Source organism: Kitasatospora sp. NPDC059827, from assembly GCF_042731675.1.
In the GTDB taxonomy this organism is placed as follows: Bacteria; Actinomycetota; Actinomycetes; order Streptomycetales; family Streptomycetaceae; genus Kitasatospora.
Genome location: NZ_JBHWIV010000008.1, coordinates 55,927 through 167,261, shown reverse-complemented (window position 1 = coordinate 167,261; position 111,335 = coordinate 55,927). Strand labels below are relative to the sequence as shown.

Below are 111,335 nucleotides of genomic sequence, written 5' to 3'. Positions count from 1 at the left end.
GGTGTAGACGTCGAAGTAGCAGTACCGGTCGACGGCGCCGCCCGCCGAGGAGAGGAACTTGGTGAGGTAGAAGCCGGCGACCGCCACGAAGGTGAGGACGGTCGCGCCGATCAGCATCAGGGCCGTGACGAAGGCGCCGGTGCCGTGGGTGCGCCACTGGCGGACGAGCAGGACGACGCCCATCAGCATCAGACCGGCCGCCGACCAGACGAACCAGCCCGAGTACAGCAGGAACAGCAGGCCGAGCACGGCCCCGACGACGGCCCCCAGGCCCACGGCCCGGCCGCGGCTGAGCAGTTGGGAGCGCTGGATCAGCTGGAGCAGCTTCGCCAGCACCGGCAGCAGCCCGACCAGGACGATCGTGGTGTAGGGCTTGTACGGGTCGGCCAGCGGCAGCGAGGCGGTGACCCCGATGCCCAGGGCCCACAGCGGGGGAAGGATCAGCCGCCAGGCGACGTAGGCCGTCGGCCCCAGCAGCGCGATGAACACCAGGCTGACCATCTTCAGCGCGTGGCCCGGGTCGCCGTCCGTGAAGTGCTCGGTGTACCAGCCGAGCAGGTGCGGGAAGAGCGGCGGGTAGGTGTCGTCGATCGGCTGGCCGTGGATCAGGTTGAAGGCCCAGCCCTGGAGGACGCCGGCGTCACCGCCCTGGCCGCCGAGCGGCCACGGGGTGCCGCGCAGCGCGAGCGCGACGGCGCCGGCCAGCACACCGCTGGAGAGGCCGGCGAATATCGCGGCACCGAATTGCACCGGAAGTATCGACCAGCGGCGCATGATGACCATCAGTGCCCCGACGGTGACTCCCATCGAGATCAGCAGAATGAGCTGGAGCGCGGCCAGACCGCTGACCTGACCGACACGAACCATCGGATCGATGTGGATGAATCGGGTCGCCCAGGTCATGAACATGGCGGCTGTGATCCCGATGACACCCTCGACCGCCACCCACCACGCTGAACTCTCGCGCCGGTACATCCGTCGAGGCAGAGGGGGGATCAATGGCTGTTCGGGCGACCGCTGAGGCCTGTCGGCACGGTGCGGAACGCTGATGGTCATCCTGGGAGGCCCTTCAGAACCCGGCTGTACGGGAGTTGGCATGTCGCACCGAAGATATCCTAGGGATCCTCGCCCGGCCCGCTCCGGTAGACAGGATTTAAATCGGCGAAAATCCGGACATTGCCAACTCCAATTCATTGCGGGGCCGTTCGGCGGATGTAATTCCGTTGCCCGGGCTTTCCGATCGGTGACGTACGCGAACCCCGCGGACGGTTCGGCGAGTTGGTTTCCCGCCCGGACCGGCCGACGCACCGGGGCGGCGGAACTGGTTGACTTGGCCCGTCCGGCGGCCGCGGCCGGGGCACCGAAGCATGATCCAGGACCAGGAGGTGCGGCGCCGTCATGAGCGTCGATTTCGTCATCCCGTACTACGGCGACCCGGAGTACCTGTTCGCCACCATCGACAGCATCCGGGCGCAGCACCAGCAGGACTGGCGGCTGACCGTGGTGGACGACCAGTACCCGGGCAACCGGGCGCTGGAGTACATCGAGGGCCTGGAGGACGAGCGGATCCGCTACGTCCGCAACGAGGAGCGGCTGGGCCCCAACGGCAACACCTACAAGGCGTCGACCCTGGCCGAGCGCGAGTTCGTCTCGATGATGGGCGCCGACGACCTGCTGGAGCCGAACTACCTGGACGTCGTCCTGGAGCGGATGAAGGCCGACCCGAAGGCGATCGCGGTCCAGCCGGGCGTCAAGGTGATGGACAGCGACGGGAACCTGGTGCCGTCGCTCGGCATCGGTGACAAGGTCAAGCGCCGGATCGCCGCCCCGGCCCGCAAGGCCGGTCTGATCAGCGGCGAGGACGCGGTGAAGAGCCTGCTGTCCGGGAACTGGCTGTACACCCCGTCGCTGCTGTACCGGCAGTCCGCGCTGTCGAAGATCCCGTACCGCCCGGACATCGACGCCGTGCACGACCTGGCGTTCATGGTCGACATGCTGATGGAGGGCGGCAACCTGCTGGTCGACGAGCGCGAGGTGTTCCGCTACCGCCGCCACCAGGCCAGCGACTCCTCGAACCGGGTCAAGGACGGCAAGCGCTTCGACGAGGAGCTCCAGTACTACACCCTGATCGCCAAGGAGCTGCGGGCCAAGGGCTGGAACGCCGCGGCCCGCTCGGCCGACCTCCACCTCTCCTCCCGGCTGCACGCCCTGATGGTCGCCGCCGGGCGCCTCGGCGCGGGTGACTTCGCCCACGCCGGCGCCATGGTCGGCCGCGCCGTCCGCAGCAGCTGACCAGGCCCGGAGCCGGTCGTCGAGGGCCCGGGCCCGGAGCCCCGGCTCCGGGACGGGCGCTTATCATGTCGGCGACCCCGACCGCCGACCCACCACGCCACTCCATGCCGCACACCGGACGTGGCCACGTACGGAAGTGACTGACATGACTGATCTGGCCACCAGCCCGGTCGGCGACTCCGAAGCGGAGCCGCAACGGCCCGAGCGAGCGGCCGAGCCCCTCCTCGGGCGGATGGACGGCCTGCTGGCGCGGCCCTGGGCGGTCCGCTCGGCCGAGGCCCTGGTCTCGATCGTGGCGGCGTTCGCCTTCGCGCTGCTCTGCACCCGCATCAACGTCAACCCGCTCAACCGGGTCGGCCAGGTCAGCGGTCTGGCGATGCTGCAGAAGTACGCCGCGATCGTCGGCCTGCCGATCCTGGCGGTGCTGCTCTACACCGCGTACCGGGGCAGCCTGGCCCGCTACCAGCTGGTGCAGCGGCTGGTCTGCGCGGCCGTGGCCGGCCTGGCCACCGGCGCGGTCGCCGGCGGCATCGTGGTGGCGCTGAACGGCACCCAGTGGGGCCTCGGCGGCCAGGAGGGCGACCCGGGCAACCTGATCGGCATGGCCAACGGCATGCTGACCGGCCACGGCCTGCCCGGCGTCTACCCGCCCGGGTTCCCGGCGGTGCTGGCGCTCTGGTCGAAGCTGTTCTACGGCGGCGTCGGTGGCGGCGGCTACGCGCTGAAGGACGTCCAGCTGATCTGCACCGCGCTGGTCGGCCCGATGGCGTACCTGTCCTGGCGGCTGCTGTTGCGCCCGTTCTGGGCGCTGCTGATCGCCGTCCCGTCCGCGATCCTGTTCCTGGACCCGATCCGGCCGTACAGCCACGTCACCATGCTGGTGATGGTCCCGATGCTGGCCGCGGCCCTGCGCGAGCTGCGCCGGGCGCACCGGCTGAGCACCCGCTCCACGGTGCTGCGCGGGGTCGGGTTCGGCGTCTCGTTCGGCCTGATGTTCCTCTGGTACTCGGGCTGGTTCGTCTGGGCCGCGCCGGGCGTGTTCGTGCTCGCGCTGTTCCTCGTGCCGTGGCGCAAGGGCGCCGCCCGGATCAAGCCGGTGCTGCTGTTCCTGGCCGCGACCCTGATCAGCGCCGGCGTGGTCGGCGCTCCGCTGCTGTACCAGCTGGTGCGGCTGGGCGCCGAGGCCAAGGACCGGTACGCGTACCTCTCGGTCTACCTCGACCCGGCGTACGTCATGGGCTGGGCCTCGGACCGCGCGGGCGACCTGAACTACCACGACTTCCCCTGGCGCGGTGAGCTCGCCGGGCAGAGCGCCTACACCCTGATGCTGCTGGCCGGCGTCGCGCTGGCGCTCGGCCTCGGGCTGCGCAGCATCGTGGTGCGCACCACGGCGGCGACCCTGGTCAGCGCCTGGCTGCTGCGCTTCTACTTCGCCTCGCAGCTGGCCCACGCCAAGGCCGTCCAGCTGTTCCCGCGCACCACCTGGATCATCCTGTACGCGCTGATGATCCTGGCCGTGCTCGGCCTGATGTTCGCCGTCCAGCGCGGTACGGGCTGGCTGCGGACGGTGCAGCGGGTCGGCGTCGACGGCGGGCCCGCGCCGCTGACCCTGCGCCCGGCGGTCACCGGTCGGCTGGTCGCGGGCGCGGTCTGCGCGGTGGCGCTGTTCGGCACCATGGCGGCCTCCTGGTCGGTGGACCGCTACATGCCGACCACCGACTCGCGGTACCTCCCGAGCACCGGGTCGCAGCAGGTCGACATGGGCATCGACGCCTGGCGCGCGCACATCCTGGTCAACCGCAACGGCAAGTGCCCCAAGTTCGACCCGGCCGGGCAGAACGACTGCGCCAAGGTCAACATGAACCTCAGGGAGTACAACAACGAGCCCGACAAGGGCCGGCTGTGGTGCGCCAACGTGAGCGGCGAGGACTGGGCGACGGTCTGCGGCACCAAGCGTCCGTGGTGACGCGACCCGGCGGCGTCCGCCGCCGGGAATGACGGTCACCTGATCGGGGCCGGTGAGGTACGCCTCACCGGCCCCGATTGGCATCCGGGCTGCTCCATGTGGCAGTATGTCCAAGTTGCTCGGTTGAGTGCCGATGCTGCGCGCCTCCCGCCGGGAGGACTGGAAGCGAGTCCCATGTACTCGTCGTTCCCGTGATGGCCGTCAAGCGTGAGTTCTACGCCACGGCAGCTGCGGGGCGAAAGTACGGGAATCTTCCGGGAAGCGTGTGCGGGGCCTCGACCCGGCCGCCCCCACCCCGAAAGTTTGAAACCGACGAAGTACTTCGCCGGTTTTTTGCAAGCGCGAGTGCGACACGCCCGAGCGCGGGGGTCGGAGGAGGGTCGTGCAGTGACTAAGGACAAAGGACTACTGAGTAGCCATGGCGGGACAGAAGATCCGCATCCGGCTCAAGGCCTACGACCACGAGGTCATCGATTCCTCGGCGAAGAAGATCGTCGAGACGGTGATCCGTACTGGTGCGCAGGTCGCAGGCCCGGTGCCGCTGCCCACTGAGAAGAACGTGTACTGCGTCATCCGCTCGCCGCACAAGTACAAGGACTCGCGCGAGCACTTCGAGATGCGCACTCACAAGCGTCTGATCGACATCCTCGACCCCACGCCGAAGACGGTTGACTCGCTCATGCGTCTCGACCTGCCGGCTGGCGTCGACATCGAGATCAAGCTCTGAGAGGCGCACCGAAGATGGCTAAGCAGATTAAGGGCATCCTGGGCGAGAAGCTCGGCATGACCCAGGTCTGGGACGAGAACAACCGGGTCGTTCCGGTGACCGTCGTCAAGGCTGGGCCCAATGTCGTGACCCAGGTCCACACCGCCGACAGCCCGGCCGGCTACGACGCCGTCCAGATCGGCTTCGGCGAGATCGACCCCCGCAAGGTGAACAAGCCCCTCGCGGGCCACTTCGCCAAGGCCGGTGTCACCCCCCGTCGCCACCTGGTCGAGCTCCGTACCTCGGACGCGTCCGAGTACACCCTGGGCCAGGAGATCACCGCCGAGCTGTTCGAGGCGGGTGTCAAGGTCGACGTGACCGGCACCTCCAAGGGCAAGGGCTTCGCCGGTGTCATGAAGCGCCACAACTTCCGGGGCCTCGGCGCCGGTCACGGTGTGCAGCGCAAGCACCGCTCGCCCGGCTCGATCGGTGGCTGCGCCACCCCGGGTCGCGTGTTCAAGGGCGTGAGGATGGCCGGCCGGATGGGCCACGAGCGTGTGACCACCCAGAACCTGACCATCCATGCCGTTGACGCGGAGAAGGGGCTGCTCCTGATCAAGGGCGCAATCCCGGGCCCGAACGGCGGCCTCATCCTCGTCCGCACCGCGGCGAAGGGGCTGTGAGGATATGAGCACCATTGACATCCTGTCGCCCTCGGGTGACAAGACCGGCAGCCTCGAGCTGCCGGCCGAGATCTTCGACGCGAAGGTCAGCGTTCCGCTGATGCACCAGGTCGTCGTGGCGCAGCTCGCTGCGGCCCGTCAGGGCACCCACAAGACCAAGACTCGCGCCGAGGTCCGCGGTGGCGGCAAGAAGCCGTACCGCCAGAAGGGCACCGGCCGCGCCCGTCAGGGCTCGACCCGTGCGCCGCAGTTCGCCGGCGGTGGCGTCGTGCACGGTCCCGTGCCGCGTGACTACTCGCAGCGGACCCCGAAGAAGATGATCGCCGCCGCCCTCCGCGGTGCGCTCACCGACCGGGCCCGCCACAGCCGCATTCACGTCATCACCGACGTGACCGCGACCGAGGCGCCGTCGACCAAGGCCGCCAAGGGCCTGTTCGGCAAGATCACCGAGCGCAAGAACGTCCTCCTGGTCGTCGAGCGTTCGGACGAGCTGGGCCTCAAGTCCGCTCGCAACCTGCCGAACGTCCACATCCTGGACGCCGGTCAGCTGAACACCTACGACGTGCTCGTCTCCGACGATGTGGTCTTCACCCAGGCCGCCTTCGAGCGTTTCGTGGCCGGTCCGGCCGCGTCCGCCAAGGCCGTGGCTGCTGAGGGCGAGCTCGAAGGGAGCGCCGCCTGATGGCTGCAGAGATCACGAGCAAGACGTTCACGGACCCCCGTGACGTCCTGGTGAAGCCGGTCATCTCGGAGAAGAGCTACTCGCTCCTCGACGAGAACAAGTACACGTTCGTCGTGTCGCCCGGTGCCAACAAGACCCAGATCAAGCAGGCCGTCGAGGCGGTCTTCTCGGTCAAGGTCGAGTCCGTCAACACGCTCAACCGTCAGGGCAAGCGCAAGCGCTCCAAGACGGGCTTTGGCAAGCGCAAGGACACCAAGCGCGCCATCGTGACGCTGGCTGAGGGCAACCGCATCGACATCTTCGGTGGTCCGGTCTCCTAACGGGGATCGTGATCGTCGATAAGGACGAGGACGAGAGAGCCAAATGGGCATCCGCAAGTACAAGCCGACTACGCCGGGCCGTCGTGGCTCCAGCGTGGCCGACTTCGTAGAGATCACGCGGTCCACCCCGGAGAAGTCGCTGGTTCGCCCCCTGCACAGCAAGGGCGGCCGTAACAACGCCGGTCGGATCACCGTTCGCCACCAGGGTGGCGGCCACAAGCGCGCCTACCGCGTGATCGACTTCCGTCGTCACGACAAGGACGGCGTGCCGGCGAAGGTCGCGCACATCGAGTACGACCCGAACCGCACCGCGCGCATCGCGCTCCTGCACTACCTGGACGGCGAGAAGCGCTACATCATCGCGCCGCGTGGCATCGCGCAGGGTGACCGGATTGAGAACGGCCCTGGCGCCGACATCAAGCCGGGCAACAACCTGCCGCTGCGCAACATCCCGGTCGGTACCACCATCCACGCGGTGGAGCTGCGTCCCGGCGGCGGTGCCAAGCTGGCCCGCTCCGCGGGCTCCGGCATCCAGCTGCTGGCGCGTGAGGGCAAGATGGCGCACCTGCGCATGCCCTCCGGTGAGATCCGCCTGGTCGACGCGCGCTGCCGCGCCACCGTCGGCGAGGTCGGCAACGCCGAGCAGTCGAACATCAACTGGGGCAAGGCCGGCCGTATGCGCTGGAAGGGCGTCCGCCCGACCGTGCGTGGTGTCGCCATGAACCCGATCGACCACCCGCACGGTGGTGGTGAGGGTAAGACCTCTGGTGGCCGCCACCCGGTCTCGCCGTGGGGCCAGAAGGAGGGTCGCACCCGTCGCCCGAAGAAGGCGTCGGACGCTCTCATCGTGCGCCGCCGCAAGACCAACAAGAAGCGCTAGGAGCAGGTCAGATGCCGCGCAGTCTCAAGAAGGGCCCCTTCATCGACGGCCACCTTCTCAAGAAGGTGGACGCGCAGAACGAGGCGGGTACCCAGAACGTCATCAAGACCTGGTCCCGTCGCTCCGTGATCTTCCCGGCCATGCTCGGCCACACGATCGCGGTGCACGATGGCCGTAAGCACGTCCCGGTGTTCGTCACCGAGTCGATGGTCGGCCACAAGCTCGGCGAGTTCGCGCCGACGCGTACCTTCCGCGGTCACGTCAAGGACGACCGCAAGTCGAAGCGTCGCTAGTCGCCAGCGAGATTACCGACTCAATGACTTACACCAGCAAGGGGACAACCATGGAAGCCAGGGCCCAGGCGCGGTACATCCGCGTCACGCCCATGAAGGCCCGCCGCGTGGTGGACCTCATCCGTGGCCTGCCGGCCACGGAGGCCCAGGCCGTCCTGCGTTTCGCTCCGCAGGCCGCCACCGTGCCGGTCGGCAAGGTGCTCGACAGCGCCATCGCCAACGCCGCGCACAACTACAACCACTCCAACGTGGACGACCTCGTCATCAGCGAGGCGTACGTTGACGAGGGTCCGACCCTGAAGCGGTTCCGTCCGCGTGCGCAGGGTCGTGCCTACCGGATCCGCAAGCGGACCAGCCACATCACCGTGGTCGTCAGCAGCAAGGAAGGGACCCGGTAATGGGCCAGAAGGTTAACCCGCACGGGTTCCGCCTCGGCATCAGCACGGACTTCAAGTCCCGCTGGTACGCCGACAAGCTGTACAAGGACTACGTCAAGGAAGACGTTGCCATTCGTCGCATGATGACGAAGGGCATGGAGCGCGCCGGCATCTCCAAGGTCGAGATCGAGCGCACCCGCGACCGCGTCCGCGTCGACATCCACACCGCCCGTCCCGGCATCGTCATCGGGCGTCGTGGCACCGAGGCCGACCGCATCCGCGGCGACCTCGAGAAGCTGACCGGCAAGCAGGTCCAGCTGAACATCCTCGAGGTCAAGAACCCCGAGCTGGACGCCCAGCTCGTGGCTCAGGGCGTCGCGGAGCAGCTGTCCTCCCGCGTCTCCTTCCGTCGTGCCATGCGCAAGTCGATGCAGGGCACCATGAAGTCCGGCGCCAAGGGCATCAAGGTCCAGTGCTCCGGTCGTCTCGGCGGCGCCGAGATGAGCCGTTCGGAGTTCTACCGCGAGGGCCGTGTGCCGCTGCACACCCTGCGCGCGAACGTCGACTACGGCTTCTTCGAGGCCAAGACGACCTTCGGCCGCATCGGTGTGAAGGTCTGGATCTACAAGGGCGACGTCAAGAACATCGCCGAGGTCCGCGCTGAGAACGCCGCTGCCCGCTCGGGCAACCGCCCGGCCCGTCCCGAGGGTGGTCGTCCCGCCCGCGGTGGCGAGCGCCGTGGTGGCGAGCGCGGTGGCCGTGGCCGTCGCCCCGCCGCTGCCGAGGCCCCCGCGGCCGCGGCGGCCGAGGCTCCGGCTGCCGAGAACACCGGAACGGAGGCCTGACCCCAATGCTGATCCCCCGTAGGGTCAAGCACCGCAAGCAGCACCACCCGAAGCGCCGCGGCGCTGCCAAGGGTGGCACCGAGCTCGCGTTCGGCGAGTACGGCATCCAGGCCGTCACCCCGGCCTACGTGACGAACCGGCAGATCGAGTCCGCTCGTATCGCCGTCACCCGTCACATCAAGCGTGGCGGCAAGGTCTGGATCAACATCTACCCGGACCGCCCGCTCACCAAGAAGCCGGCCGAGACCCGCATGGGTTCCGGTAAGGGTTCGCCCGAGTGGTGGATCGCGAACGTGCACCCGGGTCGGGTCATGTTCGAGCTGTCGTACCCCAACGAGAAGGTGGCTCGTGAGGCGCTGACCCGCGCAGCTCACAAGCTCCCGATGAAGTGCCGGATCATCCGGCGCGAGGCAGGTGAGAGCTGATGTCGGCCGGCACCAAGGCTGCTGACCTCCGCGAGCTGGACAACGAGGGTCTCGTTGCCAAGCTCCGTGAGGCCAAGGAGGAGCTGTTCAACCTCCGCTTCCAGGCGGCGACCGGGCAGCTCGACAACCACGGACGGCTCAAGCTCGTCCGTAAGGACATCGCGCGGATCTACACCCTGATGCGCGAGCGCGAGCTGGGCATCGAGACGGTGGAGAGCGCCTGATGACTGAGAACACCAACGAGACGCGCGGTTTCCGCAAGACCCGTGAGGGTCTCGTCGTCAGCGACAAGATGGACAAGACCGTCGTCGTCGCCGTCGAGGACCGCGTCAAGCACGCTCTGTACGGCAAGGTCATCCGCCGTACGAACAAGCTGAAGGCGCACGACGAGGCGAACGCCTGCGGCATCGGCGACCGGGTGCTCCTCGCGGAGACCCGCCCGCTGTCCGCGACGAAGCGCTGGCGCGTCGTCGAGATCCTCGAGAAGGCCAAGTAACGAAGTTGATGCGGTACGGCCGTATGTGCACCAGGTCCCTCGCGGGCGCTGGTGTGAGCAGCGGCCGGCCCGTCAGCTCTCGTTGACGATCAGGAGAAAGCTGTGATCCAGCAGGAGTCGCGACTGCGTGTCGCCGACAACACGGGCGCGAAGGAAATCCTTTGCATCCGCGTTCTCGGTGGTTCCGGTCGCCGCTACGCCGGTATCGGGGACGTCATCGTCGCGACCGTCAAGGACGCGATCCCCGGCGGTTCGGTCAAGAAGGGTGACGTCGTCAAGTGCGTCGTCGTCCGTACCGTGAAGTCGCGTCGTCGTCCGGATGGCTCGTACATCCGCTTCGACGAGAACGCCGCGGTCGTTCTGAAGAACACCGATGGTGACCCCCGTGGCACCCGCATCTTCGGCCCGGTGGGCCGCGAGCTGCGTGACAAGAAGTTCATGAAGATCATCTCGCTTGCGCCGGAGGTGCTCTAACTCATGGCGAACAGCATGAAGATCAAGAAGGGTGACCTGGTCCAGGTCATCACCGGCAAGGACAAGGGCAAGCAGGGCAAGGTCATCCAGGCCATGCCGGCTGAGAACAAGGTCCTGGTCGAGGGTGTCAACCGGGTCAAGAAGCACACCAAGCCGGGTCCGGGCACTCAGGGTGGCATCGTCACCGTCGAGGCCCCGGTGCACGTCTCCAACGTCCAGCTGGTCGTGGAGAAGGACGGCAAGAAGGTCGTCACCCGCGTTGGCTACCGCTTCGACGACGAGGGCAACAAGATCCGCGTTGCCAAGCGAACCGGTGAGGACATCTGATGTCTGAGACGTCTGTTGAGAAGGTGACCCCCCGCCTCAAGGAGCGTTACAACTCCGAGATCAAGGGTCAGCTGCAGGAGCAGTTCTCGTACGAGAACGTCATGCTGACGCCCGGCCTGGTCAAGGTCGTCGTCAACATGGGTGTCGGCGAGGCCGCCCGTGACAGCAAGCTGATCGAGGGCGCGATCCGCGACCTGACCGCGATCACCGGTCAGAAGCCGGCCGTGACCAAGGCTCGCAAGTCCATCGCGCAGTTCAAGCTGCGCGAGGGCCAGCCGATCGGCACCCACGTCACCCTCCGTGGTGACCGCATGTGGGAGTTCCTGGACCGTCTGGTTTCGCTGGCCCTGCCGCGAATCCGTGACTTCCGTGGCCTCTCCCCGAAGCAGTTCGACGGCCGTGGCAACTACACCTTCGGTCTGACCGAGCAGGTCATGTTCCACGAGATCGACCAGGACAAGGTCGACCGTCAGCGCGGTATGGACATCACCGTCGTGACCACCGCCCAGACCGACGACGAGGGCCGGGCGCTCCTGCGCGCTCTGGGCTTCCCGTTCAAGGAGGCGTAACACATGGCGAAGAAGTCCCTCATCGCGAAGGCCGAGCGGAAGCCGAAGTTCGGCGTCCGGGCCTACACCCGGTGCCAGCGCTGCGGCCGTCCGCACTCGGTGTACCGCAAGTTCGGCCTGTGCCGTGTCTGCCTTCGTGAGATGGCGCACCGCGGCGAGCTGCCGGGCGTGACCAAGAGCTCCTGGTAACCAGGACCTCGCGGTAACGCCATAGCGAAGCAGGTGTGCCCGACCCCACAGAGCCCCTTTTTGGGGCTGCGTACGGAATCCCGTAGGGTAGTGAGGTCGGGCCCCCTGTCGCGGTAGCTCCATAGCTGCCGTCGACCCTCTTCGGAGGGCTCGCACCCAGTCTTACGACGCCGCAGGTCCCCTGCGTCTGTGCCCCTGCCGCACTCCTCGGAGTGCGGCAGGGGGACCTGGCGCGGAGAAACCACGGCGAGAGAGGCCTGAGGCCATCATGACCATGACCGACCCCATCGCAGACATGCTCACGCGTCTGCGTAACGCTAACTCGGCGTACCACGACTCTGTGGCGATGCCGGCCAGCAAGATCAAGGCGCACGTCGCCCAGATCCTGCAGCAGGAGGGGTACATCTCCTCCTACAAGGTTGAGGAGCCCGCTGAGGGCGAGGTCGGCAAGAAGCTGACCATCGAGCTCAAGTTCGGCCCCAACCGTGAGCGCTCGATCGCTGGCATCAAGCGGATCAGCAAGCCGGGCCTGCGGGTCTACGCAAAGTCCACCAACCTGCCGAAGGTGCTCGGCGGCCTGGGCGTGGCGATCATCTCCACGTCCTCGGGTCTCCTCACCGACAAGCAGGCTGCCAAGAAGGGCGTAGGCGGAGAAGTTCTCGCCTACGTCTGGTAATTCGGGAAACGGAGGTACAGCAATGTCGCGCATTGGACGGCTGCCCATCCCGGTTCCCGCCGGCGTGGACGTCACCATCGATGGCCAGGCGGTCTCGGTGAAGGGCCCCAAGGGCTCCCTCACCCACGTTGTCGCCGCGCCGATCGAGATCGGTAAGGGCGAGGACGGCAACCTGGTCGTCACCCGCCCCAACGACGAGCGTCAGTCGAAGGCCCTGCACGGCCTTTCCCGCACGCTGGTGGCGAACATGATCACCGGCGTGACCGCGGGCTACCGCAAGTCGCTGGAGATCAGCGGTGTCGGCTACCGAGTTCTGGCGAAGGGCTCCGACATGGAGTTCCAGCTGGGCTACAGCCACCCGATTTTGGTCGAGGCCCCCGAGGGCATTTCCTTCGTCGTCGAGTCGGCCACCAAGTTCCACGTGGACGGCATCGACAAGCAGAAGGTCGGCGAGGTCGCCGCGAAGATCCGCAAGCTGCGCAAGCCCGACCCGTACAAGGCCAAGGGCGTCAAGTACGCGGGCGAGGTCATCCGCCGCAAGGTCGGAAAGAGTGGTAAGTAAGCGATGAGCGTCTCTGTCAAGATCGGCAAGGGCAACGCCTACAAGAGCGCCGCTCGCAAGCGCCGCGCGATCCGCGTTCGCAAGCGCGTCGTCGGCACCGAGGTGCGTCCGCGCCTCGTCGTGACGCGCTCGAACCGTCACATGGTCGCCCAGGTCATCGACGACGCCAAGGGTCACACCCTGGCGTCGGCGTCCACCCTCGACGTGTCCATCAAGGGCGCCGAGGGCGACAAGACCGAGCTGGCCAAGAAGGTCGGGAGCCTGGTCGCCGAGCGCGCCAAGGCCGCCGGCATCGAGGCGGTCGTCTTCGACCGCGCGGGCAACCGGTACGCCGGCCGCATCGCCGCCCTGGCGGACGCGGCTCGCGAGGCCGGGCTCGACTTCTAAGCCGCTCGTCGACTCAGTCGACGGACGTAATCGAGAGAGGTAATTCCAATGGCTGGACCCCAGCGCCGCGGTAGCGGCGCCGGCGGTGGCACCGGCGGTGGCGAGCGGCGCGACCGTAAGCGTGACGACCGGGGCAACGCCCCCGCCGTCGAGAAGACCGCTTACGTCGAGCGCGTTGTCGCGATCAACCGTGTCGCCAAGGTTGTCAAGGGTGGTCGTCGTTTCAGCTTCACCGCGCTGGTCGTGGTGGGCGACGGTGACGGCACCGTGGGTGTCGGTTACGGGAAGGCGAAGGAGGTTCCGGCCGCCATCGCCAAGGGTGTTGAGGAGGCCAAGAAGAACTTCTTCAAGGTCCCCCGTATCCAGGGCACCATCCCGCACCCGATCCAGGGTGAGAAGGCCGCCGGCGTCGTGCTGCTGAAGCCCGCCGCCCCCGGTACCGGTGTTATCGCCGGTGGTCCGGTGCGCGCCGTCCTGGAGTGCGCCGGCATTCACGACATCCTGTCGAAGTCGCTCGGCTCGGACAACGCGATCAACATCGTGCACGCCACCGTGGCTGCTCTGAAGGGCCTCGTGCGCCCCGAGGAGATCGCCGCCCGTCGTGGCCTGCCGCTGGAGGACGTGGCCCCCGCCGCTCTGCTGCGGGCGCGTGCTGCAGGGGTGAGCGCCTGATGGCTCGCCTCAAGATCACGCAGACCAAGTCGTACATCGGCAGCAAGCAGAATCACCGTGACACCCTGCGTTCGCTTGGTCTCAAGCGCATGCACGACGTCGTGGTGAAGGAGGACCGTCCCGAGATCCGCGGGATGGCCCACACGGTCCGTCACCTGGTGACGGTTGAGGAGGTGGACTGATCATGGGCGACAACCCGATCAAGATCCACAACCTGCGTCCCGCCCCGGGTGCCAAGACCGACAAGATCCGCGTGGGTCGTGGTGAGGGCTCCAAGGGTAAGACCGCCGGTCGTGGTACCAAGGGCACCAAGGCCCGCTACCAGGTTCCGCAGCGCTTCGAGGGTGGCCAGATGCCGCTCCACATGCGCCTGCCGAAGCTGAAGGGCTTCAAGAACCCGTTCAAGATCACGTTCCAGGTCGTCAACCTCGACAAGCTGGCCGAGCTCTACCCGCAGGGTGGCGCCGTCACGGTCGAGGACCTGGTCGCCAAGGGCGCGGTTCGCAAGAACTCCCTCGTCAAGGTGCTCGGCACCGGCGAGGTCTCGGTTGCGCTGCAGGTGACGGTCGACGCCGTCTCCGGCTCGGCCGCCGAGAAGATCAAGGCCGCCGGCGGTACGGTCACCGAGCTCGTCTGAGCCCGCTGAACCCGCCGACAACCGGCTTCGAGCCCCGCACCTCCTTCGGGAGGTGCGGGGCTCGTGCTTTTACCCCGGCTTTCACTCCGGGGCCGAAATCAGCCGGTACCGGGCCTCGTTCTTTTGTGTGGCAAAACCGGGCATCCCGTACCCCCGTGAGTGGGGGAGGGACGGTACGCGCTTCTTTCGAGTGGCCGCGCACTGTTAGAGTCCGTGGAGTTCCCTTGTAGGCTGCGCGTAGGCTCGCCTGTGCCGTCTGTACGGGGGCCCGTACCGCAAACTCCCCATTCAGGACCGACCCTCCCGCCGACGACGTGCGGGAGGCGCAGGAGGCACCGTGCTCAGTGCGTTCGCGCGGGCGTTCCAGACGCCCGACCTGCGCAAGAAGCTGCTGTTCACGCTGGGCATCATGGTGCTGTTCCGGCTGGGCTCGCACATTCCGATTCCGGGCGTGAGCTTCACGGCCGTGAACGAGTGCATCAAGGACACCAAGAACAACGGCCTCTTCGGACTCGTCAACCTGTTCAGCGGCGGCGCGCTCCTCCAGCTGACGATCTTCGCGCTCGGCATCATGCCGTACATCACCGCGAGCATCATCCTCCAGCTCCTCACCGTCGTGATCCCGCGACTCGAGGCGTTGAAGAAGGAGGGCCAGGCCGGCACCGCGAAGATCACCCAGTACACCCGCTACCTGACCATCGCGCTCGCCGTGCTCCAGGGCACCGGCATCGTGGCGACGGCCTCCAGCGGTGCGCTGTTCTCCGGCTGCCCGGTGGGCAACCAGATCGTGCCGGACACCTCGGTGTTCCGGATCGCCGTCATGGTGCTCACGATGACGGCCGGCACCACGGTCATCATGTGGCTGGGCGAGCTGATCACCGACCGCGGCATCGGCAACGGCATGTCGCTGCTGATCTTCACCTCGATCGCCGCGCAGTTCCCGACCTCGATGTGGGCCATCAAGCAGTCCGGCACCATCGGCGGCGGCTGGGTCGAGTTCTTCTCCGTGGTCGCGGTCGGCGTCATCGTTGTGATGCTGGTCATCTTCGTCGAGCAGGCGCAGCGCCGGATCCCGGTCCAGTACGCGAAGCGGATGATCGGCCGCCGGGCCTTCGGCGGCACCTCGACCTACATCCCGCTCAAGGTGAACCAGGCCGGTGTCATCCCGGTCATCTTCGCCTCGTCGCTGCTGTACATCCCGGCGCTGGTGGTCCAGCTGACCAACAGCCAGTCGGGCTGGGCGGTGTGGGTCAAGCAGAACTTCGTCAAGGGTGACCACCCGATCTACATGGCCACCTACTTCCTGCTGATCGTCTTCTTCGCCTTCTTCTACGTCGCCATCTCCTTCAACCCCGAAGAAGTTGCCGACAATATGAAGAAGTATGGTGGCTTCATCCCGGGCATCCGGGCCGGCCGTCCGACGGCCGAGTACCTGAACTACGTGCTGACCCGAATCACGTGGCCGGGTTCGCTCTACCTGGGCCTGATCGCGTTGATCCCGATGATCGCCCTGGTCGCCTTCGGACAGCAGACCAACTTCCCGTTCGGCGGCACCAGCGTGCTCATCGTCGTCGGCGTCGGACTCGAAACTGTGAAGCAGATCGAGAGCCAGCTCCAGCAGCGCAATTACGAAGGGTTCCTCCGCTGATGCGTATCGTCCTCGTTGGTCCTCCCGGGGCCGGGAAGGGTACTCAGGCGCACCTGCTCGCCAAGACCCTGTCCATCCCCCACATCTCCACCGGCGACCTGTTCCGCGCCAACATCGGTCAGGGCACCCCGCTGGGGCTCGAGGCCAAGGGCTACATGGACGCGGGTCGCCTGGTACCGGATGAGGTCACCATCGGGATGGCCAAGGACCGCATGCTGCAGGCCGACGCGGCCAACGGCTTCCTGCTCGACGGCTTCCCCCGCAACCTGGGCCAGGCCAAGGCGCTCGACGAGTTCCTCGCCGAGCAGGGCATCGTGCTGGACGGCGTGCTGGACCTGGAGGTCCCCGAGGACGAGGTGGTGCGCCGGATCGCCGGCCGCCGCCTGTGCCGCAAGAACGGCAGCCACGTGTTCCACGTCGCGTACAACCCGCCGAAGGAGGAGGGTGTCTGCGACGAGTGCGGTGGCGAGCTGTACCAGCGCTCGGACGACACCGAGGAAGCGGTGCGCACGCGCCTGGAGGTCTACCACACGGAGACCGAGCCGATCATCGACTACTACGTCCAGCAGGGCCTGGTGGCGACGATCTCGGCCCTCGGCAAGGTGGACGAGGTCACCCAGCGCGCGATCGAGGCGCTGAAGAAGAACGGCTGAGTTCGCTCGGCGAGGTACGCGTGACGGCCGGGTCGCCCGTGGAGCGGGCGGCCCGGCCGTTTTCGACGTCGTACGGTGGTAGGCAGTGGTAATCCGGACTTGGAAGGCGTGACCTGATGGTGGAGATCAAGACCCCCGAGCAGATCGCGAAGATGCGGGCGGCCGGGCTGGTCGTCGCCGAGGCGCTCAAGGCCTGTCGCGAGGCGGTCGCTCCCGGGGTGACCACCCAGGAGCTCAACGACATCGCCGACAAGGTCATCACCGACCACGGTGCCACCTCGAACTTCCGCGCCCACCACGGCGGCCTGTGGTTCCCGGGCGTGATCTGCGCCTCGGTGAACAACGAGGTCGTGCACGGCATCCCGGGCGAGCGGGTGCTGCAGGAGGGCGACATCATCTCGATCGACTGCGGCGCCATCCTGGACGGCTGGCACGGCGACTCGGCGATCACCGTCGCGGTCGGCGAGGTCCGCCCCGAGGTCGAGATGCTCAGCCGGGTGACCGAGGGCTCGATGTGGGCCGGCATCGCCCAGATGAAGAAGAACAACCGCCTGGTGGACGTCTCCAAGGCGATCGAGGGCTTCATCCGGCGCCAGCCGCTGCCGCCCAAGGGCAAGTGGGGCATCACCGAGGGCTACGGCGGCCACGGCATCGGCACCGCGATGCACATGGAGCCGCACGTGCTGAACTACGTCGAGCGCGGCCGCGGCAAGGGCCCGAAGCTGGTCCCGGGCACCGTGCTGGCGATCGAGCCGATGGTCTCGCTCGGCACCCCGCACACCGCGGTGCTGGAGGACGACTGGACGGTCGTCACCAACGACGGCACCTGGGCCTCGCACTGGGAGCACTCGGTGGCCGTCACCGAGGAGGGCCCGCTGGTGCTGACCGCCTTCGACGGCGGCAGGGCCGAGCTCGCCAAGCTGGGCATCACCGCAGCTCCGGACCCGCTGGCGTAGTCGCCCGGGCGGTCAACTGCCGCTGCTGACAAGGGATCAGAGCCCTGGAGGTTTGGACCTCCAGGGCTTTTGTCCTATTTTTAACGGCTGGCAGTGGCAGTTACTGGCCCAGTGGCTTACGAGCGAGCAGGAGAGCGCAGTGCTCAAGGGATTCCGCGACTTCATGATGCGCGGCAACGTCATCGACATGGCCGTCGGTGTGGTCATCGGTGCCGCGTTCACCGCGGTGGTGACCGGCTTCGTGTCCGCCTTCCTCACCCCGCTGGTCGGCGTGGTGGTCGGCGCGGCCGGCGACTTCAGCTCGTACACGGCGGAGATCGGCGGGGTGAAGTTCCCGTACGGCCAGTTCCTGAACGTGCTGATCGCCTTCTTCATGACCGCCGCGGTGCTGTACTTCTGCGTGGTGCTGCCGATCACCAAGGCCACCGCGCGCTACCTGCCGAAGAAGCCGAAGGTCGCGAAGCGCCCGTGCCCCGAGTGCCTGACCGAGATCCCCGAGGCCGCCCGCCGCTGCTCGGCCTGCACCGCCCACGTCGACCCGCTGGCCGTCCCGACCGGGGTCTGACGGGGCCGGTGTGACGGCGGACTCCTTCCGGTACCCCCGTTTTGGACCCCGGGACGCGCTGGCGTAGGATGGACCGTCGGCTCACTCGTAGCGTGCTTCAGCGCGCCCTCTTCCCCTCGGGGACGGGGTGAACCCAGGTTCGCACGAGCGTTCCGCATACGGTAGCCGGTCCCGGAAGGTGGATCTCGCAGTTCATGGCTAAGAAGCAAGGCGCCATTGAGATCGAGGGCACCGTGATCGAGTCTCTTCCGAACGCGATGTTCAAGGTCGAGCTGCAGAACGGTCACAAGGTCCTCGCGCACATCAGTGGCAAGATGCGCATGCACTACATCCGCATCCTGCCGGACGACCGGGTCGTCGTGGAGCTCAGCCCCTACGACCTCACGCGCGGCCGGATCGTCTACCGCTACAAGTAAGAACGTCAGATCTAGACCCGGAGAACCTGAACATGAAGGTCAAGCCGAGCGTCAAGAAGATCTGCGACAAGTGCAAGGTGATCCGCCGTCACGGCCGGGTCATGGTGATCTGCGACAACCTGCGCCACAAGCAGCGCCAGGGCTGATCTCCCTCCCGCATTTCTCGTAGTACTTCGCGCGACGCGAAAACGTCATACGCGGGTCACCCGATCCGTCCCGGAAGGGACGGACTGCCGCCCCCGGTCAGAGGCCGGGGCTCCCTCACCGTGAGGTGTCGGAGTAGGTGCCCGTCAGACCTCTGAAGAACCACAGGAGCCTTGAATGGCACGCCTCGCCGGCGTTGATCTCCCCCGTGAGAAGCGGATCGAGATCGCCCTTACGTACGTGTACGGCATCGGCCGTACCCGCGCCCAGCAGACCCTCGCCGAGACCGGCGTCAACCCGGATGTCCGCGTTCGCGACATCACCGAGGACGACCTGGTCAAGCTGAGCCAGTACATCGACGCCAACTACACGGTCGAGGGTGACCTCCGCCGTGAGGTGGCCGCCGACATCCGCCGCAAGGTCGAGATCGGCTGCTACGAGGGTCTGCGTCACCGCCGTGGCCTGCCGGTCCGCGGCCAGCGCACCCACACCAACGCGCGTACCCGCAAGGGCCCGCGTCGCGCGATCGCCGGTAAGAAGAAGCCGGGCAAGAAGTAGTCCGTCCCGTCACCGGACATCCCTCCGGCCCGCGGGTCAGCGGACCGACCACCTCAGTAGGAGAACAGACTTATGCCCCCCAAGGGTCGTCAGGCTGCCGGCGCGAAGAAGATCCGCCGCAAGGAAAAGAAGAACGTCGCTCACGGCCACGCGCACATCAAGAGCACGTTCAACAACACCATCGTTTCGATCACCGACCCCGCGGGCAACGTGATCTCCTGGGCCTCCGCCGGCCACGTCGGCTTCAAGGGCTCGCGCAAGTCCACCCCGTTCGCCGCGCAGATGGCCGCCGAGGCCGCTGCCCGTCGCGCGCAGGAGCACGGCATGCGCAAGGTCGACGTCTTCGTGAAGGGTCCGGGCTCCGGCCGCGAGACCGCGATCCGTTCGCTCCAGGCCACCGGCCTGGAGGTCGGCTCGATCCAGGACGTCACCCCCACCCCGCACAACGGCTGCCGTCCGCCGAAGCGCCGCCGCGTCTGACGCAGCGCCTTCGGGCACGCGGGTAACGCTTTAAACCACGTACGGGGTCCTGTTTTCTGCGGGACCCCGTACGCTTGGTCCTGTCGGCATCAAATAGTGGGTGCCGAAGACAACTGGAGGAACACCCCCCATGCTTATCGCTCAGCGCCCCTCGCTGACCGAAGAGGTCGTCGACGAGTTCCGCTCGCGGTTCGTGATCGAGCCGCTCGAGCCGGGCTTCGGCTACACCCTCGGCAACTCCCTGCGCCGCACGCTCCTGTCGTCGATCCCGGGTGCCGCTGTCACCAGCATCCGCGTCGACGGCGTCCTGCACGAGTTCACCACCGTGCCGGGCGTCAAGGAGGACGTGACCGACCTCATCCTCAACATCAAGCAGCTGGTCGTCTCCTCGGAGCACGACGAGCCGGTCGTGATGTACCTGCGCAAGCAGGGCCCGGGCATCGTGACCGCCGCCGACATCGCCCCGCCGGCGGGTGTCGAGGTGCACAACCCCGAGCTGGTCCTCGCCACGCTGAACGGCAAGGGCAAGCTGGAGATGGAGCTGACCGTCGAGCGCGGTCGCGGCTACGTCTCCGCCGTCCAGAACAAGGCCTCCGGCCAGGAGATCGGCCGCATCCCGGTCGACTCGATCTACAGCCCCGTGCTGAAGGTCACCTACAAGGTCGAGGCCACCCGTGTCGAGCAGCGGACCGACTTCGACAAGCTGATCGTCGACGTCGAGACCAAGCCCGCCATGCGTCCGCGCGACGCCATGGCCTCGGCCGGCAAGACCCTGGTGGAGCTGTTCGGCCTCGCCCGCGAGCTGAACATCGACGCCGAGGGCATCGACATGGGCCCGTCCCCGACGGACGCCGCCCTGGCCGCCGACCTGGCGCTGCCGATCGAGGAGCTGGAGCTCACCGTTCGGTCGTACAACTGCCTCAAGCGCGAGGGCATCCACACCGTGGGTGAGCTCGTCGCCCGCTCCGAGGCCGACCTGCTCGACATCCGCAACTTCGGTGCGAAGTCGATCGACGAGGTCAAGGCGAAGCTGGCCGGCATGGGCCTGGCCCTCAAGGACAGCCCGCCCGGGTTCGACCCGACCGCCGCCGCCGACGCCTTCGGCGCCGACGACCTGGACGACGCGGGTTACGCGGAGACCGAGCAGTACTAAGAGATTTGGCCGCGGGGGCGGTTCCACGGAGCCGCCCCCGTCGTCATGGCAAGTCGTACCGGCAACAGTGCCGGTACGCCCGCTGCGGTACCTGGTACGGCCGTAGTCGGAGATCCAAGGAGTCACCATGCCGCGTCCCACCAAGGGTGCCCGCCTCGGCGGCGGCCCGCACCACGAGCCGCTGCTGCTCGCCGGTCTGTGCCGGGAGCTGTTCCAGTACGGCCGCATCACCACGACCGAGGCCAAGGCCCGTCGGATGCGCCCGCTGGCGGAGAAGCTGATCACCAAGGCGAAGAAGGGCGACATCCACAACCGTCGCCTGGTGCGCAAGACCATCACCGACATCTCGGTGCTGCACACCCTCTTCACCGAGATCGCGCCGCGCTACGAGAACCGCCCGGGTGGTTACACCCGTATCACCAAGATCGGTCCCCGTCGTGGCGACAACGCCCCGATGGCCGTGATCGAGCTGGTCGAGGCGCTGACCGTCGCGCAGACCGCCGTCGGCGAGGCCGAGGGCGCCACCAAGCGTGCCGTCAAGGAGGCCGACCAGGCCGCCGCCGTCGAGACCAAGGCCGACGAGGCCGAGGCCGCCGAGCAGGCCTGACACCTCCAGGTGTGATGCGGGCCCGCTCTCCCAGCGATGGGGGAGCGGGCCCGTTCCTTATTCGTAGGAGCAGGAGCAAGTGGTCAACGATTGCGCCGAGCAGCCACCGGTGAAGGACGGCCCGGCCGAGGGCCGCGTCCGGGTCCGGCTCGACCTCGCCTACCAGGGCGCCGAGTTCTCCGGCTGGGCCCGCCAGAAGGGCGGCCGCCGGACGGTCCAGGAGGAGATCGAGACCGCGCTGCAGATCGTCACCCGCAGCCCGGAGCTGTTCCCGCTGACCGTGGCCGGCCGCACCGACGCCGGCGTCCACGCCCGCGGCCAGGTCGCCCACGTCGACCTGCCGGCCGAGCTGTGGGAGGCGCACCGGGAGAAGCTGCTGCGCCGGCTGGCCGGCCGGCTGCCCGGGGACGTCCGGATCTACCGGGTCGGCGAGGCGCCGGCCGGCTTCGACGCCCGCTTCTCGGCGATCTGGCGCCGCTACGCCTACCGGGTCGCCGACCACCCCGGCGGGGTCGACCCGCTGCTGCGCGGGCACGTGCTGTGGCACGACCGGCCGCTGGACGTGGACCGGATGAACGAGGCCGCGAAGCTGCTGCTCGGCGAGCACGACTTCGCCGCGTACTGCAAGAAGCGCGAGGGCGCCACCACCATCCGGACCCTGCTGGAGCTGCACTGGGACCGCGTCCCGGTGGACAGCTACGCCAGCCAGGAGGGCAGCCTCGCGGTCGCCACCGTGCGGGCCGACGCCTTCTGCCACAACATGGTCCGGGCGCTGGTCGGCGCGATGCTGCTGGTCGGTGACGGGCACCGGCCGGTGGAGTTCCCCGGCGAGGTGCTGGCCGGCGGGGTGCGCAACTCGGCCGTCAACGTGATCCGGCCGTACGGGCTCACGCTGGAGGAGGTCGGCTACCCGCCGGACGACCAGCTCGCCGAGCGGAACCGGCAGGCGCGGCGGATGCGTACGCTGCCCGGGCAGCCGGCCGTCGCGTAATCCGTTTTGGCCCGGGGCGTCCGCTTGGGACAATCGCTCCCATGGGACACGTCGAGATTTCGCACCTGGAGTACTACCTGCCGGACGGGCGGGTGCTGTTCGACGACGCGTCCTTCCGGGTCGGCGAGGGCGCCGCGGTCGCGTTGGTCGGCGCCAACGGCGCCGGCAAGACCACCCTGCTGCGCATGATCGCGGGGGACATCCAGCCGCATGGCGGCACGGTGACGATCAGCGGCGGGCTCGGCGTGATGCGCCAGTTCGTCGGCACCACCGGCCGCGAGGACCAGAGCGCCACCCCGGGGGCCCTGCCCGCCGACGCCTCGGTGCGCGACCTGCTGGTCTCGGTCGCCCCCGAGCGGATCGCCGTGGCCGCCCGCGCGGTGGACGCCGCCGAGCTGGCGATGATCGCCCAGGACGACGAGAAGACGCAGATGGCCTACGCCCAGGCGCTCTCCGACTGGGCGGACGTCGGCGGCTACGACTACGAGACCGACTGGGACGTCTGCACCATGGCGGCCCTCGGGATGCCCTTCGACAAGGCCCAGTGGCGCGGCCTGAACACCCTCTCCGGCGGCGAGCAGAAGCGGCTGGTGCTGGAGGCGCTGCTGCGCGGCCCCGAAGAGGTGCTGCTGCTCGACGAGCCGGACAACTACCTGGACGTACCGGCCAAGCGCTGGCTGGAGGAGGCCCTCAAGGCCACCTCGAAGACCGTCCTGTTCATCTCGCACGACCGTGAGCTGCTCTCCAAGTCTGCGGACAAGATCATCAGCGTCGAGTCCGGCGCCGCCGGCAGCAGCGTCTGGGTGCACGGCGGCGGCTTCGACAGCTTCCACGAGGCCCGCAAGGACCGCTTCGCGCGGTTCGAGGAACTGGGCCGCCGGTGGGACGAGGAGCACGCCAAGCTCAAGAAGCTGGTCGTCACGCTGCGCCAGGCGGCCTCCGTCAGCCACGCCCTCGCCACCCGCTACGCCGCCGCCCAGACCCGGCTGAAGAAGTTCGAGGAGGCCGGCCGCCCGGAGGAGCCCCCGCGCGAGCAGAGCATCACCATGCGGCTCAAGGGCGGGCGCACCGGCATGCGCTCCTTCACCCTGGAGCGGCTGGAGCTCACCGGCCTGATGCAGCCCTTCGACCTGGAGGTCTTCTACGGCGAGCGGATCGGGGTGCTCGGCGCCAACGGCGCCGGCAAGTCGCACCTCCTGCGGCTGCTCGCGGGCGACACCACGGTCGAGCACACCGGGGCCTGGAAGCTCGGCGCCCGGGTCGTCCCCGGCCACTTCCGGCAGACCCACGCCCACCCGGAGCTGTTCGGCCGCACCGTCCGCTCGATCATCGAGGAGGAGCACGCGCTCAGCCGCGGCGCCGCGATGGGCGCGCTGCGCCGGTACGAGCTGGACCGCCAGGAGGAGCAGAAGTTCGAGTCGCTGTCCGGCGGACAGCAGGCCCGGCTGATGATCCTCAAGCTCGAACTCTCCGGCGTGACGGCCCTGTTGCTCGACGAGCCGACCGACAACCTGGACCTGGAGAGCGCCGAGGCGCTGCAGACCGGTCTGGAGGCCTTCGAGGGCACGGTGCTGTGCGTCACCCACGACCGCTGGTTCGCCAAGACCTTCGACCGCTTCCTGGTCTTCGGCGCGGACGGGAAGGTCTTCGAGTCGTCCGAACCGGTCTGGGACGTCACCCGGGTGGAGCGCGAACGCTGAGTGACGACGGGGTGGGCGGCCGGCGATTTTTGACCGCTCCCCGCCCGCCCGGTAACCTGGACGCTTGATGTGCGTATTGGCTCGCTCTATCTCACGTGAGAGGTCGGTACGCCGGAGACATCAGGTCGACGACCAGCGGTCACCCTTGAATTGCGTCCAAGGCTGATCAGGCTGCTCTTCCGTCCGGGTGCTCCTGTCAGGACTCACTCACTGAAAAGCGAAGGCTACGACCGTGCGTACGTACAGCCCCAAGCCCGGCGACGTCCAGCGTCAGTGGCACGTCATCGACGCGACCGACGTCGTGCTGGGCCGCCTGGCCTCCCAGGCCGCCAACCTCCTCCGGGGCAAGCACAAGGCGATCTACGCGCCGCACGTTGACACTGGTGACTTCGTCATCATCATCAACGCCGACAAGGTGCACCTGTCCGGTAACAAGAAGACCCAGAAGCTGGCCTACCGCCACTCGGGCTTCCCGGGCGGTCTGCGCTCGGTGCGCTACGACGACCTGCTGGCGAACAACCCGGAGAAGGCCGTCGAGAAGGCCATCAAGGGCATGATCCCCAAGAACAGCCTGGGCCGCCAGATGCTCTCCAAGCTGAAGGTCTACTCGGGCGACCAGCACCCCCACGCTGCCCAGCAGCCGGTGCCGTTCGAGATCACCCAGGTCGCGCAGTAATTCGGCCACCAAGCCCCCCAACACTGAAAAGAGCTGAGGAACATCGTGGCCGAGACCACTGAAACCCTTGAGGTCGACTTCGACGAGGCCGTTGAGGCCGTCGAGGGCGAGTACACCTCCGAGGAGAGCTACACCTCCGAGTCCCTGGCCGGCCGCTTCGGCGAGGCCACCCCGGGCGCCGGCCTCGGCCGTCGCAAGGAGGCGATCGCCCGCGTGCGCATCGTCCCCGGCACCGGCCAGTGGAAGATCAACGGTCGCACCCTCGAGGGTTACTTCCCGAACAAGGTGCACCAGCAGACCGTGAACGAGCCCTTCAAGCTCCTCGAGCTGGACGGCCGTTACGACGTCGTCGCCCGCATCAGCGGTGGCGGCGTCTCCGGCCAGGCCTACGCGCTGCGCCTCGGCGTCGCCCGTGCCCTGAACGAGGCCGACGTGGACAACAACCGCGCCGCCCTCAAGAAGGCCGGCTTCCTGATGCGTGACGCCCGTGCCGTCGAGCGCAAGAAGGCCGGTCTCAAGAAGGCCCGCAAGGCGCCGCAGTACAGCAAGCGCTAATCGCGTCCCCGGGGGTGCGTACCGCCCTGGCGGCGCACCCCCTGGTTGCGCAAACCGTAGCCCCGGAGTACCTCGTGTACTCCGGGGCGACGTGTTCCCCGGCTAACGTGCGGCGGCCGGGATCAACGGTGGGTTCCGAGCATGGTGATGGAGGACGGGACAGTGGGACGACTCTTCGGTACGGACGGCGTACGCGGTGTGGCCAACGAGGGCCTGACGGCGGAGCTGGCGCTCGGCCTGTCGGTCGCGGCCTCCCACGTGCTCGGCGAGGCCGGCGCGTTCGACGGGCACCGGCCGGTCGCGGTGGTCGGCCGTGACCCCCGTGCCTCGGGCGAGTTCCTGGAGGCCGCGGTCATCGCGGGCCTGGCCAGCTCCGGCGTCGACGTGCTCCGGGTCGGCGTCCTCCCCACCCCCGCCGTGGCGTACCTCACCGGCGCGCTCGGCGCCGACTTCGGCGTGATGCTGTCCGCCAGCCACAACGCCATGCCGGACAACGGCATCAAGTTCCTCGCCCGCGGCGGCCACAAGCTGGACGACCGGATCGAGGACGCGATCGAGGCCCACTACCGCAAGCACACCGTCGGCGGCGAGGACTGGAACCGCCCGACCGGTGCCGCCGTCGGCCGGGTCCGCGAGTACACCGAGGGCTTCGACAAGTACGTTGCCCACCTGATCGGCGTGCTGCCCAACCGCCTGGACGGCATCCGGGTCGTCATCGACGGCGCCCACGGCGCGGCCGCCTACGTCGCCCCCGAGGCCTTCGCCCGGGCCGGTGCCGAGGTCGTCCACACCCTGGGGGCGGAGCCCACCGGCCTCAACATCAACGACGGCGTCGGCTCCACCCACCTGGACCGGCTGCGCGTCGCGATGAAGGAGTACCGGGCCGACCTCGGCATCGCCCTGGACGGCGACGCGGACCGCTGCCTGGCCGCCGACGCCGAGGGCGACGAGGTGGACGGCGACCAGATCATCGCCATCCTCGCCGTCGCCATGAAGGAGGCCGGCACCCTGCGCCGCAACACCGCGGTCGCCACCGTGATGTCCAACCTCGGCTTCAAGCTGGCGATGGAGCGCGAGGGCATCGACCTGGTGGAGACCGCCGTCGGCGACCGCTACGTGCTGGAGGCGATGAAGGAGCACGGCTTCGCGCTGGGCGGCGAGCAGTCCGGCCACGTCATCCTGCTGGACCACGCCACCACCGGCGACGGCACCCTGACCGGCCTGATGCTGGGCGCCCGACTGGCCGCCACCAAGCAGCCGCTGGCCGACCTGGCCGCCGTGATGACCCGGCTGCCGCAGGTGCTGATCAACGTCAAGGGCGTCGACAAGGGCCGGGTGGGCACCAGCACCGAGCTGGCCGCCGCGGTCGCCGCCGCCGAGGCCGAGCTGGGCGCCACCGGCCGGGTGCTGCTGCGCTCCTCCGGCACCGAGCCGCTGGTCCGGGTCATGGTCGAGGCCGCCGACCCGGTGCAGGCCGAGGCCGTCGGGCAGCGCCTCGCCGAGGCGGTCCGCACCCACCTGGGCTGAGCCCGCCCCGGAGACCACGAAGGGCCCCCGCGCGGGGGCCCTTCGCCGTGTCCTGCGCCCGGTCAGAGCTTGCGCAGCAGCGCCCGGCGGACCTTGTGGTCGGCGCCCTTCTGCAGGACCAGGGTGGCCCGGCCGCGGGTCGGCAGCACGTTCTCCAGCAGATTCGGCTTGTTGATGGTGCGCCAGACCTGTCGGCCGTACTCCATCGCCTCCTCCTCCGGCACCTCGGTGAACCGGGTGAAGTAGGAGTTCGGGTCCTGGAAGGCCGTCTGCCGCAGCTTGCGGAAGCGGTCCAGGTACCAGTGCTCGATGTCATCGGTGCGGGCGTCGACGTAGATCGAGAAGTCGAAGTAGTCCGCCACCGCGAGCCTGGTCCGGCCGTCGGTGCCGGGCAGGGCCGGCTGGAGCACGTTCAGGCCCTCGACGATCAGGATGTCCGGGCGCTCCACCGTCAGCCGCTGGTCCTGCACGATGTCGTACACCAGGTGCGAGTACACCGGCGCCGTCACCAGCTCCTTGCCCGCCTTCACGTCCGCGACGAAGCGCATCAGGGCCCGGCGGTCGTACGACTCGGGGAAGCCCTTGCGGGCCATCAGGCCGCGGCGGCGCAGCTCGGCGTTGGGCAGCAGGAAGCCGTCGGTGGTGACCAGCTCCACCCGCGGGTGCTCGGGCCAGCGGGCCAGCAGGGCCTGGAGCAGGCGGGCGGTGGTGGACTTGCCGACGGCCACCGAGCCGGCCACGCCGATGATGAACGGCGTACGGGTGCGTTCGGTGTCCGGGGTGTCCAGGAACGTGCCCACCGCGCCGCGCAGTTCGTGCGTGGCGTGGATGTAGAGGTTCAGCAGCCGGGACAGCGGCAGGTAGACGTCACGCACCTCGTCGAGGTCGAGTGCCGTGCCGAGGCCGCGCAGCTGCTCCACCTCCTCGGCGGTCAGCGGAAGTGGCGTACGCTCGCGCAGTGCGCTCCACTCGGCCCGGCTGAGGTCCACGTAGGGGGACGGGGACGGGCCGGGCGTGGCGGCGCCCCGCGTACAGAGTTCGGTCAGCACATGCTCCATTGTGAGCCGTAGCGGTGTTCACCGTGGTTGTGGTGTCGGTCACGCAGGGTTGGGGCGAGCCGGGAAAGACGGGAAAACGGCCACAGAACCGCCCTTATGCTGGCACGCATGTGCGGAATTGTTGGATACGTGGGCGCGCAGTCCGCCCTCGACGTAGTAATCGCGGGCCTGCAGCGACTGGAGTACCGGGGCTATGACTCGGCCGGTGTCGCGGTGCAGGCGCAGGACTCCCAGGGGCAGTGGAGTCTGGTCACCGACAAGCGGGCCGGAAAGCTCGGCAACCTGGAGAAGTCGCTCGCCGAGTCCCCCCTCCCCGGCGGCACCACCGGCATCGGCCACACCCGTTGGGCCACCCACGGCGGCCCGACGGACGCCAATGCCCACCCCCACCTGGACGACGAGCGCCGGGTGGCCGTGGTCCACAACGGCATCATCGAGAACTTCGCCCAGCTGCGGGCCGAGATCGCCGAGCGCGGCCACACCCTCCGGTCCGAGACCGACACCGAGGTCGTCGCCCACCTGCTCGGCGAGGCCTACGACGGTGACCTGGCCGAGGCCATGCGCGTCGTCTGCCGCCGGCTGGACGGCGCCTTCACCCTCGTCGCCGTCCACGCCGACTCGCCCGACGTGGTGGTCGGCGCCCGCCGCAACTCCCCGCTCGTGGTGGGCCGCGGCGAGGGCGAGAACTTCCTCGCCTCCGACGTCGCCGCCTTCATCGCGCACACCCGCGAGGCGATCGAGCTGGGCCAGGACCAGGTCGTCGAGCTGCGCCGGGAGGGCGTGACCGTCACCGACTTCGACGGCAACCCGGCCGAGGTGCGCGAGTACCACGTCGACTGGGACGCCTCCGCCGCCGAGAAGGGCGGCTACGACTACTTCATGCTCAAGGAGATCGCCGAGCAGCCGAAGGCCGTCGCCGACACCCTCCTCGGCCGGATCGGCACCGACGGCCGGCTGACCCTCGACGAGCTGCGGATCTCCGACGCCGACCTGCGCTCGGTCGACAAGGTCGTCATCGTCGCCTGCGGCACGGCCTTCCACGCCGGCATGATCGCCAAGTACGCGATCGAGCACTGGACCCGCATCCCCTGCGAGGTCGAGGTCGCCTCGGAGTTCCGCTACCGCGACCCGATCATGGGCCCCGGCACGCTGGTCATCGCCATCTCGCAGTCCGGCGAGACCATGGACACCCTGATGGCCCTGCGGCACGCCCGTGAGCAGGGCGCCAAGGTGCTGGCGATCTGCAACACCAACGGCTCGACCATCCCGCGCGAGTCGGACGCGGTGCTGTACACCCACGCCGGACCGGAGGTCGCGGTCGCCTCCACCAAGGCGTTCCTGACCCAGCTGGTCGCCTGCTACCTGGTCGCCCTGTACCTGGGCCAGGTGCGCGGCACCAAGTGGGGCGACGAGATCTTCACCATCATCCGCGAGCTCGGCGACGCGCCGAAGCAGGTCGAGCAGGTGCTGGAGACCATGGAGCCGGTGCGCGAGCTGGCCCGCTCGCTGGCCGACGCCCGCTCGGTGCTGTTCCTCGGCCGTCACGTCGGCTTCCCGGTGGCCCTGGAGGGCGCGCTCAAGCTCAAGGAGCTCGCCTACATGCACGCCGAGGGCTTCGCGGCGGGCGAGCTCAAGCACGGCCCGATCGCGCTGATCGAGGAGGGGCTGCCGGTCGTGGTGGTCGTGCCCTCGCCGCGCGGGCGGTCGATCCTGCACGACAAGATCGTCTCCAACATCCAGGAGATCCGGGCCCGCGGCGCCCGCACGATCGTGATCGCCGAGGAGGGCGACGAGGCCGTCGTGCCGTACGCGGACCACCTGATCCGCATCCCGGCCACCCCGACCCTGCTCCAGCCGCTGGTCTCCACCGTCCCGCTCCAGGTCTTCGCCTGCGAGCTGGCCACGGCCAAGGGCCACGAGGTCGACCAGCCGCGCAACCTGGCGAAGTCGGTCACCGTCGAGTAGTCGCCCGGCCGTTCGCGGCGCCCCTGCGGTGGCTGTGCCCTACCGCAGGGGCGCCGTGTCGAGCGTGAAGGAGAACGGGGCGGGCAGGTCGATCGACTTGCCGAACTCGACCTTGGTCCGGGTGATGTAGTCCCCGCCGTCGGGTTCGGTGAACAGCGTGACCGTGCCGTCGGTGCGGTCGACCAGCAGGTAGCAGGGGATTCCCGCAGCGGCGTAGCCCAGGCGTTTCGGTTCGCGCTCCTTGCGCGGATTGGTCGACGTGATCTCCAGGACGCACGTAATGCCCGTCGGTAGTGACCATGGGTCCTGGCTCTGGAAGTGTCCGACGGGGGCCACGGTCGCGGCCGGCACGAACCGGCCCGTCGGGGTGATCAATCCCCTGTGCGTGCTGACGTACAGCTCCTCGGCTGCTTCACGCGCCACGGTGCGGGCGAACCGGGCGATGGCGTCCACACACGCACCGTCCTGGGGAGCCGTCACGATGATCTCCTCGTAGGTTCCGAAGAGTTCGATCTTGAAGCCCTGGGGCACATGCAGTCCTAGGAACGTGTGAAGGATGTCCACGAGCGACAACCTAGGCGTATCGCCCGGTGCTGACGGGGGATCGATGGAGAGTCACCCGAAAGTGGGGCCGGGGCCTGGTCCTGGCCGACTGCCGAAGGAGTTCTCCCCATGCGTCATGCACACCCTGTGGAAACCGTCCGGGCCGCGGAGGCGGAGCTGATGGCGCGGCTGCCGGAGGGCACGCTGATGCAGCGGGCGGCGGCCGGGTTGGCGGCGACGTGTGCGCGGCTGCTGATCGGGCGTCGGGGGCGGGTGTACGGCAGTCGGGTGACGGTGCTGGCGGGCAGTGGGGACAACGGGGGTGACGCGCTGTACGCCGGGGCGGCGCTGGCCCGGCGCGGGGCGCGGGTGACGGCGGTGCTGCTGGCGCCGGCGAAGGCGCACCCGGGTGGGCTGGCCGCGCTGCGGGCGGCCGGCGGGCGGGTGACGGCGGAGCAGGAGGTCGGCCTGGCCGACTTCTCGTGCGCGGACCTGGTGCTGGACGGGATCGTCGGCATCGGCGGCCGGGGCGGGCTGCGCCCCGAGGCGGAGCCGTACGCCCGGGCCGGGCGGCGCGGCACCGTGGTGGCGGTGGACCTGCCCAGCGGGGTCGAGGCGGACAGCGGCGAGGTGCCCGGGGCGGCGCTGCGCGCGGACGTCACGGTCTGCTTCGGCACCTACAAGCCCGGGCTGCTGGTCGACCCCGGGGCCTCCTACGCGGGCGCGGTGCAACTGGTGGACATCGGCCTGGAACCGCCCGGGCCGGAGGTGACGGCCCTGCAGCACGCGGACGTGGCGGCGCTGCTGCCGCTGCCGGGCGCGGAGAGCGACAAGTACCGGCGCGGTGTGGTCGGGGTGGCGGCCGGCTCGGCGCGGTACCCGGGGGCGGCCCTGCTGGCGGTCGCCGGGGCGCTGCACGGCGGTGCGGGCGCCGTCCGGTACGTCGGCACGGCGGCCGAGGAGGTGGTGCGCCGCTTCCCGGAGACGCTGGTCACCGAGGGCGGCCCGGCCGGGGCCGGACGGGTGCAGGCCTGGGTGGTCGGGCCGGGCGGGGGCGAGGGGGCGCGGCAGGCGCTGGTCGAGGCACTGGCGAGCGACGTCCCGGTGCTGGTGGACGCGGACGGGCTGACCGAGCTGGGCCGGCTCGGCCCGCAGGCGCTGGCCGGCCGTACCGCGCCCACTCTGCTGACCCCGCACACCGGCGAGGCCGCCCGGCTGCTGGCCGGCGCCGACGGCACCGCGCCGCCCGCCGCCGACGACTTGGCCGCCACCCGGCTGGCCACCGCCCGCCGACTGGCCGCCGCCTACCGGGCCACCGTGCTGCTCAAGGGCTCCACCACGGTGGTCGCCGACCCGGGCGGGGCCGTCCGGGTGAACCCCACCGGCACCTCCTGGCTGGCCACCGCGGGCAGTGGGGACGTCCTGGCCGGGCTGGCCGGTTCGCTGCTGGCCGCGGGCCTGCCGCCGCTGGACGCCGCCTCGGTGGCCGCCTACCTGCACGGCCTGGCGGGCCGGGAGGCGGCGGGCGAGCCCGGGGCGCCGGTGCCGGCGCTCGCGGTGGCCGGGGCGCTGCCCACGGTCTGGCGGGCCGTCCGGCGGCCGTAGCCGTAGCCGTAGCCGTAGCCGTAGCCGGGCCCGTCGCCCCGGGCCGGGCCGGAACCGGGACGTCCGTTCACCGCGTCCTGGATTGGGCGGACGAGCCGTCCGCCGCAGGTCGGCGGGGTGCGGGGGGTCGCGGTGCCGACCGCCGCGCCGAAGGCCCGTTCGGCGAGGACTCCGGGACGTCTGGGAGACTGACCCTGATGACAACTGCGAACACGACCGGCACGGCCACCCTCACCGACGGCGTACGGGCCGAGGCGACCATCGATCTCGCCGCCCTGCGCGGCAACCTCGCCTCCCTGCGGGAACGCGTCGGGAGCACGGCGGTGATGCTCGCGGTCAAGGCGGACGCCTACGGCCACGGCGCGGTCGAGTGTGCCCGCGAGGCGGTCGCGAACGGGGTCGGCTGGCTCGGCTGTGCGACGCCGGACGAGGCGCTGGCGCTGCGGGCCGCGGGCATCCGCCCCGAGCAGGCCCGCATCCTGTGCTGGCTGTGGACGCCGGGCGGGCCGTGGCGCGAGGCGCTGCGTGCGGACCTGGACATCTCGGTCAGCGGCCGGTGGGCGCTGGAGGAGCTGCTGACGGCCGTTCGGCAGACCGGCGTTCCGGCGCGCGTCCACCTCAAGGCCGACACCGGCCTCGGCCGCAACGGCTGCCAGCCGCACGACTGGCCGCAGCTGGTCGCCGAGGCCCGGCGGGCCGAGGCGGAGGGGCTGCTGCGGGTCGTCGGCGTCTGGTCGCACTTCGCCGCCGCCGACGAGCCCGGCCACCCGTCCATCCAGGCCCAGTTGGACTCCTTCCGCGCCGCGCTGGCGCAGGCCGAGGCCGCCGGGCTGCGCCCCGAGGTCCGGCACCTGGCCAACTCCCCGGCCACCCTGCTGCTGCCCGAGTCGCACTTCGACCTGGTCCGCACCGGCCTGGCCGCGTACGGGCTGTCGCCGGTGCCCGAGGTGGGCTCGCCGGCCGACTTCGGGCTGCGCCCGGTGATGGCGCTGTCCGCCCGGCTGGCACTGGTCAAGCACGTCCCCGGCGGGCACGGGGTCAGCTACGGCCACCACTACGTGACGCCCGGTCCGACCACGCTGGGGCTGGTCCCGGTCGGCTACGGCGACGGCGTCCCGCGGCACGGCAGCGGCACCGGCCCGGTGCAGATCGGCGGCAAGTGGCGCACGGTGGCCGGCCGGGTCGCGATGGACCAGTTCGTGGTGGACCTGGGCGGTGATACCCCCGAGACCGGCGACGAGGTGCTGGTGTTCGGCAACGGCGAACGCGGTGAGCCGACCGCCGAGGACTGGGCCCGCGCCTGCGGCACCATCTCGTACGAGATCATCACCCGGATCGGCGCGCGGGTGCCCCGCCGCTACCTGGACGGCAGCCACGACGGCGGCCGTGACGGGGGCCGCGCGGCATGACCGACACGCCGGCCGACAGCAACCCGGTCGCGGCGGTGGCCAAGGCGGCCGGCGCGGCCACCGGGGTGAGCCGGGCCGGTGTGATCGGGATCTCGGTCGGCGTGCTGGCGGCCGGCGCGGCCGCGGGCGTCGCGATCGAGCGGCTGACGGTCGGCCGGGCGATGCGCCGCCGGGCCCGGGCCGAGCTGGAGGCGACCGCCCCGTACGGCTCGCTGCGCGGGCGCCCGCTGACGGTGGCCGCGCCGGACGGCACCGAGCTGTACGTCGAGCTGGACGGCACCGGCTGGGACGAGCCGGACGGCGACGCGGCGGAGCAGGCCGGAGGCGAGCGGGCGAACAGCAGCCTCCTTCCACCGCCGCTGACCGTGGTGTTCAGCCACGGCTACTGCCTCAACCAGGACAGCTGGCACTTCCAGCGGGCGGTGCTGCGCGAGGGCCTGCGGCTGGTCTTCTGGGACCAGCGCAGCCACGGCCGCTCCGAGCGCTCCCGCTCCTACCTGGCGGGCGAGCCGGCCAGCATCGACCAGCTGGGCGGTGACCTCAAGGCGGTGGTCGACGCCGTCGCGCCGACCGGGCCGCTGGTGCTGGTGGGCCATTCGATGGGCGGCATGACGGTGATGGCCCTGGCCGACCAGCACCCGGAGCTGTTCCGGACGAGGGTCGCCGGGGTCGCGCTGGTCGGCACCCTGGCGGGGGACTGGAACGAGGTGAGCCTCGGCCTGCCGAAGGCCGGGGCCAAGCTGTTCAAGAGGGTCGCGCCCGGGGTGGTGAAGCTGCTCGGCCGTCAGGTCGACCTGGTGGAGGCGAGCCGGCGGATCGGCTCGGACGTGGCCGCCGTGTTCTACCGGCGGTTCTCCTTCGGCGGCCGGGACGTCGATCCCGGCGTGGTGCGCTTCGCCGAGCAACTGCTGGACGCCACCCCGATCGACGTGGTCGCCGAGTTCTACCCGGTGTTCGGCGCGCACGAGAAGTACGGGGCGCTGGCCGCCCTGCGCGGCCTCCCGGCCCTGGTGCTGGCCGGGACGAAGGACCTGCTGACGCCCTCGGCGCACAGCGAGGCGATGGCCGAGCGTCTGCCGGGGGCCGAACTCGTCCTGGCCGAGGGCGCCGGGCACCTGGTGCTGCTGGAGCGCCCGGAGCTGGTCGACCACGAGCTGGCACGGCTGCTGCGCCGGGCCGCCGACTTCGCCGGTGCCGCGCCGCTGCCGCCAGCCGTCCTCGCACTCGCGGCCGAACCGCCCCGGGAGGACCGGGCCCCGGTGGGCGCGACCCCGGACGCGGACCCGGATCCGGCCGTCGACCCCGCCTGAGACCGGCCCGGGCCCCCGCCGGGCCCGCCCGGGCACCCGCGCGCCACGGCGGGGTGCGGTGATGTGGCACGGTAAGCGGTGGCGGCCGGTGGTCGGTGCGCCGCTACGGACCGAAGGGCAAGACACGCGCATGGGCTCGCACGCCACTCTGACCGTCCCCACTCCGGAGCGGATGGGCCGGCTCGGCCGGGAGCTGGCCGCGCTGCTGCGGCCGGGGGACCTGGTGCTGCTCTCCGGTGAGCTGGGAGCGGGGAAGACCACGCTGACCCGGGGCCTGGGGGAGGGGCTGCAGGTCCGCGGGGCGGTGACCTCGCCGACCTTCGTGATCGCCCGGGTGCACCCCTCGCTGGTCGGCGGCCCGGCTCTGGTGCACGTGGACGCGTACCGGCTGGGCGGGGACCTCGACGAGATGGAGGACCTCGATCTGGACGTCTCGCTGCCGGAGTCGGTGGTCGTGGTCGAGTGGGGCGAGGGCAAGGTCGAGCGGCTGTCCGAGGAGCGCCTGGAGGTCCGGATCGAGCGGGCGATCGGTGACACCGCCGGGGAGGACCACGACCCGCGCCGGGTGCTGCTCACCGGCATCGGGGCGCGCTGGGCGGACGTCCCGCTGGCCGAGCTGGCCTGAGGCGCGCACGGGGCGTGTCCTGCGGGCTTGCCGGGCCCCGGTCGATCGGGTTCCACCGTTTTGCCGACAGGCCGTCGGCAAGGTGTTGCGGGCGGGGCGTCGGGCGTGGTGGGATGGGTGCTGCGGTTAGGTCTGCCTAACTAGGGAGGCGCCATGTCGAGCACCACCCCCGCCCCGGAGCGCGTCGTCCGCGCCGCCGAGGCCGGAGAGTCCGCCCACCGCGCTCCGGGCGCGCCGATGCGGGCCCTGCTGGCCGCCTGCGCGGCCGCCGAGGCGGTGTCCACCCCGCCCGAACCGAAGGCCCGGCGGGCCGGGGAGCCCGAGGCCGGGACGCCCCGGGCCGCGTAACGCGGCGGGCCTCAGGGGACCACGACCACCTTGGTGCCGTTCGGCGCGAAGTCCCAGAGCAGCTGCCCCTCGGGGCGGCCGCTGCGGATGCCGCCGGTCTTGGCCTTCGGGTCGGCGGTCGGCGTGCTGCCGTCCAGCGCCGCGCTGAATCCGAACACCACGCCGTTCTGCTGCGCGAAGCGCACCACGTGCTCGATCTGCTTGCCGTCCGTCCCGGTGGCGGTCTGGGTGCGGCTGTACACCGAGTAGCTGCCCGGGGTGGGCTCGATCGAGCCCGGGGTGACCGGGAAGGCGGCCGCGACCTGCGGGTTCTTCTTCGGGTCGACCAGCCAGACGAAGTGGCCGCCGGCCGAGTAGACGACCCGGGTGCCGCTGCCCGAGGTGGCCGGCAGCGGCGGGACGGTCGGGGTGGCGGAGGCGCTCGGCGTCGCGGAGGCGGCCGGGCCGGAGGACGTCGAGGCGACGGTCGGCTTGGCCCCGCCCGCGCGGTCCTGGGCGCCGTTGGCCTGGAAGGCCAGCAGGCTCACCACAGCCAGGGCCCCCAGGGTCAACCCCGTGACCACCACTCCAGGACCCATCTTCGCCACGTGCCCGCTCCCGCCGCCGTCCGCTGTACGTACCGCCCTTATCGTGCCAGGTCCCCGGGGCGGGTCGGCAGTGGCCAGTACGTGTGTTCCGGATGGGGACACCCGCTCGATCGTCCGGTCGGCCCAACGTCGGTCTAACCTTGACCCGTGCTGCTGCTCGCGTTCGACACCGCTACCCCCGCCGTCACCGCCGCCGTCCACGACGGCACGGCCGTCCTCGCCGAGACCCACCAGGTCGACGCCAGGCGCCACGGCGAACTGCTGCTGCCCGCGATCGACCAGGTCCTGCGGGCCGCCGGAGTGGACAAGAGTCGGCTCACCGGCATCGCGGTCGGCGTCGGCCCGGGCCCGTACACCGGCCTGCGGGTCGGCCTCGTGACCGCCGCCGCGCTCGGCCACGCGCTCGGCCTGCCGGTGCACGGCGTCTGCACCCTGGACGCGATCGCCTTCCAGGCCCGCGCCGAGGGCCTGACCGGGCAGCCGTTCACGGTCGCCACCGACGCGCGCCGCAAGGAGGTCTACTGGGCCTCCTACGACGCCGACGGCAACCGCACCGAGGGCCCCGGCGTGGACCGCCCGGCCGAGCTGACGCCCGCCGCCCGCTCGGTGGGCGCCGGCGCGCTGCTCTACCCCGAGGCCTTCCCGGGCGCCGGCGGCCCCGAGCACGTCTCGGCCGGCGCCCTGGCCGGCTTCGCCGCCGCCGAGCTGGCCGCCGGGCGTGAGCTGCTGCCGAACGTGCCGCTGTACCTGCGCCGCCCGGACGCCCAGGTCCCGGCGGGCTACAAGAACGTTCTGGGGGGCAAGGCGGTGCTCCCGGCGTGAACCACGGCACCACCCTGCGCCCGATGCGCTGGTGGGACATCGAGCCGGTGCTGGACCTGGAACTCAGGCTGTTCCCCGAGGACGCCTGGTCCTCCGGGATGTTCTGGTCCGAGCTCGCCGAGGCCCACCCCGGCGGCACCCGCCACTACTCGGTCGCCACCGCTGCGGACGGCACGATCGTCGGCTACGCCGGCCTGATGGCCGTCGCCGGCGACGGCGACGTCCAGACCATCGCCGTGGACGAGCGCCACCAGGGCGCCGGCCTCGGCACCGCCCTGCTCACCGACCTGATCCACGAGGCCGCCCGGCGCGGCTGCGCCGACCTGCTGCTGGAGGTGCGGGTGGACAACCAGCGCGCCCAGCGGCTGTACGAGCGCCACGGCTTCGAACCGGTGGGCATCCGGCGCGGCTACTACCAGCCCGCCAACGTCGACGCGCTGGTGATGCGCCTCGAACACCCGAGCACTGACCCGAAGGAACCGAAGGACACCCCCCATGGCTGACGAACCGCTCGTCCTCGGCATCGAGACCTCCTGCGACGAGACCGGCGTCGGCATCGTGCGCGGCACCACGCTGTTGGCCGACGCGGTCGCCTCCAGCGTCAACGACCACGCCCGGTTCGGCGGGGTCGTCCCGGAGATCGCCAGCCGCGCCCACCTGGAGGCGATGGTCCCGACCATCCAGCGGGCCCTGGACACCGCCGGCATCAAGGCCAGTGACCTGGACGGCATCGCCGTCACCGCCGGCCCCGGCCTGGCGGGCGCGCTGCTGGTCGGCGTCAGCGCGGCCAAGGCGTACGCCTGGGCGCTCGACAAGCCGCTGTACGGGGTCAACCACCTCGCCTCGCACATCTGCGTCGACCAGCTGGAGCACGGCCGGCTGCCCTCGCCGACGATGGCCCTGCTGGTCTCCGGCGGGCACTCCTCGCTGCTGCTCAGCGAGGACATCACCACCGACGTCCGCCCGCTCGGCGCGACCATCGACGACGCGGCCGGCGAGGCCTTCGACAAGGTCGCCCGGGTGCTCGGCCTGGGCTTCCCCGGCGGCCCGATCGTCGACCGGAAGGCCCGCGAGGGCGACCCGAAGGCGATCGCCTTCCCGCGCGGCCTGACCGGGAAGAACGACCCCGCGTACGACTTCTCCTTCTCCGGCCTGAAGACCGCCGTCGCCCGCTGGGTGGAGGCCAAGCGCCGGGCCGGCGAGGAGGTGCCGATCGCCGACGTCGCCGCCTCCTTCCAGGAGGCGGTCACCGACGTGCTCACCCGCAAGGCCGTCAAGGCCTGCAAGGACAGCGGCGTCGACCACCTGATGATCGGCGGCGGCGTCGCGGCCAACTCCCGGCTGCGCGAGATGGCCCAGCAGCGCTGCGACCGGGCCGGCATCCGGCTGCGGGTGCCCCGGCCGGGCCTGTGCACCGACAACGGCGCGATGGTGGCGGCGCTGGGCTCCGAGATGGTGTGGCGCGGCCGCACCCCCTCCGCCTTCGAGCTGTCCGCGGACTCCTCGCTGCCCGTCACCGACGTCCACGTCCCGGCCGGGGGAGCCGGGCACGGCGACGTCCACGGCCAGGCCTACCAGGCCCTCGGCGGCGGCGCCGCGTGACCGTCGCCGCGATGTGGGAGGCCCGCGCGGCGGACGGCCGCGGGGCCGAACTCGCCGCCTGGGCAAGGGAGTCCGCTCTTCCCGCGCTGCGCGGCGCGGCCGGGCTGGAGCGCCTCGAACTGCTCTCCGCCCCCGGCGAGCGGGTGCTGCTGATCACCTGGTGGAGCGGTGCGCCCGTGCCGGTCGCCGACCCGCCGACCGAACTGCTGGGCCGCCCGGTGCACCGCTGGTCCTTCACCAGCGACCACGTCGAGCAGGGCCCGAACGGGAACCGCCGCGGCGGCGCTACCGTGCATAGCTGAGAGAACGCTGGACGGGACCGGGAGCGCGGTGCGGTGAACAGGGACGGGCGGAGCAGGACCAGGACGTACGTGGCGGGGGCGGTGGCCCTGCTGGCCTTCGCCACCGCGTGCGGCGACAACGGGGGCGGCGGCAGCGCCGCCCCGTCCGCGAGCACGGCCGGGACGGCGGAGCAGACCCGGCCGCCCGCCGGAAGCACCCCCGGCGCGGCGGCCACCACGCCCGGCGCGGCCCCGGCCCAGGGCGACGCCGCGGCCTGGGCGAAGTGGAACCTCAAGCCGCTCGCCCCGGCCCCCGCGCCGCCCGCCGACAAGCCCGTCAAGCTCGAACGCACCGGCACCGTACCGGTGTTCAGCGACGTGAAGACCACCGACAAGGTCGTCTTCATCACCATCGACGACGGCGCCGAGAAGGACCCGAAGTTCGTCGAGATGCTGACCGACCTCAAGGTGCCGATCTCGATGTTCCTGACCAAGGACATCGTCAAGAACGACTACGGCTACTTCAAGCCGCTCCAGGCACTGGGCAACCACATCCAGAACCACACCGTCACCCACCCGGTGATGAGCAAGCTGTCGGCCGACAAGCAGAAGTCCGAGATCTGCGAGGACCAGGCCGCGCTCACCCAGCAGTACGGCACCGCCCCGCTGCTGTTCCGCCCGCCGTTCGGCGACGGCGCCAACACCCCGATGCTCAACACCTCGGTGCAGCAGTGCGGCCCGCGCGCGATCGTGCTGTGGCGCGAGTCGATGCAGATCCACGACATGCAGTACCAGGCGGGCGACAAGAAGTTGAAGTCCGGCGACATCATCCTGGCGCACTTCCGCGGCCCCAAGGAGCTCAAGGGCGCCACCATGACCCAGATGTTCGCGGACCTGCTGGCCCGGATCCAGGAGCAGGGCTTCTCGGTGGCCCGGCTGGAGGACTACATCCAGGCGCCGGCCTCGTAGCCGCTCAGACCGGCCGGCCCAGCATCATCAGCGGCCCCTTGTCGGTGCGGCTGAGGATCACCGTGACGGAGTTCGGCCCGGAGGGCTTGAGCTGGCGGCGCAGCTCCTCCGGGGTGATCGCCATCCCGCGCTTCTTGATCACCACCGTGCCGACCGCGCGCTCGCGCAGCAGCGCCTTCAGCTTCTTGACGTTGTACGGGAGCACGTCGGTGAGCTCGAAGGCGTGCGCGTACGGGGTGGCGACCAGGCGGTCCGAGGTCACGTAGGCGATCTTCGGGTCGATCAGCCGGCCGTCGACCTGCCCGGCCACCTCGGCCACCAGGTGCGCCCGGATCACCGCGCCGTCCGGCTCGTACAGGTAGCGCCCGACCGGGCCGGCCGGCGGGTCGGGCAGGTCGCCGCCGGTCAGGCTGTCGCCGTGCGGCAGCAGGGTCGCGCGGTGCGGGCGGACCGCCCCGGTGCCGAACCAGAGCACCGCCTCCTTGACGTCCCCGTGGTCGGAGACCCACTCGGCCTCGGCGTCCGCCGGGACGGCCTCGTGCGGGATGCCCGGAGCGACCTTCAACGCGCCGATCGGGGTCCGCCGCCCGGCCTCGACCGCCCAGGACAGCGGCGGGGCGTACGCCTCCGGGTCGAACACCCGGCCGCGCGAGGTGCGCCGCGCCGGGTCGGTGAACACCGCGTCGTAGCCGGTGACGTCCACCTCGGCGACGTCCGCGCAGCGCACCTCCACCAGCTCCGACAGGCCCAGCGCGGCGGCGTTGGCGGCGGTGGCGGCGCAGGCCGCCGGGTCCCTGTCGACGGCCAGCACCCGGATCCCGGCCCGGGCCAGGGCCAGCACGTCCCCGCCGATGCCGCAGCAGAGGTCCGCCAGGCGCCGTACGCCCAGCTCGGCGAAGCGGCGGGCCCGCCACTCGGCCACGCTGCGCCGGGTGGACTGCTCGACCCCGTTGGGCGTGAAGTACATCAGGTCGGCGTCCGCCCCGAACTTCGCCCGCGCCCGCTGCCGCAGCCGCGCCTGGCCGAACGCCGCCGACACCAGCTCCGCCGGGTGCTCCCGCCGCAGCCGGGTGGCCAGCGCCAGCTCCTCCTCGGGGGTGAACTCGCGCAGCTCGGCGAGCAGGGCCTGACCCTCGGGGGTCAGCAGGGGCTGGAGGTTCTCGGTGTCCACCAGGTCATTCTGACCGGTCAGCCCGTCAGCAGGGCCGCCAGTGCCAGCGCGAACGGCGTCGCCACCGCGACCCAGGGGGTGATCCGGTAACCGAGCCGACGGCTGCCGCGTGCGGTCAGTGCCAGGGCGGCGAGCAGGGCCGCGCCGACGACGACGGCCGAGGCCTTCCACGCGTGGGTGAGGCCGGTCAGGACGAAGCACGCCACCGCTCCGGCGGCGACGGCCACGAACAGGCCGAGGACCACCACGAGGGAGAGCAGCAGGTCTGTTGCCCAGTGGATCCGCGGTTGCGCCGGTGGTCGGGTCACCGCCACAGGATGCCCGAGGAGAGGACGGCGGGCAGCAGGAACGGCGCGAGCGCGGCGGCGCCCGGGAGGAGCGAGTAGCCGGAGCGGCGGCTGCGTGCGGCCACCAGGACGGCCGCCGCCAGGGCGGCCGCAGGACCGGCGACCATCCCGTAGCCGAGGAAGGCCCACGCGCTCCCGTCCCCGTCGTCCCCGGTGCCCGGGCCGCCGCCCGTGCAGGCGACGAGACAGAAGACGACGAACGGGAGCACCGCTCCGAGCAGGGGCAGTGCCAGCAGGGCGAGCGCCGCGTCCTTGAGCCGGGCCGGCCCGACGCGCATCGGGATCGGGGTCATGGCAGGAGTCTGGCCGCCCGGCTGGGCATCGCACATGAGTACGGCTACTCATCCGCGGGTCGAGTCCGCAGGGCGCGTCGTTGGCACTCTGGTTGACTGAGTGCTAACGGCAGCCTATGGTCGTCCTTGGCACTCCCCACTGGGGGAGTGCTAATGCGAAGACGTGTGCCTGACCCCCGCGACGGCAGGTACGCAGGTTCGCCCCTACCCGTTAGAAAACCCCGTAATCTCCGAAGGGGAGCTCGGACGTGACCACCAGCAGCAAGGTTGCCATCAAGCCGCTCGAGGACCGCATTGTGGTCCAGCCGCTCGACGCCGAGACCACCACGGCCTCCGGCCTGGTTATCCCGGACACCGCCAAGGAGAAGCCCCAGGAGGGCGTCGTCCTGGCTGTCGGCCCGGGCCGCTTCGAGGACGGCCAGCGTCTGCCGCTCGACGTCGCCGTGGGTGACATCGTCCTGTACTCGAAGTACGGCGGCACTGAGGTGAAGTACCAGGGCGAGGAGTACCTCGTCCTCTCCGCCCGCGACGTTCTCGCCATCATCGAGAAGTAAGTCGTTCCGACCCGCCCCGGATCCGTGTCCCTAGTGACAGGGGCCCGGGGCGTGGTTGTTGGTTCACGTAGTTCGGCGGCCGGCCGGCCGCAGCCCCGAGGGAATAGGGAACATGGCGAAGATCCTGCAGTTCGACGAGGACGCCCGCCGCTCGCTGGAGCGCGGTGTCAACAAGCTGGCCGACACCGTCAAGGTGACCATCGGCCCCAAGGGCCGCAACGTCGTCATCGACAAGAAGTTCGGCGCCCCGACCATCACCAACGACGGTGTCACCATCGCCCGTGAGGTCGAGCTGGACGACCCGTACGAGAACCTTGGCGCGCAGCTCGTCAAGGAGGTCGCCACCAAGACCAACGACGTCGCGGGTGACGGCACCACCACCGCCACCGTGCTGGCCCAGGCCCTGGTCAACGAGGGTCTGCGCAACGTCGCCGCCGGTGCCGGCCCGGCCGCCCTCAAGAAGGGCATCGACAAGGCCGTCGCCGCCGTCTCCGAGCACCTGCTGTCCATCGCCCGCGAGATCGAGGGCAAGGACGACGTCGCCGCCGTCGCGTCCCTCTCCGCGCAGGACACCCAGGTCGGCGAGCTGATCGCCGAGGCGATCGACAAGGTCGGCAAGGACGGTGTCATCACCGTCGAGGAGTCGAACACCTTCGGCGTGGAGCTGGACTTCACCGAGGGCATGCAGTTCGACAAGGGCTACCTGTCGCCGTACTTCGTCACCGACGCCGAGCGCCAGGAAGCGGTCCTCGAGGACCCGTACATCCTGATCAACCAGGGCAAGATCTCCTCCATCCAGGAGCTGCTGCCGCTGCTGGAGAAGATCCTGCAGAGCGGTGCCTCCAAGCCGCTGCTGATCATCGCCGAGGACGTCGACGGCGAGGCGCTGTCGACCCTGGTCGTGAACAAGATCCGCGGCACCTTCAACGCCGTCGCCGTCAAGGCCCCGGGCTTCGGCGACCGCCGCAAGGCGATCCTCGGCGACCTGGCCGTCCTCACCGGCGGCACGGTCATCTCCGAGGAGGTCGGCCTCAAGCTCGACCAGGCCGGTCTGGACCTGCTGGGCACCGCCCGCCGCGTGACCATCACCAAGGACGAGACCACCGTCGTCGACGGTGCCGGTGACTCCGAGGCCGTGGCCGGCCGCGTCGCCCAGATCAAGGGCGAGATCGCCGCGACCGACTCCGACTGGGACCGCGAGAAGCTGCAGGAGCGCCTGGCCAAGCTGGCCGGCGGCGTCTGCGTCATCAAGGTCGGCGCCGCCACCGAGGTGGAGCTCAAGGAGCGCAAGCACCGCCTGGAGGACGCCATCTCGGCGACCCGCGCCGCGGTCGAGGAGGGCATCGTCGCCGGCGGTGGCGCCTCGCTGGTGCACGCCGCCAAGGTGCTGAACGACGGCCTGGGCCTGTCGGGTGACGAGGCCACCGGTGTCGCCGTGGTCCGCAAGGCGCTGCACGAGCCGCTGCGCTGGATCGCCCAGAACGCCGGCCTCGAGGGCTACGTCATCACCCACAAGGTCGCCGAGCTGGAGGCCGGTCACGGCTTCAACGCGGCCACCGGCGAGTACGGCGACCTGCTGAAGGCCGGCGTCATCGACCCGGTCAAGGTCACCCGCTCCGCGCTGGAGAACGCCGCCTCGATCGCCTCCCTGCTCCTCACCACCGAGACCCTCGTGGTGGAGAAGAAGGAGGAGGAGGCCGACGCCGGTCACTCGCACGGCGGTCACGGCCACTCGCACTGAGGCACCGACGCCTGACCGGAGGCCCGGTCCACTCCCTCGGGGAGTCGGACCGGGCCTCCGGCCGTTGTTCGGTCGGTGCGTTTGAGGTTTCAACTATCAGTAGAATTTTGCAGAATGCAAAGATTGCCTTATAACTGAGGCATGATCGAGGCCCGCCACCTGCGCGTCCTGCGTGCCGTCGCCCGCACCGGCTCCTTCTCCGCCGCCGCCCGCGAGCTGGGGTGCACCCAGCCCGCCATCAGCCAGCAGATGAAGGCCCTGGAGAAGTCGGTGGACACCCCGCTGGTGGTCCGCTCGGGCCGCGGGATGCAGCTCAGCGAGGCCGGGCGGGTCCTGCTCAAGCATGCCACCGGGATCCTGGCCGGGCTCTCCGCTGCCGAGGAGGAGGTGGCCGCGATCGCCGGGTTGCGGGCCGGCCGGGTGCGGCTGGTCTCCTTCCCGACCGCGAGTTCCACCCTGGTGCCGCCCGCGGTCGCCCGCCTGCGGGACAGCCATCCGGGGGTGCGCGTGTCGCTGGTCGAGGCCGAGCCGCCGGAGTCGCTGGCGATGCTGCGCGGCGGCGAGTGCGAGATCGCGCTGGCCTTCCGCTACCCGCAGTCCGACGGTGCGGCCGCGGCGCCCGCCCCCGCGCACGGCACGCCGCGCGAGGCCCGGGCCGAGGCGAACCTGGAGGCCCAGCAGCTGTCGGCCGGCACCGACTGGTCCGACCTGGTGGTCACCCCGCTGCTGGACGACCCGCTGGTGGGCCTGCTGCCGGCCGCCCACCCGCTGGCCGGGCGGGGCGGTCCGGTGGAGCTGGCGGAGCTGGCGGGGGAGCAGTGGATCGCCGGCTGCCCGCAGTGCCGGGGGCACCTGGTGGAGCTGTGCGCGGGGGCGGGTTTCGAGCCCCGGATCGACTTCGCGACCGACGACTACCCGGCGGTGGTCGGCCTGGTGGCGGCCGGGCTCGGGGTGGCGGTGCTGCCCCGGCTGGCCCTCCAGTCGGTGCGTCCTGACGGCGTGTCGACGGTTCCGGTGCGGACGGCCTCGGGGGTGCCGGCGGTGCGCCAGGTGGTGGCGCTCACCCTGCCGGACCTGGCCGAGGTGCCGGCCGTCGCGCTGATGCGGGAGCGGCTGGCGGGTGCGGCCGCCGATCGCTGACGATCGGTGACCGGGCTCCCGGGAGGGGGCGGAGCGACCTGATGCGCCGCGAAGGAACGTTTCTTCACGGCGCGCCGCGGACGCGGGTCTAACGGTGCGCGACCGCCGGCGGGGTCAACGGGACCTCCACCAGGCGGTGCCGCGAGCGGCCCAGCATCTCCTCGCGCTCGTCCTCGGTCATCCCGCCCCAGACCCCGTAAGGCTCGCGGACCGCCAGGGCGTGCGCCGCGCACTCGGCGATCACCGGGCAGCGCATGCAGACCTCCTTGGCGCTGGTCTCGCGCGAACTGCGGGCCGCTCCGCGCTCACCCTCCGGGTGGAAGAAGAGCGAGCTGTCCACGCCGCGGCAGGCCGCCGAGAGCTGCCAGTCCCAGAGGTCCGCGTTGGGACCGGGGAGGCGGGAGAAATCTGCCATGGCTCATTCCCTTCAGAGGCGGTCGGCGGCGGCCGGGCGTTTCGGCGGGCTGCTGCCGAACGGTGCCCGGCGGGGCGTCCCGCGCTGGTGTGGACACCTGGAAATATGACTTAAGGCAACTCCATGGACAAGTCACCCACACACTGGCACAACAGTCAATGACCATACGAAAGCTATAAAAACGGGCAAAGTGGGCAAGGGGTTCGGCGGGCGCGAGGTGTGGCAATCGGGTGGTCGACGGGCGCGCGACGACCCGTACCGGCGTGCGGGTCGTGCGCCCACCGCGCGCGAGCTGCGTAAAAGTGCGGCGTGTGCACCGCGATGCGGCTGATCGGTAATGGGTTGGCCACGTACAGTGGTGGAGATGGCCCGAAGGCCGTAACTCATTCGAGTGACGGTCGTTGGTAGTGCGGAGGCGGTTAGCGGGCGCCGGACGTCGGGAACGATCGCGGGCAAGTCGGGGCGATCAGGACGAAGTCCGTCGCCGATCGGCCGTGTCGGAGAGGTTCGTACCAGCCAGGAGGCTCAACGTGACGCGGATCAGCTGCGGAGGACGACGGTCATGACTTCCGTTCTCGTTTGCGACGATTCCCCGCTCGCCCGCGAGGCGCTTCGCCGCGCCGTCGCGACCGTACCCGGTGTGGACCGGGTCACCACCGCGACGAACGGGGAGGAGGTCCTCCGCCGCTGGGTGGCCGACCGCTCCGATCTCGTCCTGATGGACGTCCGGATGCCCGGCCTCGGCGGGGTCGAGACCGTCCGGCGGCTGCTGTCCGCCGATCCGGGCGCGCGGATCATCATGCTCACCGTCGCCGAGGACCTCGACGGGGTCGCGCTCGCGGTGGCCGCAGGTGCCCGCGGGTACCTGCACAAGGACGCCTCGCGCGCCGAGCTGCGGGCCACCGTCACCCAGGCCCTCGCCGACCCGACCTGGCGGCTCGCCCCGCGCCGGCTGCGCAGCCCCGACATGGGCGCGGCACCGACCTTGACGGCGCGTGAGATCCAGGTGCTGGAGGGCATGAGCCACGGGCGCAGCAACGCCGAGATCGGGCGCGAGCTGTTCCTCTCCGAGGACACCGTCAAGACCCACGCCCGACGGCTGTTCAAGAAGCTCGGCGCCTCCGACCGTGCGCACGCGGTGGCGCTGGGTTTCCGCTGGGGCCTGGTCCGCTGACCGTCGGCGGCGCCGCCGGCCGCGGCGCGCCGCCCTCGAATTCCGGAACGGACGCCGCACGGGCGTGTGACGTTACGGTCCCGAGGTTGCACCATGGAGGAGTGGAGCACCTCGGGGACCAGCGGACAGGCACTGCGGCGAACCACGCAGCCGCAGGACACTCGGCGGACGGCGCGACGGACAGGACCACCCACGGCGGCGCGGCGGGAGGCGGCACGGTGCAGGAGGGGCCGGTGGTGCGCGGCACGCCGCACGGTGCCGCAGCGCATAACGTTCCGGTGCACAACTCCGGACGCGGTGCCGCGTTTTCCCGATCGACCAGGCACCATGGACCGATGCGCGACGATGTCGCCGGTGCGGCCGGCCAGGCGGACCCGGGTGAGGCCGAGCCCTCCGACCCGGGCCGCGACGCGTACGCGGAATCCGGTGACTCCGTGACCGGGGACGGTCCGGGCCGCCCGCCGGTGCTCGGCACGGGCGGCTCCCCCCTGGTGGGCGAACTGGTCGCGGCCGCCGTGCGCGGCGAGGGCCCGGCGATCGACGCGCTGCTCGCCTACGTCCACCCGCTGGCGCTGCGGTACTGCCGCGCCCGGCTGGTCCGGCTGCCCGGCGGGGCCCGGCACCACGTGGACGACGTGGCCCAGGAGGTCTGCGTCGCGGTGCTGTGCGCGCTGCCCCGGTACAAGGACCAGGGGCGGCCGTTCGAGGCCTTCGTCTACGGCATCGCCGCACACAAGATCGCCGATCTGCAGCGGGCCGCGATGCGCGGGCCCGGCTCCACCGTCGTGCCGCAGGACGACCTGCCGGAGGTGCCGGACGAGGCGCTCGGCCCGGAGGAGCAGGCGCTGCTGAGCAGCGACGCGGCCTGGGCCAAGGAGCTGCTCTCCAACCTGCCGGCCCGTCAGCGCGAGCTGGTGCTGCTGCGGGTGGCCGCCGGGCTGTCGGCGGAGGAGACCGGCGAGGTGCTCGGGATGTCGCCGGGGGCCGTCCGGGTCGCCCAGCACCGCGCGCTCAGCCGGCTGCGGGCGCTCGCGGAGGAGTCCTCCTGAGGCCGGGCGCCGCCTCCTCCTGACCGGAGGCGCAGGCCAGGGGGTCCGGCCGGGCGGAATGAGCCCGCGGGGGCGCTTGTTGTCAAGGGCACACGAGGGCACATTCGCGGTGCCAGTACCATGGGGTATCGGCGCCTGGGCAGGTTGCCAAAGTTTTGCGGGTGCACACGGGGTTCCGTTGGAGCTTCCTCCAAGCCACCCGGCTTTCGGCCGTCTGCGCGAGTGAGCGATCAACGCGCCCCCTCCCTCTGGGCGCGAGCGGATAAGGCCGGCCACGGAAGGTACCCCCAAATGTCTTACAACGCCGCAGGCGTACCCGAGAAGTTCGCCATGCTCGGGCTCACGTTCGATGACGTCCTGCTGCTGCCCGGGGCCTCCGCGGTGCTGCCGAACCAGGTCGACACCTCCTCGCGGGTCTCCCGGAACGTCCGCGTCAACATCCCGCTGCTGTCTGCGGCGATGGACAAGGTCACCGAGGCGCGGATGGCCATCGCCATGGCCCGCCAGGGCGGCGTCGGCGTGCTGCACCGCAACCTGTCGGTCGAGGACCAGGCCAACCAGGTCGACCTGGTGAAGCGCTCCGAGTCCGGCATGGTCACCGACCCGATCACGGTCGGCCCGGACACCAGGCTCGCCGAGGCCGACGCGCTGTGCGCCAAGTTCCGCATCTCCGGCGTCCCGATCGCCGACGAGTCCGGCAAGCTGCTCGGCATCGTCACCAACCGCGACATGGCCTTCGAGTCGGACCGCACCCGCCGGGTCCGCGAGATCATGACCCCGATGCCGCTGATCACCGGCAAGGTCGGCATCTCCGGCGAGGACGCGATGGCGCTGCTGCGCCGCCACAAGATCGAGAAGCTCCCGCTGGTCGACGACGAGGGCCGGATCAAGGGCCTGATCACGGTCAAGGACTTCGTCAAGGCCGAGCAGTACCCGAACGCCGCCAAGGACGCCGAGGGCCGTCTGCTGGTCGGCGCCGCCGTCGGTGCCAGCGCCGAGGCCTTCGACCGGGCCCAGGCCCTGGTCGAGGCGGGCGTGGACTTCCTGGTCGTCGACACCTCGCACGGCCACAGCCACAACGCGCTGGCCTGGATCGAGAAGATCAAGTCCGCCGTCAAGGTCGACGTGGTCGGCGGCAACGTCGCCACCCGCGACGGCGCCCAGGCGCTGATCGACGCCGGCGTGGACGGCGTCAAGGTCGGCGTCGGCCCCGGCTCCATCTGCACCACCCGCGTCGTCGCCGGCATCGGCGTCCCGCAGATCACCGCCATCTACGAGGCCGCGCTGGCCTGCCAGGCGGCCGGCGTGCCGGTCATCGGCGACGGCGGCCTGCAGTACTCGGGCGACATCGGCAAGGCGCTCGCCGCCGGTGCCGACACCGTGATGCTGGGCTCGCTGCTGGCCGGCTGCGAGGAGTCCCCGGGCGAGCTGCTGTTCATCAACGGCAAGCAGTTCAAGTCCTACCGCGGCATGGGCTCGCTGGGCGCCATGCAGTCCCGCGGCCAGGGCCGCTCCTACTCCAAGGACCGCTACTTCCAGGCCGAGGTCGCCTCGGACGACAAGCTCGTCCCCGAGGGCATCGAGGGCCAGGTCCAGTACCGCGGCCCGCTGTCGGCCGTGCTGCACCAGCTGGTCGGCGGCCTGCGCCAGACCATGGGCTACGTCGGTGCCGCCACCATCGCCGAGATGGAGAGCAAGGGCCGCTTCGTCCGGATCACCTCGGCGGGCCTCAAGGAGAGCCACCCGCACGACATCCAGATGACCGTCGAGGCGCCGAACTACTCGTCGCGCTGACCCGCTCGACCACGGAAGGGCCCGCCACGGCGGGCCCTTCCGCGCGTCCGGGGGCCGGGCCGTCGGGGCGCCACCAGCGCTGGTACGGGATACTGGGGGCGGCCGGGGTGACCCGGCGGGCATGAGCAACAAACCAGAAGGGCTCGAAGTGACTGAGATCGAGATCGGGCGAGGCAAGCGCGGCCGCCGGGCGTACGCCTTCGACGACATCGCCGTCGTCCCCAGCCGGCGTACGCGTGACCCGAAGGAGGTCTCGATCGCCTGGCAGATCGACGCCTACCGCTTCGAGCTGCCGTTCCTGGCCGCCCCCATGGACAGCGTGGTCTCGCCGCAGCAGGCCATCGCCATCGGTCGCCTCGGCGGCCTGGGCGTGCTGAACCTCGAAGGCCTCTGGACCCGCTACGAGGACCCGCAGCCGCTGCTGGACGAGATCGCCTCGATCACCGACGAGGCCACCGCGACCCGCCGCCTCCAGGAGATCTACTCCGCGCCGATCCGCGCCGAGCTGATCAAGCAGCGGATCCAGGAGGTCCGCGACTCCGGCGTCGTCACCGCCGCCGCGCTCTCCCCGCAGCGGACCGCCGAGTTCTCCAAGGCCGTCGTGGACGCCGGGGTCGACGTCTTCGTCATCCGCGGCACCACCGTCTCGGCCGAGCACGTCTCCAGCGCCGCCGAGCCGCTGAACCTCAAGCAGTTCATCTACGAGCTGGACGTTCCGGTGATCGTCGGCGGCTGCGCCACGTACACCGCCGCGCTGCACCTGATGCGGACCGGCGCGGCCGGCGTGCTGGTGGGCTTCGGCGGGGGAGCCGCGCACACCACCCGGAACGTGCTCGGGATCCAGGTGCCGATGGCGACCGCGGTGGCGGACGTCGCGGCCGCGCGTCGGGACTACATGGACGAGTCCGGCGGGCGCTACGTGCACGTGATCGCGGACGGCGGCGTCGGGTACAGCGGGGACATTCCGAAGGCGGTCGCCTGCGGTGCCGACGCCGTCATGATCGGGGCGGCGCTGGCGCGGGCGACGGACGCTCCGGGCAAGGGCTTCCACTGGGGCATGGAGGCGGTCCACGAGGAGCTGCCGCGCGGGAAGCGGGTCGACCTCGGGACCGTCGGCAGCACCGAGGAGATCCTGACCGGGCCCTCGCACACTCCGGACGGGACGATGAACCTGTTCGGGGCGCTGCGGCGGGCGATGGCCACCACGGGTTACACGGAGCTGAAGGAGTTCCAGCGGGTCGAGGTGACGGTGAACCCGGCGCTGGACCACCGCTGACGGTTCGGTCCCCGGCTGACGGCCCGTTCTCCCTCCGGGGGGAGCGGGCTGTCGGTGTTCCCGGGGGTGGGGATCAGGTGCGGTTGGCGGAGCGGCGGGTGAGGAGGAAGCCGCCGATCAGGGCGATGGCGTAGAAGGCCAGGTCGAGGGGGCGGAGGTCGCCGCGCCAGCCGGTGAGGACCTGGGGGAGCGGGGGGCGGGGGGCGGGGGTGGTGGCGAGGAGCAGGCGCAGGTGCTGGGTGAGTTGGCCGAGCAGGAGGGCGCCGGCGGCGAGGAGGGCACCCAGGGGCGGGAGCAGCGGGTTCCGGCCGCCCAGGCGGCCGAGGGGGAGGGCGACCAGGCCGGCCTGGGCGATGGTGAGCCAGCCGAGGCTGTCGGCGGCGCGCAGGGGCGCGCAGCCGTAGGCGAGGCCGCCGAGGAGCGCGGCGAGCAGGGCGAGGGCGAGGGCCAGGGCGGTGCGGCGGCGGGGGGCCCGGCGGCGGGTGGGGGTGTCGGGGGTGTAGCCGGTGACCGGGACGCCGGGCATGCCGGGGGCGACGTAGCCCTCGGGGGTGTCCAGGACCGGGGCCACCGAGAAGTGCTGGGCGGTGTGCGGCCGTGGCGACGGGCCGTCAGCGCCCGGTGCGGGTGCGGTCATGGGCATCGAGTCCCCCCGGAAAAACGATGAGCTGCCGAACGGTAGCAGCGCTCCGGGCAGATCATGGCGAGTTTTCGATCACAGATCGGGCACGGAGCGTCGCACCCGTTCCGGTTCGTCCCGGCTTGGGACGGGGGGCGGGTGGCCGTCACCTTCCCGGACAGGGGATGATGGAGGCTTGGGCGTTCGGGCCCGGGCCGGGCCGACGCGCCGTCACCACGACCGCCAGCAGCACATGGGGGAACGTTCCGAATGACCCAGGCGCAGGGTTCCACCGGCCGCCTCCTGGCCGGCCGCTACCGGCTGAACGGCGTGCTCGGACGCGGTGGCATGGGCACTGTCTGGCGCGCCGAGGACGAGATGCTGGGCCGGACCGTCGCGGTCAAGGAACTGCGGATGAACGCCAGCGTCGAGGAGGAGGAGAAGCACCGGCTGATCGTCCGGACGCTGCGCGAGGCGAAGGCCACCGCGCGGATCCGGCACAACTCGGCGGTGACCGTCTTCGACGTCGTCGACGAGGACGACCGGCCGTGGATCGTGATGGAGCTGGTCGAGTCCCGCTCGCTGGCCGACGTCGTGCGGGAGGACGGGCCGCTGGCGCCCGCCCGGGCGGCGGAGATCGCGCTGGACGTGCTGGGCGTGCTGATCGCGGCGCACGCGCTGGGCATCCTGCACCGGGACGTCAAGCCGTCCAACGTGCTGATCGGCGAGGACGGCCGGGTCGTGCTCACCGACTTCGGGATCGCCAGTGTCGAGGGCGACGCCTCGGTGACGTCCACCGGGATGCTGGTCGGCGCACCCTCGTACATATCCCCGGAGCGGGCGCGCGGGCAGAAGCCCGGGCCGCCGGCCGACCTGTGGTCGCTGGGCGGGACGCTGTACGCGATGGTCGAGGGGCGGCCGCCGTACGACCGGGGTTCGGCGCTGGCCACCCTGACCGCGGTGATGACCGAGGACCTGACCACCCCGGCGAACGCCGGGCCGCTGCTGCCGGTGATCGAGGGGCTGCTGGAGAAGGACCCCGCGAAGCGGCTGGACGCGACGCAGACCCGCTCCATGCTCAAGCGGGTGGTGGCGGAGGCGACCGCGCGGGCGGAGTCGACCACCGAGCACGCGGTGCCGGTCGCTGGCGGGGAGAAGGCGGACCAGAAGGACACCGCCGGGGAGGGCGCCGCGCAGGAGGCCCCGGCTCCGGAGGAGACGCCGAAGGAGACGCCGAAGCGGACCGTGGGCGGGCTGCTGGGGACGGTCCGGGTGGGGAGCCGGGCCAAGGCCGTGGAGCCCGTGGCGGAACCGGCCGGGCCGGCCGAGGCGGCCGAGCCGGTGCCGGCGACCGAGCCGATCCGGCCGGTGACCAGCGAGTGGACGATGGGGGCGACCCAGGCGGCCGGGGCCGATCCGCGCAAGGGACGGCGGCGGCTGGCCATCGCGACCGTGGTGGTCGTGCTGCTGCTGATCGCCGGGATCGTCGCGGTGGTCCGGGCGGTCGGTAGCGGGGACACCGGGGCGAAGGGGGCCGGCACCCACAGTGCGGGCGCCACCTCGCCGGCCGCGACCACCGGGGAGGCCACGCCGAGCGCGGGGCCGGCGGCGACGGGCAGTGAGTCGGCTCCGGCGGGCACGCCCACCGAGGCGCCGTCCTCGGCCGCGGTGCCGCCGCCGGCCGCCACCACCCCGGCACAGCCGCAGCCGCAGCCGCAGCCGTCGGCGTCGTCCGCGTCGAGCGACCCGGCGCCGACCCCGCCCGGTGGGGCGGTGCCGGCCGGGTTCCACGCGTACCAGGACCCGAGCGGCTTCTCGGTGGTGCTGCCGGACTGGCTGCAGCCGGCCGGGTCGGAGGCCAACCGGCGGATCTTCAAGAACTCCGCCGACGGCAGCCAGCTGCGGATCGAGTGGACCACCACGCCCGGCGAGAGCGCCCTGGCGGACTGGCAGGAGTCCGAGCCGAACGTGCGCGGCCAGGTGACCAACTACCAGCGGGTGAACCTGGCGGCGATCACCTACCGGCAGTGGAGCAACGCGGCGGACTGGGAGTGGACCAACGGCACGCCCAAGAGCCACTCGCTCAACCGCGGCTTCGTGACGGGCAGTCCGGCCAAGTACGGCTACTCGATCTACTGGATCGTCCCGGACGCGCAGTGGGCCGCGCAGGCCCCGGCCCGGGACGTCGTCTTCAACACCTTCCAGCCGGCGCCGTAGGTCCGGTTCAGCCGAGCAGGCGCTGCTTGGCGAGGGTGAACTCCTCGTCGGTGAGCGCGCCGGAGGCCCGGAGAGCGGCCAGGCGCTCCAGCTGGCCGATGAGCTGCTCGCCGGTCGGAGACCCTGGAGCGGTTGCCGGAGCCGGCGGGGAGGTACGGGCGAGGCGGGCGGCCTCGCGGACCTGCTCGGCGAAGACCTCGGCCTTCGCCACGTCCTCGAAGCGGTGGGAGCCGGTCAGCGCGACGACGGTCAGCACCTCGCCGTTGAGCTTGGTCCGGGCGACGGTGGCGTCGGTGACGGCGGCGAGCGGAACCGGTACCGGAGGTTTCCCGTCCTTCAGGAAGAGCAGCCGGTGGGTGGTGAGGACCAGCACCCCCTTGCGGAAGTGGTCGGGATGGCGCCCGGCCGTGGAGGCGACGGGCTTCTCGCCCCCGATGACGGACGCCTCGACGGTGCGGACCGCCTCGGCCCGGTTGGCTTGGTTGCTGTTGCCCGCCATCTTGAAGGCGGTGTCGATCAGATCGGTCCAGTCCATGGGGCCGAGCGTAAAGGAGCCGATCAGTAGGCTGCTCGGTGAGCGAGAGGAACTGGCATGCGAGGCGGCCCGGGCCAGTTGTTGGCGGGGCGGTACCGGCTGACGGACCGTCCCGAACTGCTGCGCGCCCGCGCGGTGGACGAGCGGACCGGTGAAACGGTCCTGCTGCGCGCCGTGGAGCTGCCCGCTCTGCTGACGGCGGGCCAGGACCCGGACGAGCCGAACCCCGGGCACGGGGACCGCCTGGTGCGGCGGGTGGCGGCGGTCGGCGCGGCCGCCCCGTCGTGGCACCCGCGGCTGCTGCGCGGGGTCGGCGCCTTCGTCGAGGGCGAGCTGCTGTGGACGGTTGAGGAGCGCCCGGCCGGCCGGACGCTGGCCGAACTGCTCACCGCCGGACCGCTCCCGCCCTACCGGGCGGCCGAGTTGGCCGCCGACCTGGCCGGCGCGCTGCGGGCGCTGCACGAGGCCGGACTCGCCCACGGCAATGTGACCGCCGAGTCGGTGCTGGTCTGCGAGGACGGCGCGGCGATGCTCGGCGGCCTGCTGGACGGGGTGGCGCAGGAGGCGCTGGCCGAGGACCTCGGCGGGCCCGGCGGGCGCCGCCGCTACGAGGTCCGGGCCACCCTGGCCGGTCCGGTGGCCGAGCGCTGGCCGCTGGACGGCGGCCCGGCCGGGGACTGCTGGGCGCTCGGGGTGCTGCTGCAGCGGATGGTCACCGGGCGCTCGCCGTTCCCGGAGCTCGGCGTGCCCGAGCTGGTGACGGCCGTGCGGGACGGGCGGCGCGAACCCTCCGTGGTCTGCGGGCCGGTGGCGCCGGCGGTCGAGCGGCTGGTGCAGCCCGACCCCACGCTGCGGCCCACCGCCGGGGAGCTGCGGGAGGAGCTGGCGGCGCTGCTGGTGGGCGCGCCGGAGCCGGCCGACGGGGAGCGGGCGGCCCGGGAGGTCGAACTGAAGCCGGACGCGCCGCTGGTGCCGCTGCGTCGGCGGCGCGCCCGGCCGGAGGCGGCGGTGCCGGAGACCGGGGCGGGCGGTGCGAGGAGCCCCCGGATACCCCCGGCGCTGCTGGGTCCGCTGCTGGTCGGAGGAGTGTTCCTGCTGCTGGTGCTGGCCGTGGTCGCCGTGGTCCTGTTCGCAGGCTGACGGCCCCGGTTCGCGCCGGTCCGCCGGTCCGGCGGGTGGGCGAGATTACCGGGCTCGGCACGGTGCGCCTAATGTGTCCGTGGGATTTGTTCGAACAGCGGTCTGCGGCGGTCGTTCGGCCGTCGTGGCGCGGGTGGAAGCGGAGAGGGGGAGCGGTCGCCGATGGGCGTGCAGGACCGGCCGGAAGCGGCCGAGGCGGAGCGGTTGCTGGCCGGGCGGTACGAGCTCGGTGAGCGGCTCGGCCGGGGCGGGATGGGGACGGTCTGGCGGGCCTGGGACCGGATGCTGGACCGCGAGGTCGCGGTCAAGGAGCTGACCGTCAACCACCTTCCCGAGGAGGACCTGCAGATCCTGCACACCCGGATGAAGCGCGAGGCCAGCGCCGCCGCCCGGATCAAGCACCCCGGTGTGATCACCGTGCACGACGTGCTGGAGCAGGACGGCCGGCCGTGGATCGTGATGGAGCTGGTCGACGGCCGCTCGCTGGCCGACGTGATCAGCCAGGACGGCACCCTGCCGCCGCGGGCCGCCGCCGAGGTCGGCAGCCAGGTGCTCGCCGCGCTGCACCGCGGCCACCAGCTGGGCGTGCTGCACCGGGACGTCAAGCCGGCCAACGTGCTGCTGGAGCGCGGCACCGGGCGGGTCGTGCTGCTGGACTTCGGCATCGCCAAGTACGAGGGCTCGACCGAGCTGACCCGGCCCGGTGACCTGGTCGGTTCGCCGGACTACCTGGCCCCGGAGCGCGCCCAGGGCGAGCGGCCCGGGCCGGCCTCCGACCTGTGGGGCCTCGGGGCGACGCTGTACGCGGCGGTCGAGGGCCAGTCCCCGTTCCGCCGGGACTCGCCGATCACCACGCTGGCCGCGGTGGTCGACGAGCCGCTGCCGGAGTCGCGCCGGGCCGGGCCGCTCGGCCCGGTGCTGGCCGCGTTGATGGCCAAGGACCCGGCCGACCGGCCGAACGCGGACGAGGCGGCCCGGATGCTGGCCGAGGTCCAGGCCGGGCACACCATGGGGCTCAAGACGGTCGGGTCGACGGTCGGCCCGGTGCGGACGCCCACCCAGTCGGTGCCGGTGGTGGACCGCCCGGCCGGGCCGGAGGGGACGGTGGCCTCGGCGCCGGAGGGCTCGGACGCCCCGGCCGCTTCGGAGACGCCGACGGACCCGCGTCCGGCCGGGACCGCAGTGGCGGCCGCCGTACCGCCGGTCGGACCCGAAGCCCCCGGGGGAGCGCACACCGCCGTCGGCGCGCCGGTCGCGCACCCCAGTGCGCCCGTGCGCGGTCCGGCCAAGCGCCGCAATCGGATGAAGCTGGTCGCCGTCGCGGTGGCGGTCGGCCTGCTGGCGGCCGCGGCGACCTTCCTCGCCACCCGGCACGTGGTCGGCCCCTCGACCGCCGACCCCACCCCGACCACCCAGCCCGACACCGCCGGGCCCTCCGAACCGGACCAGACCGGCAGCCCCACCCCGGGGGCGCCCGCACCGTCCGGCTACCGCTGGGTCGACGACCAGGCCGGCTTCCGCTTCCCGCTGCCGACCGGCGGTCCGGCCTGGCAGCGCAGCCTCGGCACCGACGCCAACCAGATCTTCTACAGCCCCGACAACCGGGTGCACTACCTGCAGTTCGCGGTCACCGTCGGCCAGTCCGTCAAGCCGCTGGACCACATGCGGCAGATGGAGGGCAGCGTCTCCAAGTCGCTCAAGGACTACAAGCAGCTCCGGATGGCGAGCTCCGTGGTCAACGGCCACGAGGCGGCCACCTGGGAGTTCAGCTACGCGGCCAAGGAGGGCGGGCGTCGGCGGGCGATCGAGACCGAGTTCATCGACGAGGACGGCACCGCCTACGCGGTCTACGCGTCCAGCCCGGACAAGGACGGCGAGTGGCAGCAGGCCGAGCAGCGCTTCACCACGGTGCTCAACCACTTCACGCCGACCCGCTGAGTCCGATCCGCTGAGTCCGATCCGCTGAGTCCGACCCGCTGAGCCCGGGCGGGGGGAGCGGGCCGTACGGGCGGAGCGCCCCGCTTTCGCCCGACTGCGGCAGATTCTTGTTACCGACGGGTACCGCGCCGAGGCCCGAAGGCCTAGGCTGCGCCGTATGTCGGACCTCACAGCAGATGCAGTGGCCACCGAACACCCCGGCGCCGCCCCGGCGGACGGCAACCCGGCCGCCCCCGGCGGGGGCCGGACCGTCGCGACGGCCGTGCCCCGGTCCCTGGTCGAGCGGCTGGCCGGCGGGATCACCGCGACCGGTGAGCCCAGCCTGGTGGAGACCGTCGCCCCGCTGACCGGTGAGCGGCTGGCCGGTCTGCCGCAGTCCACCCCGGCCGACGTCGAGGTCGCCTTCCAGCTGGCCCGCCGCGCCCAGGCGGCCTGGGCCGCGCTGCCGGTGCGCCGCCGGGCCGCCGTCCTGCTGCGCTTCCACGACCTGCTGCTCAAGCGGCAGGACGAGGTGCTGGACCTGGTGCAGGCGGAGACCGGCAAGGCCCGGCTGCACGCCTTCGAGGAGGTGCTGGCCGTCGCCATGGCCGCCCGGCACTACGGGCGCGCCGCGCAGGGCTACCTCAAGGACCGGCGCCGCGGCGGTGCGCTGCCGGTGCTCACCCACACGGTGGAGGCCCGCCGCCCCAAGGGCGTGATCGGCCACATCTCGCCGTGGAACTACCCGCTGGAGCTGTGCGTCGGCGACCTGCTGCCCGCCTTCGTGGCCGGCAACGCCGTCGTCAACAAGCCCGACACCCAGACCGCGCTGACCGGCCTGTGGGCCCGCGAGCTGCTGATCGAGGCGGGGCTGCCGGCCGACCTGTGGCAGGTGGTGATCGGCGACGGCCCGGTGATCGGCCCCGCCGTGGTGGAGCACGCCGACTACGTCTCCTTCACCGGCTCCACCCGCACCGGCCGCGAGGTCGCCCAGCGCGCCGCCGCCCGGCTGGTCGGCGCCTCGCTCGAACTCGGCGGCAAGAACGCCATGCTGGTGCTCTCCGACGCCGACCTGGAGGCGGCCGCCGCGGGCGCCGTCCGGGCCTGCTTCTCCTCGGCCGGGCAGCTGTGCATCTCGATCGAGCGGCTGCTGGTGCACCGCTCGGTGGCCGACCGCTTCCTGGAGCTGTTCGTCGCCCGCACCAGGGCGCTGCGGCTGGGCGGCGGTCTGGCGTACGGCGCCGACATGGGCTCGCTGGTCTCCGCCCGGCAGCTGGACACCACCACCCGGCACGTGGACGAGGCGGTCAAGGCCGGTGCCGTGGTGCTCGCCGGCGGGCGGGCCCGGCCCGACCTCGGCCCGTACTTCTACGAGCCCACCGTCCTGGACGGGGTGACCCCGGAGATGGCGGTGTGCGGTGAGGAGACCTTCGGCCCGGTCGTCTCGGTCTACCGCTTCGACACCGAGGAGGAGGCGGTGGCCGCCGCCAACTCCACGCCGTACGGCCTGAACTCCAGCGTCTGGACCAGGGACCTGCGGCGCGGCCGGGCGGTCGCGGCCCGGCTGCGCACCGGGACGGTCAACGTCAACGAGGCCTACGCGGCCGCGTACGGCTCGGTCGCCGCGCCGATGGGCGGCATGGGCGACTCCGGTCTGGGCCGGCGGCACGGCGCCGACGGCATCCTGCGGTTCACCGAGGCGCAGACCGTCTCGACCCAGCGGCTGATGCCGATCGCGCCCTCGTTCGGCCTGGACGACAAGCAGTTCGCCGCCGTGATGACCGGCGGGCTGCGGGCGCTCAAGGCGCTGCGGTTCAAGTAGCGGACGGCGTACGCCCCCCCCGGCCGGGGTTCCCCCGACCGGTCCGACCCCCTTTTTTCGACCCCGAGGAGCAGAGGCAGATGGTGGAGTCCGGCGGTGCGGCGGAGTTCGACTACGACGTGGTCGTGGTCGGCTCCGGCTTCGGCGGTTCGGTCGCGGCGCTGCGGCTGACCGAGAAGGGCTACCGGGTCGCCGTCCTGGAGGCCGGGCGGCGCTTCGAGCGGGACGAACTGCCCCGCAACTCCTGGGACCTGCCGAACTACCTGTGGGCGCCGCAGCTCGGGCTGTACGGCATCCAGCGGATCCACCTGCTGGCCAACGTGCTGATCCTGGCCGGCGCCGGGGTCGGCGGCGGTTCGCTGAACTACGCCAACACCCTGTACGTGCCGCCGAAGGCCTTCTTCGAGGACCGCCAGTGGCGCCACATCACCGACTGGCAGCAGGAGTTGGCGCCGTTCTACGACCAGGCGCAGCGGATGCTCGGGGTCCGGCTGAACCCGACCGTCACGCCGTCCGACGTCCACCTCAAGGCGGCGGCCGAGCAGATGGGCGTCGGGGACACCTTCCACATGGCGCCGGTCGGCGTCTTCTTCGGGGACGGCAAGGACACCGACGGCACCGCCAAGGGCGCGCCCGGCGAGGAGGTCGCCGACCCGTACTTCGGCGGGGCCGGCCCGGCCCGCAAGGCCTGCGTGGAGTGCGGCGAGTGCATGACCGGCTGCCGGCACGGCGCCAAGAACATGCTCACCGAGAACTACCTGTACCTGGCCGAGCAGGGTGGCGCGGAGATCCACCCGCTCACCACCGTGGCCCGGATCCGGGAGTCCGGGGGCGGCTTCGCCGTGGACGTGCGGCGCACCGACTCCCGGTCGAGGACCGACCGGGTCAAGGCGGGCGCGCGGACCCTCACCGCCGCCCGGGTGGTGGTCGCGGCCGGCACCTACGGCACCCAGTCGCTGCTGCACCGGATGCGCGACGCCGGCCACCTGCCGCGGATCTCCGCCCGGCTCGGCGAGCTGACCCGCACCAACTCCGAGGCGCTGGTGGGCGCGCAGACCACCGACCGGCGCTACGGCGCCAAGGCGGACTTCACCAAGGGGGTGGCGATCACCTCCTCGATCCACCCGGACGCCAACACCCACATCGAGCCGGTCCGCTACGGCAAGGGCTCCAACGCGATGGGCGCGCTGTCGATCGCCCAGGTCAAGGGCGGCGGGAAGGGCCCGCGCTGGCTGCGCTACCTGGGCAACTCGGCGCTCCACCCGGTGACCTTCGCCCGCTCGATGAACCAGCGCGGCTGGTCCGAGAAGACGATCATCGGCCTGGTGATGCAGTCGCTCGACAACTCGATCACCGTCTCGCTCAAGAAGGGCCCGCTCGGCAAGCCCCGGCTCACCTCCAGCCAGGGCCACGGCACCCCCAACCCGACCTGGATCCCGGCCGCCGAGAAGGGCGCCCAGGCGCTGGCCGACGAGATCAACGGCTTCGCGGGCAGCACCGTCGGCGAGATCTTCGACATCCCGATGACCGCCCACTTCCTCGGCGGCTGCCCGATCGGCGACGCCCCCGAGACCGGCGTGGTCGACCCGTACCACCGGCTGTACGGGTACCCGGGGATCAGCGTGGTGGACGGCTCGGCGGTCTCCGCCAACCTCGGCGTCAACCCCTCGCTCACCATCACCGCGCAGGCCGAGCGCGCGATGTCGATGTGGCCCAACAAGGGCGAGGCCGACCGGCGCCCGGAGCAGGGCGGGTCCTACCACCGGGTCGAGCCGGTCGCACCGGTACGACCGGCCGTGCCGGAGGGCGCGTTCGGCGCGCTGCGACTGCCGCTGCTGCCCGTCCCGGAGGTCCCGAAGAAGCAGGGCTGAACCCGCCCCGGAGGGCCAACCGGCCTGCGCCGCTTCCCGGTTGACAGTCGTTCGGGTCCGATGGGATAAACGGGCTCCCTGGGGGACCAGGAACTCGTCGAGCGGGGGGACTGCGGCCATGGCCAACTGCGCATCGTGCGGCGCGACTCGGGTGGCGGGGGCGCCCGCCTGCGGCTCCTGCGGCCGGCCGTGGGCGCCGCCGTCCCCGCCCCCGCCCCCGCCGTCTACCGCGCCGCTGGCGCCGCCGCCGGTGCCGCTCGTACCGCCGGTACCGCCTACCGCGCCGCCGGTGCCGCCGGCCGGGTACCCCCCGCCGCCGGGCGCCGGTCACCCGCCGGTCGGCGGCCCGCCCGCGCTGGGCAGCTGGGGCGCCGGCCGGCCGTACCAGCCGTCCTCGCCCGGCCGGCGGCTGCTGGCCGGCCCGGACTGGCGCCCCGCCCTGCGGGCCGCCGTCGCCCCGACCCTGGTGCTGCTGCTGGCCGCGCTGGTCGCGGCGATCCCGAGCGACTACACCTACGACCGGACCTTCCCGACGCCCGACTTCGGCGACCGCTTCCTCGCCACCCTGGCGATGGCGCTGAACGCGCTCGGGGCGCCGTTCCGGCTCGGCCTCCGGAGCCCGGTCGGCCGGGGCCGCTCGGAGGGCCTGGACGTCACCTTCTGGGTGGTGCCGATGACCGTCACCGTCCTGTGGGGCCTCGCCCTCTGGCTCGGCCTGCGGGCCGGGGGGCGCCGGCGCAAGGCGGACGGCACCCAGCTGACCCGCGGCCAGGCCGGCGGCGAGGCGCTGCGCACGGCGGTGGTGCTCGGCCTGGTGACCGCGGTGCTCGGCCTGGTCGGCAGCACCAGCTGGCAGCCCGGGACGACCGAACGGAACCCGGACTACTACGGCACCGCGCTGAGCCTGGGGAAGCCGACGTACAGCACCGACTCCGGCTGGCTCTGGGCGGTCGGCTGGACCGTCCTGCTCGGCGGGCTGCTGGCCTTCGCCGTGTACGGCACCGACGCGCTGCGTTGGGCCGCCTGGCGCAACCGCTCGGTGCGCGGCTGGGCGGTCGCGGCGCTGACGGCCGGCCAGGCGCTGGCGCTGACCCTGGGCCTGGCCTCGGTGACGGCCTTCGTGCTGGTCGCGGCCAACAGCGACCGGGGCTGGCAGACGGCGGTCTCGCTGGCCTTCCTGCCCAACCTCGGCCTGGGGCTGCTCGGCCTGGGCTCGGGCGCGACCCTCCGGGCGGGCACCAGCCTGGGCGGGGACGCCCCGGGCTGGAGCGACCCCGGCGGCCGCCGGACGGAGTTCTCCTTCTTCGACCTGCACGACCAGAGCGCCGACTGGCGCTGGGCCGCCCTGCTGGCGCTCGCCGGGGCGGTCCTGCTCGGCTGGTCGGCCCACCGGCGGCGGCTGGACGCGGCCGACCGGGTCCGGCTGGCGGTGGTGTACGCCGTGCTGCTGACCGGGCTGACGGCGGCGTCCGGCGGGCTGACCAGCTCGGCGATGTCCTTCCTGGCACCGGACTCCAGCGGCTGGGGCGGCTCGAACCGCTCGGTCACCACCCAGGACACCTCGGTCGGCCTGGTGTTCCTCGGGGTGCTGGTGGCCAGCGCGGTCTGGGCGGCGGTGGGTGCCCTGCTGGTGCCCGCGCTGCTGGCGGCGCTCGGTGGTCGCGACGCGGCGCTGTACGGCACGGCGCCGTACGGCTCGGCGGCGTACGGCTCGGCGGCGTACGGGACGTACGGGACGGTGCCGCCGGAGGCGCCGTACCCGGCGGGGCCGCCGTACGGAGCGGTGCCGGCCCAGGCGCCGCCGCCCGGGCCGGTGGCGGACGCGCCGGTGGTGGAGGCGCCGGTGGTGGCCGGGGTGAGCGAGGTGCTCGGCTCGCACGAGGTGCCGCCCGCCCCGGCCCCCGCCGACGCGCGGCCGGGCGAGGAGCCGGTGGACCCGACGGTCTGGCGCGACCACCCTTAGGGTCCGTCTTCAAACTCCCGTCTGCGGGCCGACGCCGGGGCACGCGCCTCGCCGCGTTGTCGTCGGTCGCCAATGCGCTGCATTGGGCTCCCTCCTCCGCCTTGCGATGCACGCACCCCAACGCCGCCCCGCCCGCCCTCCGGGCGGACGACGGGAGTTTGAAGACGAACCCTAGGGCCGGCGCCCGGCGGAGAAGTGCGCTGCGGAAAGGGCAAAGGGCCCCGCGGGGGAACGGGGCCCTTTGTCGCTCAGCACGCGGCGTCAGGGCTGCGCCGGTGCTGGGGGGTGACGGCGCCGGGGGAGAAGCGCCGTCGGGTCGGTCGGCTCGCGGTGCGCCGTGCGGCGCCGGCGTGGGTGGCCGGTGGCGCGGGACGCGCGGCTCCGTGCGGCGTGGTCGGCGGGCAGGTCTGCGCCGGTCCCTCGCTCACGGAGCGTGAGGTGACGACCGCTGTCGTCGTTCCGGGCGGCGACTGCGGAGGCAATGGTCCGGGACTCCACGGGAGGCCTGCCGGCCGCCGGGAGAACCGGTCACACCGAGCATCGTGGTGGACGGAGGGGCCGTTCTGCAACCGATTCGGCACAGTTCGGCACAGTCCATTTGCTGGCGGCGCCGCGTCGAATGATCACGGTGAGTAGTGGTCTGGGGGGTTGCGGCGCACGGGGACGCGCGTAGCAGCGCGGGACGGCGGGGGTGGTGCGCCCGGGGCGCAGTCCGGATCGATGGGCAGATCGAAGGGCGGATCGAAGGGCGGATCGAAGGGCGGTGCGACGGCCGGTCCCGGGCGTCCCCGGGGAGCCGGCCGTCCCACCTCTCGGCCCAGTCGCGGCCGGGGTCGCTGTCCCCTGCTGGCCGGCCGCGGCACCCGCGCACGGTCCCACGGAGCCGCTCCCCGGCGGGCCGGGGCGGCGGCGCCACATGCGCCGGTGGACTGGGGTGAAGCTCCACGCGTGGTCCTGCACCCGCACGGCGGTGCCCCGGTCGGGGCGGTGGCGGCGCGTCTGGCGGACGCGGCGCACTCGTGCGGTCGTCAGAAGCAACGAAGGGCGGCCCCGCCCGGTCACGGTCCTTTGGACGTGCAGACGAGTGAAACCGGACAGCCCGGTAGAATCGGTGTCCAGACACCCACACCCGTCCGCCGCCGCTGCCCTCCGTCGGGGAGGCGGCTGCGCGCGACACCTCGAACCGCTGATACCGCTGCCGGAAGGCCGTCTGTGTCCTCTGCAATTCCCGTCCAGTCCGTGCCGGACAACGACACCGTCCTGGTGGTCGACTTCGGTGCCCAGTACGCCCAGCTCATCGCCCGTCGGGTGCGTGAGGCGCGGGTCTACAGCGAGATCGTGCCGAGCAGCATGCCGGTCGCCGAGATGCTCGCCAAGAACCCCAAGGCGATCATCCTCTCCGGCGGTCCGTCGTCGGTCTACGAAGAGGGCGCGCCGCAGCTCGACCGTGCGATCTTCGAGGCCGGTGTCCCGGTCTTCGGCATGTGCTACGGCTTCCAGCTGATGGCCAAGACCCTGGGCGGCACCGTCGACAACAGCGGTGCCCGCGAGTACGGCCGCACCCCGCTGAAGGTCTCCCGCACCGGCTCCACCCTGTTCGAGGGCGTCCCGGCGGAGCACTCGGTGTGGATGTCGCACGGCGACGCCTGCTCCGCCGCCCCCGAGGGCTTCACCGTCACCGCGTCCACCGCGGTGGTCCCGGTCGCGGCCTTCGAGAACGACGAGGCCCGGCTGTACGGCGTCCAGTACCACCCCGAGGTGCTGCACTCCGACCACGGCCAGCAGATCCTGGAGCACTTCCTCTACCGCGGCGCCGGCATCGCCCCGACCTGGACCACCGGCAGCGTGGTCGAGGAGCAGATCGCCCTGATCCGCGCGCAGGTCGGCAACAAGCGCGCGATCTGCGGCCTGTCCGGCGGCGTGGACTCCGCGGTCGCCGCGGCCCTGGTCAACAAGGCCATCGGCGACCGGCTGACCTGCGTCTACGTCGACCACGGCCTGATGCGCAAGGGCGAGACCGAGCAGGTCGAGAAGGACTTCGTGGCCGCCACCGGCGTCCAGCTCAAGGTCGTCGACGCCTCCGAGCGCTTCCTGAGCGCGCTCAAGGGGGTCACCGACCCCGAGGAGAAGCGCAAGATCATCGGCCGCGAGTTCATCCGGGTCTTCGAGCAGGCCCAGGCCGAGATCGTGGCCGAGGCCGGCGCCAACGGCGAGTCGGTCGACTTCCTGGTCCAGGGCACCCTGTACCCGGACGTGGTGGAGTCCGGCGGCGGCACCGGCACCGCCAACATCAAGTCCCACCACAACGTCGGCGGCCTGCCCGAGGACCTCCAGTTCCAGCTGGTCGAGCCGCTGCGCAAGCTGTTCAAGGACGAGGTCCGGATGGTCGGCCAGGAGCTGGGCCTGCCGGAGGAGATCGTCCAGCGCCAGCCGTTCCCGGGCCCGGGCCTGGGCATCCGGATCGTCGGCGAGGTCACCCAGGAGCGCCTGGACCTGCTCCGCGACGCCGACGCGATCGCCCGCGAGGAGCTGACCGCGGCCGGTCTGGACCGCGAGATCTGGCAGTGCCCGGTCGTGCTGCTCGCCGACGTGCGCAGCGTGGGCGTGCAGGGCGACGGCCGCACCTACGGTCACCCGATCGTGCTGCGTCCGGTCTCCTCCGAGGACGCCATGACCGCCGACTGGTCGCGCCTGCCGTACGACGTGCTGGCGAAGATCTCCACCCGGATCACCAACGAGGTCCGCGACGTCAACCGCGTCGTCGTCGACGTCACCAGCAAGCCGCCGGGCACCATCGAGTGGGAGTGAGCACTCCCCGCGAAGCCTGAACAGCCGCGCCGTCGTTCCCGTAGTGAAGGGAACGGCGGCGTGGCCGTTCTCGGCCCCGGCCCCGGTACGTCCCACCGAAAGCGTGCAGGAGCGGGCAGAATGCGGACCGGACCTGTCAGGGAGTGGCAGGCCGCGAGGGAAGGTGTGCGGGATGTCGGAGGTCAGCGACTCCGAGGCGATCGACGCGGGGGCGGCCGGCCGGGCCGACCGGGCGGCCCAGCGGCGGGCGTTCGCGTCCAGGTACGCGCTGCTGCCGCTGCGGCTGTTCCTCGGCGTCACCTTCGTCTACGCCGCCCTGGACAAGCTCTCCGACGCGCACTTCCTGGCCGGCGCCGGCGACCCGGCCTCCTTCGTCTCGCAGACGCAGGCCGCCAAGGCGGGCGGCAGCCCGATCGGCTTCCTGCTCGGCCCCGCGCTGGACTCGCCCACGCTGTCCGCGCTGGCCGTCGCCTTCGGTGAACTGGCGGTCGGCCTCGGCACCCTGCTCGGCCTCTGGGGCCGGATCGCGGCGCTCGGCGGCGCGCTGATCAACCTCAGCCTGTGGCTGACCGTCAGCTGGAACGTCTCGCCGTACTACCTCGGCAACGACCTCGGCTACCTGATGGCCTGGACCCCGCTGCTGCTGGCCGGCACGCCGTACCTGTCGGTGGACGGCTACCTCGCCCGCCGGGCCGGCCGGGACCGCGAGCGCGGGCTGACCGAGGAGCACGTCAAGCGCCGGGCGCTGGTGGACGGCGGCATCGCGGCGGTCGCGATCGGCGGCGCCGGGCTGCTGACCGGCTCGCTCACCCGCACCTTCGGCCGCAGCGGCAAGGCCGCGCCCAAGCAGTCCGCGGCCCCGGCCCCCGGCGGCACCGCGACGGCGCCCGCCGCGCCCGCCCCCAGCGTCGCCGCGGCGAGCGTGCCGGTCGGCGGCTCGGCCCAGGTCAAGGACCCGGCCACCGGGGACGGCGTCTACATCGTGCAGCCCAAGGCCGGCCAGTACTGCGCCTTCTCCGCCGTCTGCACCCACTCCGGCTGCGCGGTGGACGCCCCGAAGAACGGCCAGCTGTACTGCCCCTGCCACGGCTCCCGCTTCGACGCCGCGACCGGCGCCGTGGTCAACGGCCCGGCGGTCAAGCCGCTGCCCCGCTACGCCGTCAGCAGGAACGGCGACAAGCTGACCCTGGGCCCGCAGCAGAGCTGAGCCGCCGGAGACGCCCTACTCGTCGCGGTCCGGCCGGCCCCGCCGGGCCACCGCGGCGACCGCGCCGGCCAGGCCGCCGACGCCGAGCACGATGAAGGTGACCGGGACGACGACGCGTCCGTTCACCGACTGATCGTTGAGCGCCGCCACCAGGTAGAGCACGGCGATCACGGTGAACAGCCCGCCCGCGATCAGCGAGAACAGGTCGAGCCGGTGCTTCCTCACTGCTGGACCACCTTGATGTCGCCGATGCCGATGCCGAGTTGGAGATCGATGGTGCCCTTGGACGGGCGGCCGTCCACCGGGCCGAGCTGGTAGACGTGCCGTCCGGTGCCGCCGCCCTGGTCGCCGGGGACGGTCACGTTGCCCAGGCCGACCCGGGCGACCAGGTCCACCGTGACGTCGGCCGGCACGGTGACCACCAGTTCGCCGGCCCCGAGGTCGACCTTGGTGGCGACGGTGCCGCCGGCCGGGTCCAGCCGGGAGAGGTCCAGCCGGATGTTGCCGGCGCCGAGGTTGTAGCGGTCCTTGAGGTCCGTGGCCGCGGCGACCGTCCAGGTGCGGTCGCCGACGGCGTCCTGCACGGTGTGCGGCGAGTGGCCGGCGAAGGCCAGCGCCAGGGTGGTCAGCAGGCCCAGCACCGCGAGCTTGCGGGCCTTGCCGAACTTCGCGGCCAGCAGCAGGGTCAGGCCGATCACCAGCAGCCCGGTGGCCAGCACCACGGTGCTCAGCCTGGTGACGTCGGTGTGGCCGACCGAGGCGGACCAGACCGCGGTGGCGGCGCCGATCGCCAGCAGGAAGCCGAAGAAGCCGAGCGGCGAGCGCTCCTTGGGGTGCCGGACGACGGCCGGCTCGCGCCGCTCCGGGCGCTCCTTGCGCAGCGGGTCGCCGGGCGGGAGGTCGGCCCGCTGCCACCAGGCCTGGGCCTGGCCGCCCGGCGGCGGCACCTTGGGGCCCGCACCGGGCGGCGGGGTGCCGCCCTGGTCGGTGGCGCCGTACGGGTTGCGCTCGGGGTGGCGGGGGTCCCACAGGTAGCCGCTCGGGCCGGGGGCGGGGGAGTCGGCGGGGACGGTCCCGGCGGCCTGCGCGGCGGCGTGCCGGGCCCGGGCCTCGTCCGACGGCCAGCCCTCGGCGTCGGGGAAGTGGCGGTCGTACGGGCCGCCGCGGCGGCGGCCGCGGCCCCGGAAGCCGCCGCGGCGGCGCTCCGGGTCGTAGCGCACCGCCAGGAAGACCAGGCCGCCGAGCAGCAGCAGCGGGAACAGCTGGTCGCCGTCGCCCATCGAGGAGAAGAACACCCCGGTGCCGATCACGGTCAGCAGGACCGCGCCGATCGACTGGCCGTCGACCCGGCCGGTCAGCACCCGCTGGAGCTCGGTGCGCCCGCCGCGGCCCTTGCCCTCGCCGGCCTCGGTCGGGACGATCAGCCAGGCCAGGCCGTACAGGAAGAGTCCGAGGCCGCCGGAGAGGCAGAGCACCACGGTGACCACCCGGAACACCACCGGGTCGATGTCCAGGTGCCGTCCGAGGCCGCCGCAGACGCCGGCCACCACGCGGTGGTGCTCGGTCCTGGTGAGCGGCGGGCGCTCCGGTTCCGGCGGGGCGGTGGGCCCGGCCTCCTGGATGTGGTCCTCGGTCATGGGCACCATCCTTCCGGCAGCGGGCGGGCGGGCCCAACCGGGTAGGGCCCTGCCCCTACCCTGACTTCTCCCTGAGAGGACTGGGGGGCACCACCCTGATGCGCCCGCAGGCGCCCGCGTGGAACCATCGGTGACGTGGCAGCACCCGGTACCGATCCCCGCCCCCTCGCCCCCGACGCCGCGGCGTCGGCCGGCGCCGACCCGAACGCGCCCGCCGACGGTCGGCCGCCCTACCGCCGGCTCTACCGCAGCCCGCAGGGGCGGATGCTGGGCGGCGTCGCGCACGGCCTGGCGGTGCACCTCGGGCTGCCCGTCCGCTGGGTCCGACTGGCCTTCGTGCTGCTGTTCTTCGCGCAGGGGATCGGCGCGCTGCTGTACGCGGCGTTCTGGTTCGTGGTGCCGATCGGCATCGGCGAGCCCTCGCAGCGCGGCGGCACCCACTGGGTGAACGTCAACGGCGTCTACGTCCCGACCTCGCCCTGGCTGCGGCCGGGCACCCCGGTGACCAAGTCGGGCGGCGGCGGGTGGGTCGGCCGGCTGCGCGAACTGCTCCAGCACGCGCTCCAGGGCGAGCCGGTCGCGGCCACCACCGCCACCGCCGCGGAGGGCGAGGGCGAGGCCGGCACCCGGCCCGGCGGCCGGACCGGGCAGGGCGGCATCGGCCAGCTCGCCGCCCTGGTCATGGTCGTGATCGGCCTGATCGCGCTGCTGAACGTGCTCGGCTGGCAGACCGCCAAGCCGTACACCTGGCCGCTGCTGGCGATCGGCGTCGGCGTCGCGCTGGTCTGGCGGCAGGCCGACGACTCGCGCTGGCAGCGCTGGTTCGGCATCGAGGAGGGCGAGAAGCGCCGCAGCGCCTACACCCGGGTCGGCGCGGGCGTGCTGCTCGCGGTGGTCGGCACCATCGCGCTGCTCGCCATGCAGGGCAGCGGCTCCACCCTCGGCTCGGTGATCGAGGCCTCGCTCGCCGTGCTGGCCGGCGTGCTGGTGCTGCTCGGCCCGTACGGCCTGCGGCTCTGGCAGGACCTCGGCGCCGAGCGCACCGCCCGCATCCGGGCCCAGGAGCGCGCCGAGATCGCCGCGCACATCCACGACTCGGTGCTGCACACCCTCACCCTGATCCAGCGCCGGGCCGAGGACCCCAAGGAGGTGCTCCGGCTGGCCCGCTCCCAGGAGCGCGAGCTGCGGCTGTGGCTGTACCGCCCGGAGGCCGCCGCCGAGGCCGCGCCGGACACCATGGCGGAGACCCTGCGCGCCGCCGTCGCCGAGGTCGAGGACCGGCACGGCGTCCCGGTCGAGCTGGTCATCGTCGGCGACTGCCCGATGGACGAGAAAGTCGCGGCACAGATGCAGGCCGCGAGGGAGGCGACCGTCAACGCGGCCAAGTACGGTGGCGGGGGACCGGTCCAGGTCTACGCCGAGGTGGAGGGGAGGACGGTGTCGGTGTTCATCCGCGACCACGGACCCGGCTTCGACCCCGACACGGTGCCCGAGGACCGGATGGGCGTACGGGAGTCGATCATCGGCCGGATGAAGCGGCACGGCGGCACCGCGCGGGTGCGGCCGGCGGCGGGCGGCGGCACCGAGGTCGAGCTGGAGATGGAGAGAACGAATGACTGAGGCAGAGCCGGGGCGCACGGCCAGGGTCGTGCTGGTGGACGACCACCGGATGTTCCGGACGGGGGTCCGGGCCGAGATCGGCCGCACCGACGTGACCGGGATCGACGTGGTGGGCGAGGCCGACGACGTGGACTCGGCGGTCCGGGTGGTCGCCGAGACCAGGCCGGACGTCGTCCTGCTCGACGTCCACCTGCCCGGCGGCGGCGGCGTCGAGGTGCTGCGCCGCTCGGCCGGCGTGATGGGCGAGCAGGGGGGAGTGAAGTTCCTGGCGCTCTCCGTCTCGGATGCCGCCGAGGACGTCATCGGCGTGATCCGCGGCGGAGCCCGCGGCTACGTCACCAAGACCATCACCGGTACCGACCTGGTCGACGCGATCTTCCGGATCGGCGACGGCGACGCGGTCTTCTCGCCCCGGCTGGCCGGCTTCGTCCTGGACGCCTTCGCCGCCACCGACACCCCGCCGGTGGACGAGGACCTGGACCGGCTCACCCAGCGCGAGCGCGAGGTGCTGCGGCTGATCGCCCGCGGCTACGCCTACAAGGAGATCGCCAAGCAGCTCTTCATCTCGGTGAAGACCGTCGAGAGCCACGTCTCCGCCGTCCTGCGCAAGCTCCAGCTCAGCAACCGCCACGAGCTCACCCGCTGGGCCACCGCCCGCCGCCTGGTCTGAGCCCCGCGTCGTCGTCGAGCCCGTCCGGCCGGATCCCATCGGCCGGGCGGGCTTGTCGGTGGGTGGCCATAGACTCGGAGTGCCATGAGTAGCCTCTTTGACGACCTCCCGCTCCCCGGTTTCGAGGCACCCGCCGCCGGGTCGAAGCAGCCCGCCGTGCCCGTCGCCGCCGCCGACGAGGAGCCCCCGCCGTACGAGGACGAAGTCCCGTACGACGCGTACGAGGAGGCGATCCCGGACGGGCTGTTCCACACGACTGCTTTCAATCAGCCGGGTGGCGCCGCCGAGGCCGAGCGGGACGCCTGGTACCGCAACGGCTCCGCGCGGACGGTGGTCGACCCGGCGCAGCTGCTGGAGAGGATGAACGACCCCCAGCGCGAGGCCGTCCTGCACGCCGGCTCGCCGCTGCTGATCGTGGCCGGCGCCGGCTCCGGCAAGACCCGGGTGCTGACCCACCGGATCGCCCACCTGCTGGGCGCCCGCGGGGTGCAGCCGGGCGAGATCCTGGCGATCACCTTCACCAACAAGGCCGCGGGCGAGATGCGCGAGCGCGTCGAGGCGCTGGTCGGCCCGCGCGCCCGGGCGATGTGGGTGTCCACCTTCCACAGCGCCTGCGTGCGGATCCTGCGCCGCGAGTCCAAGCTGCTGGGCTTCACCTCCAGCTTCTCGATCTACGACTCGGCCGACTCCCAGCGGCTGATGTCGCTGGTCTGCCGCGACCTCGACCTGGACCCCAAGCAGTTCCCGCCGAAGTCCTTCACGGCGAAGGTCAGCAACCTCAAGAACGAGCTGATCGACGAGGAGACCTTCGCCGACCAGGCCGCCAACCCGATGGAGAAGAAGCTCGCCGAGGCGTACGCGCTCTACCAGCGGCGGCTGCGCGAGGCGAACGCGCTCGACTTCGACGACATCATCATGACGACGGTGAACCTGCTGCAGGCCTTCCCGGACGTCGCCGAGCACTACCGCCGCCGGTTCCGGCACATCCTGGTCGACGAGTACCAGGACACCAACCACGCCCAGTACATGCTGGTCCGCGAGCTGAGCGGGGGCTCGGTCGCCGCCGCCCCCAGGCGCACCGTGGACGGCGAGTTCGTGAACCCGGCCGCCGCGCACCTCGCCGAGGTGCCGCCCGCCGAGCTGTGCGTGGTCGGTGACGCGGACCAGTCGATCTACGCCTTCCGCGGCGCGACCATCCGCAACATCCTCCAGTTCGAGGAGGACTACCCGAACGCGACCACGATCCTGCTGGAGCAGAACTACCGCTCCACCCAGACCATCCTGAGCGCCGCCAACGCCGTCATCGAGCGCAACGCCAACCGGCGCGAGAAGAAGCTCTGGACGGCCGGGGACCACGGCGAGAAGGTGGTCGGCTACGTCGCGGACGACGAGCACGGCGAGGCCCAGTTCATCGCCGACGAGATCGACCGGCTCACCGACAAGGGCGAGGCCAAGCCCGGCGACGTCGCGATCTTCTACCGCACCAACGCCCAGTCCCGGGTGTTCGAGGAGGTGTTCATCCGGGTCGGCCTGCCGTACAAGGTGGTCGGCGGGGTGCGCTTCTACGAGCGCAAGGAGGTCCGGGACGTCCTGGCCTACCTGCGGGTGCTCTCCAACCCGGAGGACACCGTGCCGCTGCGCCGGATCCTCAACGTGCCCAAGCGCGGCATCGGCGAGCGGGCCGAGGCGATGGTCGACGCGCTGGCCGCCCGGGAGCGGATCTCCTTCGCCCAGGCGCTGGTGCGGGTCGACGAGGCGTACGGGATGGCCGCGCGCTCGGCCAACGCCGTCAAGAAGTTCAACGTCCTGATGGCCGGGCTGCGCCAGGTCGTCGAGTCGGGCGCGGGCCCGGCGGCGGTGCTGGAGGCCGTCCTGGAGGAGACCGGCTACCTGGCCGAGCTCCAGGCCTCCACCGACCCGCAGGACGAGACCCGGGTGGAGAACCTCCAGGAACTCGCGTCGGTGGCGCTGGAGTACGAGCAGGACCCGGGCGAGCGGCCGGACGCCGGGGAGGACGGCGCGCCGCCGGTCGGCTCGCTGGCCGACTTCCTGGAGCGGGTCGCGCTGGTCGCCGACTCCGACCAGATCCCGGACGACGACGAGGAGGGCCAGGGCGTCATCACGATGATGACCCTGCACACCGCCAAGGGCCTGGAGTTCCCGGTCGTCTTCCTGACCGGCATGGAGGACGGGATCTTCCCGCACATGCGGGCGCTCAACCAGGTCAAGGAGCTGGAGGAGGAGCGCCGGCTCGCGTACGTCGGCCTCACCCGGGCCCGCGAGCGGCTCTACCTGACCCGCTCGGTGCTGCGCAGCGCCTGGGGGCAGCCGGCCTACAACCCGGCCTCGCGGTTCCTGGAGGAGATCCCGGGGGCGCTGGTCGAGTGGAAGCGGACGGGGGCGGCCCAGGCGCCGGTCCAGCGCGGCTTCTCCTCGGGCTCCTCCTGGGGCAAGTCCTCGTCCGGGGGCGGGAGTTCGCGGTCCTCGTCGTCCGGTTCGGCGGCGCCGAAGGCGGGCTGGGGGCAGTCGGTGCGGCGCGGCGGCAAGGTCGTGGAGCGCGAGGTCGCCTCGCTCGCCGTCGGCGACCGGGTCACCCACGACACCTTCGGGCTGGGCACCGTGGTGGGCGTGACGGGCGCCGGCGACAACGCGCAGGCCGAGGTGGACTTCGGCTCGGGCGGCCGCAAGCGGCTGGTGCTGCGCTACGCGCCGGTCGAGAAGCTGTAGGGCGTCCGCGGCGGGCCCGGGGGCTACCTCGGGTCCAGCCCGTTCGCGAGGAACCAGGGCAGCGGGTCGATCGGCCCGCTGTCCTTCGGCCTGATCTCGAAGTGCAGGTGCGGCCCGGTGCTGTTGCCGCTGCTGCCGACGAAGGCGATCACGTCGCCCTGCTTCACCGGCCCCTTGCGGACCTTGTAGCTGCGCAGGTGGCAGTACCAGGCCTCGGTGCCGTCCGGCATCTTCAACATCGACATGTAGCCGTAGAACGGGTTCCACTGCGTCCGGAGCGTGCCGTCGGTGACGGCGTACACCTCGGAGCCGCCGTCCACCGGGAAGTCGATGCCGGTGTGCCGCCGGGCCCAGTGCTCGCCGGAGGCGCCGAACAGCTCGCCCAGGCCGTGCCGGGCGACCGGCATGACCACCTTGGGCTTGACCGGCTCGGGGGTCGGCTGGGCGGTCGGGGTGGCGGTGGGCGTGCCGTCGCCGGGCTGGGTGCCGGTCAGCGGCCCGCGGGCGTCGCCGCGCGAGGCCTGGTCCCGGTCGGTGTGGGCGAGCGCCTGCCGGGCGTTCGGCGCTGCGGCCGGTCCGGTGGGGGCGTCGGGCGCCGAGGCCTGCGCCGGCGCCCGGTCGGCCTGTTCCTGGACCACCGCGGCGCCCGCCGCCCCGGCGACCCCGAGCGCGGCCACCGAGGGCACCGCGACCCGGAACAGGGCGGCCCGGGTGGCCGCCTTGGCGGCGCCGCGGCGCTGGGCGCGGGACTGCTCGCGGGCGGCGAGGCGCAGCTCCGCACGGGTGGGGCGGGCGGCTGCTTCGGGAGCCATCGGGGGCTGCCTCCTCGGTGGGCCTCGGTCACGTCGTCGGGCGAGGTAAACAGGCGTGACTGTAGCCCCACGGCCGACACCCCGGAAAAACCGCCGGTTGTCAAGGGGGCGCACGGGGGTCCGCGCGGTGTCCGGGGGCCCGTCGACGGGCGTACCCGCTGGTAGCAAGGCCCGGCGCTGTGACTTTGCCCTCCTCTTGGGAGGTGGCTCGGCCAACCGGGGCGGGTGGCGCTAATCTCCCCTCAGGTTGGTTGGTTATCGAGCGTTAACCGCGTCAACCGCACCGTGGGCCCACGAAGCCCGGTCGGATGATGGACGACGAGGTCCAGGAGGCAGTGATGAGTGTGTCGGGGCCGATCCGTGTGGTGGTCGCCAAGCCGGGGCTCGACGGTCACGACCGTGGCGCCAAGGTCATCGCGCGCGCCCTGCGCGACGCCGGTATGGAGGTCATCTACACCGGGCTGCACCAGACCCCCGAGCAGGTGGTCGACACCGCGATCCAGGAGGACGCGGACGGCATCGGGCTGTCGATCCTCTCCGGCGCCCACATGACCCTGTGCGCCCGGGTGCTGGAGCTGTTGAAGGAGCGGGACGCCGAGGACATCAAGGTCTTCTGCGGCGGGATCATCCCGGACGAGGACATCGCCGAGCTCAAGGCGATGGGCATCGCCGACATCTTCACCCCGGGCACGACCACCCGGGACGTGGTCGCCTGGGTCGAGGCCAACCTGCGGACCGCCGGCTGAGCTCCGCCGTGCGCCGAGCGGGCCGGTCCGTCCTGGACCGGCCCGCTCGGGCGTTCCCGGGGCGCGCTCCGGTACGGCCGTGCTGCCCGCCCGGCCGTACCGGCTGCCCGGCCCGCCGGTGCGTCAACCCGGCGTGACCGTCAGCTCGTCGAGCATCGCCGCCCGGAAGCGCAGGGTCCCGGCCAGCCGGGCGAAGGTCTCCGACCAGGCGGAGTCGGGCGAGGCCCCGGCGGCCAGCTCCTCCACCGCGGCGGCCGTCCCGGGGGCGAGCGCGCGCTCCGTCATCCCGAGCACCCCGCTGTGGCTCCACGGGTACGCGCCGGAGGCGGCGGCCCGGGCCAGCGCCGTCACCACGGCGGTGGACAGCGGCGGCGTCCACGGGGTGGCGCAGGCCCCGAGCAGCTGGAAGGCCTCGGCCAGGCCGTGCACCTCGACGAAGGCGGCCGTCCAGGCGGCCCGCTCCTCGGGCGGGAGCACGGCCAGCAGCTTCGCCGGGGCGCCGGTGACCCGCGCGCCCCGGGCCCGCCCGGCGCCCCGGGCCGGTGGGGCGGGGGCCGGGCCGAGCAGGGCCCGGGCCCAGTCGGCGTCGTGCTGGCGCACGGCGGCGCGCGCCCAGGCCTCCCGCAGGTCGTCGGCCCAGCTGCTGCTGGTCTCGTCCACGCTGTCGCCGACCCGCAGCGCGAGCAGCCGCTCGGGCGTCAGACCGGTGTCGGCCGGCCAGACCGACAGCGGCGCGGCGGCCACCAACTCGCCGAACCACCAGGCCCGTTCGCCGCGCCCGGTGGGGGACTTGGGGGCGATGCCGTCGCGCTGCATCCGCTCGTCGCACTCGGTGGGCGGGGTGACCAGCAGATGGGTGCCGCTGTCGGCGAGCCGGACGGCGGCCCGGGCCCGCTCGGCCATCCGCCGGGCGAGCGCCGAGTCGGGCAGGGTGGAGAGCAGTTCGGCGGCGGTGGCGCGGACGTTCTTGCTGCGGTCACCCAGGGCGGCCTCCAGGAAGGGCTCGTCGGCGGGGGAGAGGCCGTCCTGGAGGGCGTCCAGGAAGAGCAGCCGGTCCTCGGCGCGCTCGGTGGGCCAGGTGCTGCGCAGCAGCTCCAGCCCGGCGGCCGGGTCGTGGCGGCGCAGCAGGGTCAGGTGGGTGACCCGCTCGGCGAACAGGCCCTCGTGCCACAGCCGGTGGTCGGCCGGGTCGTCCGGGGTGCCCGGGGTCGCCGGTCGCCGGGCCGGCCAGGCGGCGGTGGTGCGCAGCACGAACCGCCAGTCGGGGTTCTGCGCGGCCAGCCAGCGGCCCGGCGGACCGGCCAGCGCGACGGCGTCGGAGCGCAGTTCGCTGCGGGCCCGGGCGGCGTCGAGCAGCCCGGGGATCAGCGCGGCGGGCGGCCGCAGGCCCGCGGCCCGGGCGGCGGCGAGCCACTGCGGCAGCAGCTCGGCGAGGTTGGCCAGGGTGGCGCCGCCGGTGCCGCCGGTGCGCCCGCCGAGCAGGACGGCCAGCCGGCGGGCGGCGGCCTCGGGCAGTTCGGGGCGGGGGTCCTCGGGGGCGGGCGGCCCGGGCGGCCCGGCGGCCGGTACCGGCAGGGCGCCGGCCCGGCGGCGGACGGTGGCCAGCGCGGCCAGCTCCAGCAGGGCGGTGGCCGGGTCGGACGGGTCCACGGCCTCGGCGAGCGGCAGCGCGGTGGGCGGCAGCGGGCGCCGGTCGGTGCCGAGCAGGGCGCTGGTCCGCAGCGGCTCCCACGGGTCCTGGGTGAGGGTCATCGTCGGTTCTCCTGGGACGTCGGGTTCTCCTTGGGGCGCGGGCGCGCCCGGCAAGATCGGCCGGACAGGGCCTAGACGGACGTGAGGCCGACCGGGCGGTGCTCGGCGGTCCAGGCGGTGACCGGGGCGAAACCCTGGTGGCCGTACTCGCCGAAGACCGTCAGCGGGCGGCCGGTGGAGACCGCGGCCAGCCGCCACAGGGCGGCCTCGGGGACGGCCGAGGGCCGTACCGGAACGGTGTGGCGGCCGTCCGTCAGGTGCCAGCCGTCCGGGGCGCGGACCGGGACGACCCCGGCGAGCACGGTCGGCCAGCTGTCCAGCCACGGGTCGTCGGCCACCGCGCCGCCGTACCCGGCGACCGCCTCGGCGACGGTGAGCCCGGCGGGCGGGGCGGCCGGGCCGGGCCCGGGGGCGCCGTAGCGGGTGCCGAGCACGGCGCGCAGCGGGCGGGCGCCGGGGTGGTAGGCGAGTTCGGCCTCCAGCAGGTGGCCGGTGGGCAGGGCGAGGTCGGGGGCCCGGCCGGGGCGCCCGAAGGCGAGCAGCAGGGCGGGGCGGCCGGTCTTGGCGCCGCGCAGCCAGACCCGGCGGGTGGTGAGCCGTTCGTCGGCCGCCCCTTCCATCGGCACGGTGCGGCTGCCGAGCACCAGCCAGCGGTCCCGTACGGTCGGGCCGGCGAGTACCTCGGCGGCGTCCAGGGTGTAGCCGACCCGGGCGCGGACGGTGGCGGCCAGCGCGGGCGGCAGCTCGTCGACCCGGGTGGCGGCGGTGGCCAGCAGGTGCAGCATCGCGTACTCCTCCAGCAGCCGGTCCTCCGGCAGGGTGTCCAACTCCCGTACCCGGGTGGCGAGTCCGGGGGCCTGGGCGTCGACCATCCGGGCCGCGACCTCCTCCCAGGGGCCGGCCGAGGACTGGTCGGCCAGGCCGTGCCGGATCCGGTCGGCGAGCCGCAGCCGCAGTTCGGCCGCGCCGGCCGCGACCCGGGCGCCGCGCCGCTCGGCCCGGCGGCGGGCGGCTTCCGGGTCGGCCGGGGCGCTCGCGGGCTTCTCGGCCCGTTCCTGCCGGGCCTCCAGCCATTCGGCCGCCCAGTCGGCGGGCTCGCCGGCCGGCACGGCCTCGGGGGCGCCGCTCCACAGCAGGAGGAGTCCGAGCGCGTGCTTGCACGGGAGCTTCCGGCCGGGGCAGCTGCACCGGTAGGCGGGCGTGGCGAGTTCGATCACGGTGCGGTACGGCGTGCGGCCGCCGCCCCGGCACTCGCCCCAGAGGGCGGCGCCGTCGGTGCCCGTGCCGGTCCAGGGCGCGGGCGCGGACAGCTCGCCCGCGGCCTTGCGCGACGCGGCGTCAGGGGCCAGCGACAGGACGTGTTCGGTGCTCCAGCGTTCCTCCATGCGACCGACGGTAGGCGGGGGCACTGACAGTGGCTGACGGCCCGTCCGGCACCCGTCCGGCGCCCGTCCGGCGGTTGTCAGTGCCGCGTTGCAAGGTGGTTCCCACAGGCCGGGACGCCGACCTGGCTCCCTCCGTTCACCTCGCCACCGGGGCACCCGCGAGCCCGGCGGCCGACCTCAAGGAGCCCCCATGACCGACGTTCTGCGGCAGCACGCCGAGGACGCGTTCGCCGGCGAACTGGCCGCGCTGGCCGCCCAGGACGACCGCCCGCGCCCCGAGCGCTGGAAGCTCTCGCCGTGGGCCGTGGCGACGTACCTGCTCGGCGGCGAGCTGCCGGACGGCACCCGGATCACCCCCAAGTACATCGGTCCGCGCCGGATCGTCGAGGTCGCCGTCACCACCCTGGCGACGGACCGCGCGCTGCTGCTGCTCGGCGTGCCCGGCACCGCGAAGACCTGGGTGTCCGAGCACCTGGCCGCCGCGGTCAGCGGCGACTCCACGCTGCTGGTGCAGGGCACCGCGGGCACCCCCGAGGAGGCCGTCCGGTACGGCTGGAACTACGCCCGGCTGCTGACCCAAGGCCCCAGCCGGGACGCCCTGGTGCCCTCGCCGCTGATGCGGGCGATGGCGGACGGCAAGCTCGCCCGGATCGAGGAGCTCACCCGCATCCCGGCCGACGTGCAGGACGGTCTGATCACCATCCTGTCCGAGAAGACCCTGCCGGTACCGGAGTTGGGCGGCGAGACGCAGGCCGTGCGCGGCTTCAACGTGATCGCCACTGCCAACGACCGGGACCGCGGCGTCAACGAGCTGTCCAGCGCGCTGCGCCGCCGCTTCAACACCGTGGTGCTGCCCCTGCCCGGCTCGCTGGACGAGGAGGTCGACATCGTCACCCGCCGGGTCAACCAGCTCGGCCGCTCCCTCGACCTGCCCGAACTGCCTGGCGGCGCCGAGGAGATCAGGCGCGTGGTGACGGTCTTCCGGGAGCTGCGGGCCGGTCTCACCGTGGACGGCCGGACGAAGGTCAAGACCCCGAGCGGCACCCTCTCCACCGCCGAGGCGATCTCGGTGGTGACCAACGGCCTGGCCCTGGCCACCCACTTCGGCGACGGCGTGCTGCGCGCCGGGGACGTGACGGCCGGCATCCTCGGCGCGGTCGTCCGCGACCCGGTGGCGGACCGGGCGGTGTGGCGCGAGTACGTCGAAGGGGTGGTGCGCGAGCGCGAGGGCTGGAAGGACTTCTACCGCGCGGCCCGCGAGGTGACGGCGTGACCTCGGAGGTCGCCCTGCTGGGCATCCGGCACCACGGCCCCGGCTCGGCCCGGGCGGTGGCGGCCGCGCTGGCGCAGTGGCGGCCGGACGCGGTGCTGATCGAGGGCCCGGTCGAGGCCGACGCCGTCGTCCACCTGGCGGCCGGGAAGGACCTGGTGCCGCCGGTCGCCCTGCTCGCCCACGCGGTGGACGACCCGTCGCGGGCCGCGTTCTGGCCGTACGCCGCGTTCTCCCCGGAGTGGGTGGCGATCCGGTACGCGGTGGACCACGGCCTGCCGGTGCACTTCATCGACCTGCCCGCCGGGTACGCCTTCGCACCGGCCGCGGGGGACCGCCCCTGGGGCCGGGCGGACGACCCGGCCGAGGAGGGCGGGGAGGCCGCCGAGGAACTGCCCGCGGACCCGCTGGCGCTGCTCGCCGGGGCCGCCGGCCACGACGACCCGGAGCGCTGGTGGGAGGACGTGGTCGAGCACCGCGCCCCCGGCACGGACGCGCTGGCACCGTTCGCCGCCGTCGCCGAGGCGATGGCGGCGCTGCGCGCCGAGGGCCTCGGCGAGTCCCGCCGGGACGAGCTGCGCGAGGCCCACATGCGCCAGCGGATCCGGGCCGCCCGGCGGGCCGGTCACCGCCGGATCGCCGTGGTCTGCGGCGCCTTCCACGTGCCCGCGCTGGCGACCGTGCCCACCGTCGCGCACGACCGGGCCCTGCTCGCCGGGCTGCCGAAGAAGGTGCGGGCGGACATCACCTGGATCCCGTGGACGCACCGCCGGCTCTCCCAGGCCGCCGGCTACGGCGCGGGCGTCCGGTCGCCCGGCTGGTACCACCACCTGTTCAGCACCGAGGGCGACCCGGTGCCGCGCTGGCTCACCCGGGCCGCCGACCTGCTGCGCGCCGAGGACCACCCGGTCTCCTCCGCCCACGTGATCGAGGCGGTCCGACTCGCCGAGACCCTCGCGGTGCTGCGCGGCCGCCCGCTCGCCGGGCTGACCGAGACCCTGGACGCCGTCCGCGCGGTGCTCTGCGAGGGTTCGGACGTCGCGCTGGAACTCGTCCGGGACCGCCTGGTGGTCGGCGACGCGCTCGGCGAGGTGCCGGACGACGCACCGGCGGTGCCGCTGCAGCGAGACCTGGCCCGGCTGCAGCGCTCGCTGCGGCTCAGACCGGAGGCCGCGCCCCGGGATCTCGACCTCGACCTGCGCAAGGACACCGACGCGGCCCGCTCCCGGCTGCTGCACCGGCTGCGGCTGCTGGGCGTCGGGTGGGGCGTGCCGGCCCGGTCCCCGGTCAACTCCACCGGCACCTTCCGGGAGAGCTGGCGGCTCTGCTGGCAGCCGGAGTTCGCGGTCCGGATCGCCGAGGCCGCCCAGTGGGGCACCACGGTGGAGCAGGCCGCCGTCGGCAAGGCGGTCGGCACCGCCCGTGCCGCCGTCGAACTCGCCGAGCTGACCGGCCTGGTGGAGACCTGCCTGCTGGCCGGGCTGTCCGGTGCGCTGCCCGCGGTGATGCGGGTGCTGGCGGACTGCGCGGCCCTGGACACCGACGTCGCGCACCTGGCGGCCGCGCTGCCGGCGCTGGTCCGGGCGCTGCGCTACGGCGACGTGCGCGGCACCGACCACGGCGCGCTGGCCGGGGCCGCGGCCGGGCTGGCCGAGCGGGTCTGCGTCGGGCTGCCACCCGCCTGCGTCGGCCTGGACACGGACGGCGCGGCGGCGATGCGGGCCCGGATCGACGAGGTGCACGGCGCGATCGCCCTGCTCGGCCCGGGCCCGGGCCCGGCCGCCGCCGACCCCGGCACCGCCACCGGTACCGCTGCTGTCGCCGATGCCGCCGGGGCCCCCGACGGACTGCCCGACGGACTGCCCGACCGCTGGGCCACCGCCCTGCGCTCGCTGGCCCGCCGCGAGCCCGCCGGCGCCCCGGCCACCGGCGTCCCCGGCCTGCTGCGCGGCCGCGCCGTCCGGCTGCTGCTGGACGACGGCCGGTTGGACGCGGAGGAGGTCGGCCGGCGGCTCCGGCTGGTGCTCTCGACGGCCAACGCCCCGGCCGACGCGGCCGGTTGGGTCGAGGGCTTCCTCGCCGGCGGCGGCGCCCTGCTGCTGCACGACCCCCGGCTGCTCGCCCTGCTGGACGAGTGGCTCTGCGGGGTCGGCGGCGAGGTGTTCACCGATGTCCTGCCACTGCTGCGGCGCACCTTCGCCGGGCTGGAGGCGGGCGTGCGCACCACCATCGGCGGCCGGGTCGCGGCCGGTCCGCTGGACGCCGCCCCGGCGGCGCCCGGGACCGGCGGCGCACTGGACCCGGACCGCGCCGACGCGGCCGTCCCGGTGCTGGCCGTACTGCTCGGCGTCCGCCCGCGGATCCCCCGCCAGCCCGCCGGCCGCGACACCTGACCCCGGCCGCCCCCCGACCCGCCCGCCGCACCAGGAGGACCCGATGGCAGCGACCCCGACCGACGAACGGCTGCGCCGCTGGCGCCTGGTGCTCGGCGGCGCGGCCGACGGGACCGGCTGCACCCTGCGCGGTCGCGACGCCGCGATGGACGGCGCCCTCGCCGCGCTCTACCGGGGTGCGCCCGAGGAGGGCGGCAGGACGCCCCGGGGCGGCCGCCGCGGTGCCGGGCTGGGCGGTTCGGCCCCGCAGGTGGCCCGCTGGCTGGGCGACATCCGGGAGTACTTCCCGTCCACCGTCGTCCAGCTGATGCAGCAGGACGCGATCACCCGGCTCGGCCTGGACCGGCTGCTGCTGGAGCCGGAGATGCTGGAGGCCGTCGAGCCGGACGTGCACCTGGTCGGCACCCTGCTGTCGCTCGGGCACGTGCTGCCCGAGACCACCCGGGAGACCGCCCGGGCCGTGGTCGGCAAGGTGGTCGCCGACCTGGAGCGCCGACTGGCCGATCGGACCAGGACCACCCTGGGCGGCGCCCTGGACCGCAGCGCCCGGGTGAACCGGCCGCGCCACCGGGACATCGACTGGGACCGGACGATCCGGGCCAACCTGAGGAACTACCTGCCCGAGCACGGCACCGTCGTGCCCGAGCGGCTGGTCGGCCACGCCCGGGCCCGGCGGGCGGTGAAGAAGGACGTCATCCTCTGCGTCGACCAGTCCGGCTCGATGGCGCCGTCCGTCGTCCACGCCGCGGTGTTCGGCGCGGTGCTCGCCTCGATGCGCAGCCTGGACACCCGGCTGGTCGTCTTCGACACCTCGGTGGTCGACCTCACCGAGCAGCTGGCCGACCCGGTGGACGTCCTGTTCGCCACCCGGCTCGGCGGCGGCACCGACATCAACCGGGCCCTCGCCTACTGCCAGTCGAGGATCACCCGGCCGTCGGAGACCGTCGTGGTGCTGATCAGCGACCTGTACGAGGGCGGCGTCCGGGACGGCATGCTGCGGCGGGTCGCCGCGATGAAGGCGGCGGGCGTCCAGTTCGTCGCGCTGCTCGCGCTGTCCGACGAGGGCGCGCCCGCGTACGACCACGCCCACGCCGCCGCCCTGTCCGCGCTCGGCGCCCCGGCCTTCGCCTGCACCCCGGACGCCTTCCCCGGGATCATGGCGGCGGCGATCGAGAAGCGTCCGATCCCGCAGCACCCGACGGGGGCGGCCGACGGAGCGCTCTGACCGGTAGCCCCTGGAGCTCTGACCGGGGCGGTGACGACTTCACTCGAACGTGTGAATCACTCGATCGGTGGACCGCGGGTGCCGTCGATGGCCGGAGGCCGATCTGTGACGGTTCTCACCCATGGCGGACAGGCCCCGGGCGGAACAGTCCCGTCCCACGGGGATAACCTGCCAGACGGACGTGACGCGCGTGTTGATTGACGTGTGCGCCCGTGGCTGTGTGGGCCGCAAGGCCGTACCTCTGCGTACCCGCACCGCTTCGACGACCCGCAGCGAAGATCCTGCCGTGGCACGCTCGTAGAGACACAATCCGCGACCACGAACAAGGACGAACACACGTGGACCTGTTCGAGTACCAGGCGAGGGACCTCTTCGCCAAGCACGGCGTGCCCGTGCTTGACGGTGATGTCATCGAGACCCCCGAAGCCGCTCGCGCCATCGCCGAGCGCTTCGGCGGACGCGCCGTCGTCAAGGCTCAGGTGAAGGTCGGCGGCCGTGGCAAGGCCGGTGGCGTGAAGCTCGCCGCCGACCCGGCCGACGCCGTCGCCAAGGCCGAGGCGATCCTCGGTATGGACATCAAGGGCCACACCGTTCACAAGGTGATGCTGGCCCAGACCGCGGACATCAAGGACGAGTACTACGTCTCGTTCCTGCTGGACCGCACCAACCGCACCTTCCTGGCCATGGCCAGCGTCGAGGGCGGCGTGGAGATCGAGGTCGTCGCCGAGCAGAACCCCGAGGCGCTCGCCAAGATCCCGGTCGACGCCAACGAGGGCTGCACCCCGGAGAAGGCCGCCGAGATCGTCGCCGCGGCGAAGTTCCCGGCCGAGGTCGCCGACCAGGTCGCCGACGTCCTGCAGAAGCTGTGGACCGTCTTCATCAAGGAGGACGCCCTCCTCGTCGAGGTCAACCCGCTGATCAAGTCCGGCGACGGCAAGATCATCGCGCTCGACGGCAAGGTCTCCCTGGACGAGAACGCCGAGTTCCGTCAGCCCGAGCACGAGGCGCTCGAGGACAAGGCCGCGGCCAACCCGCTGGAGGCCGCTGCCAAGGCCAAGGGCCTGAACTACGTCAAGCTCGACGGCCAGGTCGGCATCATCGGCAACGGCGCGGGCCTCGTCATGAGCACCCTCGACGTGGTCGCCTACGCCGGTGAGAACCACGGCGGCGTCAAGCCCGCCAACTTCCTGGACATCGGTGGCGGCGCCTCCGCCGAGGTCATGGCGAACGGCCTGGAGATCATCCTGGGCGACCCCGACGTCAAGTCGGTCTTCGTCAACGTCTTCGGTGGCATCACCGCCTGTGACGCGGTCGCCAACGGCATCGTGCAGGCCCTCGCGCTCCTGGAGAGCAAGGGCGAGAACGTCACCAAGCCGCTGGTCGTCCGCCTGGACGGCAACAACGCGGAGCTGGGTCGCAAGATCCTCGACGACGCCAACCACCCGCTGGTCCAGCGCGTGGACACCATGGACGGCGCCGCTGACCGCGCCGCCGAGCTGGCCAACAAGTAAGGAAGGGGACTTAACACCATGGCTATCTTCCTTACCAAGGACAGCAAGGTCATCGTCCAGGGCATGACCGGCGCCGAGGGCATGAAGCACACCCGCCGCATGCTCGCCTCCGGCACCCAGATCGTCGGCGGTGTCAACCCGCGCAAGGCCGGCACCACGGTCGACGTCGACGGCACCGAGATCCCGGTCTTCGGCTCCGTCGCCGAGGCCATGAAGGAGACCGGCGCCGACGTCTCCGTCCTCTTCGTGCCGCCGGCCTTCACCAAGGCCGCCGTCATCGAGGCCATCGACGCCGAGATCGGCCTGGCCGTCGTCATCACCGAGGGCGTTCCGGTGCACGACACCGCCGCCTTCTGGGCGCACGCCGGTTCGAAGGGCAACAAGACCCGGATCATCGGCCCGAACTGCCCCGGTCTGATCAGCCCCGGACAGTCGAACGCCGGCATCATCCCGGCCGACATCACCACCTCCGGCAAGATCGGTCTGGTCTCGAAGTCGGGCACCCTGACCTACCAGCTCATGTACGAGCTGCGCGACATCGGCTTCTCCTCGGCCGTGGGCATCGGCGGTGACCCGGTCATCGGGACCACCCACATCGACGCTCTCAAGGCCTTCCAGGAGGACCCGGAGACCGAGATCATCGTCATGATCGGTGAGATCGGTGGCGACGCCGAGGAGCGTGCCGCGGCCTACATCGCCGAGCACGTCACCAAGCCGGTCGTCGGCTACGTCGCGGGCTTCACCGCCCCCGAGGGCAAGACCATGGGCCACGCCGGCGCCATCGTCTCGGGCTCCTCGGGCACCGCCCAGGCGAAGAAGGAGGCCCTCGAGGCCGCCGGTGTCAAGGTCGGCAAGACGCCGTCCGAGACCGCCCGCCTGGCCCGCGAGATCATCGCCGCCAAGGGCTGATCCCGGTCACCCGCGCGCCGAGCGCCCCCGCCCCTGTGGGCGGGGGCGCTCGCCGTTCCCGGTGCCGACGGGTCGGCGCGTCAGTGCCCCGGACCGGTGGCGCAGGGCAGCGGCGACCAGGTCGGGCAGACCGCCGGGTCCTGCTGCGGCGGCGGGGCCACGCCCCGGGCCGCGGCCGGCAGCTCCCAGCGCGCGACCGCCTGGGCCTGCGGCTCCGCCACCACCGCCTCCAGCCCCGGCGTCGGACTGCACCACAGGCTGGTGATGCCGTTCGGCGCCCCGCCCGGCAGCAGCGGCACGCCCGGGGCCTCCACCTCCGCCGTCGGGGCCGGCACGCAAAGCGCGGGGACCGGCTGCTCCGGCCGGTGGAACAGCGCCGCCGGGCGCAGCCCGGAGAGCGTCGCCACCGTCGCCCCGCCCACGGCCACCGTCAGCAGCACCGCCGCGCCCGTCCGGGCGGCCGTGCCCATCCGGTGCTTGGCCCGCAGCACCGGTACCGGCGCCCGGTGCGGCTCCGGGCAGCCCCGCACCGCCGCCCGGTGCAGCAGCCCGCTCAGCCCGTCCGCGAACCCCGGCGCCGCCGGGTCCGGCCCCACCAGCTCCGGCACCCACTGCGCCAGCGCCGCCCGCGCGGCCCACACCCGCCCCTCGGCGGCCGCCCGGGTCGACTCCACCTCCACCGCGACGGCCGCCGCCGGCAGCCCCAGCCCGTCGTGCAGCACCAGCGCCCGCCGCTGCGGCCGGGACAGCCGCCGCAGGGCCTTCAACAGCGCCTTGTCCCGGTCGGTCAGCCGGTCGTGGTCCGGCAGCACCGACTGGGCCTCGTCGGCCGGCCGGACCCGGATCCGCCGGTGCGGCAGCGTCCACGCGTGCACCCGCCGGGGGCCGCCGCGCCGCCACGGCGACAGTGCCAGCTCGCAGGCCCGCACCCGCACCCAGCCCTCCGGATCGCCCGAGCCGACCACCCCGCCCCAGTCCTGCCGGGCCTCCCCGAACGCCCGCCGCACGCAGTGCACCGCGCGGTGGCGGCAGGCGGTCAGCAGGAACACCTGCTGCACCAGCCGGGTGTGCGCGGCCTCGTACAGCTCCTCGAAGCTCTCCGTCAGGTCCCGTCCGTGGCCCGCCTCGCTGAGGGCCGCGCTGATCCGTTCACGGGAGTCGGCGACGTCGCGCCCGCCGGGGGCGGAATCGGGACCGGGACCGGACGCGGCCGCGGGCCGGGCGGCCGCGGGTGGCTGCGGAGCGGCCGGTCCCGGGGCGGCGGTCGGGGCGGTGACTGCGGCGGCGGTGGGGGCGGTGGGGGTGCCCGGCTTGCGCGCGGCTCCCTGTGGGCCGCGCGCCCCGTCCGCGGGACGACGGCGCCGACCCTCGGGCTTGCCCGGGGCGGGCCCTGGACGCGCGGACGGGCCCTGCTGCTGGGCCTGGTGCTGGGCCTGGTGCTGGCCCTGGTGCTGGCCGGACTGCTGGCTCGGCCCGGAGGCCGCCGGGGTGCCGGGCTCGCCGTGCGCCGTCGACCGGCCGGGCCCGGGCCCGGCACCGGGTCCGGTGCCGACGCCGGGGGAGCGGTGGCGGCGGTCGCTGTCGGTGCCGGGTTTCCCGCCGGTCGGGGTGGTCTTGGTCATGCCGCTGCGTTCTCCCGGGGCAGTGGGGGCCACTCGCGTACGGTCGGTGCCGGTGGGGGCGGCCGGGGGGCGCCGGCCCGGGCCGGTCGGGGGTGCGGTCCTGAGCAGGGCGATCGCGGCGGCTTCGGTGGGGCAGCCGAGTTTGCGCATGGCCCGGTGCAGATAACTGCGGGCGGTCGCGGTGGTGACGCCGAGTGCGGCGGCGGTGTGATCGAGGCCGTGTCCGGCGGCCAGGTGGGTGAGGGCCTGGGCCTCACGGGGGGTCAGCTTCCGCAGGGGATCGGTGGCACGGGCGGGTGGCGTGGTCATCAGACGCTCCGGGCCGGGGCGGCGGCGGCTTGGGGGCAGGGTCTGAAAAGGCGCATAAGACAATAATCTGGGACACGGCGGCGGTTTGCCGGTTCACGGAGCATGGCGAGTCGCCTTGGCACCATGAGGCGCATGACGCAGCTGATGGGCCGTCCGCTCCTGGAAGTGCCCGGCGAATTGGGTGGACGCCCGGCGCTGGCCGACCTGTTGGCGGGGGTGCGGACGGCGCTGGTCGGTCTCGCGGTGGTCGGGGTGCCGGTCCTCGGGCTCTGGGTGGCGACGCCGTACGCGGACTCCGATGCGGCCGGCGCCACCCGGTTGGCGGGTGCGCTCTGGCTGCTCGGGCACGGCGCGCCGGTCCTGCGCGGCGGCGCGGACGCCCCGCTGACGGTCACTCCGCTGCTGCTCGGGGCCCTGGCCGTGGTGCGGCTGTACCGGGCGGGGGCCGGGGTGGCGGCACGGCGGGGGCTGCGCTCGCGCTGGGGCGGCCCGCTGGCGCTCTGGGCGGGGTACTGCGCGGTGGCGGTCGTGGTGGCGCTGCACAGCGCGGGCGCCGGGCTGTTCCGCAGCCGGGTGCTGCCGGACCTGCTGGTGGTGGGCCTGGTGGCCGGGCTGGCGACGGCGGCGGGCGTACGGTCCGGCGGAGCCGCCGGGACGGAGAGGACCGGCAGGACGGAGGGGGCCGACGGCGTGGGGTGGATCCATGCCGAGGCGCTGTTCGACCGGCTCCCGCCGGGCTGGCGGCCGACCGGGGGCACGCCCGCGGTGTGCCGGGCGGCGGGCGCGGCCGCGGCGGGGCTGCTCGCGGCGGGCGGGCTGCTGGTGGCGGTGGCGGCGGTGCTGGACGCGGTGGCCGGGGGCGGGCGCGGGATGGCGCTGCTCGGCGGCGGGCCCGCCGCGCTGGTCGGGCTGCTGCTGGTCACCGTGGTGCTGCTGCCGAACGCGGTGCTGTGGGGCGCCGCGTACGCGCTGGGCCCGGGCTTCGAGGTCGGCGCCGGGTCGCTGGTGTCGCCGGGCGGGACGGAACTCGGCGCGGTGCCGGAGTTCCCGCTGTTCGCCCTGCTGCCCCAGGAGGGCCCGGGCGGCTGGCGGCTGGCCGCGCTGCTGCTCCCGCTGCTGGCGGGGCTGGTGCCCGCGCTCCTGCTGGGCCGGGCGGCGGCGGGCCGGCCCTCCCCGTCGGGCGGGGGCGGACCGTGGCCGCCCGCGGCGACGGCGACGGCGGCCCTGGCGGCCGCGCTGCTGCTCGGCGCCGGGGCGACGGTGCTGGGCTGGCTGTCCGGCGGGGCGCTGGCGGCCGAGCGGATGGCCCGGCTGGGACCGGTGCCGTGGTGGACGGGCCTGGCGGCGGCGGGCTGGCTCGCCCTGGTGGCGGTGCCGGGCGCCCTGCTGGTGCGGTACCGCGCGCTCGGCCCCGCCCCGGCCGAGGACCCGGCCGAGACACTGGACGACGACCCGGCCGGCGCTCCGGCCGGGGACCTGGTCCGGGCCCCGGCGTCCGGCGCGGGCGCCTACGCCCGGCTCGCGACCCGGACGCGCCGGAGCGCACTGCGGCTGCGCGCCGGTGCCCACGCCCTCGTGCTGCGGCTGTCCGCCCGGCGCCCCGCCGACTGACCCCGGTCGGGCCGGCCGTTCGGCGTTCCCGCCCCTGGGCGCTCCCGTTCCTGGGCCCTGCCCGCTACTCGGCGTTCCCGCTGAAGTCCACGTACCACTGCGGCGCGTACCGGTCGCAGTTCTCGGCGCCGACGTTGGTGAGCGAGTCCCGCACGCAGGTGACGTAGTCCCGGTAGTGGACGCTGAGCCCGATCACCGAGGTGGCGACCACGACGGTCATCGCGCCGGTGAGGATCCCGGCGAGCGCGGCCGGGGTGAGCGGGTTCGGCGCCGGGGCGCCGCCGGGGCCTGCCTGGCCGTACGGGCCGGTCTGACCGTACGGGCCTGCCTGGCCGTACGCCCCGGCCGGCGCCGCCGCGGGAGCCGGGGCGGCCGCGGCCCGCCCGGCCCGGAGCGCGCCGACGCCCCAGACGATGCCGAGCACGCCGGCCAGCAGGGCGATCCAGTGGAAGCCGGTGAACAGGGAGACCAGCGCGAACGGTCCGGCCAGCGCGGCGTTGCGCGCCTTGCGGTGGGCCGGGTTCGCCAGGTCGAGCCGGGGCGGCTGCGGACCCTGGGGGCGACGGCCGGGCCCACCCTCGCCGGGGCCCGGTCCCCACTGCTGCGGGTGCGGCGGGCGGTCGCCGCCGGGACCGCCGGACTGGCCGCCGTCGCCCTCCGGACCCTGGCCGGGCCAGGGGCTGCGCGGCCGCCACGGCTGGTCCGGGGCGTCCGCGGGCGGCGGCGCGAAGGGGTTGCGCTCGTCGGTGTCGTCGCCGCTGCTCATGGGTTCAGCCGTTCCTTCTCGGTCGGGGCTCGTGCGGAGGGTCGTGCTCGGGGGCGGTCTCCTCCGCCCCAATGATCCCGCAAGCGTTCGAGGGTCCGTCGGGGGCCTGCCCGTACCGGGGCCGGTCGCCCGCAACTCCGGTGCGCAGGGCCCGAGGAGATCCCCGTCTCAACTACGCGCGTAGCGCCGTAGGGAGGGTGCAGGGGGCCTCCGACCAGCCGTTATCGTGGTGACGGTCAGCAGCTCCCACGGGTTCCCCCGGTCCCGCGTCGCGGCGGGTTCTCCTGGTGTTCCCCCTCGCTCGACCTGCCGTTCGTAGTGGCCCCACCGCCGGTGGACGTACCAGCGGGCGGCGCCCGACCTACGGAGAATCGCGCAGTGGCCGCCGCCCCCGCCCAGCTCTTCCCGCCCCGTACGCCCGGACCGGCCCGCCTGGTGGTGCTGGTCTCCGGCTCCGGTACCAACCTCCAGGCCCTGATCGACGCCGCCGCCGACCCGGCGTACGGCGCCGGGATCGTGGCCGTGGGCGCGGACCGGGACGGGATCGCCGGCCTGGAGCGTGCCGAGCGGGCGGGCCTGCCGACCTTCGTCCACCGGGTGAAGGACTTCGCGGACCGGGCCGACTGGGACCGCGCGCTGACCGCCTCCGTCGCCGCCCACCAGCCCGACCTGGTGGTCACGGCCGGCTTCATGAAGATCCTCGGCCCCGAGTTCATCGCGGCCTTCGCGGGGCGGATCGTCAACACCCACCCCGCACTGCTGCCGTCCTTCCCCGGTGCCCACGGCGTCACCGACGCGCTCGCGTACGGGGTGAGGGTCACCGGCTGCACCGTCCACCTGGTCGACGCCGGAGTGGACACCGGGCCGATCATCGCGCAGGGCGTCGTCGAGGTGCTCGACGCCGACCACGCCGATGGCGGCGACGCGCTGCACGAGCGCATCAAGACTGTCGAGCGCAAGCTGCTCGTCGACGTCGTGGGCCGGCTGGCCCGCGAAGGTCACCGCATCGAGGACCGAAAGGTATGGATCCCGGCATGAGCGCGAGCTCCACCACGCCCCCCGTTTCGGAGAACATCCGTCCGATCCGTCGCGCGCTGATCAGCGTGTACGACAAGACCGGTCTGGAGGAGCTGGCCCAGGGCCTGCACGCCGCCGGGGTCGCCATCGTCTCCACCGGCTCCACCGCCGGCCGGATCGCCGCCGCCGGCGTCCCGGTGACGGAGGTCTCCGAGCTGACCGGCTTCCCGGAGTGCCTGGACGGGCGCGTGAAGACGCTGCACCCGCGCGTGCACGCCGGCGTGCTCGCCGACCTGCGCCTGGAGTCGCACCGCGCGCAGCTGGCCGAGCTCGGTGTCGAGCCCTTCGACCTGGTCGTGGTGAACCTCTACCCGTTCAAGGCCACCGTCGCCTCGGGCGCCACCCCGGACGAGTGCGTCGAGCAGATCGACATCGGCGGCCCGAGCATGGTCCGCGCCGCCGCCAAGAACCACCCGTCGGTGGCCGTCGTGGTCGACCCGGCCCGCTACGCCGACGTGCTGACCGCCGTCCGCGAGGGCGGCTTCGACCTGGCCACCCGCAAGCGCCTGGCCGGTGCCGCGTTCGCCCACACCGCCGCCTACGACGTGGCCGTCGCCTCCTGGTTCGAGGCCGGCTACGCCCCCAGCGACGAGCGGTTCCCCGAGTTCCTGGGCGCCACCTGGGAGCGCCAGAACGTGCTCCGCTACGGCGAGAACCCGCACCAGGGCGCCGCGCTGTACAGCGACGGCACCGGCGGCCTGGCCGGTGCCCAGCAGCTGCACGGCAAGGAGATGTCGTACAACAACTACGTCGACACCGACGCCGCCCGCCGCGCCGCGTACGACCACGCCGAGCCGGCCGTCGCGATCATCAAGCACGCCAACCCGTGCGGCATCGCGACCGGCGCCGACGTCGCCGAGGCGCACCGCAAGGCGCACGAGTGCGACCCGGTCTCCGCGTACGGCGGCGTGATCGCGGTCAACCGCCCGGTCACCGTCGAGCTGGCCGAGCAGATCGCCCCGATCTTCACCGAGGTCGTGGTGGCCCCCGGGTACGAGGACGGCGCGGTCGAGGTGCTGGCCCGGAAGAAGAACCTGCGGGTGCTGGTCGCCCCCGGGGCCCCGGCCAACCACCAGGAGGTCCGCCCGATCTCCGGCGGCGTGCTGCTCCAGGACGCGGACCGGGTGCAGGCCGAGGGCGACGACCCGGCGAACTGGACGCTGGCCGCCGGCGAGGCGCTGTCCGCGGCCGAGCTGGCCGAGCTGGCCTTCGCCTGGCGGGCCTGCCGGGCCGTCAAGTCCAACGCGATCCTGCTGGCCAAGGACGGCGCCTCGGTCGGCGTCGGCATGGGCCAGGTCAACCGGGTCGACTCCTGCAAGCTCGCGGTCGAGCGGGCCGGCGAGCGGGCCAAGGGCTCGTACGCCGCCTCGGACGCCTTCTTCCCGTTCCCGGACGGCCCGGAGATCCTGATCGCCGCCGGTGTCCGGGCGATCGTCCAGCCGGGCGGTTCGATCCGTGACGAGCAGGTCGTCGAGGCGGCCCGGGAGGCCGGCGTGACGATGTACTTCACCGGCGCCCGCCACTTCTTCCACTGAGCGGCACGAAGCGGCCCGGTCCCTCGGTCGAGGGGCCGGGCCGCTTCGTCGTGGTCGTACCGCGTGCTCAGTAGCGCGGCCGGTTGAACCAGCCGGAGCCCTCCTGGGTGCACATGGCGGTGATCCAGATGATGCTGATGGCCAGCCACAGACCGGCCATCACGTAGCCGATGGCGGTGCCGGCGCTGACGGCGCCCGCCAGGATCAGCAGGCCGACCAGGCTGCCGAGCGAGCCGTACACGATGGTGGTGATCCGGACGTTGTTGCCGCCCTTGCCGAACTTGGCGCCCAGCGTGATGGAGAGCGCGGCGAACAGCGCGAACAGGACCGCGACGACGATCAGGATGCCGGCGGCGGCGTCGCCCAGCGCGGTGAACGGGTTGTCGCTGGTGGTCGCCTTGGCCGTGTTGGTGACGTCCTTGGCGGCGGCACCTATGAGCAGGTAGACGAGCGCGAGGATCGCCTGCACACCGCCCACGATGAACAGCAGCACCCGGGCGGTCGTCACCAGGCCCGGCATGGACTGCGGCACGGCCGGCGCGTAGCCGTAACCGGGGGCCGCCTGGGGCGGGTAGCCGTAGCCCGGCGCGGGCGGCGGCGGGGCCTGCTGCGGGTAGCCGTAGCCCGGCGCGGGCGGCTGCTGGCCGTACGGGTTGTTCGGGTCGGGCGGGTAACTCATGGATGCCTCCGGGCAGTTGCGGGAACGCGGGGACGGGACGGCGGAGGGCCCGGTTGCGGTCGGCGAGTCGGGTCGCCGACGGAACGGGACGGTATCGGAGCGCGGTGACAGCCCGGCGGCGGTGACGGGCGCGGCCGGCTCAGTGCTGTGACGGGCGAGTGATCGAACGCGAGGACGGGCACGGCGCGGTGAGGGCGCCGTGGCGGTCTGGCTGCGCGGTGTGCTGTGGTCGGATCACTGGCTCTTTCCCCCGGGTACGCCCTGCTGCGGGGCCGTCGGCCCGTCACCGGGCCCGGTCGCGGCAGGGGATGCCCGCATATCGTCAACCGGACGGCAGCGCGCTGTCCAGCCGGTTGTGGGCGTGGTGCGGAGACTGTGGCGCAACCGCAACGTGGTGCGGGCCTTCCGTGCCCGTCCGGTCGCCGGGGCGGCCCCGGTACGGGAGGCGGCCGCGATCCGGGAGAATGGGGTCATGACTGCCCAGATTCTCGATGGCAAGGCCACCGCCGCCGCGATCAAGTCCGAACTCGCCGCCCGCGTGGCGGCCCTCAAGGCGAAGGGCGTCACGCCCGGCCTCGGCACCGTCCTGGTCGGCGACGACCCGGGCAGCCGCTGGTACGTCAACGGCAAGCACAAGGACTGCGCCGAGGTCGGCATCGCCTCGATCCAGCGCGAGCTGCCCGCCACCGCCACCCAGCAGGACGTCGAGGACGTCGTCCGCGAGCTCAACGCCGACCCGACCTGCACCGGCTACATCGTCCAGCTGCCGCTGCCCAAGGGCCTGGACCAGAACCCGGTCCTGGAGCTGATGGACCCGGACAAGGACGCCGACGGCCTGCACCCGACCTCGCTCGGCCGGCTGGCCCTGGGCATCGAGGGCCCGCTGCCGTGCACCCCGCTGGGCATCGTCGAGCTGCTGCGCCGGCACGAGGTCGAGATCGACGGCGCCGAGGTCGTCGTGGTCGGCCGCGGCGTCACCGTCGGCCGCTCGATCGGCCTGCTGCTGACCCGCCGCAGCGAGAACGCCACCGTGACCCTGTGCCACACCGGCACCCGGGACCTCGGCGCGCACCTGCGCAAGGCCGACATCATCGTGGCCGCCGCGGGCGTGCCGCACCTGGTCAAGCCGGAGGACGTCAAGGCGGGCGCCGCGGTGCTGGACGTCGGCGTCAGCCGCAGCGAGGGCAAGATCGTCGGCGACGTGCACCCGGGGGTGGCCGAGGTGGCCGGCTGGATCTCCCCGAACCCCGGCGGCGTGGGCCCGATGACCCGCGCGATGCTGCTCAACAACATCGTCGAGGCGGCCGAGCGCCGCGCCGGCGTCTGACCCCCGAGGGACGGCGAGCATGACTGAACCGCGTCCGGCGCGGTCCCGGCAACGGCCGGTCAAGACCACCGGCACCCTGCCGCCCGAGGGGGCCGCCCCGGCCCTCGGGCGCGACCACGCCCTGCCGGTCCGGCAGTGGCCGATAACGCTGGTCCTGTCGGTGGTCGGCGCCGGCCTCGCGGTCACCTGGTTCGCCGACTTCAAGGACGGCTTCAAGTACGGGCTGCTGATCCTCGGCGGCGGCGTACTGCTCGGCGCGGTGCTGCGGCTGGTGCTGCCCGAGGTCGGGATGCTGGCGGTGCGCAGCCGCTTCACCGACGTGATCGTGCTGGCCTTCCTGGGCGCCTCGATCGTGCTGCTGACCCTGGTCGCGCAGCCGAACCCGTGGCTGGAGGTCCCGCTGCTGGACAACATCGGCCAGCTGATCGGCCGGCCCAAGCACTGATCGGCCGGCCCGAGCACTGAGCCGCGGCTCGGCAGCGCCGAACCGCGATCGGGCGCCGTGCGCCGCGGCCCCGCCCGGGACTCCCGGGCGGGGCCGCGGAGTGTTCCGGGCCCTCCCGGGCGGAGCCCGCTGTGACGCATCAGCCACGCCCGCACACGCGGCGTACGCTTCCCTTTGCGATAACCTGACGCCGGTCTCTCGATGTCGAGAGATCATCCTCGGCTCCAGTGCGCCGGTGTGCCTGGGGCACCTGGCGATTTGCTGGAGAAGGTAGAAATGACCCGCACCCCCGTCAACGTCACCATCACCGGAGCGGCCGGCCAGATCGGCTACGCGCTGCTCTTCCGCATCGCCTCGGGCCACCTGCTCGGTGCCGACGTGCCGGTGAACCTGCGCCTCCTGGAGATCCCGCAGGGCCTCAAGGCCGCCGAGGGCACCGCCATGGAGCTCGTCGACTGCGCGTTCCCGCTGCTGCGCGACATCACCATCACCGACCAGCCGAACGTGGCCTTCGACGGCGCCAACGTCGCGCTGCTGGTCGGCGCCCGCCCGCGCACGGCCGGCATGGAGCGCGGCGACCTGCTGTCGGCCAACGGCGGCATCTTCGGCCCGCAGGGCAAGGCCATCAACGCCCACGCCGCGGACGACATCAAGGTCCTGGTCGTCGGCAACCCGGCCAACACCAACGCCCTGATCGCCCAGCGCAACGCCCCGGACGTCCCGGCCGAGCGCTTCACCGCGATGACCCGCCTGGACCACAACCGCGCGGTCGGCCAGCTGTCCGGCAAGACCGGCGCCCTGGTCTCCGACATCAAGCGCGTCACCATCTGGGGCAACCACTCCGCGACCCAGTACCCGGACATCTTCCAGGCCGAGATCGCCGGCAAGCCGGCCTTCGAGGCCGTCGGCAGCGACCAGGCCTGGCTGGAGAACGACTTCATCCCGACCGTCGCCAAGCGCGGCGCGGCCATCATCGAGGCCCGCGGCGCCTCCTCGGCCGCCTCGGCCGCCAACGCCGCCATCGACCACGTGCACACCTGGGTCAACGGCACCGCCGAGGGCGACTGGACCTCCATGGGCGTCGTCTCCGACGGCTCCTACGGCGTCCCGGCCGGCCTGATCTCCTCCTTCCCGGTCACCACCAAGGACGGCAAGTTCGAGATCGTCCAGGGCCTGGAGATCTCCGACTTCTCCCGCGCCCGCATCGACGCCTCGGTCAAGGAGCTGACCGAGGAGCGCGACGCGGTCCAGGAGCTGGGCCTCATCTGAGCCCCGCCGCACGGCCCTTGCGACGGCCCGCCACCCCCGCCCGGGGGCGGCGGGCCGTCTGCTGTCCTCCGGGATGCTCCGACCCGGTGCTTCGCCTCCGGGGCGGGTGTTCGCCCGCTCGCCCCCGGGGTGGAGGCCCGGGCCGGGACACCTCGGCCGCCTACACTGGCCCGCTGTGAACGAAACCCTCGGGGACGCCGCGCTCGTCCTCGTCTTCATCCTGTTGGGCGGCCTGTTCAACGTCGCGGAGATCTCGCTGATCTCGCTGCGCGAGGGCCAGATCCGGACGCTGGAGGCGCACGGCACCCGGCGCTCGGCCCGGGCCGCGCACCTGGCCGCCGACCCCAACCGCTTCCTGGCGGCCGTCCAGGTCGGCGTGACCTGCATGGGCTTCCTGTCCGCCGCGTTCGGCGCGGACACCCTGGCCGGCAAGGTCGCCCCGCTCTTCGTCCGGGCGGGGCTGTCCCAGGGGGTGGCGGACGCCCTCGCCCTGGTCGGCCTGACCCTGCTGATCAGTTACGTCTCGCTGGTGCTCGGCGAGCTCACCCCCAAGCGGATCGGCCTGCAGCGCGCCGAGTCCATCGCGGTGATCGCCGCCCCCGTGGTGGACGTGATGTCGGTGGCGCTGCGCCCGGTGATCTGGCTGCTCGGCCACTCCACCAACCTGATGGTCCGGCTGTTCGGCGGCGATCCGGCGGCCGGGCGCGGCTCGATGAGCTCCGAGGAACTGCGCGGCCTGGTCGCCTCCAACACCGAACTGGGGAGCGACGAACGGGCGTTGATCGCGGACGTGTTCGCCGCGGGGGAGCGCCAGCTGCGCGAGGTGATGGTCCCGCGCACCGAGGTGACCTTCCTGGACGCGGAGCGCCCGCTGGCCGCCGTACGGCACCAGTCCGAGACCTCGCCGCACTCGCGCTACCCGGTGGTCGAGGGCAGCGCCGACGCGGTGGTCGGCTTCGTGCACGTCCGGGACCTCTACGGCGCCCGCGGCGAGCAGGCCGTCAAGGTCCGCGACCTGGCCCGCCCGGTCAAGCTGCTGCCCGGCACCAAGCGGGTGCTGGAGGCGATGGGCGAGATGCGCCGGGAGGGCCACCACCTGGCGATCGTGGTGGACGAGTACGGCGGCACCGCCGGCATCGTGACCCTGGAGGACCTGGTCGAGGAGGTGATCGGCGAGATCCGGGACGAGTACGACCGGCCGGAGTCCGCGCCGACCCGCCGACTGGCCGGCGGCGGCACGGAGCTGGACGGCCTGCTCAACCTCGGCGACTTCACCGAGGAGACCGGCGTCACCCTGCCCGAGGGGCCGTACGAGACGGTGGCCGGCTGCCTGGTGGCCTCGCTCGGCCGGCTGCCCCGGGACGGCGACCAGGCCCGGATCCCGGTCGAGGGCGGCGGCGCGGTGCTGCTGACGGTGGCCAAGGTGGAGGGCCGGCGGATCGCCCGGGTGAGGGTGAGTGCGGTCACACCGGAGGAGCCAGCGGGGGCGGAGGTTTCCTGAGCGACCGGGGGAACTGGAAGAATGGCCCGCATGGTCAACGCAGCGGTCACCGGTCCGGTCAAGGATCGCCCCCGGGTGCTCTCCGGGATCCAGCCCACCTCCGGCTCGTTCCACCTCGGCAACTACCTGGGCGCCGTGCGCCAGTGGGTCGACCTGCAGAAGGAGAACGACGCCTTCTACATGGTCGTCGACCTGCACGCGATCACCGTGCCGCAGGACCCGGTGACCTTGCGCCAGAACACCCGGGTGTCCGCCGCCCAGCTGCTCGGCGCCGGTCTGGAGCCGGAGCACTGCACCCTCTTCGTCCAGTCGCACGTGCCCGAGCACGCGCAGCTCGGCTGGGTGATGAACTGCCTCACCGGCTTCGGCGAGGCCTCCCGGATGACCCAGTTCAAGGACAAGTCCTCCCGGTACGGCGCCGACAGCACCACCGTCGGCCTGTTCACCTACCCGATCCTGCAGATCGCGGACATCCTGCTCTACCAGGCGGACGCCGTCCCGGTCGGCGAGGACCAGCGCCAGCACGTGGAGATCACCCGCGACATCGCGGAGCGGTTCAACTCGCGCTACGCCCCCACGTTCACGATCCCCAAGCCGTACATCCTCAAGGAGACGGCGAAGATCATGGACCTCCAGGACCCGGGCATCAAGATGAGCAAGTCGGCCTCTTCGGCCAAGGGCCTGGTCAGCCTGCTGGACGAGGCGAAGGTCAGCGCCAAGAAGTTCAAGAGCGCCGTCACCGACACCGGCACCGTGGTCTCCTACGACGAGGAGCAGAAGCCGGGCGTCTCCAACCTGCTGCGGATCCACTCCGCGCTCAGCGGCCAGTCGGTCGAGCAGCTGGTCGCGCACTTCGAGGGCAAGATGTACGGCGCCCTCAAGACCGAGCTGGCCGAGCTGTTCACCGAGTGGGTCACCCCCTTCCAGGAGCGCACCAGCACCTTCCTGGACGACCCGGCCGAGCTGGACCGGGTGCTGGCGATCGGCGCCGAGAAGGCCCGCGCGGTGGCCTCCGAGACGCTGGCGACCGTGTACGACCGGATCGGCTTCCTCCCGGCCGCCAAGCGGTGACTCCGCTCTCGCGCATGCCCGATGGTGGCGACCTCCCGGAGGTCGTCACCATCGGCGTGTCCGTGAGCGTGCCGGACCCGCACGGCGCGCGGATCCAGGACGCCCGGGCCGGGCTCGGGGACCCGCAGGCCCGCTCGATACCGACGCACGTCACGCTGCTGCCGCCCACCGAGGTGCCGGCCGAGCTGCTGCCGAAGATCGAGGACCACCTGTCGGCGGTGGCCGCGGCGCACCGGTCGTTCCGGATGCTGCTGCGCGGCGCCGGCACCTTCCGGCCGGTCTCCCCGGTGGTGTTCGTCCGGGTCGAGGAGGGCGCGCACGAGTGCCGGCTGCTGGAGGCGGGCGTCCGGTCCGGCCCGCTGGCCCGCGAACTGGCCTTCCCGTACCACCCGCACGTGACGGTGGCCCACGGCCTGTCGGAGGACGCGCTGGATCGCGCGTACGAGCAGGCGCGCGGGTTCCGGGCGTCCTTCCCGGTGCCGGGCTTCTCGCTCTCCCGGTTCGACGCGGACGAGGTCTGGCGGCCCTGGCGGGCCTACCGGTTCTCCTGAACTACCCCGCGGTGCGGCCGAGTTCGATCATCCGGTCGACCACCCGGCGGGCCGCGCCGCCGTCGTCCAGGGCGCAGTGCGCGGCCCGGAAGCGCCGGTAGCGCTCCGCGTAGCCGGGCACCGACCGCTCGCCGCCGTCGGCGAGTTCGCGCAGCGCGCCGAGCAGTTCCGCGGAGTCCGGCACCAGCGGGCCGGGCGCGTCCGCCTCGAAGTCGAAGTAGAAGCCGCGCAGGGTGTCGCGGTAGTGCTCCAGGTCGTAGGTGAAGAAGTAGACCGGGCGGCCGGTGATCGCGAAGTCGAACATGATCGACGAGTAGTCGGTCACCAGTACGTCCGCGATCAGCAGCAGGTCCTGCGGGTCGGGGAAGTCCCCGCAGTCGAACAGGAAGCCGTCGCCGGCGCCGGGCAGCGGGTCGCGCACGTGCGAGTGCGGGCGGACCAGCAGCACGTGGTCCTCGCCGAGCAGCCGGCGGGCGTGGTCGAGGTCGAGCCGCAGGTCGAGCCGGAAGCCGTCGCCGTCGCCGCGCTGCTGGTCCTCGCGCCAGGTCGGCGCGTACAGCACGACCCGCTTGCCCTCGGGGATGCCGAGCCGGCGGCGGACGGCCGCGGCGGCCCGCGGGCCGGGCCGGGCCAGTACGTCGCCGCGCGGGTAGCCGGACTCCAGTACCTCGCCGTCGTAGCGGAAGGCGCGCTGCAGGATCGGGGTGGCGAAGGGGCTGGGGGAGAGCAGCAGGCTCCACTGCGGGGTCTCCCGGTCGAGCGCCTCCAGGTAGCCGTGGTCGGCGAGCCAGGGGTTGTCGACGTCGTGGGCGATCCGCTTGAGCAGCGAGCCGTGCCAGGTCTGCACCACGACCTGGCCCTCGCGGCGCTCCAGGAAGTCCGGGAAGTGGGTGTTGCCGACCAGGTACCGGCAGGTGGCCAGCGCCCGGTACCACTGGGGGCTCCAGATCCGGATCGGGACGACCCCGGGCGGCAGTTCGGCCTGGCCGTCGTCGACCACCCACAGGTGCTCCAACGGCTCGCCGCGGCGCACGAGTTCGGCGTGCACCGCGCGCGGGGAGTCGGCGTAGCCGCGGCCGCCGAACACGTCGTACAGCACCGCCTCGCGCAGCGGCTCGCGGCGGGCCGCCGGGTACTGCTCGGTGCGCAGCCGGGCCTGGGTCCAGGCGCTGCGCTCGGTGGCGTCGAGCACCGGGGTGGAGTCCACCAGCAGGGTGTCGTGCCAGCGGCGTTGCAGCAGGACGTCCTTGCCACCGGTGGTCGCGGTGGCGGGCAGGGCGGGCAGCACGGTCGGGGCGGCGAGCAGCGGCCGGGCCGGGCCGGAGCGGTCGGCCGGCTCCAGGGTGGCCTCCCAGACGCCCTTGCGCAGCGGCAGCACGGCGCCGTCGGAGCCGGTGCGGGTGGCGGGCACCCGGACCCGGAAGCGGCCGTCCGGCTCGGGCTCGACGGGGGTGCGGACCTCGCCCGCGGTGCCGCCGTGCCGCAGGACGAGCTCCAGTCGGTCGGCGGCCGGGTCCGGGCAGTGGCCGGACAGTTCGAAGCCGCCGAAGTGGACCGCGATCCGGTCGACCACCCCGGCGGCGGGCTGGACGCAGACCTGGAGCCGGCCGTCGGCGAGGTGCTTGAGGTAGAGCACCCGGTCCGGGGTGTGCGGCAGCGGGTACTGGCCGGCCACCGGGCCGCCGCGCTCGTCCAGGCAGAGCTGTTCGGTGCCGCCGTCGGGGCGCAGCAGCTCGACGTCCCAGTGCTCCAGGTCCTCTCGGCCGCGGCCGTCGGCGGTGAGCGGCCGGTACGGCAGTTCGACGGCGAAGGTGTTTCCGGTGCGGGTGAGCGGCTGCTCGACCACCGCGTCGCTCTGCCGGTGCCGCAGCCGCAGCACGGTGCCGGCCGGGCAGTGGTCGGCGCCGCCGTCCAGCCGGATGCCGTCGGCGGCGGGCTCGGCGCGGTCGAGCCGGGCGCCGGGGCGTTCCAGCCGCAGCTGCAGCCGGTCGTCCTCGAAGTACGGCTGGAGGCGGACGTCACGGTCCACCCAGCGGGCCGGCGGGTACTCGCCGGAGCCGCACCAGTGGGGGGCGAGGGTGCCGTACTGGCGGCGCAGCCGGGTGGGGCGGGGGCGGGTGAACAGGGTGGTCCCGATCTGCCAGTCGCCGAGCAGCCAGCGGTCGTCCCGGCGCAGTCGGGAGGGTTCCAGCAGGACGGTGAAGCCGGACCAGTCGTGGTTGTGCTCCGGCTGGGCGCTGTCGTCGGTGACCTCGGGCAGCCTGCGGGGCTTGGAGCGCAGGTGGAGCGGTGGTTCGGCCGCGTCCTCGTGGCGCAGGGTCAGCCAGGTCCAGGCGGAGCCGGGGCGGCCGGTGTCCAGGTCCAGCGGGCGGGCGAAGCCGGTGAGCTCCAGCCCGCGGCCGTGCCAGCGGGCGCGCAGCAGTCCGAACGCCACGTCCTCGTCGACGGCAGGCCGACCGTCGGCCACCCGGGGGGCGGCGTGCGGCAGAACGAACCGGGTGAGCGAAGACATGGTGCCGAAGGCCCTTCGGGACGGGATCCCGGTCATGGCGGTGGCCGGGAGGCCGCCGTGCCGGTGTCGGCCGGACCGGGGCCGATTTGTTATCCCATCCCGGGAGGCCACCTCGGGTCAACTGTACGGTTCGTAGAATTTCCTTTGAAATTCTTCGACTAAACGTGAGTTCGAGTGCAAATTGGGCGTAAAGGACAGGTAGTTCCCAGGGAATTCCCAGACAGCAGTAGGGCGCCCGGCGTGGATCACGCCGGGCGCCCCGTTGTCATGACCGGTGACTACTCCTTGCGGAGCATCGCGTCGACCACCCGGACGGAGGCCTTGCCGTCGTCCAGGTCGCAGTACGCCTCGCGGAACGCGGCCGCCTTGTCCGCGTACTCGGCCGCCACCGCGTCCACCCGTCCGAGCGCGTCGACCAGCGCCTCGGAGGTGGCCAGCAGCGGGCCCGGCGCCTCGGCCTCGAAGTTCAGGCTGAAACCGCGCAGGTTGTCGCGGTAGTGCTCCAGGTCGTGGGTGAAGAACAGCACCGGCTTCCCGGTGGTGGCGAAGTCGAAGACGCTCGACGAGTAGTCGGTGACCAGCACGTCGGCGATCAGCAGCAGCTCCGCCATGTCGGGGTAGCTGCCGACGTCCCAGATGTAGCCGTTGCCGGCGCCCGGGATCTGGCCGCACATCACGCTGTGCCGGCGCACCAGCAGCACCTGGTCGTCGCCGAGCGCGGCCTTGGCCGCCGCCAGATCGATCCGCAGGTCGATCTGGTAGCCGCCGTTCGGCCGCCGCCGGTCCTCGCGCCAGGTCGGCGCGTACAGCACGACCTTCTTGCCCTCGGGCAGTCCGAGCCGCTCACGGACCTGCTCGGCGGTCTTCTCCCGGTCGGCCGCGAACAGCAGGTCGTTCCGGGGCGATCCGCTTTCCAGGATCTCGCCCTGGAAGTCGAAGGCGCGCCGCAGCACCGGGGCGGACCAGCTGTTGCCGGCCACCAGCAGGCTCCAGTTCGGCACCTCGCGGCTCAGGCCCTTGAGGTAGTTCGAGTCGGTGAACCAGACCTTCTCGAAGTCGAGGCCGACCTGCTTGAGCGGGCTGCCCATCCGGGTCTGCAGGACCACCTGGCCGGGACGGCGGACGAAGAAGTCGGGCAGGTGGGTGCTGGTGACGATGTACTTGGCGGTCGCCAGCGCCTCGAACCACTCCGGGCTCCACAGCCGGATCGGCTGCGCGGTGCGCGGCAGCTCGGTCTGCATGTCGTCGCTGCCCCACAGGTGCTCCAGCGGCAGGCCGCGGCGGACCAGCTCCTCGTGGATCGCCCGCGGGGAGTCGGCGTAGGCGCTGCCGTGGCCGGCGTTGTAGAGCACCGTGTCGCGCACCGGCAGGCGGCGGGCGGCCGGGTAGTCGGTGGTGCGCAGTCGGCGCTGGCGGAAGCCGGACCGCTCCTCGGGCAGCAGCGCCGAGTGCGACTCCAGCGACAGGCAGTCGTGCAGGCGGCGCTCCAGCGCGATCCGCTTGCCGCGGGACTCCACCTCCACCGGCAGCGAGTCGAAGCAGTCCGGGGAGATCTGCACGTGGCTGTCCGGCAGGGCCGAGGCCGACACGCCGACCGGGCGGAAGAAGACGTTCCAGGTGCCCTGGGCGAGCGGCACCCGGCCGGCGAAGGTGGCGGTCGGCACGGCGGGCAGCGCGGTGCGGAACCGGCCGTCCGAGATCTCCACCGGGTAGACGTGCTCCTCCTCGCGCCAGTGGTGGCGGACCACCAGCTCCCAGCGGTGCGCGCCGGACTGCGGGAAGGAGCCGCTCAGCAGGAAGCCGTCGGCGCCGCGCGCCGACACCTCGTCCACGACCGGCTGCAGCAGCTGGTCGGAGAGCTGGAGGTGGCCGCTCGGGGAGGGCTTGGTGTAGATCGCCCGGCGCTCTTCGAGGGGCGCCTGCGGGTCCAGCGGGACGTGCAGCTGCTCGGGCGCGTTGCGGTCGTCCCAGACCAGCGGCAGCACGCTGTCGTCGGCCAGCAGCAGCGCGCTGTCCCAGCGGTCGCGGACGCGCTCGCCGGCCACCGGGTCCAGCTCGGCCCAGGCCTCGCGGACGGCGGTCAGCTCGGCCACCTCGACCGAGGAGGTGAACGGCTGCAGGGTGCCGGCCGGGGTGCCCAGCTCCACCGGGAAGGTCAGCTCGCGGTCCGACTCGAGGTGGGTGAGCCGCAGCCGGGCCCCGGCGAAGCTCGCCCCGGAGCGGGCCGCACCGGAGACCTCCACCCGGCCGCCGTGCGCGGCCAGGCCGGTCACCCGGGCCTTGACGGTCTCCACCTGGAGGTAGACGAAGTTGTCCCGGACCCACGGCACGATCCGCACGTCCGGCTCGACCCAGTGCTGCGGGATCGACTCGGCGGAGTCGCTCCAGCCCGCCGAGATCCGGCCCTTGTAGATCCCGCCCTTGCCCGCACCGGCCACCAGGACGCGCCAGTGGCCGTCCTTCCACTGGCCGCGGTGCTTGAGCTTCTTCGGGTCGAGGGCGACGGAGAAGCCGGACCAGTCGCAGTTGTACAGGTCGTGGTTGCAGCTCGCGGTGGCCTCGGGGCTGTACTGGGTCTTCATCGGCACCGCGATGACCCGGCGGCCCTTGGCCTCGCGCAGCACCAGGGTGCGCACCATGTCGTGCTTGTTCGACGCGCCCAGCTGCTCCGGGTAGGCGTGCCCGGTCAGCTCCAGCTTGCCGCCCACCCAGGCGCTCTTGTACAGCCGGCTGCGCATGACCAGCGAGTTGTCCAGCTTGAGCACGCCGGCCGGCACGCTCTTGCGGCCGCCGCGCAGGAACGGGTAGTCCGCGTACGGCCGCAGCAGGCCGCGGGCCTGCACGCCGCCGCCGCTCTCGCCCTCGTACTTGATCTGCTCGACCAGCTCGTCGACCCGGTTCTGCAGGGTCAGGTGGTACTTGAGCCGCAGCGGCGCGCGCAGCTTGCGGACCTGCTCCTGGCCGATCGAGCGGAGCAGCCGGCTGACGTGCTGGACGTAGGCGTCCCGGAACTCCTTGTCGCCGTCCACGACGGACCAGAAGAACATCGGGATCTCCTCGACGAGGGTGTTCTCGTCGTAGGAGCGCAGGTACTCGGCGAAGCGCGGCTCGGTCTGCTTCTTCAACCAGGCGCGGACCAGCTCGACCGAGGCGACCCGGTCGACCAGGCCCTTCGGGTTGGTGCGCATCTGGGTGATCGACATCTCGCCGACCTCGCGCTCGCGCCAGTGGTAGATCGGCTCGGAGAGCACGTCCACGCTCTGGGCGAGGTAGTGGTGCGGCACGCTGACCGGCGCGTCCTCGTACAGGATGCCCTCGGGGTAGAGCAGGTCGGCGGCGTCGAAGAAGGAGCGGCGGTACACCTTGTTCCACGCGGTGCGGTCGGTGACCAGCGCCGGGAGCTCGGTGATGTGGGTCTTGAGCCGGGTCTCCTTGAACGGCTTGGAGTGCCCGCCGGACTGGTAGTAGCCCACCGCGCGGAACCGCAGCACGTTGCCGGTGCAGAAGTCCGAGCCGGTCTCGTCCAGCGTGTTGATCATCAGCTCGTACGCGCTCGGCGGCATCGAGTCGTCGCTGTCCACGAAGCACAGGAACTCGGAGTCCGGGTCGATGTGCCGGATGCCGGTGTTGCGGGCCGCGCCGAGGCCCTTGTTGACCTGCCGGACCAGCCGGAACCGCGAGTCCTTCGCTGCGTACGCATCGGCGAGCGCCGCACTGCCGTCCTTCGAACCGTCGTCGACCATGACGCACTCGAAGTCCGAGAAGGTCTGGGCGGCGATCGAGTCGAGGCATTCGACGAGATAACGCTCGACGTTGTAGATCGGAACGACGATGGAGAGGCGGGGAGCCATCGGCTACGCAGGCCTTTCTCGGGAGGAGCGTGGCAGCCCGCAGGGGGTCTGGCCGCACTTGGATCGGTGCGTACGTGCCCCCCGATCCTACCTCCGGGGCCCGGCCCTCCCCGGGCCCACTACGCTGGCCCCGTGCCCCGCTTCAGCGTCATCGTCCCCGTGTACCAGGTCCAGGACTACCTCGCCGAGTGCCTCGAATCGGTCCTCGGCCAGGGCGGACCGGACTTCGAACTGATCGCGGTGGACGACCGCTCGCCGGACGGCTGCGGCGCGATGCTGGACGAGGCCGCGGCCGCCGACCCCCGGGTCCGGGTGCTGCACCTGCCGGAGAACGTCGGCCTGGGCCGGGCCCGCAACGCCGGCCTGGAGGTCGCCACCGGCGACTACGTGCTCTTCCTCGACAGCGACGACACCCTCACCCCCGGCCTGCTGGCCGCCGTCGAGGACCGCCTCGCCGCCACCGGCGACCCGGACGTCCTGGTCTACGACTACGCCCGCACCTACGCCGACGGCCGGATCACCCGCGCCGCCGCCGGCCACGTCTTCGGCGCCGACTCCCCGGACGTCTTCGACCTCGCCGCCCGCCCCGACCTGCTCGACCTGCTCCAGGTCGTCTGGAACAAGGCCTACCGCCGCGGGTTCGTCACCGAGCAGCGGCTGGAGTTCCCGGCCGGCTACTACGAGGACACCCCCTGGACGTACCCGGCGCTGCTCGCCGCCGCCAGCATCACCCTGCTCGACCGGGTCGGCGTGCACTACCGCCAGCGCCAGGAGGGCGGCAACATCCTGGCCACCGCCAGCCGCAAGCACTTCGACGTCTTCGCCCAGTACGACCTGGTCTTCGCCTTCCTGGACCGCCGCCCCGACCTGGACCGGTGGCGCCCGGTGGTCTTCGGCAAGATGCTCAACCACCTCAACACCGTGGTCGCCAAGCCCGGACGGATCCCGCCCGGCGACCGCCGCGAGTACTTCCGCCGCTCCGCCGCGCACTGCGCCCGGCTGCGCCCGGCCGGCTACCGCCCGCCGCCCGGCGTGGACGGCGTGCGCACCGAACTGCTCGGCCACGGGCGGTACGCCGCCTACCAGGCCGTCCGCGCCCTGGCGAAGGCCCGACGGCTCGTCAACCGGTAAGCCTGTCCACCGGATCCGGCCCGCGCCTGACGGCCGTTCGGGGGACGGGCCGGTATAACCGGTCGGGTGGACTTCCTGACCCGCCTTCCGATCCTGGGCCCGCTCGTGGCCCGGGTGCTGCGCAGCCGCCCCTACCGGGTGTACGAGTACTTCTCCGCCGCCCGCGGCAACCGGCTGGCCGGAGCCGTCACCTTCTTCGGCTTCCTGGCCCTGTTCCCGCTGCTCACGGTCGGCCTGGCGATCGCCGTCGCCACGCTGAACGGCAGTCAGGTGGACGACCTCCAGCACCACATCTCCGACCAGCTGCCGGGCCTGTCGGACTCGCTCAACCTGCCGTCCCTGGTGGCGAACGCGGGCACCCTCGGGCTGGTCAGCGGCGCCCTGCTGCTGGTTTCCGGCCTCGGCTGGGTGGACACCATGCGCACCTCGATCAGGGACCTCTGGCAGCTGCCCGAGGAGGACGGCAACCCGGTGCTGCGCAAGGCCTGGGACGTCCTGGTGCTGGCCGGCCTCGGCCTGGTGTCGCTCTTCTCGGTAGCCGCCTCCGCCGCCGGCACCACGCTCGCCGGGCGGATCGCCGACGCGATCGGGCTGGGCAGCGGCTACCTGCTGACCGGGGTCGGCGTGCTGATCGCCATAGCGTGCGACATGCTGCTCTTCGCCTACCTGCTGGCACCCTTCCCGGGGATCACCGACCAGCGCCGCCGCGACCTGCTGACCGGCGCCCTGATCGGCGCGGTCGGCTTCGAACTGCTGAAACTGCTGCTCTCCTCCTACCTCGGCTCGATCGCCGGGCGGAGCCTGTACGGGGCCTTCGCCACGCCGGTGGCGCTGCTGCTGTGGATCAACTTCGTGAGCCGGCTGCTGATGTACTGCGTGGCCTGGACGGCCACCGCCGACCCGGCGGCGGCCCGGGAGCGGACCAGGGAGCACGGCCGGGCGCTGCTGGCCGCGGCCGACGAGGCCGAGGCGAAGGACACCACGCCCACGGCGACGCCCCGGCCCCGGACCTGAGGCCGGGACCGGGGCGTCGGACCGCGGCTCAGTCCCCGGCGCGGCCCGCCGTCCGGCGCCGGAGGGCCACCACGGCGCCCGCCGCGACCACGGCCCCGACCAGCACGGCCGTCCAGGTGCCCGGGCCCGGCCCGTCGTCCCCGGCCGGTCCGGCGGCGGCCCGGCCCGCGGTGGGGGAGGGGTGCGGCGGCGGCGCGGGGGCACCGGCGGCGCCGCCCGCCTGACCGGTCGGCTCCTCGCCGCCGGCCTGCTTCTCGTCGACCAGCCGGCCGACCGGCTGCACCTTGCCCGCCGCGGCGAAGCCCCAGTCCAGCAGCTCGGCCGTCTCGTCGTACACCTTCTGGTAGCTGGCCGGGTGCATCACCGTCACCAGCAGGGTCCGCCCGTTCCGCTCGGCGGCGCCGACGAAGGTCGAACCGGCGTTGGTGGTGGTGCCGTTCTTCACCCCGATCAGCCCGGGGTACTTGCCCAGCAGCCGGTCGGTGTTGGCGATCCCGAAGCTGCCGCGCTGGCCGGTGTTCTTGTCGACGGCGCCCGGGAACATCGCGTCCCGGGTCGCGCAGTACCCGCGGAAGTCCGGGTTGCGCAGGCCGGAGCGGGCGAACAGCGACAGGTCGTAGGCCGAGGACAGCTGGCCGTCCATGTCGTAGCCGTCCGGGGAGATCACCTTGGTGTCCCGCGCCTGGAGGGCCTCGGCCCGGGCCTGCATCTCGTTGACGGTCGGCTGGATGCCGCCGTTCATGTGGGCCAGGACGTGCACGGCGTCGTTGCCCGAGCTCAGGAACACCCCGCGCCACAGGTCCTCGACCCGGTAGTCCAGGTTCTCCTTGATGCCGACCAGGCTGCTGCCGGCGCCGATGTTCTGGATCTCCTCGTCGGCGACCCGGTGCACCGCGTTGCGGTCGAACTTGGGCAGCACGGTGTCCGCGAAGAGGATCTTCAAGGTGCTTGCCGGGGGCAGCCTGAGATGCGGGTTGTAGGCCGCCAGCACGTCCCCCGACGTGGCGTCGGAGACTATCCAGGACTGACCGGTGAGGTCCGTCGGCAGGGCCGGCGCCCCCGTCAGCGGATTGACCTGGACCCCGGGCAGCCCCAGCCGCTCACCGCCGATCGCGGACGGCGGGGGCGGCGCCTGCGGAGCCGCGACCGCCGCGGGCGCGGCGAGCAGGACCGGGAGGGCCGCGGTGACCGCGGCGCACAACTGCGCGAAGGTGTGACGGGGTGTGGACACCAGCTGACCGTACCCACTGCGGAGCTCCGCCGTCCGCCACACCGGACCGGTCCTCCGCAGGAGGGGCCCGCCCTACGCCGATCGGCGGCCCGCGCATACTGGGGAGGCACCCCGTCGCCACCGCACCCCCCGCCGAGGACCACCCCATGAAGCTCAGCCGCCGCACCTCCTGGTTCCTGACCGCCTTCGGCGTCTGGTCGATGATCATCTGGACCACCTTCGTCAAGAACCTCTGGAAGGACTCCGGCAACCAGGCCTTCGTGAACGGCGACCACTCCCAGCCCACCGCCTTCTTCTGGATCCACCTGCTCCTCGCCGTCACCTCCTTCCTCCTCGGCATCGCCGTCGGCACCATCGGCCTCCGCGGCCTCCGCGCCACCCGCCGCACCCCGGCCACGGCCACGGACTGACCCCGAATCCCCGTTGCCGCTGTCAGTGCCCGCTGGCAGGATCCTCACCGTTCTCGCGCGCGCACCGGACGCGCCGAACACAAGGGGTGGGGAATCTCCATGACACTTTCGCGTGCCCGCAGACTCGGCGGGGTCGTCGTGGCGGCTCTCGCCGCCGGCCTGCTCACCGGGCCGGCGGCCTCGGCCGACTCCGCGCCGGCCGTCGTCGGTACCGCTCAGGGCGCGGACCGGATCACCGCGGCCTGCGATCCGACCATGGATCCGGCCTGGATCGGTCGGAGCGGGACCGGCACCGACCTCGTCGCCAAGGTCACCGGTACCGGTGCCCGTTTTAGCGTCTGGGACGTGACCACGGGTGCGGAGGACCCGGTGTTCACCGGTGAGGCCCAGACCTACGGAACCCCGCAGGCCGGTCTCAGCGTGCCCGGCCTGCTGGACGGGCACAGCTACGCCTGGCACGCCTGGGCCCTCCAGGGCGCCCAGGCCTCCGCCCCCTCGGCGGACTGCCACTTCACCGTGGACGCCACCGCCCCGACCGTCACGGTCGCCTCGACCGACTTCCCGGCGAGCGGCACCGCCACGAAGTACGCGGGGCAGAAGGGGACTTTCGTCCTCAAGGGCGCCGATGCGGTCCCCGCGGGCGGTGAGGCCTCCGGAATCGCGTGCTTCCGGTACGCCTGGATGTACGCCGGGACCGACTGCAACTCGCCGGAGGCCGTCGAGCCGGATGCCGACGGTACGGCGAAGATCGACCTCAAGGTCCTGCAGTGGGGCAGCAACAACCTCGTCGTCAACGTGATCGACAACGCGGGCAACGTCGGCCGGACGACCTACACCTTCTCCGCCCCGTCGAACCCCAACGCGCCGAAGACCCTCGGCGACGTGGACGGGGACGGTGTCGCGGACATCCTGCTCCCCGACGCCCAGGGCAACCTGCAGTACATCGGCGTCAACGCGACCGACACGACGCCGAACGCCGTCATCGCGGCCAACCTCGCTCCCTCCGGGCAGAGTTGGGCGCCCTACCAGGTCGCCCACCGGGGGTGGGACTACCACGCGCCGTCCTCGGACGACCTGTTCATCCACAAGCCGGGCGACGCCTCCCTGACCGTCTACCGGAACTTCGACTACGGGGCCATGACCAAGGGCTTCACGGGTTCGAGCAACCGCGTGTGCGGCAGCCCCTTCCACTCGTCCTGCCCGGCCGGCTTCGCCGCGGACTGGTCCAAGACCGACCAGCTCGTCGCCCTCGGCCCGGTGGCCGGCGACACCTCGCCGTCGCTGCTGACCCTGGAGGGCGGGAACCTCTGGCTGCTCAACGGGGCCGCCTCCGGCTTCAACAAGGTCACCAAGCTCACCACCTCCGGTGGCTGGAGCGGCTATGACCTGGTCGCCCCCGGCCCGGACGCGGCCGGCAACCTCGCCCTCTGGGCGCGTGACCGGGCCACCGGCGAGCTGCACGCCTACCCGGTCCCGAAGAAGGCCGACGGCACCTTCGACTT

General features: G+C 72.7%; 107 protein-coding genes (2 of these 107 only partly in view). 86 read left to right on the top strand and 21 right to left on the bottom strand.

Going from position 1 to position 111,335, the window contains the following annotated elements:
• Positions 1 to 867: the 5' portion of a hypothetical protein gene (locus tag ACFV8H_RS07980; RefSeq protein WP_380397412.1), read on the bottom strand. 735 nt of this gene lie to the left of the window's left edge; only the first 867 of its 1,602 coding nucleotides appear in the window; the start codon lies at positions 865 to 867; its stop codon lies off the left edge, out of view.
• 531 nt (positions 868 to 1,398) lie between these two features.
• Between ACFV8H_RS07980 and ACFV8H_RS07975 the strand changes: the two genes are divergently transcribed.
• The 38 genes from ACFV8H_RS07975 to glmM all read left to right on the top strand — a co-directional run bounded on the left by ACFV8H_RS07975 (position 1,399) and on the right by glmM (position 27,087).
• Entirely contained in the window at positions 1,399 to 2,292 is an 894-nt protein-coding gene (locus ACFV8H_RS07975) for a glycosyltransferase family 2 protein (protein WP_380397410.1), read from the top strand.
• A 145-nt stretch (positions 2,293 to 2,437) separates the two neighbouring features.
• Positions 2,438 to 4,258 (top strand): hypothetical protein, encoded by a 1,821-nt coding sequence (locus ACFV8H_RS07970; protein WP_380397408.1) that lies wholly within the window; start codon positions 2,438 to 2,440, stop codon positions 4,256 to 4,258.
• A gap of 418 nt (positions 4,259 to 4,676) precedes the next feature.
• On the top strand, positions 4,677 to 4,985 hold the full coding sequence (rpsJ, locus tag ACFV8H_RS07965; RefSeq protein ID WP_012785157.1) for a 30S ribosomal protein S10: 309 nt from the start codon (positions 4,677 to 4,679) through the stop codon (positions 4,983 to 4,985).
• Between the two features lie 14 nt (positions 4,986 to 4,999).
• Positions 5,000 to 5,647, top strand: a complete 648-nt coding sequence (rplC, locus tag ACFV8H_RS07960; protein ID WP_350503569.1) for a 50S ribosomal protein L3 — start codon at positions 5,000 to 5,002, stop codon at positions 5,645 to 5,647.
• 4 nt (positions 5,648 to 5,651) lie between these two features.
• Positions 5,652 to 6,329, top strand: coding sequence for a 50S ribosomal protein L4 (gene rplD / locus ACFV8H_RS07955; RefSeq protein WP_380397406.1), 678 nt, complete (start codon positions 5,652 to 5,654; stop codon positions 6,327 to 6,329).
• Entirely contained in the window at positions 6,329 to 6,649 is a 321-nt protein-coding gene (rplW, locus tag ACFV8H_RS07950; RefSeq protein WP_063348967.1) for a 50S ribosomal protein L23, read from the top strand. Before rplD ends, rplW begins: the two co-directional genes overlap by 1 nt.
• 43 nt (positions 6,650 to 6,692) lie before the next feature.
• The gene (gene rplB / locus ACFV8H_RS07945; RefSeq protein ID WP_375882079.1) at positions 6,693 to 7,529 is read left to right on the top strand and encodes a 50S ribosomal protein L2; all 837 of its coding nucleotides are present in this window, start codon (positions 6,693 to 6,695) and stop codon (positions 7,527 to 7,529) included.
• Between the two features lie 11 nt (positions 7,530 to 7,540).
• Positions 7,541 to 7,822, top strand: coding sequence for a 30S ribosomal protein S19 (rpsS, locus tag ACFV8H_RS07940; protein WP_030055821.1), 282 nt, complete (start codon positions 7,541 to 7,543; stop codon positions 7,820 to 7,822).
• 50 nt (positions 7,823 to 7,872) lie between these two features.
• Positions 7,873 to 8,220, top strand: coding sequence for a 50S ribosomal protein L22 (rplV, locus tag ACFV8H_RS07935; RefSeq protein ID WP_030055822.1), 348 nt, complete (start codon positions 7,873 to 7,875; stop codon positions 8,218 to 8,220).
• A complete protein-coding gene (gene rpsC / locus ACFV8H_RS07930) occupies positions 8,220 to 9,044 on the top strand; it encodes a 30S ribosomal protein S3 (protein WP_188301636.1) in 825 nt (274 codons plus the stop codon). Before rplV ends, rpsC begins: the two co-directional genes overlap by 1 nt.
• Positions 9,045 to 9,049: 5 nt before the next feature.
• Positions 9,050 to 9,469, top strand: a complete 420-nt coding sequence (rplP, locus tag ACFV8H_RS07925; RefSeq protein WP_030055824.1) for a 50S ribosomal protein L16 — start codon at positions 9,050 to 9,052, stop codon at positions 9,467 to 9,469.
• Positions 9,469 to 9,693, top strand: a complete 225-nt coding sequence (rpmC, locus tag ACFV8H_RS07920; RefSeq protein ID WP_049649042.1) for a 50S ribosomal protein L29 — start codon at positions 9,469 to 9,471, stop codon at positions 9,691 to 9,693. Before rplP ends, rpmC begins: the two co-directional genes overlap by 1 nt.
• Positions 9,693 to 9,965 carry a 30S ribosomal protein S17 gene (rpsQ, locus tag ACFV8H_RS07915; protein WP_030055826.1) on the top strand — a complete coding sequence of 91 codons (273 nt, stop codon included), beginning with the start codon at positions 9,693 to 9,695 and terminating at the stop codon, positions 9,963 to 9,965. Before rpmC ends, rpsQ begins: the two co-directional genes overlap by 1 nt.
• A 102-nt stretch (positions 9,966 to 10,067) precedes the next feature.
• Positions 10,068 to 10,439 carry a 50S ribosomal protein L14 gene (gene rplN / locus ACFV8H_RS07910; RefSeq protein WP_030393301.1) on the top strand — a complete coding sequence of 124 codons (372 nt, stop codon included), beginning with the start codon at positions 10,068 to 10,070 and terminating at the stop codon, positions 10,437 to 10,439.
• Between the two features lie 15 nt (positions 10,440 to 10,454).
• On the top strand, positions 10,455 to 10,766 hold the full coding sequence (gene rplX / locus ACFV8H_RS07905; RefSeq protein WP_030232484.1) for a 50S ribosomal protein L24: 312 nt from the start codon (positions 10,455 to 10,457) through the stop codon (positions 10,764 to 10,766).
• The gene (rplE, locus tag ACFV8H_RS07900; RefSeq protein ID WP_030300393.1) at positions 10,766 to 11,335 is read left to right on the top strand and encodes a 50S ribosomal protein L5; all 570 of its coding nucleotides are present in this window, start codon (positions 10,766 to 10,768) and stop codon (positions 11,333 to 11,335) included. The genes rplX and rplE overlap by 1 nt, the downstream gene beginning before the upstream one ends.
• Before the next feature lie 3 nt (positions 11,336 to 11,338).
• Positions 11,339 to 11,524: a type Z 30S ribosomal protein S14 gene (locus tag ACFV8H_RS07895; protein WP_030393303.1), complete on the top strand. Its 186-nt coding sequence runs from the start codon at positions 11,339 to 11,341 to the stop codon at positions 11,522 to 11,524.
• Positions 11,525 to 11,792: 268 nt separating this feature from the next.
• Positions 11,793 to 12,200, top strand: coding sequence for a 30S ribosomal protein S8 (gene rpsH, locus ACFV8H_RS07890; protein WP_030280781.1), 408 nt, complete (start codon positions 11,793 to 11,795; stop codon positions 12,198 to 12,200).
• Positions 12,201 to 12,222: 22 nt separating this feature from the next.
• The gene (gene rplF, locus ACFV8H_RS07885) at positions 12,223 to 12,762 is read left to right on the top strand and encodes a 50S ribosomal protein L6 (RefSeq protein ID WP_375882084.1); all 540 of its coding nucleotides are present in this window, start codon (positions 12,223 to 12,225) and stop codon (positions 12,760 to 12,762) included.
• 3 nt (positions 12,763 to 12,765) lie between these two features.
• The gene (gene rplR, locus ACFV8H_RS07880; protein ID WP_030232494.1) at positions 12,766 to 13,149 is read left to right on the top strand and encodes a 50S ribosomal protein L18; all 384 of its coding nucleotides are present in this window, start codon (positions 12,766 to 12,768) and stop codon (positions 13,147 to 13,149) included.
• Between the two features lie 48 nt (positions 13,150 to 13,197).
• Positions 13,198 to 13,821, top strand: coding sequence for a 30S ribosomal protein S5 (gene rpsE / locus ACFV8H_RS07875; protein WP_030055834.1), 624 nt, complete (start codon positions 13,198 to 13,200; stop codon positions 13,819 to 13,821).
• Positions 13,821 to 14,003 carry a 50S ribosomal protein L30 gene (gene rpmD / locus ACFV8H_RS07870; RefSeq protein ID WP_030055835.1) on the top strand — a complete coding sequence of 61 codons (183 nt, stop codon included), beginning with the start codon at positions 13,821 to 13,823 and terminating at the stop codon, positions 14,001 to 14,003. Before rpsE ends, rpmD begins: the two co-directional genes overlap by 1 nt.
• Positions 14,004 to 14,005: 2 nt before the next feature.
• The gene (rplO, locus tag ACFV8H_RS07865) at positions 14,006 to 14,458 is read left to right on the top strand and encodes a 50S ribosomal protein L15 (protein WP_375882087.1); all 453 of its coding nucleotides are present in this window, start codon (positions 14,006 to 14,008) and stop codon (positions 14,456 to 14,458) included.
• A gap of 337 nt (positions 14,459 to 14,795) precedes the next feature.
• Positions 14,796 to 16,106: a preprotein translocase subunit SecY gene (gene secY, locus ACFV8H_RS07860; protein ID WP_380397402.1), complete on the top strand. Its 1,311-nt coding sequence runs from the start codon at positions 14,796 to 14,798 to the stop codon at positions 16,104 to 16,106.
• Positions 16,106 to 16,759, top strand: a complete 654-nt coding sequence (locus ACFV8H_RS07855; protein WP_380397400.1) for an adenylate kinase — start codon at positions 16,106 to 16,108, stop codon at positions 16,757 to 16,759. The genes secY and ACFV8H_RS07855 overlap by 1 nt, the downstream gene beginning before the upstream one ends.
• 116 nt (positions 16,760 to 16,875) lie before the next feature.
• Positions 16,876 to 17,715, top strand: a complete 840-nt coding sequence (map, locus tag ACFV8H_RS07850; protein WP_375882092.1) for a type I methionyl aminopeptidase — start codon at positions 16,876 to 16,878, stop codon at positions 17,713 to 17,715.
• Positions 17,716 to 17,854: 139 nt separating this feature from the next.
• On the top strand, positions 17,855 to 18,280 hold the full coding sequence (gene mscL, locus ACFV8H_RS07845) for a large conductance mechanosensitive channel protein MscL (RefSeq protein ID WP_375882094.1): 426 nt from the start codon (positions 17,855 to 17,857) through the stop codon (positions 18,278 to 18,280).
• Positions 18,281 to 18,474: 194 nt separating this feature from the next.
• Entirely contained in the window at positions 18,475 to 18,696 is a 222-nt protein-coding gene (infA, locus tag ACFV8H_RS07840; RefSeq protein ID WP_003956442.1) for a translation initiation factor IF-1, read from the top strand.
• Positions 18,697 to 18,728: 32 nt separating this feature from the next.
• Complete coding sequence (rpmJ, locus tag ACFV8H_RS07835) at positions 18,729 to 18,842, top strand: 50S ribosomal protein L36 (protein WP_003956441.1); 114 nt, start codon at positions 18,729 to 18,731, stop codon at positions 18,840 to 18,842.
• Between the two features lie 175 nt (positions 18,843 to 19,017).
• Entirely contained in the window at positions 19,018 to 19,398 is a 381-nt protein-coding gene (rpsM, locus tag ACFV8H_RS07830) for a 30S ribosomal protein S13 (protein ID WP_316523629.1), read from the top strand.
• A 72-nt stretch (positions 19,399 to 19,470) separates the two neighbouring features.
• The gene (gene rpsK, locus ACFV8H_RS07825) at positions 19,471 to 19,878 is read left to right on the top strand and encodes a 30S ribosomal protein S11 (protein ID WP_030232513.1); all 408 of its coding nucleotides are present in this window, start codon (positions 19,471 to 19,473) and stop codon (positions 19,876 to 19,878) included.
• 130 nt (positions 19,879 to 20,008) lie between these two features.
• The gene (locus ACFV8H_RS07820; protein ID WP_380397397.1) at positions 20,009 to 21,031 is read left to right on the top strand and encodes a DNA-directed RNA polymerase subunit alpha; all 1,023 of its coding nucleotides are present in this window, start codon (positions 20,009 to 20,011) and stop codon (positions 21,029 to 21,031) included.
• Positions 21,032 to 21,158: 127 nt separating this feature from the next.
• Positions 21,159 to 21,638, top strand: coding sequence for a 50S ribosomal protein L17 (gene rplQ, locus ACFV8H_RS07815; RefSeq protein ID WP_375882098.1), 480 nt, complete (start codon positions 21,159 to 21,161; stop codon positions 21,636 to 21,638).
• A gap of 79 nt (positions 21,639 to 21,717) precedes the next feature.
• Positions 21,718 to 22,629, top strand: a complete 912-nt coding sequence (gene truA, locus ACFV8H_RS07810; RefSeq protein ID WP_380397395.1) for a tRNA pseudouridine(38-40) synthase TruA — start codon at positions 21,718 to 21,720, stop codon at positions 22,627 to 22,629.
• A 41-nt stretch (positions 22,630 to 22,670) separates the two neighbouring features.
• On the top strand, positions 22,671 to 24,329 hold the full coding sequence (locus tag ACFV8H_RS07805) for an ABC-F family ATP-binding cassette domain-containing protein (RefSeq protein ID WP_380397393.1): 1,659 nt from the start codon (positions 22,671 to 22,673) through the stop codon (positions 24,327 to 24,329).
• A 232-nt stretch (positions 24,330 to 24,561) separates the two neighbouring features.
• The gene (rplM, locus tag ACFV8H_RS07800; RefSeq protein ID WP_030055846.1) at positions 24,562 to 25,005 is read left to right on the top strand and encodes a 50S ribosomal protein L13; all 444 of its coding nucleotides are present in this window, start codon (positions 24,562 to 24,564) and stop codon (positions 25,003 to 25,005) included.
• A gap of 45 nt (positions 25,006 to 25,050) precedes the next feature.
• Positions 25,051 to 25,560: a 30S ribosomal protein S9 gene (gene rpsI / locus ACFV8H_RS07795; RefSeq protein WP_350503556.1), complete on the top strand. Its 510-nt coding sequence runs from the start codon at positions 25,051 to 25,053 to the stop codon at positions 25,558 to 25,560.
• 162 nt (positions 25,561 to 25,722) lie between these two features.
• Positions 25,723 to 27,087 (top strand): phosphoglucosamine mutase, encoded by a 1,365-nt coding sequence (gene glmM / locus ACFV8H_RS07790; RefSeq protein WP_380397391.1) that lies wholly within the window; start codon positions 25,723 to 25,725, stop codon positions 27,085 to 27,087.
• Between the two features lie 62 nt (positions 27,088 to 27,149).
• Here glmM and coaA read toward each other — a convergent pair whose 3' ends face one another.
• Complete coding sequence (coaA, locus tag ACFV8H_RS07785; RefSeq protein WP_380397389.1) at positions 27,150 to 28,145, bottom strand: type I pantothenate kinase; 996 nt, start codon at positions 28,143 to 28,145, stop codon at positions 27,150 to 27,152.
• Between the two features lie 108 nt (positions 28,146 to 28,253).
• On the opposite strand from coaA, the gene glmS reads away from it, so the two are divergent.
• Positions 28,254 to 30,110: a glutamine--fructose-6-phosphate transaminase (isomerizing) gene (gene glmS / locus ACFV8H_RS07780; protein ID WP_380397387.1), complete on the top strand. Its 1,857-nt coding sequence runs from the start codon at positions 28,254 to 28,256 to the stop codon at positions 30,108 to 30,110.
• A 39-nt stretch (positions 30,111 to 30,149) separates the two neighbouring features.
• On the opposite strand, the gene ACFV8H_RS07775 is transcribed toward glmS, so the two are convergent.
• Entirely contained in the window at positions 30,150 to 30,674 is a 525-nt protein-coding gene (locus ACFV8H_RS07775; RefSeq protein ID WP_380397385.1) for a Uma2 family endonuclease, read from the bottom strand.
• 108 nt (positions 30,675 to 30,782) lie between these two features.
• On the opposite strand from ACFV8H_RS07775, the gene ACFV8H_RS07770 reads away from it, so the two are divergent.
• The 5 genes from ACFV8H_RS07770 to ACFV8H_RS07750 all read left to right on the top strand — a co-directional run bounded on the left by ACFV8H_RS07770 (position 30,783) and on the right by ACFV8H_RS07750 (position 35,950).
• The gene (locus tag ACFV8H_RS07770; RefSeq protein WP_380397383.1) at positions 30,783 to 32,258 is read left to right on the top strand and encodes an NAD(P)H-hydrate dehydratase; all 1,476 of its coding nucleotides are present in this window, start codon (positions 30,783 to 30,785) and stop codon (positions 32,256 to 32,258) included.
• Positions 32,259 to 32,455: 197 nt separating this feature from the next.
• On the top strand, positions 32,456 to 33,667 hold the full coding sequence (gene alr, locus ACFV8H_RS07765; protein ID WP_375882120.1) for an alanine racemase: 1,212 nt from the start codon (positions 32,456 to 32,458) through the stop codon (positions 33,665 to 33,667).
• The gene (locus tag ACFV8H_RS07760) at positions 33,664 to 34,977 is read left to right on the top strand and encodes an alpha/beta fold hydrolase (protein WP_380397381.1); all 1,314 of its coding nucleotides are present in this window, start codon (positions 33,664 to 33,666) and stop codon (positions 34,975 to 34,977) included. Before alr ends, ACFV8H_RS07760 begins: the two co-directional genes overlap by 4 nt.
• A 130-nt stretch (positions 34,978 to 35,107) precedes the next feature.
• Positions 35,108 to 35,602 (top strand): tRNA (adenosine(37)-N6)-threonylcarbamoyltransferase complex ATPase subunit type 1 TsaE, encoded by a 495-nt coding sequence (gene tsaE, locus ACFV8H_RS07755; protein ID WP_375882122.1) that lies wholly within the window; start codon positions 35,108 to 35,110, stop codon positions 35,600 to 35,602.
• A 153-nt stretch (positions 35,603 to 35,755) separates the two neighbouring features.
• The gene (locus ACFV8H_RS07750; RefSeq protein WP_380397379.1) at positions 35,756 to 35,950 is read left to right on the top strand and encodes a hypothetical protein; all 195 of its coding nucleotides are present in this window, start codon (positions 35,756 to 35,758) and stop codon (positions 35,948 to 35,950) included.
• A gap of 11 nt (positions 35,951 to 35,961) precedes the next feature.
• Here the strand turns inward: ACFV8H_RS07750 and ACFV8H_RS07745 are convergent, their stop codons facing one another.
• A complete protein-coding gene (locus tag ACFV8H_RS07745) occupies positions 35,962 to 36,528 on the bottom strand; it encodes a hypothetical protein (RefSeq protein ID WP_380397425.1) in 567 nt (188 codons plus the stop codon).
• A 156-nt stretch (positions 36,529 to 36,684) separates the two neighbouring features.
• On the opposite strand from ACFV8H_RS07745, the gene tsaB reads away from it, so the two are divergent.
• Genes tsaB through ACFV8H_RS07720 form a run of 5 tightly spaced genes read left to right on the top strand, consistent with a single transcriptional unit; the run spans position 36,685 to position 40,211 of the window.
• On the top strand, positions 36,685 to 37,359 hold the full coding sequence (gene tsaB / locus ACFV8H_RS07740) for a tRNA (adenosine(37)-N6)-threonylcarbamoyltransferase complex dimerization subunit type 1 TsaB (RefSeq protein WP_375882127.1): 675 nt from the start codon (positions 36,685 to 36,687) through the stop codon (positions 37,357 to 37,359).
• A 23-nt stretch (positions 37,360 to 37,382) separates the two neighbouring features.
• Positions 37,383 to 37,862 (top strand): ribosomal protein S18-alanine N-acetyltransferase, encoded by a 480-nt coding sequence (gene rimI / locus ACFV8H_RS07735; RefSeq protein WP_375882355.1) that lies wholly within the window; start codon positions 37,383 to 37,385, stop codon positions 37,860 to 37,862.
• A complete protein-coding gene (gene tsaD / locus ACFV8H_RS07730; RefSeq protein WP_380397377.1) occupies positions 37,855 to 38,961 on the top strand; it encodes a tRNA (adenosine(37)-N6)-threonylcarbamoyltransferase complex transferase subunit TsaD in 1,107 nt (368 codons plus the stop codon). The genes rimI and tsaD overlap by 8 nt, the downstream gene beginning before the upstream one ends.
• Positions 38,958 to 39,263: a hypothetical protein gene (locus ACFV8H_RS07725; protein ID WP_380397375.1), complete on the top strand. Its 306-nt coding sequence runs from the start codon at positions 38,958 to 38,960 to the stop codon at positions 39,261 to 39,263. The genes tsaD and ACFV8H_RS07725 overlap by 4 nt, the downstream gene beginning before the upstream one ends.
• 33 nt (positions 39,264 to 39,296) lie before the next feature.
• On the top strand, positions 39,297 to 40,211 hold the full coding sequence (locus tag ACFV8H_RS07720; RefSeq protein ID WP_380397373.1) for a polysaccharide deacetylase family protein: 915 nt from the start codon (positions 39,297 to 39,299) through the stop codon (positions 40,209 to 40,211).
• Positions 40,212 to 40,215: 4 nt separating this feature from the next.
• On the opposite strand, the gene ACFV8H_RS07715 is transcribed toward ACFV8H_RS07720, so the two are convergent.
• Genes ACFV8H_RS07715 through ACFV8H_RS07705 form a run of 3 tightly spaced genes read right to left on the bottom strand, consistent with a single transcriptional unit; the run spans position 40,216 to position 42,022 of the window.
• A complete protein-coding gene (locus ACFV8H_RS07715) occupies positions 40,216 to 41,385 on the bottom strand; it encodes a methyltransferase domain-containing protein (RefSeq protein WP_380397423.1) in 1,170 nt (389 codons plus the stop codon).
• 14 nt (positions 41,386 to 41,399) lie between these two features.
• The gene (locus ACFV8H_RS07710) at positions 41,400 to 41,690 is read right to left on the bottom strand and encodes a hypothetical protein (protein WP_380397371.1); all 291 of its coding nucleotides are present in this window, start codon (positions 41,688 to 41,690) and stop codon (positions 41,400 to 41,402) included.
• On the bottom strand, positions 41,687 to 42,022 hold the full coding sequence (locus ACFV8H_RS07705; RefSeq protein ID WP_380397369.1) for a hypothetical protein: 336 nt from the start codon (positions 42,020 to 42,022) through the stop codon (positions 41,687 to 41,689). Before ACFV8H_RS07705 ends, ACFV8H_RS07710 begins: the two co-directional genes overlap by 4 nt.
• Before the next feature lie 248 nt (positions 42,023 to 42,270).
• Between ACFV8H_RS07705 and groES the strand changes: the two genes are divergently transcribed.
• From groES to ACFV8H_RS07690, 3 genes are all read left to right on the top strand, one after another.
• Positions 42,271 to 42,576 carry a co-chaperone GroES gene (gene groES / locus ACFV8H_RS07700; protein WP_014136232.1) on the top strand — a complete coding sequence of 102 codons (306 nt, stop codon included), beginning with the start codon at positions 42,271 to 42,273 and terminating at the stop codon, positions 42,574 to 42,576.
• A gap of 112 nt (positions 42,577 to 42,688) precedes the next feature.
• The gene (groL, locus tag ACFV8H_RS07695; protein ID WP_380397367.1) at positions 42,689 to 44,317 is read left to right on the top strand and encodes a chaperonin GroEL; all 1,629 of its coding nucleotides are present in this window, start codon (positions 42,689 to 42,691) and stop codon (positions 44,315 to 44,317) included.
• Between the two features lie 141 nt (positions 44,318 to 44,458).
• The gene (locus tag ACFV8H_RS07690; RefSeq protein WP_380397365.1) at positions 44,459 to 45,457 is read left to right on the top strand and encodes a LysR family transcriptional regulator; all 999 of its coding nucleotides are present in this window, start codon (positions 44,459 to 44,461) and stop codon (positions 45,455 to 45,457) included.
• 88 nt (positions 45,458 to 45,545) lie between these two features.
• On the opposite strand, the gene ACFV8H_RS07685 is transcribed toward ACFV8H_RS07690, so the two are convergent.
• Positions 45,546 to 45,872, bottom strand: coding sequence for a WhiB family transcriptional regulator (locus tag ACFV8H_RS07685; protein WP_375882144.1), 327 nt, complete (start codon positions 45,870 to 45,872; stop codon positions 45,546 to 45,548).
• A gap of 562 nt (positions 45,873 to 46,434) precedes the next feature.
• Between ACFV8H_RS07685 and ACFV8H_RS07680 the strand changes: the two genes are divergently transcribed.
• The 4 genes from ACFV8H_RS07680 to ACFV8H_RS07665 all read left to right on the top strand — a co-directional run bounded on the left by ACFV8H_RS07680 (position 46,435) and on the right by ACFV8H_RS07665 (position 51,165).
• Positions 46,435 to 47,046, top strand: a complete 612-nt coding sequence (locus ACFV8H_RS07680) for a response regulator transcription factor (protein ID WP_014136228.1) — start codon at positions 46,435 to 46,437, stop codon at positions 47,044 to 47,046.
• 335 nt (positions 47,047 to 47,381) lie between these two features.
• Positions 47,382 to 48,095 (top strand): RNA polymerase sigma factor ShbA, encoded by a 714-nt coding sequence (gene shbA / locus ACFV8H_RS07675; protein WP_375882147.1) that lies wholly within the window; start codon positions 47,382 to 47,384, stop codon positions 48,093 to 48,095.
• Positions 48,096 to 48,386: 291 nt separating this feature from the next.
• Positions 48,387 to 49,889: an IMP dehydrogenase gene (gene guaB / locus ACFV8H_RS07670; protein ID WP_375882150.1), complete on the top strand. Its 1,503-nt coding sequence runs from the start codon at positions 48,387 to 48,389 to the stop codon at positions 49,887 to 49,889.
• Positions 49,890 to 50,037: 148 nt separating this feature from the next.
• Complete coding sequence (locus ACFV8H_RS07665) at positions 50,038 to 51,165, top strand: GuaB3 family IMP dehydrogenase-related protein (protein ID WP_375882152.1); 1,128 nt, start codon at positions 50,038 to 50,040, stop codon at positions 51,163 to 51,165.
• Between the two features lie 73 nt (positions 51,166 to 51,238).
• On the opposite strand, the gene ACFV8H_RS07660 is transcribed toward ACFV8H_RS07665, so the two are convergent.
• Positions 51,239 to 51,802: a hypothetical protein gene (locus ACFV8H_RS07660; protein WP_380397362.1), complete on the bottom strand. Its 564-nt coding sequence runs from the start codon at positions 51,800 to 51,802 to the stop codon at positions 51,239 to 51,241.
• Between the two features lie 252 nt (positions 51,803 to 52,054).
• On the opposite strand from ACFV8H_RS07660, the gene ACFV8H_RS07655 reads away from it, so the two are divergent.
• Positions 52,055 to 54,001, top strand: a complete 1,947-nt coding sequence (locus ACFV8H_RS07655; RefSeq protein WP_380397360.1) for a serine/threonine-protein kinase — start codon at positions 52,055 to 52,057, stop codon at positions 53,999 to 54,001.
• Between the two features lie 7 nt (positions 54,002 to 54,008).
• Here ACFV8H_RS07655 and ACFV8H_RS07650 read toward each other — a convergent pair whose 3' ends face one another.
• Positions 54,009 to 54,536, bottom strand: coding sequence for an SHOCT domain-containing protein (locus tag ACFV8H_RS07650; protein WP_380397358.1), 528 nt, complete (start codon positions 54,534 to 54,536; stop codon positions 54,009 to 54,011).
• A 57-nt stretch (positions 54,537 to 54,593) separates the two neighbouring features.
• On the opposite strand from ACFV8H_RS07650, the gene ACFV8H_RS07645 reads away from it, so the two are divergent.
• From ACFV8H_RS07645 to ACFV8H_RS07615, 7 genes are all read left to right on the top strand, one after another.
• Positions 54,594 to 55,676, top strand: coding sequence for a protein kinase (locus ACFV8H_RS07645; protein ID WP_380397356.1), 1,083 nt, complete (start codon positions 54,594 to 54,596; stop codon positions 55,674 to 55,676).
• 162 nt (positions 55,677 to 55,838) lie between these two features.
• Positions 55,839 to 57,614 (top strand): protein kinase, encoded by a 1,776-nt coding sequence (locus tag ACFV8H_RS07640; RefSeq protein ID WP_380397354.1) that lies wholly within the window; start codon positions 55,839 to 55,841, stop codon positions 57,612 to 57,614.
• A gap of 157 nt (positions 57,615 to 57,771) precedes the next feature.
• Positions 57,772 to 59,415, top strand: a complete 1,644-nt coding sequence (locus ACFV8H_RS07635) for a succinic semialdehyde dehydrogenase (RefSeq protein WP_380397352.1) — start codon at positions 57,772 to 57,774, stop codon at positions 59,413 to 59,415.
• 80 nt (positions 59,416 to 59,495) lie between these two features.
• The gene (locus tag ACFV8H_RS07630; protein ID WP_380397351.1) at positions 59,496 to 61,286 is read left to right on the top strand and encodes a GMC oxidoreductase; all 1,791 of its coding nucleotides are present in this window, start codon (positions 59,496 to 59,498) and stop codon (positions 61,284 to 61,286) included.
• A gap of 289 nt (positions 61,287 to 61,575) precedes the next feature.
• On the top strand, positions 61,576 to 63,249 hold the full coding sequence (locus ACFV8H_RS07625; protein ID WP_380397349.1) for a hypothetical protein: 1,674 nt from the start codon (positions 61,576 to 61,578) through the stop codon (positions 63,247 to 63,249).
• A gap of 1,239 nt (positions 63,250 to 64,488) precedes the next feature.
• Positions 64,489 to 66,057: a glutamine-hydrolyzing GMP synthase gene (gene guaA, locus ACFV8H_RS07620; protein ID WP_380397347.1), complete on the top strand. Its 1,569-nt coding sequence runs from the start codon at positions 64,489 to 64,491 to the stop codon at positions 66,055 to 66,057.
• 172 nt (positions 66,058 to 66,229) lie between these two features.
• On the top strand, positions 66,230 to 67,264 hold the full coding sequence (locus tag ACFV8H_RS07615; RefSeq protein WP_380397345.1) for a Rieske 2Fe-2S domain-containing protein: 1,035 nt from the start codon (positions 66,230 to 66,232) through the stop codon (positions 67,262 to 67,264).
• A 15-nt stretch (positions 67,265 to 67,279) separates the two neighbouring features.
• Here ACFV8H_RS07615 and ACFV8H_RS07610 read toward each other — a convergent pair whose 3' ends face one another.
• Positions 67,280 to 67,489: a hypothetical protein gene (locus ACFV8H_RS07610; RefSeq protein ID WP_380397343.1), complete on the bottom strand. Its 210-nt coding sequence runs from the start codon at positions 67,487 to 67,489 to the stop codon at positions 67,280 to 67,282.
• On the bottom strand, positions 67,486 to 68,901 hold the full coding sequence (locus tag ACFV8H_RS07605) for a PspC domain-containing protein (RefSeq protein WP_380397341.1): 1,416 nt from the start codon (positions 68,899 to 68,901) through the stop codon (positions 67,486 to 67,488). The genes ACFV8H_RS07610 and ACFV8H_RS07605 overlap by 4 nt, the downstream gene beginning before the upstream one ends.
• A gap of 264 nt (positions 68,902 to 69,165) precedes the next feature.
• Here ACFV8H_RS07605 and ACFV8H_RS07600 point away from each other — a divergent pair, with 264 nt between their 5' ends.
• From ACFV8H_RS07600 to pcrA, 3 genes are all read left to right on the top strand, one after another.
• Complete coding sequence (locus ACFV8H_RS07600; RefSeq protein ID WP_380397421.1) at positions 69,166 to 70,521, top strand: PspC domain-containing protein; 1,356 nt, start codon at positions 69,166 to 69,168, stop codon at positions 70,519 to 70,521.
• The gene (locus tag ACFV8H_RS07595; protein WP_375882185.1) at positions 70,514 to 71,191 is read left to right on the top strand and encodes a LuxR C-terminal-related transcriptional regulator; all 678 of its coding nucleotides are present in this window, start codon (positions 70,514 to 70,516) and stop codon (positions 71,189 to 71,191) included. Before ACFV8H_RS07600 ends, ACFV8H_RS07595 begins: the two co-directional genes overlap by 8 nt.
• Positions 71,192 to 71,275: 84 nt before the next feature.
• Positions 71,276 to 73,918: a DNA helicase PcrA gene (gene pcrA / locus ACFV8H_RS07590; protein ID WP_380397339.1), complete on the top strand. Its 2,643-nt coding sequence runs from the start codon at positions 71,276 to 71,278 to the stop codon at positions 73,916 to 73,918.
• Positions 73,919 to 73,941: 23 nt separating this feature from the next.
• Here pcrA and ACFV8H_RS07585 read toward each other — a convergent pair whose 3' ends face one another.
• Positions 73,942 to 74,730 (bottom strand): M23 family metallopeptidase, encoded by a 789-nt coding sequence (locus ACFV8H_RS07585; protein ID WP_380397337.1) that lies wholly within the window; start codon positions 74,728 to 74,730, stop codon positions 73,942 to 73,944.
• 338 nt (positions 74,731 to 75,068) lie between these two features.
• Here ACFV8H_RS07585 and ACFV8H_RS07580 point away from each other — a divergent pair, with 338 nt between their 5' ends.
• Positions 75,069 to 75,476: a cobalamin B12-binding domain-containing protein gene (locus ACFV8H_RS07580; RefSeq protein WP_375882192.1), complete on the top strand. Its 408-nt coding sequence runs from the start codon at positions 75,069 to 75,071 to the stop codon at positions 75,474 to 75,476.
• A 123-nt stretch (positions 75,477 to 75,599) separates the two neighbouring features.
• Here the strand turns inward: ACFV8H_RS07580 and ACFV8H_RS07575 are convergent, their stop codons facing one another.
• Together ACFV8H_RS07575 and ACFV8H_RS07570 are read right to left on the bottom strand one after the other, a co-directional pair.
• Complete coding sequence (locus tag ACFV8H_RS07575) at positions 75,600 to 77,228, bottom strand: DUF5691 domain-containing protein (protein WP_380397335.1); 1,629 nt, start codon at positions 77,226 to 77,228, stop codon at positions 75,600 to 75,602.
• Between the two features lie 71 nt (positions 77,229 to 77,299).
• Entirely contained in the window at positions 77,300 to 78,613 is a 1,314-nt protein-coding gene (locus ACFV8H_RS07570) for an SWIM zinc finger family protein (protein WP_380397333.1), read from the bottom strand.
• A 190-nt stretch (positions 78,614 to 78,803) separates the two neighbouring features.
• On the opposite strand from ACFV8H_RS07570, the gene ACFV8H_RS07565 reads away from it, so the two are divergent.
• The 5 genes from ACFV8H_RS07565 to sucD all read left to right on the top strand — a co-directional run bounded on the left by ACFV8H_RS07565 (position 78,804) and on the right by sucD (position 85,921).
• A complete protein-coding gene (locus ACFV8H_RS07565; protein ID WP_380397332.1) occupies positions 78,804 to 79,886 on the top strand; it encodes an AAA family ATPase in 1,083 nt (360 codons plus the stop codon).
• Complete coding sequence (locus ACFV8H_RS07560) at positions 79,883 to 82,276, top strand: DUF5682 family protein (RefSeq protein WP_380397330.1); 2,394 nt, start codon at positions 79,883 to 79,885, stop codon at positions 82,274 to 82,276. The genes ACFV8H_RS07565 and ACFV8H_RS07560 overlap by 4 nt, the downstream gene beginning before the upstream one ends.
• Before the next feature lie 43 nt (positions 82,277 to 82,319).
• Positions 82,320 to 83,501: a VWA domain-containing protein gene (locus tag ACFV8H_RS07555; protein ID WP_380397328.1), complete on the top strand. Its 1,182-nt coding sequence runs from the start codon at positions 82,320 to 82,322 to the stop codon at positions 83,499 to 83,501.
• Positions 83,502 to 83,839: 338 nt separating this feature from the next.
• Positions 83,840 to 85,012, top strand: a complete 1,173-nt coding sequence (gene sucC, locus ACFV8H_RS07550; RefSeq protein WP_375882207.1) for an ADP-forming succinate--CoA ligase subunit beta — start codon at positions 83,840 to 83,842, stop codon at positions 85,010 to 85,012.
• Positions 85,013 to 85,030: 18 nt separating this feature from the next.
• Complete coding sequence (gene sucD, locus ACFV8H_RS07545; RefSeq protein ID WP_375882209.1) at positions 85,031 to 85,921, top strand: succinate--CoA ligase subunit alpha; 891 nt, start codon at positions 85,031 to 85,033, stop codon at positions 85,919 to 85,921.
• An 80-nt stretch (positions 85,922 to 86,001) separates the two neighbouring features.
• On the opposite strand, the gene ACFV8H_RS07540 is transcribed toward sucD, so the two are convergent.
• The gene (locus tag ACFV8H_RS07540) at positions 86,002 to 87,852 is read right to left on the bottom strand and encodes a LuxR C-terminal-related transcriptional regulator (protein WP_380397326.1); all 1,851 of its coding nucleotides are present in this window, start codon (positions 87,850 to 87,852) and stop codon (positions 86,002 to 86,004) included.
• 132 nt (positions 87,853 to 87,984) lie between these two features.
• Between ACFV8H_RS07540 and ACFV8H_RS07535 the strand changes: the two genes are divergently transcribed.
• Complete coding sequence (locus tag ACFV8H_RS07535; RefSeq protein WP_380397324.1) at positions 87,985 to 89,463, top strand: DUF6350 family protein; 1,479 nt, start codon at positions 87,985 to 87,987, stop codon at positions 89,461 to 89,463.
• Between the two features lie 64 nt (positions 89,464 to 89,527).
• Here the strand turns inward: ACFV8H_RS07535 and ACFV8H_RS07530 are convergent, their stop codons facing one another.
• Positions 89,528 to 90,229, bottom strand: a complete 702-nt coding sequence (locus ACFV8H_RS07530) for a hypothetical protein (protein WP_380397322.1) — start codon at positions 90,227 to 90,229, stop codon at positions 89,528 to 89,530.
• 378 nt (positions 90,230 to 90,607) lie between these two features.
• On the opposite strand from ACFV8H_RS07530, the gene purN reads away from it, so the two are divergent.
• Complete coding sequence (gene purN / locus ACFV8H_RS07525; protein WP_375882217.1) at positions 90,608 to 91,267, top strand: phosphoribosylglycinamide formyltransferase; 660 nt, start codon at positions 90,608 to 90,610, stop codon at positions 91,265 to 91,267.
• Complete coding sequence (gene purH, locus ACFV8H_RS07520; RefSeq protein ID WP_375882220.1) at positions 91,264 to 92,841, top strand: bifunctional phosphoribosylaminoimidazolecarboxamide formyltransferase/IMP cyclohydrolase; 1,578 nt, start codon at positions 91,264 to 91,266, stop codon at positions 92,839 to 92,841. The genes purN and purH overlap by 4 nt, the downstream gene beginning before the upstream one ends.
• Positions 92,842 to 92,908: 67 nt before the next feature.
• Here purH and ACFV8H_RS07515 read toward each other — a convergent pair whose 3' ends face one another.
• The gene (locus ACFV8H_RS07515; RefSeq protein ID WP_380397319.1) at positions 92,909 to 93,520 is read right to left on the bottom strand and encodes a hypothetical protein; all 612 of its coding nucleotides are present in this window, start codon (positions 93,518 to 93,520) and stop codon (positions 92,909 to 92,911) included.
• Between the two features lie 472 nt (positions 93,521 to 93,992).
• On the opposite strand from ACFV8H_RS07515, the gene ACFV8H_RS07510 reads away from it, so the two are divergent.
• The 6 genes from ACFV8H_RS07510 to ACFV8H_RS07485 all read left to right on the top strand — a co-directional run bounded on the left by ACFV8H_RS07510 (position 93,993) and on the right by ACFV8H_RS07485 (position 99,684).
• Positions 93,993 to 94,847, top strand: coding sequence for a bifunctional methylenetetrahydrofolate dehydrogenase/methenyltetrahydrofolate cyclohydrolase (locus ACFV8H_RS07510; RefSeq protein WP_375882225.1), 855 nt, complete (start codon positions 93,993 to 93,995; stop codon positions 94,845 to 94,847).
• 19 nt (positions 94,848 to 94,866) lie between these two features.
• Positions 94,867 to 95,292 carry a DUF3017 domain-containing protein gene (locus ACFV8H_RS07505; protein WP_380397317.1) on the top strand — a complete coding sequence of 142 codons (426 nt, stop codon included), beginning with the start codon at positions 94,867 to 94,869 and terminating at the stop codon, positions 95,290 to 95,292.
• A 276-nt stretch (positions 95,293 to 95,568) separates the two neighbouring features.
• Positions 95,569 to 96,561 carry a malate dehydrogenase gene (locus tag ACFV8H_RS07500; RefSeq protein WP_375882229.1) on the top strand — a complete coding sequence of 331 codons (993 nt, stop codon included), beginning with the start codon at positions 95,569 to 95,571 and terminating at the stop codon, positions 96,559 to 96,561.
• Between the two features lie 175 nt (positions 96,562 to 96,736).
• Complete coding sequence (locus tag ACFV8H_RS07495; protein ID WP_380397315.1) at positions 96,737 to 98,062, top strand: hemolysin family protein; 1,326 nt, start codon at positions 96,737 to 96,739, stop codon at positions 98,060 to 98,062.
• Positions 98,063 to 98,092: 30 nt separating this feature from the next.
• Positions 98,093 to 99,133, top strand: a complete 1,041-nt coding sequence (gene trpS, locus ACFV8H_RS07490) for a tryptophan--tRNA ligase (RefSeq protein WP_375882234.1) — start codon at positions 98,093 to 98,095, stop codon at positions 99,131 to 99,133.
• 14 nt (positions 99,134 to 99,147) lie between these two features.
• Entirely contained in the window at positions 99,148 to 99,684 is a 537-nt protein-coding gene (locus tag ACFV8H_RS07485; RefSeq protein WP_380397313.1) for a 2'-5' RNA ligase family protein, read from the top strand.
• A 1-nt stretch (position 99,685) separates the two neighbouring features.
• On the opposite strand, the gene ACFV8H_RS07480 is transcribed toward ACFV8H_RS07485, so the two are convergent.
• Both ACFV8H_RS07480 and ACFV8H_RS07475 read right to left on the bottom strand, forming a co-directional pair.
• Positions 99,686 to 102,196 carry a CDP-glycerol glycerophosphotransferase family protein gene (locus ACFV8H_RS07480; protein WP_380397311.1) on the bottom strand — a complete coding sequence of 837 codons (2,511 nt, stop codon included), beginning with the start codon at positions 102,194 to 102,196 and terminating at the stop codon, positions 99,686 to 99,688.
• Between the two features lie 278 nt (positions 102,197 to 102,474).
• Complete coding sequence (locus ACFV8H_RS07475; RefSeq protein WP_380397309.1) at positions 102,475 to 106,047, bottom strand: CDP-glycerol glycerophosphotransferase family protein; 3,573 nt, start codon at positions 106,045 to 106,047, stop codon at positions 102,475 to 102,477.
• Positions 106,048 to 106,179: 132 nt separating this feature from the next.
• Between ACFV8H_RS07475 and ACFV8H_RS07470 the strand changes: the two genes are divergently transcribed.
• Together ACFV8H_RS07470 and ACFV8H_RS07465 are read left to right on the top strand one after the other, a co-directional pair.
• The gene (locus ACFV8H_RS07470) at positions 106,180 to 107,178 is read left to right on the top strand and encodes a glycosyltransferase family 2 protein (protein WP_380397307.1); all 999 of its coding nucleotides are present in this window, start codon (positions 106,180 to 106,182) and stop codon (positions 107,176 to 107,178) included.
• 66 nt (positions 107,179 to 107,244) lie between these two features.
• Positions 107,245 to 108,192, top strand: a complete 948-nt coding sequence (locus ACFV8H_RS07465; RefSeq protein WP_380397305.1) for a YihY/virulence factor BrkB family protein — start codon at positions 107,245 to 107,247, stop codon at positions 108,190 to 108,192.
• A gap of 28 nt (positions 108,193 to 108,220) precedes the next feature.
• On the opposite strand, the gene ACFV8H_RS07460 is transcribed toward ACFV8H_RS07465, so the two are convergent.
• Positions 108,221 to 109,423 carry a D-alanyl-D-alanine carboxypeptidase family protein gene (locus ACFV8H_RS07460; RefSeq protein WP_380397304.1) on the bottom strand — a complete coding sequence of 401 codons (1,203 nt, stop codon included), beginning with the start codon at positions 109,421 to 109,423 and terminating at the stop codon, positions 108,221 to 108,223.
• Positions 109,424 to 109,569: 146 nt separating this feature from the next.
• Between ACFV8H_RS07460 and ACFV8H_RS07455 the strand changes: the two genes are divergently transcribed.
• Both ACFV8H_RS07455 and ACFV8H_RS07450 read left to right on the top strand, forming a co-directional pair.
• Positions 109,570 to 109,833 (top strand): SCO4848 family membrane protein, encoded by a 264-nt coding sequence (locus ACFV8H_RS07455; protein ID WP_380397302.1) that lies wholly within the window; start codon positions 109,570 to 109,572, stop codon positions 109,831 to 109,833.
• Positions 109,834 to 109,932: 99 nt separating this feature from the next.
• Positions 109,933 to 111,335, top strand: the 5' portion of a protein-coding gene (locus tag ACFV8H_RS07450) for a hypothetical protein (RefSeq protein WP_380397300.1). 190 nt of this gene lie beyond the right edge of the window; the window shows 1,403 of its 1,593 coding nt (coding positions 1-1,403); the start codon lies at positions 109,933 to 109,935; its stop codon lies beyond the right edge, outside the window.

Coding starts and splice junctions, on each gene's coding strand:
- ACFV8H_RS07975 (WP_380397410.1), top strand. CDS start 1,399: ATGAGCGTCGATTTCGTCATCCCGTACTACGGCGACCCGGAGTACCTG.
- ACFV8H_RS07970 (WP_380397408.1), top strand. CDS start 2,438: ATGACTGATCTGGCCACCAGCCCGGTCGGCGACTCCGAAGCGGAGCCG.
- rpsJ (WP_012785157.1), top strand. CDS start 4,677: ATGGCGGGACAGAAGATCCGCATCCGGCTCAAGGCCTACGACCACGAG.
- rplC (WP_350503569.1), top strand. CDS start 5,000: ATGGCTAAGCAGATTAAGGGCATCCTGGGCGAGAAGCTCGGCATGACC.
- rplD (WP_380397406.1), top strand. CDS start 5,652: ATGAGCACCATTGACATCCTGTCGCCCTCGGGTGACAAGACCGGCAGC.
- rplW (WP_063348967.1), top strand. CDS start 6,329: ATGGCTGCAGAGATCACGAGCAAGACGTTCACGGACCCCCGTGACGTC.
- rplB (WP_375882079.1), top strand. CDS start 6,693: ATGGGCATCCGCAAGTACAAGCCGACTACGCCGGGCCGTCGTGGCTCC.
- rpsS (WP_030055821.1), top strand. CDS start 7,541: ATGCCGCGCAGTCTCAAGAAGGGCCCCTTCATCGACGGCCACCTTCTC.
- rplV (WP_030055822.1), top strand. CDS start 7,873: ATGGAAGCCAGGGCCCAGGCGCGGTACATCCGCGTCACGCCCATGAAG.
- rpsC (WP_188301636.1), top strand. CDS start 8,220: ATGGGCCAGAAGGTTAACCCGCACGGGTTCCGCCTCGGCATCAGCACG.
- rplP (WP_030055824.1), top strand. CDS start 9,050: ATGCTGATCCCCCGTAGGGTCAAGCACCGCAAGCAGCACCACCCGAAG.
- rpmC (WP_049649042.1), top strand. CDS start 9,469: ATGTCGGCCGGCACCAAGGCTGCTGACCTCCGCGAGCTGGACAACGAG.
- rpsQ (WP_030055826.1), top strand. CDS start 9,693: ATGACTGAGAACACCAACGAGACGCGCGGTTTCCGCAAGACCCGTGAG.
- rplX (WP_030232484.1), top strand. CDS start 10,455: ATGAAGATCAAGAAGGGTGACCTGGTCCAGGTCATCACCGGCAAGGAC.
- rplE (WP_030300393.1), top strand. CDS start 10,766: ATGTCTGAGACGTCTGTTGAGAAGGTGACCCCCCGCCTCAAGGAGCGT.
- ACFV8H_RS07895 (WP_030393303.1), top strand. CDS start 11,339: ATGGCGAAGAAGTCCCTCATCGCGAAGGCCGAGCGGAAGCCGAAGTTC.
- rpsH (WP_030280781.1), top strand. CDS start 11,793: ATGACCATGACCGACCCCATCGCAGACATGCTCACGCGTCTGCGTAAC.
- rplF (WP_375882084.1), top strand. CDS start 12,223: ATGTCGCGCATTGGACGGCTGCCCATCCCGGTTCCCGCCGGCGTGGAC.
- rplR (WP_030232494.1), top strand. CDS start 12,766: ATGAGCGTCTCTGTCAAGATCGGCAAGGGCAACGCCTACAAGAGCGCC.
- rpsE (WP_030055834.1), top strand. CDS start 13,198: ATGGCTGGACCCCAGCGCCGCGGTAGCGGCGCCGGCGGTGGCACCGGC.
- rpmD (WP_030055835.1), top strand. CDS start 13,821: ATGGCTCGCCTCAAGATCACGCAGACCAAGTCGTACATCGGCAGCAAG.
- rplO (WP_375882087.1), top strand. CDS start 14,006: ATGGGCGACAACCCGATCAAGATCCACAACCTGCGTCCCGCCCCGGGT.
- ACFV8H_RS07855 (WP_380397400.1), top strand. CDS start 16,106: ATGCGTATCGTCCTCGTTGGTCCTCCCGGGGCCGGGAAGGGTACTCAG.
- map (WP_375882092.1), top strand. CDS start 16,876: ATGGTGGAGATCAAGACCCCCGAGCAGATCGCGAAGATGCGGGCGGCC.
- infA (WP_003956442.1), top strand. CDS start 18,475: ATGGCTAAGAAGCAAGGCGCCATTGAGATCGAGGGCACCGTGATCGAG.
- rpmJ (WP_003956441.1), top strand. CDS start 18,729: ATGAAGGTCAAGCCGAGCGTCAAGAAGATCTGCGACAAGTGCAAGGTG.
- rpsM (WP_316523629.1), top strand. CDS start 19,018: ATGGCACGCCTCGCCGGCGTTGATCTCCCCCGTGAGAAGCGGATCGAG.
- rpsK (WP_030232513.1), top strand. CDS start 19,471: ATGCCCCCCAAGGGTCGTCAGGCTGCCGGCGCGAAGAAGATCCGCCGC.
- ACFV8H_RS07820 (WP_380397397.1), top strand. CDS start 20,009: ATGCTTATCGCTCAGCGCCCCTCGCTGACCGAAGAGGTCGTCGACGAG.
- rplQ (WP_375882098.1), top strand. CDS start 21,159: ATGCCGCGTCCCACCAAGGGTGCCCGCCTCGGCGGCGGCCCGCACCAC.
- ACFV8H_RS07805 (WP_380397393.1), top strand. CDS start 22,671: ATGGGACACGTCGAGATTTCGCACCTGGAGTACTACCTGCCGGACGGG.
- coaA (WP_380397389.1), bottom strand. CDS start 28,145: ATGGAGCATGTGCTGACCGAACTCTGTACGCGGGGCGCCGCCACGCCC.
- glmS (WP_380397387.1), top strand. CDS start 28,254: ATGTGCGGAATTGTTGGATACGTGGGCGCGCAGTCCGCCCTCGACGTA.
- ACFV8H_RS07770 (WP_380397383.1), top strand. CDS start 30,783: ATGCGTCATGCACACCCTGTGGAAACCGTCCGGGCCGCGGAGGCGGAG.
- alr (WP_375882120.1), top strand. CDS start 32,456: ATGACAACTGCGAACACGACCGGCACGGCCACCCTCACCGACGGCGTA.
- ACFV8H_RS07760 (WP_380397381.1), top strand. CDS start 33,664: ATGACCGACACGCCGGCCGACAGCAACCCGGTCGCGGCGGTGGCCAAG.
- tsaE (WP_375882122.1), top strand. CDS start 35,108: ATGGGCTCGCACGCCACTCTGACCGTCCCCACTCCGGAGCGGATGGGC.
- ACFV8H_RS07750 (WP_380397379.1), top strand. CDS start 35,756: ATGTCGAGCACCACCCCCGCCCCGGAGCGCGTCGTCCGCGCCGCCGAG.
- ACFV8H_RS07745 (WP_380397425.1), bottom strand. CDS start 36,528: ATGGGTCCTGGAGTGGTGGTCACGGGGTTGACCCTGGGGGCCCTGGCT.
- rimI (WP_375882355.1), top strand. CDS start 37,383: ATGCGCTGGTGGGACATCGAGCCGGTGCTGGACCTGGAACTCAGGCTG.
- tsaD (WP_380397377.1), top strand. CDS start 37,855: ATGGCTGACGAACCGCTCGTCCTCGGCATCGAGACCTCCTGCGACGAG.
- ACFV8H_RS07705 (WP_380397369.1), bottom strand. CDS start 42,022: ATGACCCCGATCCCGATGCGCGTCGGGCCGGCCCGGCTCAAGGACGCG.
- groL (WP_380397367.1), top strand. CDS start 42,689: ATGGCGAAGATCCTGCAGTTCGACGAGGACGCCCGCCGCTCGCTGGAG.
- ACFV8H_RS07690 (WP_380397365.1), top strand. CDS start 44,459: ATGATCGAGGCCCGCCACCTGCGCGTCCTGCGTGCCGTCGCCCGCACC.
- ACFV8H_RS07685 (WP_375882144.1), bottom strand. CDS start 45,872: ATGGCAGATTTCTCCCGCCTCCCCGGTCCCAACGCGGACCTCTGGGAC.
- ACFV8H_RS07680 (WP_014136228.1), top strand. CDS start 46,435: ATGACTTCCGTTCTCGTTTGCGACGATTCCCCGCTCGCCCGCGAGGCG.
- shbA (WP_375882147.1), top strand. CDS start 47,382: ATGCGCGACGATGTCGCCGGTGCGGCCGGCCAGGCGGACCCGGGTGAG.
- guaB (WP_375882150.1), top strand. CDS start 48,387: ATGTCTTACAACGCCGCAGGCGTACCCGAGAAGTTCGCCATGCTCGGG.
- ACFV8H_RS07660 (WP_380397362.1), bottom strand. CDS start 51,802: ATGACCGCACCCGCACCGGGCGCTGACGGCCCGTCGCCACGGCCGCAC.
- ACFV8H_RS07655 (WP_380397360.1), top strand. CDS start 52,055: ATGACCCAGGCGCAGGGTTCCACCGGCCGCCTCCTGGCCGGCCGCTAC.
- ACFV8H_RS07650 (WP_380397358.1), bottom strand. CDS start 54,536: ATGGACTGGACCGATCTGATCGACACCGCCTTCAAGATGGCGGGCAAC.
- ACFV8H_RS07645 (WP_380397356.1), top strand. CDS start 54,594: ATGCGAGGCGGCCCGGGCCAGTTGTTGGCGGGGCGGTACCGGCTGACG.
- ACFV8H_RS07640 (WP_380397354.1), top strand. CDS start 55,839: ATGGGCGTGCAGGACCGGCCGGAAGCGGCCGAGGCGGAGCGGTTGCTG.
- ACFV8H_RS07635 (WP_380397352.1), top strand. CDS start 57,772: ATGTCGGACCTCACAGCAGATGCAGTGGCCACCGAACACCCCGGCGCC.
- ACFV8H_RS07630 (WP_380397351.1), top strand. CDS start 59,496: ATGGTGGAGTCCGGCGGTGCGGCGGAGTTCGACTACGACGTGGTCGTG.
- ACFV8H_RS07615 (WP_380397345.1), top strand. CDS start 66,230: ATGTCGGAGGTCAGCGACTCCGAGGCGATCGACGCGGGGGCGGCCGGC.
- ACFV8H_RS07605 (WP_380397341.1), bottom strand. CDS start 68,901: ATGACCGAGGACCACATCCAGGAGGCCGGGCCCACCGCCCCGCCGGAA.
- ACFV8H_RS07600 (WP_380397421.1), top strand. CDS start 69,166: ATGCTGGGCGGCGTCGCGCACGGCCTGGCGGTGCACCTCGGGCTGCCC.
- ACFV8H_RS07595 (WP_375882185.1), top strand. CDS start 70,514: ATGACTGAGGCAGAGCCGGGGCGCACGGCCAGGGTCGTGCTGGTGGAC.
- pcrA (WP_380397339.1), top strand. CDS start 71,276: ATGAGTAGCCTCTTTGACGACCTCCCGCTCCCCGGTTTCGAGGCACCC.
- ACFV8H_RS07585 (WP_380397337.1), bottom strand. CDS start 74,730: ATGGCTCCCGAAGCAGCCGCCCGCCCCACCCGTGCGGAGCTGCGCCTC.
- ACFV8H_RS07580 (WP_375882192.1), top strand. CDS start 75,069: ATGAGTGTGTCGGGGCCGATCCGTGTGGTGGTCGCCAAGCCGGGGCTC.
- ACFV8H_RS07575 (WP_380397335.1), bottom strand. CDS start 77,228: ATGACCCTCACCCAGGACCCGTGGGAGCCGCTGCGGACCAGCGCCCTG.
- ACFV8H_RS07570 (WP_380397333.1), bottom strand. CDS start 78,613: ATGGAGGAACGCTGGAGCACCGAACACGTCCTGTCGCTGGCCCCTGAC.
- ACFV8H_RS07565 (WP_380397332.1), top strand. CDS start 78,804: ATGACCGACGTTCTGCGGCAGCACGCCGAGGACGCGTTCGCCGGCGAA.
- ACFV8H_RS07555 (WP_380397328.1), top strand. CDS start 82,320: ATGGCAGCGACCCCGACCGACGAACGGCTGCGCCGCTGGCGCCTGGTG.
- sucD (WP_375882209.1), top strand. CDS start 85,031: ATGGCTATCTTCCTTACCAAGGACAGCAAGGTCATCGTCCAGGGCATG.
- ACFV8H_RS07540 (WP_380397326.1), bottom strand. CDS start 87,852: ATGACCACGCCACCCGCCCGTGCCACCGATCCCCTGCGGAAGCTGACC.
- ACFV8H_RS07535 (WP_380397324.1), top strand. CDS start 87,985: ATGACGCAGCTGATGGGCCGTCCGCTCCTGGAAGTGCCCGGCGAATTG.
- ACFV8H_RS07530 (WP_380397322.1), bottom strand. CDS start 90,229: ATGAGCAGCGGCGACGACACCGACGAGCGCAACCCCTTCGCGCCGCCG.
- purH (WP_375882220.1), top strand. CDS start 91,264: ATGAGCGCGAGCTCCACCACGCCCCCCGTTTCGGAGAACATCCGTCCG.
- ACFV8H_RS07515 (WP_380397319.1), bottom strand. CDS start 93,520: ATGAGTTACCCGCCCGACCCGAACAACCCGTACGGCCAGCAGCCGCCC.
- ACFV8H_RS07510 (WP_375882225.1), top strand. CDS start 93,993: ATGACTGCCCAGATTCTCGATGGCAAGGCCACCGCCGCCGCGATCAAG.
- ACFV8H_RS07505 (WP_380397317.1), top strand. CDS start 94,867: ATGACTGAACCGCGTCCGGCGCGGTCCCGGCAACGGCCGGTCAAGACC.
- ACFV8H_RS07500 (WP_375882229.1), top strand. CDS start 95,569: ATGACCCGCACCCCCGTCAACGTCACCATCACCGGAGCGGCCGGCCAG.
- trpS (WP_375882234.1), top strand. CDS start 98,093: ATGGTCAACGCAGCGGTCACCGGTCCGGTCAAGGATCGCCCCCGGGTG.
- ACFV8H_RS07485 (WP_380397313.1), top strand. CDS start 99,148: ATGCCCGATGGTGGCGACCTCCCGGAGGTCGTCACCATCGGCGTGTCC.
- ACFV8H_RS07480 (WP_380397311.1), bottom strand. CDS start 102,196: ATGTCTTCGCTCACCCGGTTCGTTCTGCCGCACGCCGCCCCCCGGGTG.
- ACFV8H_RS07475 (WP_380397309.1), bottom strand. CDS start 106,047: ATGGCTCCCCGCCTCTCCATCGTCGTTCCGATCTACAACGTCGAGCGT.
- ACFV8H_RS07455 (WP_380397302.1), top strand. CDS start 109,570: ATGAAGCTCAGCCGCCGCACCTCCTGGTTCCTGACCGCCTTCGGCGTC.